The 115,343-nt window shown below is 37.7% G+C and carries 102 protein-coding genes, 2 tRNA genes and 3 pseudogenes (2 of these 107 only partly in view); 53 read left to right on the top strand and 54 right to left on the bottom strand.

Annotated elements, in window-relative coordinates; translation table 11 throughout:
• Positions 1-278 carry the end of an IlvD/Edd family dehydratase gene (locus AB3G38_RS06345; protein ID WP_367867651.1) on the top strand. It extends 1,447 nt beyond the left edge of the window, so the window shows 278 of its 1,725 coding nt (coding positions 1,448-1,725); its start codon lies beyond the left edge, outside the window; it ends in the stop codon at positions 276-278.
• A 195-nt stretch (positions 279-473) separates the two neighbouring features.
• Here AB3G38_RS06345 and AB3G38_RS06340 read toward each other — a convergent pair whose 3' ends face one another.
• From AB3G38_RS06340 to AB3G38_RS06315, 6 genes are all read right to left on the bottom strand, one after another.
• On the bottom strand, positions 474-2,123 hold the full coding sequence (locus tag AB3G38_RS06340; protein WP_367867650.1) for a hypothetical protein: 1,650 nt from the start codon (positions 2,121-2,123) through the stop codon (positions 474-476).
• 2 nt (positions 2,124-2,125) lie between these two features.
• Positions 2,126-2,539 carry a DUF4280 domain-containing protein gene (locus AB3G38_RS06335; protein WP_367867649.1) on the bottom strand — a complete coding sequence of 138 codons (414 nt, stop codon included), beginning with the start codon at positions 2,537-2,539 and terminating at the stop codon, positions 2,126-2,128.
• Complete coding sequence (locus AB3G38_RS06330; protein WP_367867648.1) at positions 2,536-3,387, bottom strand: hypothetical protein; 852 nt, start codon at positions 3,385-3,387, stop codon at positions 2,536-2,538. Before AB3G38_RS06330 ends, AB3G38_RS06335 begins: the two co-directional genes overlap by 4 nt.
• Positions 3,388-3,398: 11 nt before the next feature.
• On the bottom strand, positions 3,399-5,198 hold the full coding sequence (locus AB3G38_RS06325) for a type VI secretion system Vgr family protein (RefSeq protein WP_367867647.1): 1,800 nt from the start codon (positions 5,196-5,198) through the stop codon (positions 3,399-3,401).
• A gap of 127 nt (positions 5,199-5,325) precedes the next feature.
• Positions 5,326-6,447, bottom strand: a complete 1,122-nt coding sequence (locus tag AB3G38_RS06320; RefSeq protein WP_367867646.1) for a hypothetical protein — start codon at positions 6,445-6,447, stop codon at positions 5,326-5,328.
• 907 nt (positions 6,448-7,354) lie between these two features.
• Entirely contained in the window at positions 7,355-8,974 is a 1,620-nt protein-coding gene (locus AB3G38_RS06315; protein WP_367867645.1) for a carboxylesterase/lipase family protein, read from the bottom strand.
• A gap of 634 nt (positions 8,975-9,608) precedes the next feature.
• Between AB3G38_RS06315 and rhuM (AB3G38_RS06310) the strand changes: the two are divergent.
• Both rhuM (AB3G38_RS06310) and rhuM (AB3G38_RS06305) read left to right on the top strand, forming a co-directional pair.
• Positions 9,609-10,298: pseudogene (gene rhuM, locus AB3G38_RS06310) on the top strand (RhuM family protein).
• 14 nt (positions 10,299-10,312) lie between these two features.
• The gene (rhuM, locus tag AB3G38_RS06305) at positions 10,313-10,588 is read left to right on the top strand and encodes a RhuM family protein (protein ID WP_367867644.1); all 276 of its coding nucleotides are present in this window, start codon (positions 10,313-10,315) and stop codon (positions 10,586-10,588) included.
• Between the two features lie 278 nt (positions 10,589-10,866).
• Here rhuM (AB3G38_RS06305) and AB3G38_RS06300 read toward each other — a convergent pair whose 3' ends face one another.
• From AB3G38_RS06300 to AB3G38_RS06255, 10 genes are all read right to left on the bottom strand, one after another.
• On the bottom strand, positions 10,867-11,619 hold the full coding sequence (locus AB3G38_RS06300; protein WP_367867643.1) for a DUF2490 domain-containing protein: 753 nt from the start codon (positions 11,617-11,619) through the stop codon (positions 10,867-10,869).
• Positions 11,620-11,629: 10 nt separating this feature from the next.
• On the bottom strand, positions 11,630-12,130 hold the full coding sequence (locus tag AB3G38_RS06295) for a DUF6691 family protein (RefSeq protein WP_367867642.1): 501 nt from the start codon (positions 12,128-12,130) through the stop codon (positions 11,630-11,632).
• Between the two features lie 12 nt (positions 12,131-12,142).
• Positions 12,143-12,706, bottom strand: a complete 564-nt coding sequence (locus AB3G38_RS06290; RefSeq protein ID WP_367867641.1) for a YeeE/YedE family protein — start codon at positions 12,704-12,706, stop codon at positions 12,143-12,145.
• Between the two features lie 14 nt (positions 12,707-12,720).
• Positions 12,721-14,103, bottom strand: coding sequence for a rhodanese-like domain-containing protein (locus AB3G38_RS06285; protein WP_367867640.1), 1,383 nt, complete (start codon positions 14,101-14,103; stop codon positions 12,721-12,723).
• A gap of 76 nt (positions 14,104-14,179) precedes the next feature.
• Positions 14,180-14,977 carry a sulfite exporter TauE/SafE family protein gene (locus tag AB3G38_RS06280; protein WP_367867639.1) on the bottom strand — a complete coding sequence of 266 codons (798 nt, stop codon included), beginning with the start codon at positions 14,975-14,977 and terminating at the stop codon, positions 14,180-14,182.
• 60 nt (positions 14,978-15,037) lie between these two features.
• Entirely contained in the window at positions 15,038-15,661 is a 624-nt protein-coding gene (locus tag AB3G38_RS06275; protein ID WP_367867638.1) for a Crp/Fnr family transcriptional regulator, read from the bottom strand.
• A gap of 325 nt (positions 15,662-15,986) precedes the next feature.
• A tRNA-Lys gene (locus AB3G38_RS06270) sits at positions 15,987-16,059 on the bottom strand.
• Between the two features lie 198 nt (positions 16,060-16,257).
• The gene (locus AB3G38_RS06265) at positions 16,258-18,648 is read right to left on the bottom strand and encodes an ABC transporter permease (RefSeq protein ID WP_367867637.1); all 2,391 of its coding nucleotides are present in this window, start codon (positions 18,646-18,648) and stop codon (positions 16,258-16,260) included.
• 156 nt (positions 18,649-18,804) lie between these two features.
• Positions 18,805-20,379: a hypothetical protein gene (locus AB3G38_RS06260; protein ID WP_367867636.1), complete on the bottom strand. Its 1,575-nt coding sequence runs from the start codon at positions 20,377-20,379 to the stop codon at positions 18,805-18,807.
• Positions 20,380-20,382: 3 nt separating this feature from the next.
• The gene (locus AB3G38_RS06255; protein WP_367867635.1) at positions 20,383-21,255 is read right to left on the bottom strand and encodes an ABC transporter ATP-binding protein; all 873 of its coding nucleotides are present in this window, start codon (positions 21,253-21,255) and stop codon (positions 20,383-20,385) included.
• A 327-nt stretch (positions 21,256-21,582) separates the two neighbouring features.
• Between AB3G38_RS06255 and AB3G38_RS06250 the strand changes: the two genes are divergently transcribed.
• A complete protein-coding gene (locus tag AB3G38_RS06250; protein ID WP_367867634.1) occupies positions 21,583-22,776 on the top strand; it encodes a glycoside hydrolase family 88 protein in 1,194 nt (397 codons plus the stop codon).
• 55 nt (positions 22,777-22,831) lie between these two features.
• Here AB3G38_RS06250 and AB3G38_RS06245 read toward each other — a convergent pair whose 3' ends face one another.
• Both AB3G38_RS06245 and AB3G38_RS06240 read right to left on the bottom strand, forming a co-directional pair.
• On the bottom strand, positions 22,832-25,207 hold the full coding sequence (locus AB3G38_RS06245; RefSeq protein ID WP_367867633.1) for an outer membrane beta-barrel protein: 2,376 nt from the start codon (positions 25,205-25,207) through the stop codon (positions 22,832-22,834).
• A gap of 152 nt (positions 25,208-25,359) precedes the next feature.
• Entirely contained in the window at positions 25,360-25,962 is a 603-nt protein-coding gene (locus tag AB3G38_RS06240; protein WP_367867632.1) for a tetratricopeptide repeat protein, read from the bottom strand.
• A gap of 232 nt (positions 25,963-26,194) precedes the next feature.
• Between AB3G38_RS06240 and AB3G38_RS06235 the strand changes: the two genes are divergently transcribed.
• Positions 26,195-26,413, top strand: coding sequence for a DUF4287 domain-containing protein (locus AB3G38_RS06235; protein WP_367867631.1), 219 nt, complete (start codon positions 26,195-26,197; stop codon positions 26,411-26,413).
• Positions 26,414-26,962, top strand: coding sequence for a hypothetical protein (locus AB3G38_RS06230; RefSeq protein WP_367867630.1), 549 nt, complete (start codon positions 26,414-26,416; stop codon positions 26,960-26,962).
• Between the two features lie 155 nt (positions 26,963-27,117).
• Here AB3G38_RS06230 and AB3G38_RS06225 read toward each other — a convergent pair whose 3' ends face one another.
• Complete coding sequence (locus AB3G38_RS06225) at positions 27,118-28,611, bottom strand: serine hydrolase (RefSeq protein WP_367867629.1); 1,494 nt, start codon at positions 28,609-28,611, stop codon at positions 27,118-27,120.
• Between the two features lie 451 nt (positions 28,612-29,062).
• Here AB3G38_RS06225 and AB3G38_RS06220 point away from each other — a divergent pair, with 451 nt between their 5' ends.
• Genes AB3G38_RS06220 through AB3G38_RS06210 form a run of 3 tightly spaced genes read left to right on the top strand, consistent with a single transcriptional unit; the run spans position 29,063 to position 34,178 of the window.
• Positions 29,063-30,091, top strand: a complete 1,029-nt coding sequence (locus AB3G38_RS06220) for a hypothetical protein (RefSeq protein ID WP_367867628.1) — start codon at positions 29,063-29,065, stop codon at positions 30,089-30,091.
• A gap of 23 nt (positions 30,092-30,114) precedes the next feature.
• Positions 30,115-32,835, top strand: a complete 2,721-nt coding sequence (locus AB3G38_RS06215; protein WP_367867627.1) for a DUF6493 family protein — start codon at positions 30,115-30,117, stop codon at positions 32,833-32,835.
• The gene (locus tag AB3G38_RS06210) at positions 32,832-34,178 is read left to right on the top strand and encodes an SWIM zinc finger family protein (RefSeq protein WP_367867626.1); all 1,347 of its coding nucleotides are present in this window, start codon (positions 32,832-32,834) and stop codon (positions 34,176-34,178) included. Before AB3G38_RS06215 ends, AB3G38_RS06210 begins: the two co-directional genes overlap by 4 nt.
• Positions 34,179-34,354: 176 nt before the next feature.
• Here AB3G38_RS06210 and AB3G38_RS06205 read toward each other — a convergent pair whose 3' ends face one another.
• Both AB3G38_RS06205 and AB3G38_RS06200 read right to left on the bottom strand, forming a co-directional pair.
• On the bottom strand, positions 34,355-34,906 hold the full coding sequence (locus AB3G38_RS06205) for a hypothetical protein (protein ID WP_367867625.1): 552 nt from the start codon (positions 34,904-34,906) through the stop codon (positions 34,355-34,357).
• 12 nt (positions 34,907-34,918) lie between these two features.
• The gene (locus AB3G38_RS06200; protein WP_367867624.1) at positions 34,919-36,052 is read right to left on the bottom strand and encodes an acyltransferase family protein; all 1,134 of its coding nucleotides are present in this window, start codon (positions 36,050-36,052) and stop codon (positions 34,919-34,921) included.
• Between the two features lie 85 nt (positions 36,053-36,137).
• On the opposite strand from AB3G38_RS06200, the gene AB3G38_RS06195 reads away from it, so the two are divergent.
• Positions 36,138-36,614 carry a response regulator transcription factor gene (locus AB3G38_RS06195; protein ID WP_367867623.1) on the top strand — a complete coding sequence of 159 codons (477 nt, stop codon included), beginning with the start codon at positions 36,138-36,140 and terminating at the stop codon, positions 36,612-36,614.
• Positions 36,615-36,690: 76 nt separating this feature from the next.
• Here the strand turns inward: AB3G38_RS06195 and AB3G38_RS06190 are convergent, their stop codons facing one another.
• Together AB3G38_RS06190 and AB3G38_RS06185 are read right to left on the bottom strand one after the other, a co-directional pair.
• Positions 36,691-37,086, bottom strand: coding sequence for an immunity 22 family protein (locus AB3G38_RS06190; protein WP_367867622.1), 396 nt, complete (start codon positions 37,084-37,086; stop codon positions 36,691-36,693).
• Positions 37,087-37,191: 105 nt separating this feature from the next.
• Positions 37,192-37,956, bottom strand: coding sequence for a response regulator transcription factor (locus tag AB3G38_RS06185; RefSeq protein ID WP_367867621.1), 765 nt, complete (start codon positions 37,954-37,956; stop codon positions 37,192-37,194).
• A 94-nt stretch (positions 37,957-38,050) separates the two neighbouring features.
• Here AB3G38_RS06185 and AB3G38_RS06180 point away from each other — a divergent pair, with 94 nt between their 5' ends.
• Both AB3G38_RS06180 and AB3G38_RS06175 read left to right on the top strand, forming a co-directional pair.
• The gene (locus AB3G38_RS06180; RefSeq protein WP_367867620.1) at positions 38,051-38,701 is read left to right on the top strand and encodes a DUF1349 domain-containing protein; all 651 of its coding nucleotides are present in this window, start codon (positions 38,051-38,053) and stop codon (positions 38,699-38,701) included.
• 159 nt (positions 38,702-38,860) lie between these two features.
• Positions 38,861-39,301 (top strand): SRPBCC domain-containing protein, encoded by a 441-nt coding sequence (locus AB3G38_RS06175; protein ID WP_367867619.1) that lies wholly within the window; start codon positions 38,861-38,863, stop codon positions 39,299-39,301.
• A 170-nt stretch (positions 39,302-39,471) separates the two neighbouring features.
• On the opposite strand, the gene AB3G38_RS06170 is transcribed toward AB3G38_RS06175, so the two are convergent.
• Both AB3G38_RS06170 and AB3G38_RS06165 read right to left on the bottom strand, forming a co-directional pair.
• Positions 39,472-40,536 carry a nucleotidyltransferase domain-containing protein gene (locus AB3G38_RS06170; protein ID WP_367867618.1) on the bottom strand — a complete coding sequence of 355 codons (1,065 nt, stop codon included), beginning with the start codon at positions 40,534-40,536 and terminating at the stop codon, positions 39,472-39,474.
• On the bottom strand, positions 40,533-41,285 hold the full coding sequence (locus AB3G38_RS06165; protein ID WP_367867617.1) for a nucleotidyltransferase domain-containing protein: 753 nt from the start codon (positions 41,283-41,285) through the stop codon (positions 40,533-40,535). Before AB3G38_RS06165 ends, AB3G38_RS06170 begins: the two co-directional genes overlap by 4 nt.
• 240 nt (positions 41,286-41,525) lie before the next feature.
• On the opposite strand from AB3G38_RS06165, the gene AB3G38_RS06160 reads away from it, so the two are divergent.
• Positions 41,526-42,827, top strand: coding sequence for a M20 family metallopeptidase (locus AB3G38_RS06160; RefSeq protein ID WP_367867616.1), 1,302 nt, complete (start codon positions 41,526-41,528; stop codon positions 42,825-42,827).
• A gap of 19 nt (positions 42,828-42,846) precedes the next feature.
• Here the strand turns inward: AB3G38_RS06160 and AB3G38_RS06155 are convergent, their stop codons facing one another.
• Positions 42,847-44,046 carry a winged helix-turn-helix domain-containing protein gene (locus AB3G38_RS06155; RefSeq protein ID WP_367867615.1) on the bottom strand — a complete coding sequence of 400 codons (1,200 nt, stop codon included), beginning with the start codon at positions 44,044-44,046 and terminating at the stop codon, positions 42,847-42,849.
• A 24-nt stretch (positions 44,047-44,070) separates the two neighbouring features.
• Here AB3G38_RS06155 and AB3G38_RS06150 point away from each other — a divergent pair, with 24 nt between their 5' ends.
• Both AB3G38_RS06150 and AB3G38_RS06145 read left to right on the top strand, forming a co-directional pair.
• A complete protein-coding gene (locus tag AB3G38_RS06150) occupies positions 44,071-44,697 on the top strand; it encodes a uracil-DNA glycosylase family protein (RefSeq protein ID WP_367867614.1) in 627 nt (208 codons plus the stop codon).
• Positions 44,698-45,219: 522 nt separating this feature from the next.
• Positions 45,220-45,951, top strand: a complete 732-nt coding sequence (locus AB3G38_RS06145) for a glycosyltransferase family 2 protein (protein ID WP_367867613.1) — start codon at positions 45,220-45,222, stop codon at positions 45,949-45,951.
• A gap of 290 nt (positions 45,952-46,241) precedes the next feature.
• Here the strand turns inward: AB3G38_RS06145 and AB3G38_RS06140 are convergent, their stop codons facing one another.
• Positions 46,242-46,823, bottom strand: coding sequence for an NAD(P)H-dependent oxidoreductase (locus tag AB3G38_RS06140; protein WP_367867612.1), 582 nt, complete (start codon positions 46,821-46,823; stop codon positions 46,242-46,244).
• Complete coding sequence (locus AB3G38_RS06135) at positions 46,820-47,800, bottom strand: alpha/beta hydrolase (RefSeq protein WP_367867611.1); 981 nt, start codon at positions 47,798-47,800, stop codon at positions 46,820-46,822. The genes AB3G38_RS06140 and AB3G38_RS06135 overlap by 4 nt, the downstream gene beginning before the upstream one ends.
• Positions 47,801-47,900: 100 nt before the next feature.
• On the opposite strand from AB3G38_RS06135, the gene AB3G38_RS06130 reads away from it, so the two are divergent.
• Positions 47,901-48,752, top strand: a complete 852-nt coding sequence (locus AB3G38_RS06130) for an AraC family transcriptional regulator (protein ID WP_367867610.1) — start codon at positions 47,901-47,903, stop codon at positions 48,750-48,752.
• Positions 48,753-48,874: 122 nt separating this feature from the next.
• Here AB3G38_RS06130 and AB3G38_RS06125 read toward each other — a convergent pair whose 3' ends face one another.
• Positions 48,875-49,957: an alkene reductase gene (locus AB3G38_RS06125; protein ID WP_367867609.1), complete on the bottom strand. Its 1,083-nt coding sequence runs from the start codon at positions 49,955-49,957 to the stop codon at positions 48,875-48,877.
• A gap of 93 nt (positions 49,958-50,050) precedes the next feature.
• The gene (locus AB3G38_RS06120) at positions 50,051-50,944 is read right to left on the bottom strand and encodes an NAD(P)H-binding protein (protein ID WP_367867608.1); all 894 of its coding nucleotides are present in this window, start codon (positions 50,942-50,944) and stop codon (positions 50,051-50,053) included.
• A 344-nt stretch (positions 50,945-51,288) separates the two neighbouring features.
• On the opposite strand from AB3G38_RS06120, the gene AB3G38_RS06115 reads away from it, so the two are divergent.
• The 7 genes from AB3G38_RS06115 to AB3G38_RS06085 all read left to right on the top strand — a co-directional run bounded on the left by AB3G38_RS06115 (position 51,289) and on the right by AB3G38_RS06085 (position 57,319).
• The gene (locus AB3G38_RS06115; RefSeq protein WP_367867607.1) at positions 51,289-51,858 is read left to right on the top strand and encodes a Crp/Fnr family transcriptional regulator; all 570 of its coding nucleotides are present in this window, start codon (positions 51,289-51,291) and stop codon (positions 51,856-51,858) included.
• Between the two features lie 61 nt (positions 51,859-51,919).
• Positions 51,920-52,312 (top strand): DUF4260 domain-containing protein, encoded by a 393-nt coding sequence (locus tag AB3G38_RS06110; RefSeq protein ID WP_367867606.1) that lies wholly within the window; start codon positions 51,920-51,922, stop codon positions 52,310-52,312.
• A 48-nt stretch (positions 52,313-52,360) separates the two neighbouring features.
• On the top strand, positions 52,361-53,098 hold the full coding sequence (locus tag AB3G38_RS06105) for a helix-turn-helix domain-containing protein (protein ID WP_367867605.1): 738 nt from the start codon (positions 52,361-52,363) through the stop codon (positions 53,096-53,098).
• A gap of 130 nt (positions 53,099-53,228) precedes the next feature.
• Complete coding sequence (locus tag AB3G38_RS06100; RefSeq protein ID WP_367867604.1) at positions 53,229-54,173, top strand: NAD(P)-dependent alcohol dehydrogenase; 945 nt, start codon at positions 53,229-53,231, stop codon at positions 54,171-54,173.
• Positions 54,174-54,203: 30 nt separating this feature from the next.
• The gene (locus tag AB3G38_RS06095) at positions 54,204-54,956 is read left to right on the top strand and encodes a pirin family protein (RefSeq protein WP_367867603.1); all 753 of its coding nucleotides are present in this window, start codon (positions 54,204-54,206) and stop codon (positions 54,954-54,956) included.
• A gap of 237 nt (positions 54,957-55,193) precedes the next feature.
• A complete protein-coding gene (locus AB3G38_RS06090) occupies positions 55,194-55,646 on the top strand; it encodes a protein-disulfide reductase DsbD domain-containing protein (RefSeq protein WP_367867602.1) in 453 nt (150 codons plus the stop codon).
• A gap of 8 nt (positions 55,647-55,654) precedes the next feature.
• The gene (locus AB3G38_RS06085; RefSeq protein ID WP_367868752.1) at positions 55,655-57,319 is read left to right on the top strand and encodes a protein-disulfide reductase DsbD family protein; all 1,665 of its coding nucleotides are present in this window, start codon (positions 55,655-55,657) and stop codon (positions 57,317-57,319) included.
• A gap of 145 nt (positions 57,320-57,464) precedes the next feature.
• On the opposite strand, the gene AB3G38_RS06080 is transcribed toward AB3G38_RS06085, so the two are convergent.
• Positions 57,465-57,929: an Lrp/AsnC family transcriptional regulator gene (locus AB3G38_RS06080; RefSeq protein WP_367867601.1), complete on the bottom strand. Its 465-nt coding sequence runs from the start codon at positions 57,927-57,929 to the stop codon at positions 57,465-57,467.
• Positions 57,930-58,604: 675 nt separating this feature from the next.
• Complete coding sequence (locus AB3G38_RS06075) at positions 58,605-58,964, bottom strand: winged helix-turn-helix transcriptional regulator (protein WP_367867600.1); 360 nt, start codon at positions 58,962-58,964, stop codon at positions 58,605-58,607.
• Between the two features lie 109 nt (positions 58,965-59,073).
• On the opposite strand from AB3G38_RS06075, the pseudogene AB3G38_RS06070 reads away from it, so the two are divergent.
• Positions 59,074-59,936: pseudogene (locus AB3G38_RS06070) on the top strand (SDR family oxidoreductase).
• Between the two features lie 117 nt (positions 59,937-60,053).
• Here the strand turns inward: AB3G38_RS06070 and AB3G38_RS06065 are convergent.
• Positions 60,054-60,974: a helix-turn-helix domain-containing protein gene (locus AB3G38_RS06065; RefSeq protein ID WP_367867599.1), complete on the bottom strand. Its 921-nt coding sequence runs from the start codon at positions 60,972-60,974 to the stop codon at positions 60,054-60,056.
• A gap of 1 nt (position 60,975) precedes the next feature.
• Positions 60,976-61,341, bottom strand: a complete 366-nt coding sequence (locus AB3G38_RS06060; RefSeq protein WP_367867598.1) for a hypothetical protein — start codon at positions 61,339-61,341, stop codon at positions 60,976-60,978.
• Positions 61,342-62,353: 1,012 nt separating this feature from the next.
• Between AB3G38_RS06060 and AB3G38_RS06055 the strand changes: the two genes are divergently transcribed.
• From AB3G38_RS06055 to AB3G38_RS06040, 4 genes are all read left to right on the top strand, one after another.
• Positions 62,354-63,247 carry an AraC family transcriptional regulator gene (locus AB3G38_RS06055; RefSeq protein WP_367867597.1) on the top strand — a complete coding sequence of 298 codons (894 nt, stop codon included), beginning with the start codon at positions 62,354-62,356 and terminating at the stop codon, positions 63,245-63,247.
• A 121-nt stretch (positions 63,248-63,368) separates the two neighbouring features.
• On the top strand, positions 63,369-64,325 hold the full coding sequence (locus AB3G38_RS06050; RefSeq protein ID WP_367867596.1) for an NADP-dependent oxidoreductase: 957 nt from the start codon (positions 63,369-63,371) through the stop codon (positions 64,323-64,325).
• Positions 64,326-64,460: 135 nt separating this feature from the next.
• Positions 64,461-64,919: an ester cyclase gene (locus AB3G38_RS06045; RefSeq protein ID WP_367867595.1), complete on the top strand. Its 459-nt coding sequence runs from the start codon at positions 64,461-64,463 to the stop codon at positions 64,917-64,919.
• Between the two features lie 12 nt (positions 64,920-64,931).
• Positions 64,932-65,279, top strand: coding sequence for an SDR family NAD(P)-dependent oxidoreductase (locus tag AB3G38_RS06040; RefSeq protein WP_367868751.1), 348 nt, complete (start codon positions 64,932-64,934; stop codon positions 65,277-65,279).
• 69 nt (positions 65,280-65,348) lie between these two features.
• On the opposite strand, the gene AB3G38_RS06035 is transcribed toward AB3G38_RS06040, so the two are convergent.
• A complete protein-coding gene (locus tag AB3G38_RS06035) occupies positions 65,349-66,332 on the bottom strand; it encodes an alpha/beta hydrolase family protein (RefSeq protein ID WP_367867594.1) in 984 nt (327 codons plus the stop codon).
• Between the two features lies 1 nt (position 66,333).
• Complete coding sequence (locus tag AB3G38_RS06030) at positions 66,334-66,708, bottom strand: DoxX family protein (protein ID WP_367867593.1); 375 nt, start codon at positions 66,706-66,708, stop codon at positions 66,334-66,336.
• Between the two features lie 165 nt (positions 66,709-66,873).
• On the opposite strand from AB3G38_RS06030, the gene AB3G38_RS06025 reads away from it, so the two are divergent.
• The 7 genes from AB3G38_RS06025 to AB3G38_RS05995 all read left to right on the top strand — a co-directional run bounded on the left by AB3G38_RS06025 (position 66,874) and on the right by AB3G38_RS05995 (position 70,882).
• Complete coding sequence (locus AB3G38_RS06025) at positions 66,874-67,173, top strand: winged helix-turn-helix transcriptional regulator (protein WP_367867592.1); 300 nt, start codon at positions 66,874-66,876, stop codon at positions 67,171-67,173.
• A 489-nt stretch (positions 67,174-67,662) separates the two neighbouring features.
• Positions 67,663-68,142 carry a VOC family protein gene (locus AB3G38_RS06020; protein WP_367867591.1) on the top strand — a complete coding sequence of 160 codons (480 nt, stop codon included), beginning with the start codon at positions 67,663-67,665 and terminating at the stop codon, positions 68,140-68,142.
• A gap of 169 nt (positions 68,143-68,311) precedes the next feature.
• Positions 68,312-68,542 carry a UPF0175 family protein gene (locus tag AB3G38_RS06015; RefSeq protein WP_367867590.1) on the top strand — a complete coding sequence of 77 codons (231 nt, stop codon included), beginning with the start codon at positions 68,312-68,314 and terminating at the stop codon, positions 68,540-68,542.
• Between the two features lie 102 nt (positions 68,543-68,644).
• On the top strand, positions 68,645-68,749 hold the full coding sequence (locus tag AB3G38_RS06010; protein ID WP_367867589.1) for a hypothetical protein: 105 nt from the start codon (positions 68,645-68,647) through the stop codon (positions 68,747-68,749).
• A 264-nt stretch (positions 68,750-69,013) separates the two neighbouring features.
• Positions 69,014-69,376, top strand: a complete 363-nt coding sequence (locus tag AB3G38_RS06005; RefSeq protein ID WP_367867588.1) for a hypothetical protein — start codon at positions 69,014-69,016, stop codon at positions 69,374-69,376.
• A gap of 167 nt (positions 69,377-69,543) precedes the next feature.
• Entirely contained in the window at positions 69,544-70,350 is an 807-nt protein-coding gene (locus tag AB3G38_RS06000) for a hypothetical protein (RefSeq protein ID WP_367867587.1), read from the top strand.
• Between the two features lie 25 nt (positions 70,351-70,375).
• Complete coding sequence (locus AB3G38_RS05995; RefSeq protein ID WP_367867586.1) at positions 70,376-70,882, top strand: hypothetical protein; 507 nt, start codon at positions 70,376-70,378, stop codon at positions 70,880-70,882.
• 169 nt (positions 70,883-71,051) lie between these two features.
• Here the strand turns inward: AB3G38_RS05995 and AB3G38_RS05990 are convergent, their stop codons facing one another.
• Positions 71,052-72,587 (bottom strand): IS1182 family transposase, encoded by a 1,536-nt coding sequence (locus AB3G38_RS05990; protein WP_367864238.1) that lies wholly within the window; start codon positions 72,585-72,587, stop codon positions 71,052-71,054.
• A gap of 877 nt (positions 72,588-73,464) precedes the next feature.
• Between AB3G38_RS05990 and AB3G38_RS05985 the strand changes: the two genes are divergently transcribed.
• From AB3G38_RS05985 to AB3G38_RS05970, 4 genes are all read left to right on the top strand, one after another.
• Complete coding sequence (locus tag AB3G38_RS05985; RefSeq protein WP_367867585.1) at positions 73,465-73,938, top strand: hypothetical protein; 474 nt, start codon at positions 73,465-73,467, stop codon at positions 73,936-73,938.
• 377 nt (positions 73,939-74,315) lie between these two features.
• The gene (tssD, locus tag AB3G38_RS05980) at positions 74,316-74,657 is read left to right on the top strand and encodes a type VI secretion system tube protein TssD (protein WP_367867584.1); all 342 of its coding nucleotides are present in this window, start codon (positions 74,316-74,318) and stop codon (positions 74,655-74,657) included.
• Positions 74,658-74,669: 12 nt separating this feature from the next.
• Positions 74,670-75,539 carry a hypothetical protein gene (locus tag AB3G38_RS05975; RefSeq protein WP_367867583.1) on the top strand — a complete coding sequence of 290 codons (870 nt, stop codon included), beginning with the start codon at positions 74,670-74,672 and terminating at the stop codon, positions 75,537-75,539.
• Complete coding sequence (locus AB3G38_RS05970; RefSeq protein WP_367867582.1) at positions 75,539-75,985, top strand: hypothetical protein; 447 nt, start codon at positions 75,539-75,541, stop codon at positions 75,983-75,985. Before AB3G38_RS05975 ends, AB3G38_RS05970 begins: the two co-directional genes overlap by 1 nt.
• Positions 75,986-76,237: 252 nt before the next feature.
• Here the strand turns inward: AB3G38_RS05970 and AB3G38_RS05965 are convergent, their stop codons facing one another.
• Positions 76,238-76,636: a helix-turn-helix domain-containing protein gene (locus AB3G38_RS05965; RefSeq protein ID WP_367867581.1), complete on the bottom strand. Its 399-nt coding sequence runs from the start codon at positions 76,634-76,636 to the stop codon at positions 76,238-76,240.
• Between the two features lie 180 nt (positions 76,637-76,816).
• On the opposite strand from AB3G38_RS05965, the pseudogene AB3G38_RS05960 reads away from it, so the two are divergent.
• Positions 76,817-77,702 (top strand): annotated as a pseudogene (locus AB3G38_RS05960) (IS3 family transposase); the annotation flags it as partial.
• 166 nt (positions 77,703-77,868) lie between these two features.
• Positions 77,869-78,903: a hypothetical protein gene (locus AB3G38_RS05955; protein WP_367867580.1), complete on the top strand. Its 1,035-nt coding sequence runs from the start codon at positions 77,869-77,871 to the stop codon at positions 78,901-78,903.
• A gap of 596 nt (positions 78,904-79,499) precedes the next feature.
• Here the strand turns inward: AB3G38_RS05955 and AB3G38_RS05950 are convergent.
• The 7 genes from AB3G38_RS05950 to AB3G38_RS05920 form a co-directional block, all read right to left on the bottom strand.
• Positions 79,500-80,414 carry a helix-turn-helix domain-containing protein gene (locus AB3G38_RS05950; RefSeq protein WP_367867579.1) on the bottom strand — a complete coding sequence of 305 codons (915 nt, stop codon included), beginning with the start codon at positions 80,412-80,414 and terminating at the stop codon, positions 79,500-79,502.
• A 78-nt stretch (positions 80,415-80,492) separates the two neighbouring features.
• Positions 80,493-81,308, bottom strand: a complete 816-nt coding sequence (locus AB3G38_RS05945) for an SDR family oxidoreductase (protein ID WP_367867578.1) — start codon at positions 81,306-81,308, stop codon at positions 80,493-80,495.
• A 466-nt stretch (positions 81,309-81,774) separates the two neighbouring features.
• Positions 81,775-82,182 (bottom strand): helix-turn-helix domain-containing protein, encoded by a 408-nt coding sequence (locus AB3G38_RS05940; protein WP_367867577.1) that lies wholly within the window; start codon positions 82,180-82,182, stop codon positions 81,775-81,777.
• Positions 82,183-82,514: 332 nt separating this feature from the next.
• A complete protein-coding gene (locus AB3G38_RS05935) occupies positions 82,515-83,237 on the bottom strand; it encodes a hypothetical protein (RefSeq protein WP_367867576.1) in 723 nt (240 codons plus the stop codon).
• 3 nt (positions 83,238-83,240) lie between these two features.
• Positions 83,241-84,077, bottom strand: coding sequence for a hypothetical protein (locus AB3G38_RS05930; RefSeq protein WP_367867575.1), 837 nt, complete (start codon positions 84,075-84,077; stop codon positions 83,241-83,243).
• Positions 84,078-84,704: 627 nt separating this feature from the next.
• Positions 84,705-86,102: an IS1182 family transposase gene (locus AB3G38_RS05925; protein ID WP_367868750.1), complete on the bottom strand. Its 1,398-nt coding sequence runs from the start codon at positions 86,100-86,102 to the stop codon at positions 84,705-84,707.
• A 764-nt stretch (positions 86,103-86,866) separates the two neighbouring features.
• Positions 86,867-87,055 carry a hypothetical protein gene (locus AB3G38_RS05920; protein ID WP_367867574.1) on the bottom strand — a complete coding sequence of 63 codons (189 nt, stop codon included), beginning with the start codon at positions 87,053-87,055 and terminating at the stop codon, positions 86,867-86,869.
• 103 nt (positions 87,056-87,158) lie between these two features.
• Here AB3G38_RS05920 and AB3G38_RS05915 point away from each other — a divergent pair, with 103 nt between their 5' ends.
• The 5 genes from AB3G38_RS05915 to AB3G38_RS05895 all read left to right on the top strand — a co-directional run bounded on the left by AB3G38_RS05915 (position 87,159) and on the right by AB3G38_RS05895 (position 96,932).
• Entirely contained in the window at positions 87,159-87,395 is a 237-nt protein-coding gene (locus tag AB3G38_RS05915) for a hypothetical protein (protein WP_367867573.1), read from the top strand.
• Positions 87,396-87,463: 68 nt separating this feature from the next.
• On the top strand, positions 87,464-88,120 hold the full coding sequence (locus tag AB3G38_RS05910) for a hypothetical protein (protein WP_367867572.1): 657 nt from the start codon (positions 87,464-87,466) through the stop codon (positions 88,118-88,120).
• Positions 88,121-88,122: 2 nt separating this feature from the next.
• Entirely contained in the window at positions 88,123-89,055 is a 933-nt protein-coding gene (locus AB3G38_RS05905) for an RES domain-containing protein (RefSeq protein WP_367867571.1), read from the top strand.
• Between the two features lie 744 nt (positions 89,056-89,799).
• Positions 89,800-93,609 carry a hypothetical protein gene (locus AB3G38_RS05900; RefSeq protein WP_367867570.1) on the top strand — a complete coding sequence of 1,270 codons (3,810 nt, stop codon included), beginning with the start codon at positions 89,800-89,802 and terminating at the stop codon, positions 93,607-93,609.
• A 977-nt stretch (positions 93,610-94,586) separates the two neighbouring features.
• Positions 94,587-96,932 (top strand): hypothetical protein, encoded by a 2,346-nt coding sequence (locus AB3G38_RS05895; protein ID WP_367867569.1) that lies wholly within the window; start codon positions 94,587-94,589, stop codon positions 96,930-96,932.
• A gap of 159 nt (positions 96,933-97,091) precedes the next feature.
• Here the strand turns inward: AB3G38_RS05895 and AB3G38_RS05890 are convergent, their stop codons facing one another.
• Together AB3G38_RS05890 and AB3G38_RS05885 are read right to left on the bottom strand one after the other, a co-directional pair.
• The gene (locus AB3G38_RS05890) at positions 97,092-97,772 is read right to left on the bottom strand and encodes a hypothetical protein (RefSeq protein ID WP_367867568.1); all 681 of its coding nucleotides are present in this window, start codon (positions 97,770-97,772) and stop codon (positions 97,092-97,094) included.
• Between the two features lie 280 nt (positions 97,773-98,052).
• Complete coding sequence (locus AB3G38_RS05885) at positions 98,053-101,436, bottom strand: ATP-binding protein (protein WP_367867567.1); 3,384 nt, start codon at positions 101,434-101,436, stop codon at positions 98,053-98,055.
• A gap of 782 nt (positions 101,437-102,218) precedes the next feature.
• On the opposite strand from AB3G38_RS05885, the gene AB3G38_RS05880 reads away from it, so the two are divergent.
• Positions 102,219-102,971, top strand: a complete 753-nt coding sequence (locus AB3G38_RS05880; protein ID WP_367867566.1) for a hypothetical protein — start codon at positions 102,219-102,221, stop codon at positions 102,969-102,971.
• A gap of 712 nt (positions 102,972-103,683) precedes the next feature.
• Here the strand turns inward: AB3G38_RS05880 and AB3G38_RS05875 are convergent.
• The 7 genes from AB3G38_RS05875 to AB3G38_RS05845 all read right to left on the bottom strand — a co-directional run bounded on the left by AB3G38_RS05875 (position 103,684) and on the right by AB3G38_RS05845 (position 109,050).
• Entirely contained in the window at positions 103,684-104,619 is a 936-nt protein-coding gene (locus AB3G38_RS05875; RefSeq protein ID WP_367867565.1) for a phage integrase SAM-like domain-containing protein, read from the bottom strand.
• Complete coding sequence (locus tag AB3G38_RS05870; RefSeq protein WP_367868749.1) at positions 104,583-104,969, bottom strand: Arm DNA-binding domain-containing protein; 387 nt, start codon at positions 104,967-104,969, stop codon at positions 104,583-104,585. The genes AB3G38_RS05875 and AB3G38_RS05870 overlap by 37 nt, the downstream gene beginning before the upstream one ends.
• Before the next feature lie 237 nt (positions 104,970-105,206).
• Complete coding sequence (locus AB3G38_RS05865; protein WP_367867564.1) at positions 105,207-105,428, bottom strand: transposase; 222 nt, start codon at positions 105,426-105,428, stop codon at positions 105,207-105,209.
• Entirely contained in the window at positions 105,395-106,189 is a 795-nt protein-coding gene (locus AB3G38_RS05860) for a transposase (protein WP_367867563.1), read from the bottom strand. The genes AB3G38_RS05865 and AB3G38_RS05860 overlap by 34 nt, the downstream gene beginning before the upstream one ends.
• Positions 106,182-106,535 carry a transposase gene (locus AB3G38_RS05855; RefSeq protein ID WP_367867562.1) on the bottom strand — a complete coding sequence of 118 codons (354 nt, stop codon included), beginning with the start codon at positions 106,533-106,535 and terminating at the stop codon, positions 106,182-106,184. The genes AB3G38_RS05860 and AB3G38_RS05855 overlap by 8 nt, the downstream gene beginning before the upstream one ends.
• A 170-nt stretch (positions 106,536-106,705) precedes the next feature.
• A tRNA-Lys gene (locus AB3G38_RS05850) sits at positions 106,706-106,778 on the bottom strand.
• Positions 106,779-106,983: 205 nt separating this feature from the next.
• Entirely contained in the window at positions 106,984-109,050 is a 2,067-nt protein-coding gene (locus AB3G38_RS05845; RefSeq protein WP_367867561.1) for an OPT family oligopeptide transporter, read from the bottom strand.
• Positions 109,051-109,370: 320 nt separating this feature from the next.
• On the opposite strand from AB3G38_RS05845, the gene AB3G38_RS05840 reads away from it, so the two are divergent.
• The 6 genes from AB3G38_RS05840 to AB3G38_RS05815 form a co-directional block, all read left to right on the top strand.
• Positions 109,371-110,234, top strand: coding sequence for a hypothetical protein (locus AB3G38_RS05840; RefSeq protein ID WP_367867560.1), 864 nt, complete (start codon positions 109,371-109,373; stop codon positions 110,232-110,234).
• 38 nt (positions 110,235-110,272) lie between these two features.
• Positions 110,273-111,556: a hypothetical protein gene (locus tag AB3G38_RS05835; protein WP_367867559.1), complete on the top strand. Its 1,284-nt coding sequence runs from the start codon at positions 110,273-110,275 to the stop codon at positions 111,554-111,556.
• 129 nt (positions 111,557-111,685) lie between these two features.
• The gene (locus AB3G38_RS05830; protein WP_367867558.1) at positions 111,686-112,282 is read left to right on the top strand and encodes a TetR/AcrR family transcriptional regulator; all 597 of its coding nucleotides are present in this window, start codon (positions 111,686-111,688) and stop codon (positions 112,280-112,282) included.
• A gap of 7 nt (positions 112,283-112,289) precedes the next feature.
• Positions 112,290-113,444, top strand: a complete 1,155-nt coding sequence (locus AB3G38_RS05825) for an FAD-dependent oxidoreductase (RefSeq protein ID WP_367867557.1) — start codon at positions 112,290-112,292, stop codon at positions 113,442-113,444.
• 95 nt (positions 113,445-113,539) lie between these two features.
• Positions 113,540-114,364 carry a hypothetical protein gene (locus AB3G38_RS05820; protein WP_367867556.1) on the top strand — a complete coding sequence of 275 codons (825 nt, stop codon included), beginning with the start codon at positions 113,540-113,542 and terminating at the stop codon, positions 114,362-114,364.
• Between the two features lie 49 nt (positions 114,365-114,413).
• Positions 114,414-115,343, top strand: partial view of an ABC1 kinase family protein gene (locus AB3G38_RS05815; RefSeq protein WP_367867555.1) — the 5' portion only. Its footprint extends 699 nt past the window's final position; only the first 930 of its 1,629 coding nucleotides appear in the window; the start codon lies at positions 114,414-114,416; its stop codon lies off the right edge, out of view.

The following is a 115,343-nucleotide window of genomic DNA, read 5'->3' as shown; positions in this document are numbered from 1 at the left end:
TACTGCATGTATCGCCAGAGTCTGCTATTGGTGGAAATCTAGCTCTTGTAGAAAACGGAGATATGATTGAGCTGGATGTAGCCAATAAACGTATCCACCTTGAAGTGAGTGATGAAGCATTAGCCCTCAGGCGAAACAATTGGGTACAGCCAGTTCCTGCTGCAACACGTGGCTATGTAAACTTATATATCAAACATGTTCAGCAGGCAGACAAAGGTGCTGATCTGGACTTTTTAGTAGGCGGCTCAGGTTCAACAGTAACCAGAGACTCTCATTAAAGCAGGAACATGGGTGTAAAATTGAGTGGTGTTTTCGTTACACAGCTGAGTTTAGGGCTTAAGGTATGAATATCATTACAACAGAAATGAGAGCATATTTACGAAGAGGGTGCAAATATGCACTTTCTTTACAATAGCACGGGTTTATACTATAAAAACCGTTTTTTTTATTCTAATAATATGATCTCCTTTAGTTTAATGGATTTGTGCAGGGTTAATCAATAGTTTTGCATTCTTATTTGCCTTGCGATAAAAGACACCAGCACCTTTCTCCTTGATCATATCGAAGACACTTTTGCCGGGCGCCCAGTCTAATACCCTGGTATCCAATCCCCATGCTACAGGGCCGGAGTGTGCAGCAAGTTCTGCATCAAATAACTTTGTATATGCAGTGACAACTGCATCTTCATAACGCCGTATTGTATAAACAGTACTCGTTACAGCAATTCCCATGGTACTGCCGGTAGAAGTATAGGTGTAAAAGGCCTTATCACGACCAGCTTCAATATCTGCCTGTTTCGCTTTATAGGCATGGTACACTTTCGAAAAGTCAGCCACAAGATCCGTATAAATAACAGTTTTCTTTTGTTTAACAGCCACATTTACTCCTGTACCTTCATTATCGTACGTCAATATCTTATTTAAGATATGTTTGGAAAAGATCCGGTAAGAAGAGGGGGTAACTTCAAAAGGGGTAAAATGCATATCATCTCCATCACTATTACAGGCATTGGCAATACCGTGAATATCACCCAGACGGCTCACTACGTCTGAACGGTCATTTGAAAAAGTAAATTGTACTCCTCTTGATTTAAGTTTATTCCAGCCAACGATCCTTTCACCCGCATATTCGTCAATACCTTTTGCGATATAAAGCTTATTTCGTTCAAAAAACTCGGCTAATTTTGCTTTCATATGCCTATTGGCAAGCATATCCAGTTTTTTCTTCTTATAGTCGTTGTACTCATCTGTGGTGAAACCCTTATTCTGATGAAGGGCTAAGTAAACCATATTTATCGCAGCTTTATCCCATTTGAGTGTCTGTAAATGCGCTAAGATCCCCTTTGCTACACCAACCCCAAGTGCATTTCCCTGGCTATGCATTACAATCGTAATTGGATTATATTCTGGTGATGCTAAACCAGGCATATAAGGAAGGAAAGTATCATAACTAGGTTTTTCCATATATTTCAGATTCAGTTTTGCCCAGGTGAGACCCTGTTTATAACCATGCTGCATCCGGTGTCCGGGATCTGACTGCAAGCCATGAGACCCGTTAAAATAGTGTATGTTATCTTTGGCGTCAAAATATTCAGCATACTTTGTGGTGAATTGATATTTATTCTCTTTCACATTCCAGTATTTCACATAACGTTGGAATTTAGTAGCATGGAAATACATATATATTGCCCTTGCCGGAAAGAGCCCGTTCTTAATAGATTCCTTAATCCGGGCCTTATGTGGGTTAGCTGTATCTTTTTTATATTCTTCGGGTGTATACCTGTCGTCATCATCCGTAAGATCTTTTTCATTGGTATTTTCAGCACCTCTAAGGCTATAGGAATCACCGCGCTCAGGAACTTTATCCATTAAGCTGTTCCAGGCCACTGCACCGGTGTTTTTTACCGGATCGCCCCAGAAGCCATTTATAAAAATTATATACCCTTTAAATTCCGGATGGCCGCTTTTAAGCTTTAGTTTCATTCCCCCGGTCGCTACCAGACTCCGCTGTGGACGGTATACAAATGTATTGTCAACTACAGCGGCTGGAAATGGTTCTTTTAATTTGGGTTTCACCTTAATTGCCGGCTGCGGTTTCTTTTCTATAGTTTTCTGCTTACCCATAACTAGTTTCCTGATATATTGGTTGATTGATAAGGTACCATTGGCATTGCAGCAGAGAGCTGGCTTATTTTTTCCGGATCAGCACCGCCCGGTGAGGCCCGCTGCAGATCATCATCAATAATGATGAGACCGCCATTACTGCATTTAACAGTAGAGTTATCCATCACGAACTTCTTGCTGCCCATTACCACTTTTTTACTGGTCTGCTGCCACTTTTGTAAAGCCGGAACACATGCGGGCTGGTTCGGGGAACGCTTGCAGGAACCAAAATTAGGTACTAACGTTTTATCTTCATCGGTCACTTTTAACTTCCCCTGTATAAATACTTTATGCTGAGAAGTGACTTTTATTTTGCCCTTAGCGGTTCCCAGCGAACATATTACACAGGCACCATCAATAACATATTTTCTACTCATGGCTGTAACTTTAAGTGATAAACAGTTAGTTTCTTATACCCTGGGCAATAACCGGAAATGGTTAATTCTGCTTTATCTATATGATGTTGTACTCCAAGGCTAAGCTCATACCGTCCCTGGTAATCAAAATAATAATCCATCTCTTCATCAGATTCCTGTCCGGTTACCTCTGCAAGGTAATTGTTCATCCCTTCCATATCAGTGAACGACTCACTGATATGACCTGTCACATCTATCGTTGCTATATTTGAATTTTCATCAATAGCTACCAGCTCTTTATATTCTATCACGGGCAGTCCGGTTGCCCCAAAGTGTTTAAGTATGATCTTTTCAGTTTCAATACTTTCTTCTCCTGTATACGTCTGATATATATTATTAAATAAAAGATTGAGCAGCGGATCATTATGATAAAGTAATTTCATGTTATTCTTCAAAGTATAATCCATACTATCAAACAGTCCGGTTATTTCATCTTTTTCATATACAGCACTGATATCTTCTTTGGCTAATTCCCATGCTGACAAGATCCTTTTTTTATCACCTACACCTGTTATAGACCCGTACTGATCGGTTTTGATGATAAGGTTACTGTTGATAGAAAATAACCTTGCGAATAACCATTCGTGTTTTTCATAATCACCTTCTGCATTTCCATTGATCTTAAGGTTATCTAAAAAAAGAAGATACTGCTGAGGCTCATCATCAGCTTTTATACGACAGGTAAATTCAATTAGCATCTTATCTTCTTTATCGTTAATAATAAGCTGATCTGTGAGCCGTACAGTATAGGTCAGTTCTTTCAAAAGGGGAGTAACCGGCATCGCATATTCCATTCCTTTATAGATCATACGCAGCGCTGTTATTCTCCATAATCTATCCGGTCTTTACTTTGTATGGTGATCTTTCCTGTACCATCAATAAGTATTTTCCCTTCATTTGTATGCATTGTCATTTCTCCTGCAATGTGCTGTGCCTTTTTACCGGTAACCTGATCTGCATTTTCTGCCACTGTGGTTTTCATGTTCTTAACCTGTAAATCAAAGTTTTCAGTGACAAATTCCTTCTTATTCTTTCCAACGGATACGTCCATATTTTCCTGGACATTGATCTTCATGTTTTTCGAGTTGAATGTCATCGTTTCCAGTGCAGAAATAGTGATGTTATTCCCTTGAGTATCAATATGTATCACGTTATTATTCTGATCGGTAATAGTTATTCCCTGAGAACCCTTACTATCATCAAATTCAATCATATGTCCGCTGCGTGTAGACAGGCTTTTGAGATGGTTATTTGCCTGTATTGCACTATCAGTATTCTGACTATGGTAGATGCTTCCCATCACGAAAGGCCGGTTAGGATCATTATATCTAAAGCCGACGATGACCTGATCTCCAATCTCGGGGATGACATAAAACCCCCTGTTATTCCCATTGACCTCGCCACTTCCGGCATCAGGCTGTAAAACCCGGATCCATTCAGTTGTTTCATCTTTTTGCCATAACATCTGAACCTGGATACGGCTTTGACCTTCAGGATCATGATTAGCGGTCACTGTAGCTACCTGAGATTCTGCTACAGGATAAACAACATGATGAACAGGCATTATTTCAGTAGCAGAAGGGATAGCAATAAAGTCATTGATATAGCGATTATTTCCATCTATCTGATGGACTACTTCTGTAATTAAGTAACTTCCGTAGGTTTCTTGAATAAAATCAGACAGCTCTTTTCTGGAGACTTCAATGTTTGCGATACTTCCCAGATTTACACCAGGGTTCCGGCTGTGTCCGGTAATCCTGACCATATCAGCTATTGTACCTTCTTTACGTAATTTAACGATGTTTTCCAGTTCCTTTTGATTTTGAACACGTGTATTTACAGGAGTATCATAGGTTTCAGAAAATAAGCTTTTTGACCTGGATACTGCAAATTCATGCTGCTCATTTAGTCCGCTAACCTCTCCGGTTGCTTCAGAATTATTGAGCTGGTGTAAGGAGGAATTATAACTGTAATGCGAAGTATTCACCGGACAGAGTTTCATTGACCAATTCAGATTATGTAAATCCTGTCCATATATAAGGTTAACTTCTACCTGGCTGTCGGGTTTTCCAAAATGTAAAGTATCCCCTTCATAATAGAACCATTCTCCATATTCTGCCGAAAGACGGTTCATAAAAGTAAACGCACTTTCTTTATACTGTGTAATATAAGGTATAGGCTTCGTATAGTGCGGTTTTACGGAGAAGCTAAGATCATTCCCTGCTACCGAAGAACCCACTTTATTCACGATCTCCTGAAGAGTCATTCCTTTAAAGGACTTGATGTTAGGACCACTATCCAGTAAGATCGTAGGACTAAATCCACTTAGTATAACTTCACCATGAAAACCGTGTCCCTGAGCCAGATCGATCTCAAATATGATACCTGCAAAACGGGTCTCATTCCCGGTTACACTATCAGTTAATACAATTGATATGTCTTTACCGATCAGCTCTCTGCTGCGGTCAGCGCGGTAACTTCCTGAAAGTTCAAAAGTATCGTGGTCAACATGTAATTCAAATTCATGATGCCGGTTAAAATACTGACGGATAATCAGGTTTGAGAAATGTAATACTTCTTTCCCTTCAATGTGGATCTCTGTAATTATTTTCTGTTCCAAGTTGGATAGATTTTAAGTAGGATAAATAAATAAGAAAATATAATACAATGGGAGACGGTGTAAATAACTTTATAACAATCAGTTATAAAAATTGTTTTAATTATGGTTTTATTCCTTGGTTTTAGAGTTAATGAGATTTGTCTGCTACGAAAATAGAAGTCACACGCATTGTTTCTTTACTGAAAATAGAAGGGGCAGTATTCTTCCAGACGATAGTTTGGTAATTAAATGCAGGATCCGCAAGTGTGCAGGTAATATATACATCATGGCCGTTTAACGCCAGAAATGCATTGGTCTTTGCATCAAGAGGTTTTTTGGATAGGGTAGTGGCCTTTCCGTTTTTCCAGTATTTGACGGTATGGAAAAGGGATGCAAGTGTATCCTGGATGCCGGCTACGTGTACATCCTGTCCCGAAACAGCAATGGAAGTCGCTTTTGAACTTTCATTATCGGTACCTGATTGATTAAGACTCTTTTTGGGAGCCAGTAATACTGGTATACCATTTTTCCAATAGGCTGCAAGTCCGCATTCCGTTCCGGCAATATAGACATCGTTCCCTGCAATAAAAATAGAATAGGCCTCTGAATAATTTGCTCCATTTGATAAATTGCTATCAATCTTCAGCACTGTTTGTTTACCGTTTTTCCAATATCTGGCTACAGAGATCTCGTCTTTTTCATAGCCTGCTACATACACATCAGTTCCTTTGACTGCAATAGCTGTGGCACTCGCGTTTGCATGACCATCTGTTAAAACCACAGGAATCCCATTCTTCCAGTATTTAGCTATTGATTTTTGAGAATGAACGGGCTCAGCGTTATTTTTATCGCCATTGTATTCATAACCAGCTACATAGACATCTGTACCTAATACCGCAATAGCAGTAGCGACCGCAGCAGTTCTTCCGTCAGTCAAAAATACTATATTTCCATTTTTACTGTATACCGCACGTGCTATACTGTTGTTAGTTAAACTATCTTTTATAGCGATAAAACCTGCTAAATAGGTGTCTTTACCAGATACCGTTACTGCATTGGCAAACATTCCTTTTTTGTCCAGGCTAATGGCTTTTCCGTTTTTCCAGTAGGTAGTGGAGTCGCCCAGTTCGCCGCCCATATAAATATCGGTTTTGTCAAACCAGTTCAGAGAAGCAATGTTACTGTCTTTATGATCACATGAAATTAATACAGTAATGAGAATAAGAAAAAGCGAAAGAGCCGATTTAATTAATGATTTGGAATTACACATAATGTATACTGTTAATTGATCTGCCCTTAAGCTTTTATAAATATAAATAAAATAATTTACTTGTATGTATAATCTCAAATTGACTGGTTTTGTTTGACGCGCTTAACTTTTAGTGCATTAATGACACTTCATATCATCTAAAGACAATTCTTTGAGCAAATAATGTATGCTAATAAAATCTTTTATCCTTTGTATAGATGCTCATGCAAATATCTCTAAGTATTATTACGGTTCATCAGAAGAAACTAAAGCAGGCTTCCCGGATTTCCATAAATAGTTTCTTTTCCACCAATTTAGACCATTATCGTTAAGGATTATCCTCTTGCGTAGAAAATGTCCGTAATTGTCCGTAGCTGTCTGCAATTGTCCGCAGTTGTCCATAGGTTATTCAAAAGTAAAATCATAAAGTTCATGAATCTTCAACTAGTTACGGTTTGGTTGTGCCTGAGTGGTGGTCGGGATGACACCAGGTTGAGAACAGGCTTTAAGCATAGGTACTCCAAGTCATTTCAACTAGTTGTTTTTACTTGGACTTGCCATGCTCTCACGTTACTTTAGCATTGCTCTTACCCTAACGAATACCCGGACAGTACTCAGGCAGTACCCGGACAATATAGGTTCACCCGGCGCTAATCAAGTCACCTGGGCTTTCAAGTATAGATTATTGATTTGGGACGATCATCAACCGTTAAATGAGCCAACAGTAGATTGATTTTCTGTTTGCCTTTTAAGCTGCTGAAATTTTTACCTTCGCAGCGAAGGTATTGCAGAAAAGCCTGCAGTACAAATCAGTGTTAATACAATTTTAACAGTTTGTTTCATGAATAGCCTTTATAAATAAATCCCATTTCCATCCGCAAGCTTATAATAGAGCGTATCGAAATGAGATTTTTAATGGCTTTTTGTATTACATGCCGCCAGCAGGTTTAACCGAACTTGCAATCTTTAATAATTCTGCATCAGGATGGTTACGCACCTCGCATTGTATATCAAATAGCATCGTAGCGCCGGTTGCGGATGTGTAAACGGGCCATTTTGGTAAGCCAGCAGCATTTGGGTTTCCGGTTTTAGCAAAGTTGATCCAGGCACTGCTCATCTTTCCTGCTAATATAACGGCCTCTTTTCCTCCACCTGTCATTTCCTGGCAACGCGCAATATTATCAAACTGGAAAGCGATGTCCATACAATGCATCGCTTTATATAACCCATCATTTACAGGCGATTGCCAGGTAAACAAATACATATACACCGGTGCAGCACCTGCCAGCCCCGATTTCGTATCGGCCTGCTTGATTGCCATCGGCCTGAAACTAAGATCAATATCTGTGTATCCTGACGGCTTGCTGGTGGAAGGATAAGCAGCTTTTACCGCTGCCATGTAAGCGTCCGTTTTATCTCCGTATCTTTTTTGCAGGCCGGCTTTAAGGTTTTCCATGCTCTGGTTTTCTTGCGATGGAGCAAATACGTTAAATTCATTTTTTGTAGTGCCAACTAATAAAGGGATGTTTTTAGATAACTCCATTGCCGCGGGATCGGTTGGCTGATTAGGGAAAAAGTCTTCGTTTAAGACCGCATTCCATCCTCCGTCACCTGCCTTTCCGGCTTTCCTCATCTCCATTGAGATTTTTCTGAGTGCTTTTTTGCTAGCTTCATTCAAGATATTATAAGGGATTTTTTGCAACGAATCAACCTGGGACGGTTTTAAATGCAATTCCTCCAATAAAGCTGCTGCAACTCTCTGCGAAACTGATTTTTCATTGAATGAAGTGATATAACTACCACTTTCTACTATAGCTTTTTGGAATAAGCCTTTAGCCTTTGGCGTATTCATCATACAGGTAACTTTGCCACCACCACCAGACTGTCCAAAGATTGTAACATTATCAGGGTCGCCGCCAAATTGCGCGATATTTTCTTTTACCCATTGTAAGGCAGCAACAATGTCAGCTAACCCAGCGTTTCCAGAATTTTTATATTTATCGCCATAGGCGGAGAGGTCAAGAAAACCCAGCACATTTAAGCGGTGATTGATGGAAACCAATACTACATCGCCTTTTTTTGCCAGGTTTTCGCCGTCATAAGATGGCAGTTCGATCGATGAGCCGTCTGTAAAACCGCCTCCGTGCAGCCAAACCATCACCGGGCGCTTTTTGCCATCGTTTAATTTTTGCGTCCATACGTTCAGTGTCTGGCAATGCTCGTTGGAGTAGCCCAAATCGTGATGGAAAGCAAATTCAAAGGGATCATTCACTACGGTAGTGGGAGACGTAGGACAAACCGGGCCATAGGTCATAGAGCTGCGCACATCAGACCAGGGTGTTGGCTTTTCAGGTGAGGTAAAACGATCTGATTTAGCGTAAGGTATTCCTTTAAAAGTAAAGATGTTATTATGAATATATCCTTTTACTTTACCGCTTCCGGTTGAAGTTATAGCGATTTCGGATCCCGCTGATATAGGGTCATTTTGGCAAAATGCCCAAAATGGTAAACACAGGATAAACAGCAGGCTAATTGTAGATTTTTTCATAAATTTTATTTAATAGGTTTATATTAAAACCATGGAGTTAAACCCAGTCATTGCAGACAGCGCATTGCGTAAATATAAAGTAACGAGAATTTAATTCTGCAAAATTTCTTAATTATTTAAAAACTGGGGTTATTTGCTTGTAATTTTCGGTTCGGCCTTTGAAAAGCAGTTTATAATAAACTTCCATGCGGGCAACTGGTACCCAGATTTACCAGATACAATTGGGTACCAGATACGGCACCAATCAGATTGATTTTCTTTGCTATGAAATGACTTATTATTTTTCTTAAAACGCCTTTTAAAAAAACATTTTAAACAGAAAAGTCGCAATTTCTTGCGCCTTTCGTTATCCCGCTGGGATTCACACCTAGTGCGAAAATCAGGTTTTAAGTAGTATTTAGGGAGGTTTTGGATTTCGACTCACCGAATCACTCCCCATTATTTTCGATACATTTTAGCTGCAAATGCTATGTAATAAATATAATAAAATATTTTCCCCAAAAGATATAAATATTAAAATATTAACTTGATGAAAACAATTAAGCGTAAATTTGAATGCGCCTTTGAAGCCAAAGCTTATTACGTAATTAATTGCTTCGCTCTCAGTAGCTAAATCATTTATCACAGGAACTTAATGGAAGATTCAAGCATAATTATATATCAAACTGAAGATGGTACTACAAAAATAGAAACCCGTTTAGAGGATGAAAGCGTTTGGCTTACAATTGAGCAGATGGCTGAACTTTTTAGTAAGTCCCGTTCAACAATAAATGAACATATCTTGAATATCTATAAGGAGAATGAACTTATTAAAGACGATTTTAGTAGAAAAATCGGAATTTCCGATTTTTCTACTAAACCCACTAATTACTATAATTTAGATGTAATTATATCTGTGGGTTACCGGGTTAAAAGCCTGCAGGGGACAAAATTCCGTCAATGGGCTACTGCCAGACTCAAAGAATATATTGTGAAAGGATTTACAATGAATGATGAATTATTGAAACAGGCTGGTGGAGGTAACTACTTCGATGAATTGCTAACCCGTATTCGTGACATACGTTCCTCCGAAAAAGTCTTCTGGCGTAAAGTACTGGATGTTTAACAAGTATTGACTATGATCCAAAGACAGAAGTTTCTATATTGTTTTTAGACAGTGCAAAATAAAATGCATTGGGCTGCTCACGGGCATACAGCAGCCGAAATTATCTATCAGCGTATTGATGCCAATAAATCTAATTTAGGTCTGACAAATATTAAGGGAGCCAGACCTATTAAACAAGAAACAGAAACAGCTAAGAACTATTTAGATGAGAATGATTAAATCTACTTAATAGAATGGTGTCTGCTTATTTGGAATTGGCAGAATTACAGGAGCTCAATCGTAAGCCAATGTATATGAATGATTGGATAATGCGTTTAGATGATTTTATTACAATGACAGGTAATGAATTATTGAAAAATGCAGGCATGGTAAGTCATCTGCAAGCCTTAAAAAAAGCAACTGAAGAATATGACAAATTTAAAGAGCAAAACAGAAACCAGATTACTGAGGTAGAGAAACATTTTATTAAGCAAATTGAAGAGGTATCTAAAAATATCCTGAAAAAATAGTGTAGTAGGCATTTTTTGAAATATCATTTAACACAAAAAGCCCCAATTTGCATTGAGGCTTTCGTGATCCCGCTGGGATTTGCATCTAGTGCTAAAATAAGCGTCTAAATAGTATTTGGGGCTGTTTTGTAATTCTACTCATTGAATTACTCACTATTTTTTTAATACGTTTTAACTGCAATTGCTATACTTAAAAATATGTCTTTTTTTGAAAAAGCAAAGCACTTTTTCTAATTATTTATGCTAGAAGGTCACATAAAACGCGGAAACACCAGGCCTCAATCGCCGAAATGCCCATATGTTTTAATAACACTATGCTTTTTTAGCTGATAAGTCAGGTTCAGAAAAATATTGTTTTCGTGCAGTTTGGTTGTACTTGTCAAAGGCAGTCTGGCAATGCGGATATAGCCTATATCAAATTTCAGGTTAGGTAAAACGGGGTATTCAAGGTCAATCCCAATTCTGCTGTGGTCAAAAAAATGTTCGGCTGTTGTGCCTGTTACATTGAATAGCAGTTCATCATAAATACCCAATTTTATTTTTTCTGTAAAGTCGTAGCGAAACCCGAAGCGGTTTCTTAGTCGTGTAATCTCTGTATGATTGCCCTGAAACAAACGGTATTCAACAGCTGTTCTATCCATTACATAGAACTTTTTGAAAAGTTGGTGTTGTAATTCTACGGCTGCCGAAAAACGGATTTCACTATTGGGTTGTGCCGCTTCGTCTGCCTGCTTTTGTATAATTCTATAATTTGAAAAATAAGCGAATGGAGAAAGTGAAAACTTTACATCATCGTTGTACTGATAATGCACCCAATTTCTATAGGCAAACATTAAATTTCTGTTAAACATATTTTCATTTTCAGCTCCATTTTGACGCCTGTGCTGAAACTCGTTATCTATTTTGAATTTCTTACCGACATGAACACTTAAAGTACCACGAAACCAAGCATTGTTATGTTGTTGTGCCAGCAAAGTTTGGGCAATAAAAATCCATATTGCTGTTGCCAGCAATGTTTTTAAGGGTAACATACAATCTTATTTAATGAGGGAGTTTCTCTCTAAAATATCCATAAACCCAAGTGCCTGCAATAGCACTTAGAAGTGTAACACTAATAACAGTTGCACCTGTTCCGATTTGCGCAAACAACGGACCTGGGCAGGCCCCTGTAATTGCCCAACCGAAACCAAAAATTAAACCGCCGTAGATTTGACCTTTATTGAATGTTTTGGGTGCAATGGTAATTGTTTCGCCATAAATAGTTCTGATTTCGAACCTCTTAATCAGCCAGACGGAAACCATACCCACAAGAATGGCACTACCAATAATTCCGTACATATGAAACGACTGTAAGCGAAACATTTCCTGTATACGAAACCAACTGATGACTTCTGATTTTACGAATATGATGCCGAATAATATCCCTATAATCAGGTATTTTAAATTGTTACGCCACTTGTGTTCCAAACTACTCTCGTTTACACACATTGCATCTGACTCACCAAATTTTAAATCCTTTTCTGTATTTGTATCCTGTTGCATTTGTTACGGTGTTTAGAGTGAAAGAATAAGAGGTAAAATGAGATTAGCCATAATGAAACCGCCAACCATAAAACAGGTCGTGGCAATCAATGAAGGCAATTGCAGGCTGGATAGCCCCATAATGGCGTGTCCGCTTGTACAGCCACCTGCATAACGTGTTCCAAAACCAACTAAGAAACCACCAATTATCATTAATATAAATCCTCTCAGCGTAAACAGCGATTGCCAATTCAGAATGTCTTCCGGTACCAGATTATTGTAGTGCGTAATGCCGTAACCTGCAAGTTCTGTAGCTAATTTTGGATTAACTTCAACAGGATTAGGATTGCCCAAAAGGTTAACAGCTATTGCACCTCCCAGGAAAATACCGAATACAAAAAATAAATTCCACAGTTCTTTTTTCCAATCGTATTTGAAAAACGGAATATTGGCAGGTATACACATCGCACAAACGTGTCGCAGCGATGAACTGATGCCGAATGATTTATTGCCAATAATTAGTAATGCAGGAACAGTTAAACCGATTAACGGTCCCGCTACATACCACGCCAAGGGCTGTTTTATAAACTCTATCATTTTTATAATTTTTATTAATTATTCATGGAAGTCAACCATTCTTTCATACCACCCGAAAAATTCCTCACGTTTTTGAAACCATTTTTTGCGAGTAGAGAATAAGCTATTGCCGAGCGGTCGCCTGCCTGACAGTGAATGATTACCTGTTTGTCTTTACTGATTTTATCAAGATGATCAGGAATGGTTCCCACAAAAACATTATCTGCACCCTCTATGTGTCCTGCCTCATATTCGGCTGCTCCACGTACATCTATAATCTGAACATCTTCATTATTGATGTATGTTTTAAACTCGTTGACTGAAATAACATCGGCCGTTTGCAGCTCAACACCCAAATCGTTCAGGTCTGAAATGTAACCGTAAATATTGTCCAGACCGATACGCATTAATTTTCGGGTCAGGTCATCTATTTTGTTATCATCACAAACTAGTATAAACTGTTCCTGATAATTGAGCAGCCAACCCGCCCACGTTGAAAAAGAATTATTCCCTTGAATGTTCAGGCTACCGGGAATAAACCCTTTGGCAAAATCTACCTTATCTCTTGCATCTATGACTTTCAAGCCATTGGCATAAGCATTTAAAAATTGCCCTCCCGATAATTTTTGATGTTTGGGTACTTCTACCAATAGGGGGCGGTTGACCTTATTCAAATGTTTCATCATCGAAAAATATTTAGGCGGTTCCGGCTGGTCTGCTAAAAGGTAGTTGGTAAATTCTTTTTCATCATGATCATGTTGAAAAGCCCAGTTGCGGATTTTTTCATAACCCACGGTTGAACTATGCACTGCTCCCAAAGCCTTTCCACAAGCTGAACCCGCTCCATGTGCCGACCATACCTGAAGGTATTCGGGCAATTCGGCAAACTTTTTCAACGACTGGAACATTTGTCGAGCACCTGCTTCTTTTGTACCGATAAGCCCTGCGGAGTTTTCCAGCAAATCAGGACGACCAATATCGCCTACAAATACAAAATCACCTGTCAATATCATCACAGGTTTTTCCGTCGCTGGATGGTCAGTCAGTAAGAAACTGATGCTTTCCGGTGTATGGCCAGGCGTGTGCATTATCTCTAAAGTCAGATTTCCTACCTTGATAAAATTGCCATCTCTCAGCCCATGATGTGGAAACTGATATTGCCAGTCTTCGCCGCCCTCATCCGAAAGATACATTGTTGCTCCCGTAATGGCATTCAATTCTCTTGAGCCGCAAAGAAAGTCTGCGTGTATGTGGGTTTCGGCAATGTGTGTAATACGGAGATTATTTTGCTTTGCAATTTCCATGTACTCATCAATATCTCTTTTGGCGTCTATTACGATGGCTTCGCCCGTAGCCTGACAACCTATTACATAACTGCCCTGTGCTAAACTTTTATCATATACGTGTTGAAAAAACATAGTACTTATTTTTAATGATTAATTATTTAATTGATTTTTAGATGAATATCAATTTACCTTGACACTTCAAATTATTTTATTTCAATAATGTTTCTTTGATAATAATGTAAATCCCCATTACCAGTACAAACCAACCGAAAGCGGGTTTGAGCTTTTTACCGTCAATTTTTGTAGATAAAAAACTGCCTGTCAGAATACCTACAATGGCAATAAAAGTTATGGTTAACAAGAAATGCCAATGAACAGAAGTATGAGAAAGTGAAAATAGAAAACCTATTAGAGAATTTGTCGAAATGATCAGTAGTGAAGTTCCAACAGCTATTTTCATAGGAAGCTTCAGCAAATTAGCCAATACAGGAATGATCAAAAAGCCACCACCTGCACCAATAAAGCCTGTAATTGTACCTATAAAAATCCCTATTGCAAAAACCAAAGGATAATTGAATGGCTGTTTTTGTGTTGTATCATCACTTGCATGTTCATCTTTTTTAATCATGCTGTATGAAGCAAAAACCATCAGCACGGCAAAAATCAACATCAAAAAAATACTTTTGGTAAGGATGAAATTTCCGGCTCTAAAAATTTCCCCGGGAATGGAAGGCATTATATAGGCTCTTGTGAGAAAAACAGAAATGATTGACGGAATACCAAAAACGACTGCCATTTTGATGTTGACCAATTCCTTTTTGAAATAGGAAAGGGAGCCGACTATGCTTGTTGTACCAACAATAAAAAGGGAATAAGTAGTTGCTAAAACAGCATCAGTGCTGAACAAATAAACTAAAACAGGAACGGTAAGAATACTACCGCCACCACCGATTAGTCCTAAAGAGATACCGATAAAAATTGAAGCTAAATAACCTGCTATGTCCATTGTTTTTAAGATTGATGCAGCAAAGGTGCGCCAACTCAAAAACATTTACAGCTACTTTAGTTACATAAGGAATATTTTATTCCTACCGAGCTGAACAACTCCGTTTTCTTCCAATTGTTTCAATAATCTGGAAACGACTACACGAGCCGTTCCAAGTTCATTAGCTAATTGTTCGTGGGTTATATGAATGGTTTTTGATAGTGTCAACTCAGATTTCTTTTTGAGCAAATTTAATAAACGTTCATCTACTTTTTTAAAGGAAATGGCATTGACAATTTCCAACAGTTCTTCAAAGCGTTTGTGATACAAACGAAAAATATAGTCGAGCCACTGCGGGTATTCTTTGATGAACAGTGAAACTTTGTCAATGGGCAAAAAAAGAATTTCTGCGTCTTCTTCCACTTCCGCCTTTACTTTGCTTGTTTCGTTGTGCAGTCCACCCAAAAACGACATAATGCAGCTTTCGCCTGCTTTGATGTAATACAATAAAATTTCCCTGCCATCTTCTTCTGTCCGCATAACTTTCATGGTTCCTTTGGTAACAATCGGAATGGAACGGATATGAGCATTTTCATTTAAAATAATGCTTCCTGCCTGGTAGGTTTTTAGTATGCTATATTTATATAGTTTTTCAACCAATTCGGGCGAAGACTTAAATTCTGTTATTTGTTGTAGACCGTCCATTTTTCAAAACTACGGTTTTGGTTGGTCGCCTCCGTGTAATATTGTGAATAAATAAGGTTACTTAATATTATCCAAATTCCCCCTAATGCTGTTCGTATTCTTTTAGTAGCTTTTATTGTTATATACAACTCGTAAAAATCTTGCGTTATCTGAATATCAATATTTTAATACGGATTAGGGGAGTTTGGTATTATAAAGAACGACGCACCGAATGACACACATTTTATATGCGATTTCATGCATATTTTGGTAAAACGCGTAAAAGCAAAAACCCCTGCAATCATTTGATTTGCAGGGGTTTAGTTCTCTTTGATATTGTTTCTTGTGATCCCGCTGGGATTCGAACCCAGGACCACTACATTAAAAGTGTAATGCTCTACCAGCTGAGCTACGGAATCATCATTCTTTTCAGAATAATACTGTAAGCGTTTCCGTTTTCAGTGATGCAAAAATATCATTTTAAATTGAATAAATGCGTTTTAAGTGATAATAAAGCAGGATATTTTGATTTTTGCTCCTAAAGTGTTGAATTCTAGTTATAATAATTTTCATCATTTTATATCTCTGATTTATAAAATCAGTTTTAAAAAATAATACTACTCATATTTCAACGCATCAATAGTATTGGCAACAGCTGCTTTATAAGAACGGATGCTAACCGTTATCAAAGTAATCAGCATGGAGATAAAAAAGGCGAAGGCAAAAGGCCACATGCCTAATTCTATCCGGTAAGCAAAGCCCGATAACCATTTTGAAACCAATAAATAAGCCAATGGCCATGCGATAAGATTAGCTACAAAAACCAGCAGTAAAAATGAACCATTGAGCATCTTTACCAATTCGAAAGTTGATGCGCCTAATACCTTTCTGATCGCTACTTCCCTGGTGCGCTGGGTAGCCACAAAAGAAATTAATCCGAATAAACCTATGAAAGATATAAATATAATAACCCCGGCAAAAAACCGGAATAATATCGCCATGATTTTTTCACTTTGATAATAACGGTTTACATCATCATTGACAAACTTGGCGTTATAAATCCCATTAATGAAAGTACTGTTCCATAAAGCTTCAATTTCCTTCATGGCAGGTATCAGCTGAGCCTGATCCATTTTTATTGCAACCATATAGTAAGCTCCCTTTTCCGGATAAATAATAAGTGGAGAAATACTTTGTTGAAGTGACCGGTCATTAAAATCCTTAACCACGCCTACAATAGGCACTTTATGTTCATTCTGATTGATAATTTTACCCAATGCATCTTGCGGATTAATAATACTCATCTTCTTCAGAAAGGTTTCGTTAACAACATAACCATTCACAGTATCACTATTTAAAAATACTCTTCCTGCGATTAGCTTCAGGTCAAATACCTTAAAATAATCAGCATCTGCTGCAGAACGTCTAAGCTCAAAATCATCGTTCTTCTGGCCATTGAAAGAGAAACTCGTTGTGCTCATATCATTGGATAGTGGCGGGCGCTGGCAATAACTAAAGCTCTGGACACCATTTATCTGCAGCGCTCTTTCTTTAAAAGTTTTGTGTTTACTCCGCCCTAAACTATCAGCAGGTACATACATAATCGCAATTGCATCAGTTTTAAATCCTAAAGGCTTTTGATGTACATAATTCATCTGCTCCAGGATAATCAATGTTCCAATGATCAGAATAATGGTAATTGAAAACTGTAACACAACCAGAACTTTACGCAGGTTCATATTTCCAGCATTGATGGTAATTTTATTTTTGATTGCCAAAGCCGGGCTAAAACCTGAGATCACTAATGCCGGATAGAAACCAGCCAGTAAACTTACCGCCATTACCATTGCAATTAAGAAGACGAAAATTACAGGATGTTCAAAAATGCTGAAAGATATGCGGGCTTTGAATAAGTTTTCCAGCTGCGGAAGTGCTAACTCAGTTAAAATACAGGCAAATATTAAGGCGATCAGTGTAATAGTAAAAGTTTCTGTTAAAAACTGAACGATCAATTGTTTACGCTTGCTGCCCAAAACCTTGCGTACACCAACCTCTTTTGAGCGGTTAATAGATTGCGCCGTAGTCAGGTTAATGAAATTTATGCAAGCCGTAACTATTAAAAATAAGCCAATTACACCAAGGCCGTACAGTTGACTTTTAGCGATAGATAAATTTGCAAAATTACCCTGTTTTTCACTAAAATGAATGTCTTTAAGTGCTTGCAGTGCATTGGTTTGATTGCCGTCAATTTTTTTATCCTGATAGTATTTTTTGTTAAAAAGTCTTAAAGGCTCTTTTAAAGTAGTCACAGAAAAACCACTTTTCAACAAAACATAACACTCAGTTTGTGAACCCACCTCATCCCAATTCTTATTATCTTTTTGAGGGAAGTTTTGGTAGCTGATGACTATTTGTAGCGGCAAACTACTATTTTGGGGCATATCTTTAAATACTCCTGTAACTTTCAAGTTCGTTTTATTGCGGAACAGCAGCGTTTTTCCCATTGCGTTTGCAATGCTGCCAAAAAACTTTTTTGCCGTTGCTGCGGATAAGGCTACCGTATTAGGCTCACTGATAACTTTCTCAGGTTTTCCAGCCAGCCAGCCTATCTCAAAAATGTCAAAGAATTCTGGTTCAGTATAATAGACAGATTCTTCTGACTTTATCCTGTCTGCTCCATTTTGATCTTTAACCTGAATAATGCCATTATTGATTGATATGATTGCAGTCTTCTCTATTCCGGCAATATCATTTCTGACTGCGGCAGCTAATGGTACAGGTACACCTTGCGTATCATCCTCAAAACTACTGTATTTCCAGTGTGTCGTAAATCTGAAAATCCTATCCTGATTTTTATAACCCTCATCAAAACTCAATTGATAACGAACAAAAATAAAGATGAGAATGCAGCTTGCCATAGCAATAGAAAGCCCCAGAATATTAATCAAAGTATAACCCCTGTTTTTCCAAAGGTTTCGCCATGCGATCTTTAAATTTAACTTGAACATAATAATGGTGAGTTATATCCTTCGGATAAGCTAACGGTATGCCAACCGTAAATTACTTAATAATCCGCGCTAAATCGCTATTCTGCAAATACAATACGCGTGTACTGTTCATGAACGAACAGTACACGACCGGAAACGAACACTAAAAAACAGATGCTATAAATGCCTTGACTGATAGTTTCTAACTATAAAACTGGTCAGTAAAGCAGTGATATTTAACCCCGCTAATATTAATGTATAACCTATCCTGTGACCATGAGACATGCTACCCAGGTAGTCCATAAACGTCAGCTTATTTACAACCGCGTAGGAAAGCATAAAAAATATAATTTCATACAGCTTTTTACCACCCGTTATAATTCCGCTGCATACAGCTAACGAAATGATCAGTAAAGCTCCATTAATGATATTAACAATTGAATATACATTCCCGGCAACCGCATACCTCAAAATGACAGGTAATGCAAGCAAAACCGCTAACAGCACACCAGAAAGAATTTGTGCCGGCAATATCCTGAACAGAGGCCGGTAAGCTGCAAAAGTAAAATAATGCACCCTGTTTGTTTTTTCTTTAGTCGTCAGATCTGACCAGCGCGTAACCTGTAAAAACCATAAAACAGGTAGTAAGTAAGCATGTGCTATCGCTAAAGGAGCAAAGCACATGCTTATCCATAAACCCATATTAACCAGCCAGAACCATTTGTTCCCTTTTCTGAGGAGCAGCAGCAATTCAGTTCTTACAAAAGGGAAAATACTATAGTCAGTAACCAAAGCAGGCATTAAACTCCTGTTAATCCCTTTAGGTGTCAGGTTTAATCCATCAGTTTCCTTTACCTGAGGTACTGCTTTTTTCTGACTAACCGGTTGCTGGAAATCAAACCGGTGAAAAAAGAAAGAAGAAATATACACAAGCAGTATACTGATTCCTATCCATAACAGCCGGCTAACCAGAAAAGGCAACTGCCAGTGAACACCTTCGTAAATAAAAACTTTAAACGCTTTTTTACCACTGAAGATAAAACCGAAGGAAGGATCCTGCACACGTGTATGAAACCCCGAACTGATTTCCTGGGCAATACTGCTGGTTATAGTTTTTAATCCGAAAGGATCAAGAAGGGTAGCCAGGCTATCTGGCTGCTGTAATTTAATAGCAGCCATTGTCATCCCAAAAAGCATAAAGTAAAGCAGGAATTGCAGTACAGTCTTTTTACCCAGAAACACTTCTGCTAAAACAGCCAGGGCAGACACTAAAAACATGGCTGGAACCGGTAATATCAGGTAAGGTAAAACGAAATTGGCAAGCACAAAAGGATAACCTGAACCACGGATAAAAAACATAATTATGCTAACCGAAAAAGTGCAGCACACAATAGTGAGCAATACCATTAAGTTACTTAACATTTTGTTCAGCAGATAATTAAAGTTTGAAATCGGTGTACAGGCGATAATCAAACCTACTTCAGTATCAATATCTTTCTTAATACCACTATTCACCAAAGCAAAACCATACATAGACAACATAACAGTAGTCATGATGGCCGAAACATACCCAGCCCAGGCTGAATTATAGGCACCTTTGAAACCCGGAACATTTAATGTGGTATAACTTGCGGTATGCAGTGGTACAAACAAATAAGCCATATACACCGTAAAAACCAATGTGATCAAAAAAGAATAACTGCGTGTACGTTGTAAGTAATCGGCTTGCAGGAGATTGTATAAATATTTCACAGGCTAAACGTGGCTTTGAGTTAAAAATAAATAAGCGTCCTCTAAACCAACTTTAACAGGAGTGGAGAAAGGAGCAATCACATTCAGGTCACTAATGTAGCGTACACGTACCTGGTCACTCTGTCTTGCCGTATCAATCACAAGATATTTACTTTTAAATGCAGCAAGCGAAGCCGGTTCAATAAGAACCTCAAAAACCTTGTTTTCTGCATATTTAATAATATCCAGCTGATTACCTTTGGTGATTAACTTTCCACCCTGCATTACAGCTACTTCATCTGCAATAGTTTCAATATCTGAAACAATGTGTGAGGAAAGGATGATGATACAATCATCTGCCAGTTCTGCGATCAGCTGGCGAAACCTTACCCGTTCTTCGGGATCAAGCCCTACCGTCGGCTCATCAAAGATTAAGACCTTAGGGTCGTTCAATAAGGCCTGGGCAATGCCAATACGCTGTTTCATACCACCAGAATAAGTACCGATTGGTCTTTTTGCATCGGCCATCAGGTTTACACCTTCCAATAATAGCTCAATCCGCTGATTTAAACCCCGGCCGCCAACACCCTTCATTGCAGCTATATATTTTAGAAATTCATAAGCATTAAGATTAGGATAAACTCCAAAATCCTGAGGCAGATAACCAAGAATTTTTCTGATATGACCGGGATTATTGACAATATCCACGCCATCTAAAAACAAAGTGCCTTGTGTAGGTTTGCTGATGGTTGAGATAATTTTCATCAACGTAGACTTACCTGCTCCATTTGGCCCCAATAAACCCAGGATTCCATTTTCGAGTGTGATAGAATAGTCTGTAAGCCCTGTTTTATGCTTGTTGTATTGCTTGGTGAGATTTTTAATTTCCAGTATCATGCGTTAATCTATATCCATAAGACAGGAGGGGGCTATCTGAAGTTACATTTTGTGAAAAATAAATGATATCCTGTTTTGAAGCCTCTATAGGAACATTTCAGGCACAGATTAATTTATTCAGCCCGTTAAAATCAAATTATTTCAGTTTACTTCTGATTTAAAGCTGGCTGATCAACATAATTTTAAATTACTGGCTGGTGCTTCGAATACACTATCTTTAACCAAAGGTGGCAGAAATCATCAGGAATCTGCCTGTCCGCCATCTGCTGATCTGGTTATAAACCAGCTTGCATTTAAAACAATAAACAAGTACAAATCAATAAATAGATGAAATTGAAAATAAACTTAACACTGATTACCTTACTGTGTCTCTCTGCCGGAAGCACCGTAAATGCACAAAATGTGAATGTAGCCAAAGCGTTGGTCCCTGCTGAAAAACAAATGAAAATATTGCTTGAAAACTCAGTAAAGGCCATCGCAGCAGAACCAAAATTTATTGCGCCACGTACACTGGAAAATAACCAATTGAAATTAGTAATCGGGAAAGACTGGACAAGTGGTTTCTTTTCAGGAATGCTCTGGTATATGTATGAGCTGACCAAAAATCCTGTATGGCTGGAACCAGCTAAAGAATTTACTCAAAAACTGGCACCGCAACAGTTCAATACCGGAACACATGATTTAGGTTTTATGGTGTATTGCAGTTATGGTAACGGTTATCGTTTAACCGGGGACACAAGTTATAAATCAGTGATTATACAAGCTGCAAAAAGTCTTTCCAAAAGATTTAACCCGGTGGCAGGCGTGATCCGTTCCTGGGATCATAATGCTGATAAATGGCAGTTCCCTGTAATTATCGACAATATGATGAACCTGGAATTACTTTTTGAAGCAACTAAACTGACCGGAGATTCTTCATTTTATAAAATTGCAGTTAGTCATGCAAATACTACACTTAAAAACCATTTCAGAAAAGATTATAGCTCTTACCATGTGGTTGATTACGATCCTGCAACAGGCGCTGTTAAATGGAAAGGAACTGCTCAGGGCTATAGCGATCCGTCTGCATGGGCAAGAGGACAGGCATGGGCATTATATGGCTATACCTTATGTTACCGTGAAACTAAAGATGTCGCTTATTTAAAGCAAGCAGAGGGTATTGCTAAATTTATGCTGAGTAACCCGGCAATGCCTGCCGACAAAGTACCATACTGGGATTATAACGACCCTCAAATTCCAAATTCACCGAAAGACGCATCAGCAGCAGCGATTACTGCTTCAGGTTTATATGAATTGAGTGGCTATAGTAAAGAAGGTAAAAGCTATAGAAAAACGGCAGATCAGATCCTGAACAGCCTGATTAAAAATTACACAAGCAGTGCCGGAACTAATGATGGATTTATTTTAGCACATAGCACTGGTCATAAACCTGCGAAATCTGAAATAGATGTGCCCATTATTTATGCAGATTACTATTATTTAGAGGCTTTGAAAAGAAGTAAAGGAGGGGCTAATCCTTAAATAAAGAGTCTGATCATTTTGAGATGCCCCCGGTTTTATGGGGGCATTTTTTCTTTTAATTTGTTCTTCTTCTTTCATCCTCATTCCCAGTGCTGCGCTGTTTAACACTCACTTTATCATTTCCAAAGCTATAAGTTAAAGAAAATCTGAAAAACCTGCTGCTGTTATTCTGGCCATAAACCTGTTTTATGCCATTCACTACAGAAGTGTAATCCTTCAGATAAGCCGTATTAAACACATCATTCAAAAGCATGGATAACTGAAGCTTGTTTTTAAAGATGCTTTGCTTAATTCCAAGGTTTAATCCGGATAACTGTCCGGTTTCATACAATCCCCTTTTCACAGAAGAACTGTAAAAATAATCTGCCTGTATTTTGGTAGCCGCACTTAATGAAAATGTATTATTCGTGGTAAAATACAACTGTCCGCTATTTTTTGGCGTTGCCCTCACCAGCGCATTAAAAACACTTTTTGAACCCAGCAGATAAGCTGAGTTTTGACTTTGCCACCATGGGATAACATTCACTGTGTAGCTTTCACCAATTCCATAATAGTATTCTTTGAAATAATTTTGTCTGCTGATGATTTGAATATTTGTCACAGGATCTGAATTAAACACCACCCCAAATCCATCAGTTGTGATATTAAAGAATAAGTTTGTTCTCAGGTTTCCTTTATATACATAAGTAAAATCAAAATTATCATTATAAGAAGGTTGTAAAAATGGATTTCCTTCCGAATAACTCTTGCTATTTAAATAGGCACGGAATGGGTTTAAATCTCTGAAGACCGGCCTGTTAACCCTTCGTCCATAATTGAATAAAAAACTATTATTTTCATCTTTTTTATACGAAAGATAAAAGGTTGGAAATAACCTTAAATAGTTATTCACTGTGGTTTGATCTTTGGTACCTGAATACCCCTTAGTCTGGATATTTTCCATTCTTAAACCGATTTGAAAACTGAACTGGCTACCCAGATTTTTAATCCCGTTTACATAGAATGACTGGTTATTTTCCTGGTATTCAAATTCATTGGATTGATTTTTATCTAAAACAGCGTCTCCACTAATCTTATTGTAATAAGAAAGATCGGCCTTGCTAGTGATAAAACTCATTTTAGCACCATAAGACAGGTTTATGAATTTCAGCGGATGTTCCATATCTACTTTTATACTGGTATTATGAATGTTCTGTTCGGAAAGGTTTATGGCAGACTGATTGGTATTCAGAAAATTCATATCCGGCAAATAAGCGCTGGTTACGAAGTTATTGTCGATTTTTGAACTGTAAATGAAGTAATCAAGATCAACTGATAACTTTCTGCCAGCCGTATCCAGTTTCGTAATCACATGCGCATTGTAAGTATGGCCTGAATTGCTCAGCTTATATAATCCATCATTAATTAAAAGAGAATCAATTTGATGGGTCGTATTTCTGATCTTGATAGTGGTCAGGCTTTTTGAATCCGGATTATCCTGATTCCCCATATATTGTATACCCAGGGTAGTGCGATCAGAAATATCATAATCAAATACCATACCGCCAGAAATATTATGCTGTTGCTGCTTTCCCACCCGGCTTAATTCCCAGAGACCATTTGGATAATAAGTGTTTAAGTTTTCTGTTTCTTTCAGATTTCCCAATTTCCCACCAATATTCATAGCTAACCTGATCTTATTTTTGTTGTACAGGAAATTATCGCGTAAAGTGTAAAAACTATAAGTACTTTGGTCGTAAGTTGTACTGGTCGTGTTTTTCCAGGAATTCAGGGCACCCTTCTTTAATATGATATTAATCAGGCCCCCGTTTCCACCAGCTTCATATTTAGCAGGCGGATTAGTGATCACTTCGACACTGGCAATATCAGTCGCAGCTATGGAGTTCAGATAATTGATCAAATCATCCCCGGTTAATTCAATTAATCTGCCATTCACCATCACACGGGCAGCCCCTTTACCCAATATGCTGATAGCATTATTTAAAACCATTACACCGGGAGCTGCCCCAATTGCACTTACTGCATTACCTCCTGAAGCTGAAATACTATTTTCCACATTAAAGACGATCCGGTCTGTTTTATATTCGACCAGTTTTTTCCTGGCTACAATTTTAACTTCCTGGAGATCTTCCTTTGGCTGTAAAATGATGACTCCTAAATCTGTATCTTTTGCTATCTGTATACTTTTCTCCCAGGCTGTAAACTCCAGGTAACTGATCTTTAATTGATAAGACCCATTCTTTAGCTTCAGTTCAAAAGAGCCGTCTTCTTTAGTTAGCGCTCCTGTAATTACTTTACCTGCGGTATCTGTTAAAATCACATTCGCCCATACAATGGGTTCATTATTTCCTTTGACATTCCCTTTGAGCTGTACTTGTGACTGAGCCCATAATGGTAACATTAACAGGGCATATAAGATGATTGTTTTCATAGGTTTCTAATTATGAATACAAATCTGCGTTTGAAAATCCGCATGCCCGACCGACAAAAAAAAGTCGTACTATTTTTCTGAGCAGAAAATAGTACGACTTTTTTTATTGAAGTACGACTTTTTTTAAATGGCTTGTAATGAGTTGTTTTGATCTATTCGTCGTCCAGTAAAGAAACACAATCTTTTCCAAGCAGTGCTTTACGTTCAGCAAAGCTGGCTAAAGAAGTGGTGTCTTTGATACTTTTATAAAGTGAAGTCAGGATACTTAAAGTTCTTTCATCTGTTTCGCATGCCTCTGCTTTTTCAAAATATTGAATAGTTTTCTGTACCTGAATTTTATAGGCTTTAAAAGCAATTTCATTCAGTGCTGCATTTTTAAGCTTTGCGGATTCACTTACCTTACGGCCCAAAGTATCACATTTCTTTAAATTGATAAATCCCAAAGAAGTATAGGTCACATAATAACCCGGAACCAGTTTAGTTACCTTTTCATAAAGAGGCTCTGCTTTTTCTGGTTTGCCCATAGACTCATAGATTCTGGCCAGATGGAAACTAACATTGGCAACTTGTTTGTCATTCAATTCTGACGAACGTTCCAATAATGAATTAGCTTTCTCAACGGTTAATGCATTTTGATCTTCATTCATTCTTGACTGCGTATAATCAAAGTATAATTCTTTGATATCCTGCTTTTGTGCAAATGCAGTGCTGACCCCAAACAGGAGAAGGAGATTAAGTAGTATTGTTTTTTTCATGGGTATAGGTTTTCAAATATTAACATCTTTATCTTCTAATAAAAACGGTCAAATATGCGATTATTTTAATTTATTATCACGTTAATTATTGTTTTAAATTAAAAATAATTTGTTAATATGGTTGATAATTAATTTAAGATAAACTCTTGAAATCTTTTTTTTGCAAGTTCAGAAATCTTATATTGTCGCAACAAACCCATTATTTGCCATTAAAAAATTAACCTTTAAGCTGATGTCATTTCAAGCATATCTCGATACTATCAAAAAGAAAACTGGTAAAGGCCCTGAGGAATTGAAACAACTTGCAGATCAGAAAGGATTTTCTGAAAACGGAAAACTTAAACCAGAGGTTAAAGCCGGGCAGATTGTAAGCTGGTTAAAAGAAGAGTTTGAATTAGGGCACGGGCATTCAATGGCTGTTTATGCATTACTTAAAGGATTAAAAGAGTAAATGAAGCTTCCATATGAAATTAAAAATGCTGATGAGCTCATTGCTTCAGAAATAGCAATCATCATCAAATCCTGGGAGCAGCAGGAGTGGGATAGCTTAACTGTAGAAGAATTTAAAGAAAAATTCTCCCTTTCTGAATTTCATCTTCTGAAAAATGAGGACGGCAATATATGTTGTTTAACCCACCTGAATTTTGATTTTAAAGTAGAGCTCAAGCATGCTGTATATGATATTTGTGAACTGGTGGGTTTGGTGTCTACAGTGAAACGCCAGGGATATGCCAGACAGCTGCTTCAGGAAGTTGTCAGTAATTTGCAAACCCGGAAAATTGAATGTATTGGTTTTTGTGGAAAGGAACTCAGGCCTTTTTATGAAAAATGTAATATATCCATTTTGTATGATCAGGCTGGATATCTTCGGGAAAAGGTTTCCGACGGGCAAATTGATGCGAACCCGGACGACGATATTTTAATCATTTTTTTATCAGATGATAAGTACAGGTTATTAGAAGACCTAAACGATAATTGTATCGGTTACTTATTATTCTAAGATTTTACAACCTTCATATTAATTATTACAGGATATAGTTCAAATTATTACTGGGTATAGCTGAAATTATTACTGGGTATGGCTGAAATTATTACCGGGTATAGCTGATGGTAATTATTTTTACGCTAATAGGGCAGGGATTAACCTGCCCTGGATTATTTAACTGCCTGAATTGCTTGAATACGATTTGAAGCATTGGTGTTTTTAGGATTGAGCACCAATGATTTTTTATAACTTAATACAGCTGCTTTATAATCACCCATGATTTCGAGGATTTCTCCCAGACTATCATGTGCATTTGCACTTTGCGGGTAAAGAACTGAATTTAATTTAAATATCGCTAAAGCCTTAGCCATTTCTTTCTGGCTTAATAACTTATATCCCCATCCATTGAGATCATCTTCGCCCGGAGAAAATCCCGGATCTTTCTTTTTGAGTTCAGCCACTACAGCAACTGATTTATCGAAACCTTTTTTCAGTAATTCAGTCCTTAATTTTTGAATAGCCGGAGATAAACCAAAACCATTGGTTTCATGCATGTCAGGAATATAGTAGGCGCCTATCTCATCAATAAATCTTTCCGGATTAGCACCCATTAAATTAGTCAGGACGACTATAGAAAGATCATCCTTTAAATAGACGAAGAAAGCAGATCTGCCACCACCAACCGGGCCAACCGCAGGGTGATCAGTTCTGGTCACCGTTGGCCATCCAAGTGCATAACCATTGGTCAGCTGGTCAAACCCGCCAATTTTTCCATTATTTAATACTGCCGGTGTCCATAATGCATCTATACTTTTCTTATCTTTTAATAGCTTGCCATCTTGCAGGGCGATAAGCCATTGTGCCATGTCCTTTGAAGTCGATAAGATTCCTGCGGCTGTTCTGAAAAACAGCGGAAACTGTATATAAGCAGTGCCAGGACTTTTACCTCTCACCATCCGGCCGTTCACAAATTTCTTCATCGTATAAGCACCCGCTGAATTTTGAATCACATCATAGGAATCGCCAAATCGCGTCAACTGCATTCCGGCCGCTTTAAACTGTCTTTCTTCTATAAACTTGGTAAAATGTACACCACTCAGTTTCGTGATAATTTTTCCAAGAATAACATAGCCAGTCTGGTTATAACTGAACTTTTCGCCGGCATTAAATTCCAGCGGTAATGTTTTTACTTTTTCCCATGCACGGCTCTCATGTGCATTTTCCAATACCTGTTCATTGGTGTCAAGAATATCTGGTAAGCCGGAGGTATGGGTTAATACCTGCTGTAAAGTTATTTTCTGCCAGGAAGCCGGCAGGCTGTCTATATAAAGCGAAACAGGATCGGTAATTTTTAGTTTTCCTTCTTCGGCCAGTTGCATCACTGCAACTCCTGTAAAGGCTTTGGTAATGGAGTTGATAGAGAAAATGCTTTCATCTGTTGCAGGAATGGAATTTTCCAGATTTGCCGTTCCATAAGTTTTTTGTTTAATCAGTTGTCCATGACGGACTATGGCCAGCTGTAAAGCAGGAATATGCTGTTGCTGCATTTTTTGTTGAACAAATAGATCAATACTATCAGGTTGATCAGTATGTTGTGCCTTAGACAAAGCAGGGATCAGCATTCCGGAAATTAAAAGCGTTACTGTAAGCTGTTTAAAATTCATTTGGTAAGAGAGGTTTAATATTTCGTAAGAGGGGTTTAATTAAGTCCGGTCATATCCGATTTGATGAACAGGGGATATATAGCATAAGATCAGCATTAACGATTTATGTTACATTTCAGAAACAAAAAAATCCCTGCAAACATAAAATCTGCAGGGATAATCAAGTATTGCTATAAGTTTTATAGCCAGTAATGTTATATAACTATGAACAATATAAAACTCCCAAAGTAATAAATACCCATACTCCAATGTAGAAAAAACCTAAAAGGGCTGTTATTGTGTTATCTTTCATATCTTTTGTATTAGACAGCAAACATAAAAAATTTTTATAAATTATTAGTCTAATCCTATGCATTAATGTGTATTTATATGGTTTCTAAGCTATGCGGTAATATATTTATTTGGTTATCTTCCGCAATGTTTGTAACTGATATTTGAAAAATTAACGATAATGAATAAATCCCTGAAAATAAGCCGTAAAGAATATCTATCCGGTCTGGAAGCTAAGGAAACCGATCCGATCAGCAGATTTTTTGAAAGTACAGCAGGAAAATTAATATCTATGCCATTTATTGCCTTAAGTGACCGGCATGAAATTACAATCAATCAATGTGAAGTAAAAGGTACCAGTTTGAAATTGGTGTATACTACGGGGTATTTTGAACTTCAAAATATAGAGTTGTGTCTTTGTTTACCGCAAGAATGGGAATTGAGGCGTTTCGCTTCTTCTCCACTTATAGAAGAAACTTTTATCGTTGACTTGTTAAAAGAACTTACCCTAAAACTTGAGCGTAAAAAGTCGGCCTTTAAGATCATGGAAGGTCTTTATCTGGACAAGAATAAATCGCCATGGAACAAACTTTCATGGGATGAAGAAATTGAAGGTTTAGTGCTGGTAAACTATAATTGGGATGAAAACCACAAGCCCCAAGAAGACTGGAATGATGAAGAGGAAATCATCACAATCTATACTTTAATGCCGGTGTATAAAACTGAAGTTAAAATTAAAGATCAGCTGAATGAAATATTGATAACTAAACAACAATTGAGATGGGAAGACATTGTCTTTCCTTTAAATAAGAATATAGCTCTCCAGAATCTTCTGAATGATGGCGTGACAGCAAACAATTTGGAGAAAATCCAGCAGGCTGTAACATTGGGTGCAAACATTAACAGAGGATACATTGAAGAGCATTGGCAGATTGGTTTTTATACAAATCAAACTATTCTGGCACGTGCTTTCGATACTGAAAATGTGCCATTGATCAAATATCTGGTTGAGCATGGGGCAGAAGTGCCTGTGAATGCGCTGGCTTATCTGGGAGGCTGGGGGAAACGGGATATCTTTGAATACCTGATTGATAAAGGAGCGGATATCAATGCGGAATTTGCAGAGATGTCGGCATTGGCACGTGCAAAATCTTTTAAAAATATAGCAGGATTTAATGACTTAATCGCTTTAGGCGCGGTTAAAGAATAATTCCAATGCTTAAACTATAAAATATGAATGCAATAAAACAGTATATAAAAAATAAGAATTGGCAGGAGATCTTAAATTACAATAAGAATTTAAATGCGCAGGAACGTGTTCAAATGATTACTTATCTGCATACTTTAGATATTAATGCTGATTTAATGGGTGTATCTTCTGATCAGATCAAAGCCGGGATACAACCTGATTTTTATGATAACCGGGTAAAAATAGAAACTACTTTGAACTTTGCATTTGTTACTTGTACAAGGACAATTGAAGAGCTTAAGCTAACAGAAAGCAATAAAAATGGCTGGGTTCAAAATCCATTGTGGCAGTATTTGAATTCAAGTGTTTTTGGCGCTGAACCTTTATTAGAACTTTATCAGCTATTTCCACCAACCTATCTAAATCAAACGATTAAAGAAGCTTCAAAAGCTCGTTTTCAGCATTTCAATTTCACCATATTATGGGATTTATATACACATGGACTCCTTGTTTTTGAAGAAGAGTTTTTTGTCAGGGCATTATTTACAATTCCCATGTTTAAAAGAAATACACAAGAGGATGCTGATTTCTTAGCGCAGAATCCAGAAGTACTGACAAAGGTTTTTCTTCAGTTTTATAAATATGAGGTTCCGGTTTTAGATACTTCTAAATGGGATACGCCCAATGGGCCTGTCTGTAAAAGAGTGACTGAATTCTGGACAGAAGTATTTCAGCTTCTTTTGGAAAGAGGATATGTATTTAACCGGCTGCTCATTCCACAGCTCATCGAGTCACTTTTGAACAATTGGAAAAAACCGCATCTGGATTGGCATATCCGGTTATTAGAACTATTGAAAACCACTACAGAAGAATATTTAACCTGTCAGAATCTCTTATTTTCTATACTCAATACAGGCAGCATAAGTCTGATCAATTTTGCAGTCAAACAAATTCATTTGCTATACAAAGCCGAAAACTTTGATAAAGCTGGATTTATAGCTAATATTCCTGTTATTTTTTCAAAAGAGAAAGGTGAAAAATCGATTTTGATCAGTTTGGAAATATTGGATTATTTATGGTCCAGACCTGATTACAAAGAGGAAGGGATTACAGAACAACTAGCTTTATTATTGATACAGCCTGATATTAAAATCCAGGAAAAAACTGCATTGATGCTGGTGAAATACGCTGATCAAGAACTTTTAAAGGAACTAGTAATGCCTTACCTGGATAATCTGAAAGAGGGACCTAAAACCATTCTTGGCCTGAATAACTTATCATCAGAGATTAATTCAGAAACTGACAATCTTCCATCAGAAACTGACAATCCTGATCCTGAAAAAGAGATATTACTTGTTCCGGTAAATATCCCGTCAACCTGGGAAGAGCTGCTGTTTCAGGTGGGTGCCTGTATCAGAACAAAATCAGCTTTAGACATAGATCTGTTTTTTGAAGGATTAAATCAGTTACAGGATATAATTCCTTCAGATTTCGAAAAACAGCTGAAACCATATAGTAAACAACTTTTTAATAAGTTCTGGGGAAATGAGGTCATGACTTATTTTACTGAATTTATGGATTACTGGATCAATAAGAAGACAATTCCTAACCAGGAAAGTGAAGTTTTACCATTCCTGAAACATAAATGCTTGTGGATGTGTCAGAAACTAGCCTCCAATAATTTAACTTCCGGTCGTTTAGCTTCCAATACTAAATTACCATTGCTGTCTACACCTACACATGCGCCATTTTATATTCATCCGAAAACCCTTGTTGACCGCTTGCTCCAATATGAAGCTCAAAAAGCAGAAGCAGAACCTGAAGATCTGATTGTAGCCTGTAACAGGTTACTTTATTCTTTAACGGACGAAGAAAGTATCAACTTAGCCAAAACATTAAAAGGCAATTATGCGGCTGCAATTCATTATGCACTGGGCATTGCTGACCGGCCTGAACCAACTGAAGACTTACTGCCGCTTTGGACGCAGATTGCAAGGATAAAACATCCGTCGTCCGCTTTTAATGTATTCGCAAGTACCAGTGCTAAAGACTATCCAACAGTTTGCGCACCTTTCCATCTTGATTTTAGTGTTGAGATTGATAAAAATGAATATGCTACCTGGTACCGTTTAGCATTAGCCGATAACTGGAATGGTGCCTGGTTTTATAAAAAGAGAACTATAACCTATCCACCGTTTTTTTATAACCTGGCTCCATTTAAAACAGGTTACAGAGAAGAGATTCCTTACCAGATGAGTTTGACACCCCAATATCCGGAAGCTTTGTTATGCAGGTATATTCCTGATACTTCAAGCGGAAATGAAGTCGCAGAACTGGAAGATTGCTTGTATCCACTCCAATTTTTACTGAATCATCAGTTAAGAATTTATAATAGCGGGTGGCTATATATTGCAGTCTGTTTATTATTTGAGAAGAAGATTTCCAGAGATTTAGCTGTGGAGTACATTCAGTTTTCAATTTTAGACAAAAAGCAGGATTTAACTCTTTTGGCTGGAATAATCGGAAAATTGATTGCATTGAATTTCTCTCCCGTCAACAGGCTGATAGAATACTTTGATAAGCCGGTGGACTCCATCAAAATTAAAGAATTTCAGCTGCTCATCTTAGAAAGCTGTCTTCAGCATTTTGATGCTGATCAGCTACCTGTAAACAGCAAGAAAATAATTGCTTATTATAAAGACTGGTCAAAATCTCTTCATCGGGAAATTGATACTGATACTTTAGCAAAATTGAAAAGCAAATGATCAGGGAATTTGAATATCACTATAAAAGTGCTTCTACCATAACTACTAAAGGAATTGATAAATCTTTTATCTTTTCTCACTGTTCAGAAGTAGAGAAAGATAATCAGGTACCCTGTTTTTTTTATGGAAATATTATCAATTCATTTATTGCCTCGAAATGTTTAAGTACACTGGCAAAAACTGTTCACGCGCATTTTTCAATTACCCCTGATCAGAGGATAAGTCTTAGAGATCCTATTGTTTCTGTAGGGAATGAGCAGTTACATTTTGAAGCATTTTCTTCCTGCAATAGTGTATACGCAAGGATAGATATACTCAAAGAAGGAATAGATGGGGAATTTATTGAATCAGGCTGTACCAATGTAGATTTTAATGATGCAACTATAAGAGCCTTTAATTCAGTTGGGAGAAATGAAAAACTGCTGATTGCCGTAGGATCAGGAGAAATGCAGGTCGTGACTGAACATACGGCAACCACAGAGCAAAAGGTAAGTTTGCCGGATCGGTGGATCAAAGGATTGGGAAATGTGCAGGTTTATTTAGCTCAGATGAGTTTGATTTTTAAACTGAACAGGATCCAGGCGATACAACTGTTCAGAGGTTTACCAAAAACACCAGTTAAAGCAGATTATTTTCTTTTAAAGTCCGGTCATACTTATCAATTTTCTACGTTGCAAAAGCCCGGTAGTGTCAGGATTGGAGGTATACACAGGCTGAATCTGATCGAAAACTTATTGATGTTTGCTGATGACGTTTCTTTTTACCAAAGCCAGGATCAGCAAAGCACCGCAGTTACTTTGGATTTTAAAGATATTCGTATGTTATTCTTATTATCTGATGGTTTGTACAGAGGCTTTTCGGGAGAAGGGAAGAACCTTGAAAATCTGGCCACTGAAGTTTCTGAAGAATTGATCACCCATATCAATCATCAATTCAAAACGAATGAAATTTTTCAGCCCACACTGATTTCTATAACAAATGATCTCCAATTTAAGACGATGGATACTTTACAGGCCTCACTTTCAAGTATTGGCTTATTAGGTTATGATTTATACACCAACTCTTATTTTTATAGAAAATTACCTTTTAAATTATCCCGGCTTAAAAGCCTGAATCCAAGAATGCAAAATGCCCTTAAGCTGATTAATCAGGGGGATGTTGAGATTTTAGTGCAAGATCAGGATACCCTAAAAGCGGAAGTAAAAGGAAGCTCAGGTGTAGTACATACCGTTTTGGGAAAACAGGGTGTTTTTCAATGTACCTGCAATTGGTTTACTGCACATCAAAATGAAAGAGGTTTGTGCAAACACATTCTCGCCTTAAAAATGAAATTAGCCCGGTAACTATCCGGATTTTTTAAGATGGAGGAGAAATCATTCCCCTGATTTTATTAATTTTTTAATGCCGTACCATTATCTTCTCCCACCGGGCAGCAGATCTGATCGCTGTATCAATGTTTCTCCTAAAACAGTTAATTTTAGCTCATTATCTGTGAAATAACTAAGTGTAAAGAACAGAATTATTTGAGCTGTTTTCTGATCTGTTTTACTTTTGCATAAAAACCTGTACTTTCTTTATCAACCAAAAAATCCATGGTCTGAATAAGCTCTTCTTTAATCCAGCTATGCCTGGTATGGAGATTAGCCAAAATATTCAGACTGTGTGATTTGATAGCCACAGGTACTTTCTCGTCAATCAACCAACTGAAAACGGTATTCACCAGAGGTTCGGTATTAGAGTTGGTCAGGATCTCTTTTAAAGCAGCTGATGCATTCTTTTTGGTCATTAAAGCCAGAATTTTACTGTAATGTCTGCGCGCAGAAAGATTGTTCTGCGCAGGAAACCTGACCAGAAAATAGCTCACATGGGGTAAAAACCTTTCCGGGTACGAAGAAAATATATTTTCTAAAACCCAGGCAGCTCTGAAAGCGATTTGTTCCTCCTGATGAAAAGTTAAATCGATGATTTCTTGTACCGAAAAGTTTTGCTCTGCTGCAATCATAGCCAGTTTTTCGACTTTGCTTTTTTGCAGTGTTGTTTTCAACGTATCGAGCAGCGAGTAAGATAACATAAGTTAAAAATACTATATTTTACAGTGATCAGGATGATTCAATATTTTATCTTTTATGCTGAGAAATGGCAGCTCAACGCAGTATCTCAGGATAACAGCACCTGACAAGCTGGTAGCAATACAAAAAATCAGCATCAGATTACTCTCTTTTTGAAGTCCTGCCTGTGCCAGTAAATTTTGAGTCATATAGATCATGATCTTATGAATCAGATAAATGGAATAAGATAACGTTGCCAGGTGAAAAGTAAATTTTGATTTAAAAGTATAAAGTATACATTTTGGGCAGACAGCTGAAGCTACAATAGCACCGAAAGCCAGCGCTATAAGAGGAAAGCCAAAAATAGAACTGTTAAAGCTATGGGGATCAATGCAGAGAAAACAAGCACTCAAGAGCAACAGCACACCGAACAGGAGCAACCAGTTTGCATATTCGTTTATTCTTTGATAAACCAGCGGATAAAAAGTAAATATCGCTGCAATTCCAACCCCTGTTAACAGGCCGTCCAATCGGTTATAAGTTGGATAGTATATATATTTATACCATAAAACCCAAAAATATTCGCTTGTCAAATGCGGTTCAACCAGCTGATCCCAGCTCCATAATCTGAGTGCGAACCCTAAGATAAAGAGTCCTGCAAAAATATATACAGACTTTTTGCCAAGCTTAAAGTAATTGATCAGCAATACGATCAGCGGCAATATTAAATAGAATTGTTCTTCTATACATAACGACCAGGCATGCGTAAAGGTGCCAGTTTTGCTAAGATCAAGATCCAGATTTAAAGTAAAAGTAAGGTATTGCCAGATTGGGGCAAGATGTTCTCTTTCCCGTACAATAGGCATAGCTATATACAGAATCAATACAACCAGGTAAGCCGGGATGATTCTGAAAACCCGTTTGATAAAAAACTCCTTTAAGGAGAAATTTCTTCCTTTACTGATTGCCCTGAAAATTTGCCCGGCAATCAAAAAACCACTGAGCACAAAAAACAAATCGACACCCATCCATCCCAGTCCAATAATCTCTTCCGGCCAATCCGGATGCCCGAAATTCTGATAATGATAAAAGAAAACTAAGGTAATCGCTAATGCCCTGAGATGATCAGGGCCGGAAAGTTGAACAGGGGCAATAGAACTCGTATGCATTAATTGAGAAAGAAGATATAGTGCGTATCAATTTTTTTTAAATTAATCATTTAAAAGCTAAATCGACTATGTTTTTCCAGACCGTTTGCAGATTTTAGAGGAAATAGCACCCGAAGATCACAAAAATCATATATTCTCTTATCAATCTGTAATCAAAAACAGGTACGGTCAATACGAACACTTTTTGCAACGTAACTGTTTTATTTCAGACGAAGAGCGAAATCCTGTTTATAGTATGGGCATCCTGATTAAAATTAACGATTTGGGGGATTATAGTCCTGTTGTGCAAACCGTTGAGCGAGTGGACACAGACAGCGCAAAGGAAAGTAAAGTCATTTGTAAGAAAGTTTACTATTTAAATAAAGAGGACCAGATTTTTTCCAAACGTGAAAAAGAAGTTTTATTGTGGATGGCTGAAGGTTTAAGCAGTAAGATGATTGCGGATAAGTTATTTGTCAGTGAACATACGGTGATTAATCACCGCAGAAGCATGCAGCAAAAAAGCAATATGCCAAATGCGATTGCACTCGTTGGTTTTGCCATTAAAAGTGGGATTATTTAAGCGATGATGAACCAGCTGTGCAGCAGGAAAAGGTAACCGCGGCCATTAAATTTTTCATGCCGCAGCCTGCCTGAACTTAAGAAGGATTGGTAAAACTGCCCAGATAAACCAGGTTATTATAGCTATTCAATGGTTTTTCTATAGTCAGCTGGTCATCTGCGTAACTAATGATCGCATTAACTAATGGAACTCCTTTTTTTATGCCAGCCTGGTAAATTGCAACTTCTAACTGGTCGTCCCAAATTGGCAGTTCTTCAATAGCACTCTGTATGCTGATTCTTTTTCTGCTATGGTAAACGGTAATCCAGTTGTCATCATAAGCCTTTTCCAGGTTCAGGTCTTTACCAAACTGACTGCGCTGATTAAGGTCTGAATTGTCTTTGATGAATTTAGACTGATCAAAATATTTATCAAACTGCTCTTCCGTCTTATCTGTGGTCCCTGCCCATACGTGAATCTTTTGCTGTGCCATCTTTTTTTTATTAGCTCCGGTTTTTAATAGAGCCTTGCAAGGTAAGGGTTTTGAAAGGTAAATGGTAATTTAGCCCTCATAATTAATTTAATGCCTTTTCAACCATCAGATCAGGTTCATTCTTTCTGCAATGCGGCATGCTTCCAGCGAGTTACTTACCCGTAATTTCTCTAATATATTCTGACGATGTCTGTTGACTGTATTCACGCTGATAGATAACAGATCGGCAAGTTCCTTGCTCATCTTACCTTTTCTGATCAGCTTTAATATCTCTCTTTCACGAACGGATAGTATTTTATTATACTCTTTTTGATCAGGTTTAAATGTAACACCAGTAGCAGAATTGAGGATTACACCAGCTGTTGTGCCTGCTGGAACTTCATCGTGAGAAAGATTATAAAGGCAAAGTGCTAACCACAGACTACCATTTGAGGAGCTGCATACATAAAACATCCGATGTTCTATAGTGCTGTAATTCTCCTCTTTGTTGCGCATCCGGATTTTGCTCTTCACTTGGTAATCAGATCTTTCAGCAATAGGCAGGTTTTTTAATAAGTTGAAAAACTGAAGTTCTAAGAGGTGTTTTTCAACAAGATCATCCGGATGAATCTTGTTGAAAATATCTTCTTCCCAGATGGAATTTATTTCTTTAGCATGAGTGTTTTCATTAAAGCCCAGTTCTTTCGCTACCCTTCCATTATAGATATAACTTTTATTAGCCTCCATATCACTTAATACAGCAAGCGAATTTTCTATTTGTGAATACATGAACGCCATATACTGGTATTGAGCAAGATTTGCCGGTTTATTTAGTTCCTCTCCAAAAGGTTGTTTTAATAATTTTTCATTCAGGGTATTGAGAATATTCATTTAAATATGGTTATTAATCAGCATTGGAGAGCCGTTTACTGGATTTTACATTTGCAGGTAAATATAACGTATGGTTATTAACTCAAAACTAGAAATGAAAAAAATTATTTTATGCATCATTACATTCGTAATCGCGCAAACAGGATTTGCTCAGACTTTAGAAAAAATGCAGTGGTTTAATGAACCGCAAAAATGGGAGATCAAAAACAATGCACTGACCATGTTTGTGACCCCTCAAAGTGATTACTGGAGAATTTCACATTATGGCTTCACTGTTGATGATGCTCCCTTTTATTACAGTACCTATGGTGGCGAATTTGAAGTGAAAGTGAAGATCACCGGAAATTATAAAGTGCGTTTCGATCAGATGGGTTTAATGTTACGTACAGATCATGAGAATTATATCAAAGCAGGAATCGAATTTGTAGATGGCAAATACAATCTAAGCACCGTAGTGACACATAAAACAAGCGATTGGAGTGTAACTACATTGGATAAAACACCTGATTTTGTATGGATAAAAGCAGTAAGAAGATTGGATGCAGTTGAAATATTTTATTCTTATGATGATAAAACTTACGTGATGTTACGCAATGCTTATTTGCAGGATAATAAACCTGTAATGGTTGGATTTATGGCAGCCAGTCCTGATGGAAATGGTTTCAATGCTAAATTTGAAGGTTTTTCGGTTAAACAATTGGCTGATCAGCGAAGATTGGAATGGCTGAAGAAAAACGCAAATTAAGATAGACTTTTTACTGCGTACGGGAAAATCAAAATGAACCCCTGTTAATATGATGTTAGCAGGGGTTTTTGCATTTGTCGCAAATTGCTCCTGATAATGGCGTTATTGCCCCTTATAACTATTAAACTGACGTGCTAACTTTAGGAAAAGAAAAAAGTTATGGAAAAGATGGAATTTAGTATTACGATTAATGCCCTGCCTGAGAAAGTTTGGGAGGTGATTATTGGAAAAGATACGTATAACTTATGGACTGCTCCTTTTGCTGCTGGTTCAACGGTAAAAACGGATTGGAAAAAGGGGAGTAAGGCACTTTTTCTGGATGGTAAAGGTAATGGTATGGTTTCAGAGATCGTGGAAAGCATTCCCGGTAAGTTTTTATCCATTCATCACCTTGGAGAAGTAAAAGATGGCGTGGAAGACCCAACCACTTACCAGGGCGGAGAGTGGGGAGATGCTTTAGAGAATTATACGCTGGAATTAGTGAATGATCACCAGACTTTATGGCGCGTAAATATGGACATGATTAGTGAATATGTCGATTATATGAATAAAACCTGGCCTTTGGCGTTACAAAAAGTGAAGGAACTTGCCGAAGAGTAGGTTTTAATTTTGAAACATCATCGCTCATGACATCTTTAAAGACTATAAATACCTCATAAATCCTGCCCTTGGTCTTGACGGGGCTGGAGTCCAGACATAAAGTATATTTTTTACTCTTCCATGGATAAATTACAATATTTCCGAGATCAGTGGCAGGATCTGATTGAAATTTAATAATATGCTTCTCTTATCTGTAGCAAAATTGACTCTGCCTTTTTAATGTCCGGTCTTTCTGGTAAGGAAGACTTTTCGTACAATTCTTTGATCAATTCCATTTTTTCATCAATCATCGACATTAGTGTATCGAATTGAAATTCACCATTGCGGATGCTCAGCAGAAAATTGCGATCCTCACGCCTGACAATTATTCGTCCATATAATGCAATCTCTTCAGCCATATTTAATAAACGAAAAGTATGCATCATATTTTTGGAGTCGTAGTTTTTGCCGTGCGTCAAAGTTTCCTGATACCGCAGATCATTTCTATTATTTTCCCATTCTCTGTATTCTTTATACTCACGGCAATAAATTGAATAATTATCTTTATTGAAATGAATTACTGCGATGTTTGTTATTGATTTTGGTACGGAACTTAATAGCACTTCATTGGCATCGGGACTGGAAATTATACCATTTAGTTTTCCTGTTTCCAGTTGATTCTGGTGATATAATAAATAGACATTCTTAAAATGATTCAGGTTGACAAGGCCGCATTGTTGTTGTGAAAAGTTATTAATCTGTAACCATTCCTTGAGTGGTATGGTTCCATTACTTTGCATGACGAAACAAAAATCCAGTACCGTTTTTCTTTTAGCATCCAATGGTCTGTTGATCTTTTTATTCAGGCCGCGTGCTTTCTTGATTTGTGTCTGCGCATACCCTGCAAAGGTGTCCATACAAAGCTTCGAAAGAAAATCTTCTGGCTTGATTAAGTCCATTAATGGGTGACGGTATAATATAGATTCTTTAGGCGTACTTAATAATTCAAGCAGACCAGGATTATTCTTGACGATGAGCTCCAGAAAACGACCGATCTCATAGTATACCTCATCATTGGTACTATTTGAAATCTGCTGTTGCTGTTCAAAACCATATAGCTGATTTCTGGGCATAATAAATATTCCCTTTTTATCAATATCTGAACCTGCAATGTTAAGATTATAAGCGATACTGCCACTTATACAATCAAGCAGGATTAATTCATTTTGCTTTTTTAATTGCTCAAAAGTTATCATTTTGCATATTTTCTGAAAAGGTTATCCAACTCATCAGGCTTTTGAAATAACGATGGTAACAGCGGTACCTGCTCTTTACAATATTCAAGCAGAACTGTCAGCCAGTCATTAAGCAAATGCACAGGTGCAATCATTTTTTTTTCATCAGCTTTCAATTTTATATCCATCAATTCATCAATGCTTTTTTGAATAGCATTGTCTGTGATCAATACCCGGAGTTTTTCAAATTCCATTGGTGGCAGTGTTTGTTTTTCTATAATCCACAAACAAGCCAGCGCAGGGCGCAATGCATAGAAATAGCGTTTTAATTTTACTTGTTCTTGCTGCAGATCATCTCTAAGGGTATTATATGCCATCGATAGGTAATGATTACCACCAGCACGTAATGAAAAATATTGAGGCATCAATTGCTGGAACTCATTTAAAAATGTTTCGCTTTGGTAATATACGATAGGGGATTGCAGCCACTCATATAAAGGGGCGTTTGATTTTAAGAACAGTTTTAAAGATTTTTTCAGATCCCATCCACCAATATCCAGGATCTCATTAACCGGAAGGCCAACAGTATCCGGCAATTCTATAATACTTAGATATTGTTTAAGTGGCCTTGTATAAATAAAACGAACATCGAAATCACTATCTGGTGAAGGAAATCCCCAGGCTCTGCTACCTGATTCACAGGCATAACATATTTTTATATTTTCTGATTGCTCTATTTCAAGCAATTTTTGTCTGATCGTATCCGTCATTAAAATCGTCGTCCAGGTTGTTTTTATTAGCGAATCGGTGTAAACATAAGCATTCGGAATCAAACTGATTCAATTTATAAACGTAAAAATAATTATCCTGATCAATGCATTTATATGAACTGATCAAAACATAGTATTTCTTAAATTAAAATTCCGGATCACTCAAACTTTAATAAAATTGTAACAATTAATCTGGTTGATATTCTAATAACTGCTGATTTAAAATCAATTAGCTTTTTTATGAAACAACTTATATTAGTCCTGATCTGCTTCATTTTTTCAATTTCTTTTTTATCAGCGCAACAGGAGAGGCCATTAAAGGATGCAAAAGAAACCTTAATTCATGGAGCTGTTAAACTGGAAACTGATAAGATTTTTAATAGATTGGTTGAAATCAGGAGAAATTTTCATCAAGATCCAGAGCTGGCAGGTCATGAAGTAAACACCCGAAAAGTTATCAAACAATATCTGCTTAATTTAGGACTTGAAGTTGATACGAATACTTATGGTTACGGTATCGTTGGGATTTTAAAAGGAGGAAAAGGTGGAAAGAAAATAGCGTGGCGGTCTGAGATGGATGCTCTGGCTTCTGATTATCCTGACAAGGTGGCTTTCAAGTCCAGAAAAGAAGGTATTGGACATGGTTGCGGTCACGATATACATCTGGCAATTGCATTAGGTATAGCTGAAGTCCTGGTGAAAAATAAGGAAGCTTTGAATGGAACAGTATATTTTATTTTTCAACCTGAGGAAGAAACGTTTGCCGGTGCAAAAGGTATGATTGACAAAGGGTTACTTGCTAAAATAAGCCCTGATGAAATTTATGGATTGCATGTGTCTGCATTTCCGGCCGGACAAATAATAGTTAAGCCGAATGAAATGTTTGCCTATCAGAAAAGAGTCAGGATCAAACTGAAAAATGAGTTGCCAGCCGTTGAAGCAAAGGAATTGACTAAAAAAATCTATAACTTTTTATCCCGTGCAAGTAGCGGAAGTAAGCCCTGGGAAATACAATCTGCCATTGACCCGAAACTCGGATTGATGAATCCTAATACAATTTTTAAGGATTACCTGGTCATGGACCGGAATTTTACCACCTATTCTAAAAATGATCAATTTTTTATGGAAGCCTATTTATATGAGACAAATCCAGCTAAACTGAATACTATTATTCCTGGGATTAAGCAGGTAATTGAAGATAGCCATTATAAAAATCAGTTGGTTTCTGTTTCATTTATACAAGAAAATCCAACTGTTATCAATGCGGAGAGATTAACGAACAAGGCCATAAAAACCATTAGAAATATTTATGGAGAAGAGGCAGTTTCTACTGATTATGGTCAAATGCCATTTTTTAACGATGATTTTGCCTATTTCCAGCAAAAAGTACCTGGTGTTTATTTTTTTCTTGGAGGTTCCAATTTTGAAAAAGGAATGATTGCAATGAATCATGCACCGGGTTTTGAAGTAGATGAAGAATGTATAAGAGTAGGGGTCAGGAGTTTTTCATCTTTACTATTGGAAAGGTTGAATAGAGAATAAAAATCACCGGAAAAATCGCTTAATAAAGTGAAAAACCTTTATTTATAGCTTCCAGGTAAGTTTCATTATTGGATTTCCTGAATATAATATTCCTGCATTGGTTGAATAACACGAAGGCTTTTAATGCCCCGATAAATTTTTTAATAGTGTTTTGATCGAGATCAATTGGTTCAAAATGCAGATTATGAATGATCAGTGTTTTTTGTTTGCGGTCGGCTTTTGCATCCATCCGTGCAATAAAAATATCACCAGCAAGTACTGGCAATGAGAAATAACCATATTTGCGTTTAGCGGCGGGTACAAAACATTCAATCTGATAATCGAAATCAAAGAAGTCCTTTAAGCGGTGACGAAAGACGTTAAGGATATCAAAAGGGGATAGGATGAATACATCTCCAGCTAGTTCAATATTCAGATGCTGATCTGATAGCATATACAGCGGCGCGCTTTTTAGTCCGTTAACGCTGACTATTTGTACCTCACCGTCTGCAACCATTTGCTCCAGTTCAGTTTTTACCCTATTTCCTTTCACCCGCCTTGCCCGCCATGTTAACTCTTTAACATAGGCTATACCCAGTGCGCCAAGTGTACGACGGATAATGTACCTGGCAAATTCTTTTTCTGCTGGCATAGTCAGGTCTGTTTCCGGAGATACCAGGTTGAGTGGCAGATTGTATACTTTCTGGAAGGTTTTGGTGCGGCTGATCATGAGCTGCCCCTCCAGATACAGGCGTTCGAGTGCTACTTTAGCTGGTCGCCAGTCCCACCAGCCGGTACTTGCCTCTAGTCTGTCATCATCGAAATCGCTCACCATCAGAGGCCCTTCACGTTCCACCCGGTCCATTGCTGCTTTCATTATCCGGGTTTCTGCCGGGGTTAGAGGTTTCCCATGAGTTGCAAATGCTTCTTTAACGGGCAATGAATATCTAAAGTCGCGATCAGGGAGAAAACCTGCATCCGAAGTGAAGTACTCAAATATGCGCCCATCTTCGCAAAGTTCAGCCAGCCATTCTGTTTGATAGTCTGGTATACGTGCGGCCATGACGTGGTGATGCGCACGTTCTACAACGTAATTTGTATCCAGTTGTACAAAACCCAAATGGTCAATTACCCGGTAAACGGCCTCTATTCCTTCTCCAAATTGTGCTTTTCTGGCAAGGCCGGCAGCGTTAAGGATAATTTTACGGGCTTGTGATCTGGTCAGGGAAATGGGTTCCATTACGCTAAAATAATATAAAGATTGATGTCATCAAACCTTGGTATATTCTTATTATTTTTGTTCTTTAATCTTAAACCATTGGAAGAACTTTTAAAAGAGATCCGATCCTGTATTATCTGTAAGGGGCAATTACCTAATTTTCCAAGGCCTGTTGTGCAGGCTGGTGCTGAATCCAAAATCCTTATCATCGGGCAGGCCCCTGGACAAAAAGTTCAGCATAGTGGTATTCCGTGGGATGATCAGAGTGGAAATGAATTAAGAAGATGGTTAGGGGTGAGTAAGGAGCAGTTTTACGATGATAAAATGTTTGCTTTAGTTCCAATGGGCTTTTGTTATCCTGGTAAAGGTAATTCTGGTGATCTTCCTCCTCGTCCTGAATGTGCACCCAGATGGCATCAGCCATTACTTGCTGAGATGAAAGCTATCAGATTGATCATACTTATCGGCCAGTATGCCCAAAACTATTATTTGAAAGATATTAAGCATACTACGCTTACAGAAAGAGTAAGAAATTTTAGAAATTACCTGCCTTTATTTTTACCAATTGTACACCCGTCACCAAGAAATAAAATCTGGCAAAAGAAAAATCCGTGGTTTGAATATGAGGTAGTACCATTTTTGAGGGAGGTAACAGCTGATATTTTGAACTGAATACTGATTAAGATAATGTATTATATCAATTTAAATGTCATTTTATCAAAAAAAAGTTCTTTTCAATGTCTATCGTGAAATATTGAGAGTCATTTTTATAACTTATTTTTACTAAATTAATGCTGCACTGCATCCAGATAATTGATACATTAACTTTGTAAGTTAGTTTAAAATATTGGATTGAAAATTGTCTTTTTGCCTTTATAATTCAATTATGATTATGAAAAGACAATGACCAGCCTGAAATTTCAAATTCTAGAATTTCGAATTAAAAACATAATTTCATCATTGTTTGATATTTGGGATTGTTTTTTCTGGAATGTACGTTATTGGTTAGACTAAAAAATATTGATGATTAGATATAAATCTAATTTTTCTTACGCTGTATTTTTTAAAATAAATCGATAGAGTTTATTGGGACAAATTACCCAAAAGATCTATTCTCATTTTTATTCTTTATATTATTTCTACCTTGTAGAAAAGTACCTGTGAAGTGTATTTAATTTGCCTAAACAAAACTTAATGGATAATCATATGAATACTTTTGTAGAAGTAGATATCTTAATTCTGAGCTATGCTCAAACAGAAGAATTAAAGAATATGACAATAAATGCCGTTCAATCTCTTATTGATTCTGAGGATACTGACAAAATTAGATTTAATATAATCATAATTGAATCACAAAAAGATATAGCACCATTCCAATATGAACACACAACTACAATATATCCTGAAGAGGAATTTAATTTTCATAGATATTTGAATATCGGAATCAACCTTACTTCTTCCTCATACATTTGTCTATGTAATAATGACTTGTTGTTTCAAAAAGAATGGGCTTCTGAAATTCTTAGGGCATTTGCACAGTTTCCTGAAGTGTATAGTGCCTCACCAATGTGTCCACGTTATCCTGAGGAAAAAGATATCCTGCCTGTAAAAGAAGCATGGCTTGGGTATCGTGTGGCGATTGAAGTGCAGGGAGCATGTTTATTTTTTAAACGCGATGTACTGAAGTTTATAGGCCAGCTTGATCCTAATTTTAAGTTTTATGCTGCTGACTTGGATTATGCAGACACTTTAAGAGTATTAAATTTAAAACATTTGTTGGTTAGATCTGCTATAGTTTTCCATTTGGTTAGTAAAACTCTGATTGGGCAAAATGCTGAACTAAAGTATCATCTAACACATGAACAGGATTTATTTTATAGAAAGAAGTGGTTTCATAGAATAGGTCGGAATTGGAAAGAGATATGATTTTATATTTCACTGGATTTATCGTAAGATCACAATACAGTACATGCTGATATGATTTAGATGCATTGGATACTTACATGTTTTTTAACGCAAAAACCTAAATTTGTATTGAGGTTTTCGTGATCTAGCTGTGATTGAAACTTGGTTCGAAAATCAAAATAGTGTTAAAAATTCTAGAGATTAATTACTTTTCAATCCGCATCATCTGCATTAGAAAGAAGCAAAAGAAAGGTCGGCTGGTTATTTTTCAATTATACACTTTTCGGCAATCGAAAACATAATAAGTTTCTCTATACAGAGTCAGCTATGGCAAATTTTTCTATCTGGACTATCCATTTTCTTCTATCATGCTCATTTAATTCGTAAAGAGGCCCGATAAAACTATCCTGAATAGAAGATATGCCGCAGTATTCCAGGATTCCTCTTTTTAGTTGGACAAGTCCGCTTGACGCATAAATGTCCTCATAAATATCAAGGGATAAATCTCCTGCTGTTGTAATAATTCTTCCTGTCCTGCCCTGCAACAATCCCTCCGTAGCCCCTTCTTTATTACTTTTAAAAGTGATGCCTGGAAGAAACGCCCTGTCGAAAAATCCTTTCATAATTGCTGGCATACCAAGCCACCATAAAGGATGTATCCATACCTGGTGTTCGCTCCATTGGATATCTGCCAATGCTTTTACCAAATCCGGTTCCAGCTCCATTCTTTGATGATAACCAAACTGCAGATTGGGATTGAAATCCAGCGCTCCAATTTCAATATACCGCACTTCTGAACCGGCTTCTAATGCAGATTTTATATAGGACTGTGCAATGACAGCGTTAAAACTTTCTTTATTCGGATGTCCATTGATCACTAATATTTTTTTCATTCCTGTTGATTTAAAATTTGTTTGAATAATTCAATTTGTTGTGCATAAAAATTATCGGATAAGGAACAGGAAAAAAAATCGAAAGCATGTACAGCTCCTTTTATTTCCAGCAGGTCAACCGAAACATCTGCTTGCTGTAAGTGCTGCGCATATATTTTTCCTTCATCTTTTAGCGGATCTAGCTCACAAACAATGATGGTTGCGTTGGGGAGGTCACTGAAATCCTCTGCTAATAACGGAACTGCATATTTTGGCGGCTGGGTTATTTGATGTTGTAAATAATGTTTCCACATCCACTCTGCAGCCTTTTTGGTTTGCATTGGGGCATTTGCCAGATTATTCATAGATGCTGTTTGCAAAAGCTGGCTCATTGGAGGGTATAGCAAGTACTGGTGCCGGATTTTCACTTCCTTCCGGTCTCTTGCCAGCTGTGTAATAGATGCTGCAATTGTTGCCCCGGCACTGCTTCCGCCAATCAGGATATGAGCTTTGTTTCCACCTATTTGATCTGCATAGGCAGACAACCATAGCAATGCAGCATAACCGTCTTCCATGCCTGCTGGAAATGGATGTTCCGGAGCTAATCGGTAATCTACCGAAATAATTATCAAATCAACAGCTAATGCTAACCGAAAGCACATCAAATCATATTGTTCGGGAGTACCGTATATAAATGCACCACCATGAAAATATAACAATACAGATAAATGTTGTTTTCCTTTTGGTCTGTATATTCTCAGCCGGATCGTTCTGGATTTATCAGAAGACGGAATGAATATATTCTCCACATCCAATTGTTCCGGAATAGCAAGAGGCTCTTCTTTTATTGATAAATTCATTTCCTCTTTCCTGATTTCAGCAGGGCTGTCCGATAACAGGTTTTCGTAATCTATTTGATGATAGGGGCTTTTAGAAATAGCTTTCCAAAGCGCCGGATCTATATTTTTAAGGGTATTTTCCATAGCTAAATTGTCCATACGATTGCTTTCATCTATTTAAATATTTATTTAGCAAAAGTAGACTGAAATACAAACAGAATACAGGTACATTTCAAGTGTATTTGGGTATCTTTGCGTTATGGCAAGAGAGAATATCCATAATTCATTAGAGGTATATTACGAAAAGATAGACTGCTGTCCTTTACGGGACCAGCAATTCAATTTTTTTGAATTTGTTTACGTATTATCTGGAAAAGGAATGCATGGAATCAATGGCAATCTGCTTCCTTTTAAAACCGGAGATCTTTTTTTAATTACGCCTAATGATTACCACTCATTTGATCTGCATCAGGTATGTGAGTTTATGGTCGTGCGCTTTGCGCCATCTTATGTAAAAAGTTATAGCTGGCAAAGTATTGACCATATTGAATGTCTGTTGTATTATGCCTCTCATTTTTCGGGTTCTATTTTAGGTAATGAGGCGGATAAACTCATTGTTAGTAATTTGATGCAGAATTTACGGCACACAGTGGAACAGAAATCTGTATATGGCGAAGATTTAATGCGTCATTTAGTCAATGCGATCATTGTGATTGCTGCCCGAAACATTTCGGTTATCAAACCTGAGTCTATCTCACCAAATACAGATACCCGGATACTACAAATAATCGATTACATTCAGGAAAATATACGTCAGCCTGAACTGCTTAAAATAACTGTAATTGCTCAGAAATTCGGATTATCTGACACCTATCTGGGGAGTTATTATCGAAAGCAATGCAATGAATCCATACAACAGTATATCTCTTCCTACCGGATCCGGCTGATGGAACATCGATTACGTTTCAGCGATAAAAGAGTTCATGAAATAGCCGATGAATTTGGATTTGCCGACGAAAGCCATATCAATAAGTTTTTCAAAAGACATAAAGGGGTAAGTTTACGTGGTTACAGGGATAGCTGTAAAAGAGAAAATATTCAGGCTTCCTGATTTTTAACTTATCATAAACCAGGTTGGGACTATGCAGAAAAAACTGTGTTAATTTCACTAAAAGGCAGAAAACCAGCTTTTAGTGAAATTTGCACAGTTCTTCCACTCTTAAATCATTACAATTAATCATTTAAGAGTGGATAGTCAATATAACCTTGCGCTTCGCCTCCAAACATGGTTGCCCTGTCGGGTTCGTTAAGTGCTGCATCCTGTTCAAATCGTTTTGGCAGATCCGGATTTGCTAAAAACAGCGTACCAAATGAGATTATCTTTGCTATGCCTTTTTGAAGTTCTGCTTCGGCAGAAGCTTTGTCATAGCCTGAGTTTGCGATCACTGTTTGTTTTATCATCTTTCCGAACAATTCGATTTCATCATCTTCTGGATAATGCGAAGGTGAAGGGAAGTATGGGTTGCGCTTCATCAGTTCTACATAGGCAAAATCTAATTTGTTCAGCTCTTGAATCAAGTAGGTGTAGGTGCCGGCAGGATCATCCAGTATCATATTGCCATACGGATGGAAAGGTGAAATTTTAATCCCTACTTTATTGCCTCCAACTGCAGTGATTAATTCCTGCATTACTTCCAGCACAAAACGGGCCTTGTTGGGAATATTGCCCCCATATCCATCTGTCCGCTGATTAGAGCTCTCGGCCAGAAACTGGCTTGGCAAATAGCCATTCGCGGCATGAAGTTCTATGCCGTCAAAACCTGCTTCGATTGCATTTTTGGCAGCCAGCCCATAATCCTTAATGGTTTGGCCGATTTCGGCAACAGTGATTTCCTGGGGTGTTTCGTAATCTTTCAATCCCTGTGAAGTGAAATGCTGCATTCCCTGAACAGGCAATGGAGAGGGGGCAAGCGGTAATTTACCGTTCCTGTCAATTGAGTGCCCTGCACGGCCTGTATGCCAGAGCTGTGCGATAATAACACCTCCATGGTCGTGCACAGATTTGGTGACTTTTTTCCAGGCTTCGATCTGCTCATTGGTGTAAATGCCGGGAGTAAGCGGGCTGCCTGTTGCCTCTTCACTTATCCGGATGGCTTCGGTAAATATCAGCCCCGCACTAGCTCTTTGCGTATAATATTGAACGGTCATATCGCCCACTACGCCGTTGAGGTCTGCACGGCTTCTGGTCATGGCAGACATGGCCATTTTATTCTTTAAGGTTAGCTTTCCAAGCTGTGTTTTTTCTAATAATTTCATGATACTTATAGTTTAATTGTTACGTTAGCTGTGATACAAATATGTGGAGATCCAGCAGGATAAACTTGTACCAGATCGCTGTTTTTCGTTTGATTAATTATTGTAAAGTGGCAGATAAACCTCGTTTACAAAATCTTCTGCTGTTGTTGGTGTGGTAGTCGAATCATCCCTTTTTTGATAATTCATAAATCCGGTTTGAATTGCTGTCCCCATTTCAACCAGGTTGTCTACGAAATCGGCTGAAAAACCGTTGCTTAAGAACGTCTGCTTCACCTGCGCTGCCGGGATCTGTACATAGGCCAGTTCAGGATTTCCAATAGCTTTACCGATAATGCTGGTGAGCTCTCTGTAGGTATAGTTTTTAGGTCCCATCACGGCATGGACACTTTTTCCGGTAAAGTCAAGTTTTGCTAAATGCCCGGCCGCAATTTTTGCAACATCTTTTGTCGCAACCATCGGTATGGGATGGTCGCCATCTGCAGCAGTACCATTGAAGCCCATTTTCTTAACCAGGCCGATTGTTCTCAGAAAGTTTTCCATAAAATAAGCCGAACGGATATGCAGTACATTAACCTCATTCAGCTGGTTTAACCTGACTTCCTGTTCACCTGTACCACCCATGATCCCATTACCTTCGTGCATATGAGAGCCAAGACTGCTCATGTTCACAATGTACCTGATACCCGAGTTTTCGATGGCTTCAATCAGTTTGCCTGTAACCTGTCTCTGGTAAGCCCTTGTATTTTCCGCCATTACATTGTCGGGCAACAGGATGAAAGCACTATCTGCATTTTTGAAGGCACTGGTGAGTGTTTCTACATCGGTAATGGTCCCGGTGATCAGTTTTGCCCCCAGACTACGATATTTTTCTAATTTGCCAGTGTGTCTTGCGACTAATGTGACCTCATGTCCTTCGTTTAAAAGGATTTCTGAAATTTTGCTGCCCACTGTTCCGGTTGCTCCAAGGATTACTATTTTCTTTTTCATTTTTAGTATTTTTAAATTGTTTGATGATTAACTATGCAAATATGCCGCGATTAAAAAATGGAAACTTGTATCAGATCACTGTTTTGGCATATAGCTATTCTTATAAGTTATCATAGTTACCCTGTTTTAAAAAAGATCACGCAAAAAGCTATCGCAGAAAAGCGCAGCCGGGCAAACAAAATTTAAAAATGCTACATTTACCTATTCACTTCTTACTTATCCGGAATATATACAGGTATTGACAGACTGTACTTATATAATATTATTGAGAGCGAGGCCATGAAAGATCTATCGATGACCATCACAGGCCGGGCCGATATGGTGAGCTTAAAAAGTCAATATGCATGAACGAACTTGAAAGTTATATCCACCATCATTTCGGTATTAGTCCGGATGACTGCCAGAAAGTGAGTACATTATTTAAACCCGAAGTAATTGAAAAGGGGAGCTACTTTTTACGAACCGGTAAGTTCTGTAATAAACTTAGTTTTATAGAAAGCGGTATTTTAAGGGTTTTTGTAAATCTGCAGGAAAGGGAAGTTACCCAATGGATAGGCACTGCCGGTTATTTTATGACGGATCTGCAGGGGTTTATGTTCCGGGAAACGTCCCGCTTTCACATCCAGGCACTGACGGAAACGCGTTTATTTACGATCGATTATGAAGCGTATCTGATGATGGGGAAACTAGTACCCAAATGGCATGAATTTGAAAAACTGTTCATGGGTAAATGTTTCGTGATGATGGAAAACCGTATCCTCGACTTAATCTCCCTGACCGCCGAAGACCGTTACCAAAAACTCTTCAATCAAAATCCTGAGCTTTTTAATCAGGTACCGCTTCAGTACCTGGCCTCTATGCTCGGCATGACACCTGAAACTTTTAGCCGGATACGAAGGAAAATGGTTTCTTGATTTTTGTCAAGAGCATATCTGCTGTTCCACCTCTACATTTGAGGTAACAAAAAATCGTGTTATGAATCAGGAAAAAGCGATGGCTTTCACCATCAGAATTGAAGAGGCAGCCATAACTGCAGTTGCTATTTATTTCTTAACGAAATATAATCCAGGATTGCCCGTTTGGATGTGGGTATTGCTTTTTTTTAGTCCTGATCTATCTATGATAGGTTACCTGGTGAATTCTCGTACAGGCGCATTAACTTATAACTTGTTTCATCACCGTGCGGTAGCCATAGCCCTGCTGGCGACCGGCTTTTTGATGCATATGGATATACTTATTACCGGCGGCTTACTGCTGGCCGCGCATTCATCGTTTGACCGTATGCTGGGTTACGGTCTGAAATTTACAGATGATTTTAAGCATACCAGTTCAGGCTGGATCGGAAAAAATCCGGAACCAGCATCCTGATGTCATATTAATTTGTAAATTTCCGGTATCCCATAAACATCAGGTTATATGATCAAACAGAATAATAACCCCTTCATTCTTGCGCTTAAAGCCCGAAATCTCACGGTAGAAATCCATCACCATTCTGCCTATCAGCTCGTTTTATCGAACGATACACCATTTAACTCAACAATCAGTGGAATACTTCATGAGCGTATTCATGGTTTTCTGATCAAACCCCATGTTACCCATTTTTGCGTTGCTGAAACAGGAACATTGAACGTCTTAAATATTGAACCCTATTCAAATATTGGTCTGGAACTGGCGGGCAGGTTTAAAGCAAATCAGGATCATGTTGTTTTTGACTCGCCGTCTGAAACGAATTCTTTCTTTCAGACCCCAAAGGACAGTTTGGATATCAACCTGGTAATCGATGCCTTACTCTCTAAATTACCTTCGGTCAATTACGATGAAAGGGTTACAAAAATAGTCGAATACATCAAGACCAACTATTTTGAGCAGAACATCACGCCAAAAACATTTGCAGATCTTGTTTTTCTTTCGCCATCCCGTTTAGCATCCATCTTTAAAGAACAGACCGGTAGCAGCTTATCCAAATATTTGTTATGGACAAGATTGCGGCAGGCTATCTACCTCGCACTTTCTGATAAAGAAAGAAGCCTTACCGATATTGCTTACGATACCGGTTTTTACGATCTCCCGCAATTCAATAAGTACATGTATGAAATGTTCGGGATGCCACCCAAGGCCTTAAAGTACAATAGTGATCTTATTGAAATTTATTAGCCGGGACGAGCATTCTTGTTATTGCACAACCAGGTGAATTGCTTTATGCAGAACAGTGATCTGATACAAGTTTGATGCTGTAGCTATTGACAACTTTGTGATATTAATTTAAACAATTAAAAAAAATATCATGAAAGCAATAGTATATCAAAAATTCGGAACCACAGAAGTTTTGCAAGTTGTACAACAACCAACACCTGTCATCAAAGCAGATCAGGTACTGGTCAAAGTAAAAGCATTTTCTATTAATCCAATGGATTGGAAAATCCGGAAAGGCGAAATGACATTGATGTCTGGTTCAAAATTTCCAAAGCATACAGGTACCGATTTCTCAGGTATCGTAGAAGAAATTGGAAGTGCTGTCATTGGTCTTAAAAAAGGCGATGAAGTTTTTGGTGTGGTGAAAAACATGATGAAAGAGGGAGTATCAGCAGAATATGTAGCGATCACCTCTTCACTGGTCTGGAAAAAGCCTGCTGACATCAGTTTTGCCCAGGCTGCCTCTATTCCCGTAGTGGGTACTGCAGCAGTTACTGCATTGGAAAAAATGGGAAATATCAATTCCCGGACAAATATCCTGATCAATGGTGCTACAGGAGGTTTCGGCATGTTTTTACTTCAGTTATTGAAACAAAGCGGGGCAAAGGTAACAGCAGTTACGGGTAGCAGAGGAATAGAAGCTGCAAAAAAATGGGGAGCAGATTCCGTGATAGACTACACCAAAGAAAATGTGCTTTCCCAAAAAGCCACCTACGATATTGTTATTGATTTGTCCGGTAAAATGGGTTATAAAACTGCCAGACAGCTCATGAAATCTAAAGCCCTGTATCTTAACCCTACACCGAAGCCAATTGAGATCCCCGTATCACTTTTCAAAAACTTATTCAGGTCCAAAAAGCACATTGTAATACTTTCCAGTCCATCCACTAAATACACTGATGTTTTGCTGGATGGCCTAAAGAAAGGGGTAGAGATTGAAGTGAATAAAGTATTCCCATTTTCCCAGTACAAAGAAGCGTATCAATACGCTGAGCAGGGCGGATACACCGGAAAAATTGTAGTTGAACTAAACTAATCATTTACATCACGATTAATATTCAGCATAATGATCACAAAAATAGATAATGCCATAAAATATGGTAGACAGCATGGTGGCTTTGGAATACAAATTTTATATCCGGGGCTTATCCGTCCTGAATTAAACGACAGTGGTTTTGCTACGATTGGACGGATTGACCATGCGCGGATAACACCGGGAACCCTGATCCCAATGCATCCACATCAGGACGATGAGATCCTCACCTATTTAAGAAGTGGCAAAGTGAAGCATCTTGACTCTGAGGGTTATACCGATGTGATCTCCAATCAGAAACTGATGCTGATGAACGCGGGAGCAAGATATGCACATGAGGAGCGGGTGCTGGAGGATGGTGGTGTTTTAGAAGGCCTGCAGATTTTTATCAGACCAGAAACAGCGGGTCTGCCTCCTCAGGTTCAATTCCATCAATTACCTGAAATCTACAGTAAAAATCATTGGCGAAAGATAGCGGGCAAAGCTGCTGATTATCCGCTCCAGGTAAGAAGCAATACCTGGCTGATGGATTTGAGATTGGAAGCAGGTGAAGCAATTCTTCTGCCCGAAGCGCCAGCTGAAAATTGCACCTTCCTGTTTTATGTATTTGACGGCAAAATAAAAATCAATGAAAATATAGGTCTTGATGCTGGCGAAAGTGCATTGGTTGAAATGGAAAGTCCAACATTCCGGGCTAATCAAACAAGTGACATTCTACTTTTCATCACGCAGACAACCGGGGATCATTTCGACGATGGAATGTATAGTGGCAATCTGCATTCGTAATCCAGCAATACGGTTATTCCCGGCCTATGATCTTAAGACGGTGGTTTCCCATTTGATAATGCATATAGATGAAAAATAATTTGTTTTTTTTCAGGTTAACCCGCCCGAATACCAGAGAAAGCAGAAATTTTCTGGTATTAACGCTTATTTCAGTAAGTTTTATGGAATTTAATGGGTTCCATTGTTCTCAGGCAGTCTGTTTACCACCTTTGGGATATCAATCACCCATAAACTAAAATGAAAAAGAACCTATTTATTTTGCTTGTCTTTATGGCACTGGCAGGCTTCAGTGCACATGCTCAAATACTCGAACCAGTGAAATGGAGTTATGCTGCAAAAAAATTAAACGCTAAAGAGGCTATCGTCTATCTGAAAGCAACGATCCAGCCCGGATGGCACCTTTATTCGCAATATGTTAAAGATGGCGGGCCGGTTGCCACCAAATTTACTTTTTCTTCTTCCAAAACTTATAGCCTGGCAGGCAAAACCGTTGAGCCTAAGCCAATCACTAAAAATGAGCCGGTTTTCTCTATGGATGTCAGTTTCTTTGAACGCTCAGCAATTTTTCAGCAAAAGGTAAAACTGGTTGGCAAATCAGTAGTGGTCAAAGGAAAAGTGGAGTTCATGGTTTGTGATGATAAGCAATGCCTTCCGCCTAGTGAGGTTGAGTTTAGTATAGCTGTGAAGTAAATTATATGATGAATTTTATCAAACAATTTTCTTTACTGGTCCTTTTTATAGTTGCATTTTCGGCCAGCGGATTTTCACAGGAAACTACCAAGCCTGATGAGCTGGAGTTCACTGAGATTACTACGCCTGTTGATTCTGTTTCAAAAAAAGTGGATAGTGTTTCTTCCAGGGTATCCAAACCTGTTTCAATTGAGGTCAAAGCACCGAAGGTAGACAAAGTTGAAAAGACCACATTTTGGGGGATTTTTATTTCAGGCTTTATAGGTGGGCTCGCTGCATTGCTGATGCCCTGCATTTTTCCGATGCTGCCCTTAACGGTGAGCTTTTTTACCAAGGGTGCCGACAAAGGAAAGGCCTTTTCCAAAGCGGCCTTATATGGATTTTTTATCATCCTGATTTATGTGATACTGGGTTTGCTCGTTACTGTGATTTTCGGTGCAGATGCGCTGAACAGCCTTTCGACCAATGGTGTCTTTAATTTTTTCTTCTTTTTACTGCTGGTCACTTTTGCGGCATCTTTTTTCGGAGCCTTCGAGCTTACCCTTCCATCTAAATGGGTGAATAAGATGGACGCAAATTCTGACAAAGGCGGTGTTGCCGGTCTGTTTTTTATGGCCGGAACCCTGGCGTTGGTTTCTTTTTCTTGCACAGGTCCAATTATTGGAACGTTACTGGTTCAGGCAGCAACAACAGGAGCACTGCTCGGACCTGCAATTGGCATGTTTGGGTTTTCCCTGGCACTGGCAATTCCGTTCGCCTTGTTTGCACTCTTTCCTTCTGCCATGAGTGCGCTGCCAAAATCTGGTGGATGGCTGAATAGTGTGAAGGTAGTTTTAGGATTTCTGGAACTTGCCTTTGCCCTTAAGTTCTTGAGTAATGTAGATCTGGCTTATCATTGGGAATGGTTTGACCGGGAGATCTTTCTGGTGCTTTGGATTGTGATCTTTGCGATGATGGGGTTCTATTTGCTGGGCAAGCTGAAGTTTTCACATGATAGTTCGCTTTCATACATCAGTGTGCCAAGGTTATTGATGTCGATTGTCATTCTCTCTTTTACCGTGTATCTGGTGCCAGGATTATGGGGAGCGCCGCTGAAATCAGTTTCTGCGTTTCTGCCACCAATGGAAACACAGGATTTTGATCTTTATACTCCTTCGCTGATCGGTGGTTCGCATAGCGCAGATCCGCGTACATTGGATGAGAAACCGCATAAATATTCAGATATCTTTCACTCACCGCTGAAGTTAAATGCCTTTTTTGATTACCAGGAAGGTATTGAATATGCGAAAAAGATGAATAAACCGGTATTGATTGACTTCACGGGGCATGCCTGTGTAAACTGCCGGAAAATGGAAGCCAATGTATGGCCTGACCGCAATGTGTATAAGATGATCAGCCAGGATTATGTGCTGATCCAGCTTTATGTGGATGACAAGACCGATGTGATGCCTGAAGACGTAGTGATAAGCTCGAAAGGCAGGAAACTGAATACCATTGGTAAAAAATGGAGTGACCTTCAGGCCTCGAAATTCAATTCCAATTCACAGCCATTTTATGTGCTTTTAGACCCAAGAAATGAACAACTTATGGTCACTCCGCAAGGTGCTGATTATGATGTTGAAAATTATAAAAAATTCCTGGAAGCCGGATTGGCGGCTTACCAGAAACGTTAAACTGGCTTTTTGTAGAAGTGCCAGAGGTTAATTAGTTAATGAGGAATAAGGGGGGAAAGCTGGATGGCTTCCCCTTATTAGTATAAAGTGCTGTTAAACTGAACAATGTTGATGATATGAATTGTTAAGGGTCAACTCTGGTAATTTATGAGATAGGATAGGCGGTATCAGTTTTCGCTTCAGAGAGTACGAAAAAACTTTGGACAGTGGTAATATTAGGAAGTGTTGTAAGTTTTCGACGATAGAAGTCATGATAGGTGTCCATATCACGGGTAGCAATTTTTAAAACAAAATCGAAACTTCCGGTCATTTGAAGGCACTCCATCACTTCAGGAAATTTTACGACTTCATCTTCAAAGCCTTTAAGCGTTTCCGCAGCATGGTCATTTAGCAATACCTGACTGTATGCAATCAGGTTCATTTCTATCTTTCGTCTATCCAGAATAACGACGGTGCGCATAATATAGCCCAAATTCTTCAGTCTTCTGATCCTTTCATGAATAGTTGCGACTGATTTGTAAAGCTGTTCTGAAAGCTGTTTGTGGGTGATGCTCGCATTTATTTGAAGAATCCTGAGAATCTCTTTATCTGTTACATCTAGCTCTGTCATATCATTATTTAATTTATCTGTTTACAAGAATAAAAGCCGGATTATTTTTGCGACGATCGAATGGCACTGAATCTCCCTGGTACATTTATGTAGGTGTTATATCCGCCCGGCTTCATCATTGAAATGAAAATCACAGACCGATATTCACCAGTGCAATATACCAAATAGTCTTTGGATGAATTAATCATCCGTAAGTTTTCCATGATTATTCTGGAAATTTAGGCTAATTTAACCCTTATGCTGGAATATTCTTAGGTTTACCAGGCCGGAAGCATAAATTTTTCAGAATTATCCTGATCCCCGTATCGATGCCATATTTGATATTCCGAAATATTTAGTTATCATTGGCTTCGGATATTGTTTCCATCTGCGGTAACAGTATCTATGAAACGGCATTCCTGCGTTGCCTTGTTTGCGTTTTGAAAGCCAAACCGGAAAACCAATGCCTATTTCTTATCCTGAAAACCCTGTATCTATAGGTGATCATATAAAAAAGAAAAGAATGGAACTAAACTTACGTCAAATAGACGTAGCAGGGATTTGTAGAGTTAGTGAAGATTGTATTAGAAATTGGAAAAAAACAGGAATATTCCTCAAATTCAATTTTTTCCTCGCATTATAAATTTTTTGGCTTACATTCCGTTTGAGGTTAATTTGACTACTCTTTCAGGGAAACTAAAAGCACTTAGGCACATTAATGGGCTTAGCCAAAAGATTCTTAATTCCCCAGTCGGCTATTTCATTAAATACAGCTTCAAGACTTCTACCTTTTTCTGTCAACGAATACTCGACTCGTGGTTGAATTTCTTTGAATTCCCTTCGGATTACCAATCCGTCCTTTTCCAATTCTTTTAATTGTTGAGTTAATACTTTTCTAGAAATACTTGGAATGCGAGCGGAAATTTCACCAAACCGCCGGGTATCAAAAGTAAGATTGTACAAGATAACAGGCTTCCATTTTCCACCAATAAGTTCCATTGTAGCAGTGATCGGACATCCCTTAGCCTCATTACAATTACTTTTCTTAGTTACCATGTAGTTACTACTTTTTTTAAGTTACCTAAGGTAACACGTTACTTTAGGTAACAAAAATAGTTTATTTGCAGAACATTTAATATAATTCACACATTTAATATTTAAATAGATGATTCTAGTAACAGGAGCAACTGGCCATTTCGGTAACTTAACGATCAATTTTCTGCTAAAAGCAGGCATTCCAGCAAATCAAATTTCAGCACTTGTACGCGATACCGACAAGGCTCAAGATTTGAAAAAAAAAGCATCAACCTTGTATTAGGTGATTATAATGATTACCCGTCACTGGTTAAAGCGTTTAGTGGGGTAAAAAAGCTATTGTTCGTTTCGGGCAACGATATTCCAAATCGTTCATCTCAGCACGAGCACGTAGTAAAAGCCGCAAAGGAAGCAAGAGTGGGACATGTCATTTACACGAGCGGAGAGCGGAAAGACGAAACCCCGAATTCACCACTTTGGATGTTCGCTAAAGCACATTTTGAAACAGAAAAATTGTTAAGAGAAAGCGGATTAACATACACTATCTTGAAGACCAGCTTATATATGGATTTTATCCCATTCTTCATCGGCGATGTGTTGAAAACTGAAATAATCTATTTGCCCGCAGGCAAGGGAAAAATGAGTTTCGCGTTGCGTTCAGAAATGGCTGAAGCGGCGGCTGATGTTCTTTTTTCAGTGGGACATGAGAATAAAGTGTACGACTTTGTAAATACCGAGGCATACAGCTACGATAATGTAGCGATGTGTATCTCCGAAATTACAGGCAAAAAAATAAGATATATTTCACCTACACCTGAAGAGTTTACAGAAGCTTTGTCAAAGTCCGATGGATCTATTCCCGAAGAATTTGTGGGCATTGTTTTGGCGCAGGCACAGGGTGATGGGGATATCACAAGTCACGATTTAGAAAATCTTATAGGGAGAAAATTAACATCGGTGCAATCATTCTTGCAGGAAGTATACGGTAAGTAAATTGAGATTTTATCATTCCAAAAGGTTGGCATCTGCCTATCTTTTGGAATTTATGATGAATTTACTGAAGCGAGGTCAATACCTCTTCACCTTAAATAAGCGATGTTGATATTTCACTTAATTAAATGAGTTTCGGAACTGCAAAGGGGAAAGATTGGTTTTTGCCTTGAATAATTTGGTAAAGGATTGGGGATGCCCGAAGCCAAGGTCATAAGCAATTTCGCTTATTGATAGATCGGTACCTGATAATTTTTCTTTTGCTTTTTCTACCAGTTTACCGTGGATGTGTTGTTGTGTACTTTGGCCGGTCAATACTTTTAATACATCACTTAAATAATTGGGTGAGATATTTAACGCATCCGCAATGAATTGAACAGTCGGCAATCCCTTCGCAATCAGATCATTGTTATTGAAATATTTTATGAGCGTGTCTTCTAAGCGATTAAGGATTTGATGATTTGTTTTTTTGCGGGTGATAAACTGGCGATGATAAAACCTTTCTGAAAAATTGAGCATTGTTTCAATTTGTGAAATGATAATTTGTTGGCTGAACCTATCAATATCAGACTGATATTCCTGCCGGATGCTCTTGATTATATTTACAATTTTTTTCTCTTCCTTAACAGAAAGATGCAGGGCTTCGTTTACTGAATAATTAAAGAATTCATATTGCTTTATGATTTTATTTAAGGTTGTATTCCATATGAAATCAGGATGAATTAGTACAATCCAGCCGGAAGGTTTAAGTGATTCACCTTTTTCGACCTCAATACTGAAAACCTGACCAGGTGCCATAAAAAACAATACGCCTTCATCAAAATCACCCCTCTGCTGGCCATATTTGAACTTTGCATTGGAGATTCGCTTGAGATAGATGGAATAGAAATCGAATATAAAACTTACCGGTTCATTAAAAGGCCTTTGTATAAAAGAATCAAAATTTGTTACACTTAATAATGGATGTTCAGGTGTTGGCAGGCCCGTCAAGCGATGAAATTCAGATATACTTTTAACTTTATGGGGTTTTAAATTGTTCATGCTATCGTTTTATAAAAAATGTTGAAAGAAGAACCAAACATAAAAATAGTTCTGCCACAATTGAACGGATAACACCCGTATTAACCCGTCCAGCCCATACATCTAAAATACCAGAAATGGCCAGGAATCCTGAGATCGCAGAAACTCCAATTACAATGGTCTGTTCCTTTGACATATTTGTCAATGATAAAAATAATAAAACTGAAAGTCCAAGGTAAATAGCGCCAAGTCGTCTTCCCAGAACCCCTGTTGAATCTATTGATTCCAGGCCCCATTCCTTGAGTATGGAGTCATTTGCAAATATAAAACGGCATCCCAGACCGATGATGGCTAAAGCGATAACAATTACAACATATTTATAATACATAAGATGTTTTGTAGAAGGGTTAAGGTGTTCTTTTTAATTTTTAAAATCTAAATAAAGCTGCTATTAAAGATAGCGCAAATACAATTACTAAAAGAGGTAATATCCCGTACTCCTTCTTTTTAAGATGAATCATAAACGCGACAAGCATGATCAACGCAAAACCAACTGCCGCTATTGGGGGTAAGAACGGGTAGGATACCGGTAAGCTGGGGTATAATAATACCAAATACACCCAGCAGTTCTAACAAACCAATTCCCCTGACGGGTAAGTGAGACGCGGAAGGTTCCAACATTTTTTTTCTCAATTAATTTTTCCTGTGAAGATGTTAATTTTGTAAAAGCTGGCATCGCATTCCACCATATTATAATTACAAATATGGATGACAGTAAACCGGATTTATTAGCCGATTCACTGAATGACTTAGCCAAAAAGAGGAATAATGTAAAAAGCTTTAATTATCCCTCTTATTTTAGTAAGACCGTGACTTTTAAGAAGGCTTTGTATTCTACAGAAGTAGGAACGGTATGATAAGCTCCTTACTCAAGGACATTTAAGCTACTCGCAGGTGCCTCACTTAAAGGTGTGTTGTTTGATTGTCACCTTAGAGTGTTTGATTTGAACCATTTATACAATAGGATATTTTTTAATTTTGGGTGTAAAATTATAAGGATATGCATAAATTAAATGGAAAAGTTGCGCTGGTTACGGGTGCTTCAAAAGGTATAGGTGCTGTTACTTGCTTTAGAGCTAGCGAAAAACGGTGCCGCTGTTATCGTTAACTATAATGGCAGTTACGAATCTGCACAGCTGGTAGTTGCAGCAAGACATTTACCGTCTGACCAACAGCAATGCTTTTGGTCGCATAGGCCAGCCAGAAGATATTGCCCGGGTTATTGTTACTTTAGCCTGCGATGATTCAAAGTGGATATCCTGGCAGATCATTGGCGCCAACGGTGCTATGGCATAATTTTGGTATTTATCTTTTACAGCTATAATGATAATCAGGAAAGAATGGAATCACTGGAAGTGTTTTATCGGGAAAAAATGGGCATTCTCCCGAGCGATATTTTTCGTAGAACGGGACATTTCAATGTATTTACAATGGAAGATTATACCGGCCCTAAACCTGCATATCCTATGCCCTACAGTCGTAAGGATTACTACAAAATTGCGCTGATTAAAGGAGCGCATTTGGTAGAATATGCTGATCAGACCTATAACGTGCGGCACAATATGCTCATGTTTGCCAATCCCCAAATACCCTATAACTGGACTCCATCGAATGAGCAGCCGGTTGGAGCCTTTTGCGTATTTACTGAAGATTACATGAAGGGATTCGGAAGTATTACAGACTATCCGCTTTACCAACCTGGTGGAACGCCCATATTAGATCTCAATGATGAAGAGGCTGCAAAAGTGATGGAATTATTTGAACGAATGTTCATTGAAATTTCTTCAGATTACCTCTATAAATATGATGTGTTGCGAAACCAGGTGTTCGAACTTATTCATATGGCCCTCAAATTAAGGCCGGCATTAACAATTAAAAAAGAAGTTGATTCTAATGCAAGTAAACGCATTGATTCTTTATTTCATGAGCTTTTGGAAAGACAGTTTCCTATCGAATCTACTGTACAACAAATTAGGCTGAAGACCGCTGCTGAATTTGCAGATCGGCTCAATGTTCATATTAATCACCTGAATAGGGTATTAAAGAGTACATCAGGTAAGACAACTACGCAATTGATTTCAGTGCGGATAGCATCGGAAGCCAGGGCCTTATTGAAACATACCAACTGGAATATCGGGGAAATTGCCTGGTGTTTAGGGTTTGATGATACTTCTAATTTTATTAAATTCTTCAAAAAACAAAATCTGACCACGCCTCATCAATTTCGATCTTAAGTGACAAGGGGGGGTAAAATTGTTTGTTTTGCACCATTTTTAGTTTGAATCAGGCTTTTTCAGGCTTTCTCTGACCACTAACTTTGCTTCCATATTATTATTAATAAATTAAATATTAAAAATGGAAGCTTATATTTTAGAAAAAAACGGAGGGTTGGAAAACTTAAAATTAATCACTTTAACTACCCCCACAGTTAAAGCTGGTGAAGTGCTTATTCAGACTAAGTCGATTGGTATCAATCCGATAGATATCCAGGTCCGTAGTTCAAAAGATATTCTAGGTATGATCACTGGAGGAATATTTCCTGAGCATATAATCCTGGGATGGGACGTAGCGGGTATTGTTGAACAAGTCGGAGAAGGGGTAGTGGCCTTTAAACCGGGAGATGAGGTATATGGTTTAGTAAATATGCCAGGACTGGGCAGTACCTATGCTACCCAGGTAGTAGCGCAGGCTGACCAGTTAACATTTAAGCCAGAAAATTTGTCCTTCACCTCTGCAGGAGCCACCCCTATGTCCGCTATGACAGCTTACCAGGCTGTAGTTACGCTGGCAGATATCCAAAAAGGAGAAAAAGTTCTTATCCATGCAGCCTCTGGCGGCGTAGGCCACTTCGCTGTACAATTTGCCAAAGACCGTGGTGCTTATGTTATCGGCACAGCTTCAGGTAAAAATGAAGAATTCGTACGCAGTTTAGGTGTAGATGAATTTTTGGATTATACAGAAAGTCCCTTTGAAACCAAAGTAAGTGATGTAGATGTAGTAATTGATACCATCAACTCTGTCGAACATGTTTTGCGCTCGATTTCAGTAATTAAAAAAGGAGGACGTTTGGTCTACCTGCAGCCGCATTTTGCAGAGGCACTTTCGGCAAAATTGGAAGAAAGCGCTGTAAATGGCCTGGGTGTATTCGTGAATTCTTCAGGCAAAGTACTTACCGAAATCAGTAACCTTATCAAAGCAGGCAAAGTTACGCCCAAAATTACGCTGGTATTTGAATTTGATCAACTGCCCGACGCGCAAGCCGCAGTGGAATCCGGAAGAGCAACAGGCAAGATAGCGGTTGTTGCAAAATAACCAAAATTCTATTTGTGTCCGGAAGCAATATGAAAATTATCTGCTTGGCCGCTCTACCGGTACTTACTTGCACTTAAAAATAAACCTGTGCAAAGCCTGAATAATCTTATAATAATCAATACTTTATAAAAATCAATGACTACAGATCAAACAGCAGAAGGCTTAGTGAAAGCTTTAACCCAACAGGAAATCGATACCTTAAAAACATTTTATGGTTTATTCAGTAAACGTGATTATAGTGTGATCGAACAAATTTTAGCCCCGGATTGGCAGGATATTCCACTAGGCCCAGGCCAGCAGGACGGTCCTGAAGGATATAGAAGTTTAGTACAGGGATTTACCGAGGCATTTCCTGATGTGATCGTTAACGTACATGAAATTTTTGGCACTCATCAACGGGCCGGCGTACGGGCAGAAATGGTATTTACTCATGGCAACGAGTTTATGGGTATACCGGCGACCAATCAGAAACTCACTATTGCTATCCATGAATTCCATCACCTGAAAAATGGGAGGCTGGAAAAAACCTGGCACCTGGAAGACTGGTTAACTATGCTGCTGCAAACCGGTGCATGGCCCGTTAAATCACATTAACTATCAAAAAGAATTATATTATATGTATCGGAACTAAAAGGAAAGGTCGCATTAATCACCGGTGCATCCAAAGGCATCGGAAGAGGCATAGCTGAAAAATTAGCTTCTGAAGGCTTAAAGCTCATACTTAATTACAGTTCAGATGAGAGGGCCGCTAGTGAAACGGCAAAGCTTATGGACCGCTATGGAATCAATTACCAATTGATCAAGGCGGATGTATCAAGCCCGACAGCGATTGAAGGATTGTATCAGCAGGCATTAACTAAATTTGGCCATATCGATATTGTGATCGCAAATGCGGGTGTAGAGATGGTAGATAAACCATTTATTGACTATTCAGAAAAAGATCCCCACTCATAACGATAAACGGATGGGGTCAAATTATTAGGTTGTCGTGATAAACAAAGTAGATTCCATGATTGACATTGTTTATTTAGTTATAATGCTGCCTATCGTGTTAGGGCTATTCAGCATAGCCTTAGCATTGGTCCAGGATTTATCATCAGGTAAAAGAGCCGACCGAAGGTAGGCCCAGGTAACCTGTGCAACTGCTGCAACCCTTTCCTGGTTTTCATCTGTAGTTTCTTTAGCCAAATGACCGGTAATGCCACCGAGCATATGTTCACCGCCAAATAGAGTGAATAGCGCATTTGCTCCTGGGCTTAAGGCGTAAATATCCGTAAACCATTCAGGACCTATTACGGTTAATGGTGATATGTCATTATCGCCAGCCACCAGCAAGGCCGGTGTATTCAATTGCCCGAAGGCTTGGTTTAGGTAGCTGAAGTGCGTTTTGGCAAAGTCACTCAGCGCATCCCCACCACGGCCCCCAGCGCTTAAAAGAACTGCTGCGTTTATTCGCTTATCCGACATGTCATCTTCTAAATTTCCGTCCGGTTTGATCACTCTGGCACCCAATAACAGGCCGACAGTATGTGCTCCGAAGGAATGACCAACTGCGGCAATACGGCTTGAGTCGAGTCGCCCGGAAAGTCCAGGAGTATAACTTTCAATGTAATGCAGTTGATCGAGGGTCGCTTTCATATCAGTTACCCGCTGGCGCCAAATATGCTTTGCCCCGGGATTATTCAAATAAGCATTGATGGCATCCTGATGAGTGGCTTCAGGAATATTCAACAGTATTTTTGAGTCCAGAAAAGTTGGTTGAATGACCACAAATCCATTTGCACTCCAAAATTCAACAAGTGGATCGTAGCCCAGCATGGATGAACCGAATCCATGTGCAAATAAAATGACCGGCAGGTTGCCACCCGCTACTGGGGCAGACACTCGAACCTGAAGTGCATGTTGACGTCCAGGAGATTTAAGTTCAATAATGGTTGCTGTGGTAGCAGTTGTTGGAGTACTTAAAAAAGTCTGTGTACTTTCGGGGTTTATTTTATTCCGTTCCATATTATTTCAATGTTTTAACAATTGCTTTATGATAAGAGATGTAGGAAATGATCAGCAGTATAAGTACAGCCAGCGGTGCAATCATGTTGACCACAGGATCATTTACAGCATAATGGGCGATGATAGCCGAGAAAAAGTTGACGAAAAAACCGAAATATGCCCATTCTTTTAGCGGACGCGGGATCTTCGGAACGATAAGTGCAATGGCGCCAAGCAACTTAGCGATACCTAACTCCACACGAAACCAGTCGGGAAATCCAATATGGGCATAGCCTGCTTTCATAGCCGGGTTGAACATGTAATTGAAGAAGGAGACAAGCATGCCGAAAGCCACAAGGCCTGTCGTGACCCAATAGATAATTTTTAATATTTTCATTTGATAACAGATATGATTATGCAAAATTATGCAACTGACAGTTTACATTTGTAATGGGTTTACTCATGGAAACCAGTTACCTCAAGGAAACTACTTATGAAAGCAATATCTGAAAATTATGATCACGACGCTTGCGCAGCACATCACCGGGCTATTCGCGATACGATGGACATGCTCAACGGCAAATGGAAAATCCGCATCATTGGTGTGCTCAGCTTTGGTGCAAGACGGTTTATGGAATTGAAAGGAACAATAGATGGTATTGCCGCTAAGATGTTATCCAAAGAGTTGCAGGATCTGGAGTTAAACGGACTGGTGAGTCGCAAGGTATTGAACACCAAGCCTATTACCGTTGAATATGATCTCACCGAATATGGCCATTCGCTTAAACCTATCATTGAAGTTATTGCTGCCTGGGGTATGCAGCATAGAGACAAAGTGATCAAAGGAATGAGATCTCAATAGCATTTTATTTCAATTAGTCAGGGGATCCGGAAAACGCATCTATTACCGTTAATTCATTAGGAGTTGGAAGATAGGCTACTGTTTACCTTGATTTTTGCAGTTCTGATTATCAACCGTGGCATCAAAATATATCCTATGTTGATGCCACAGTAAGAAGGTTAACTAAATCCAAGATTGTTTTATTAGATCAGTGGCATTTACCGGGCTTTTTAGTTTGTCCGCTTTACGGAAGGAATTTAAATAGGTAGTCCGTCAAAAGGGAAACCAAAATTTTATTAAGTAAATTGAAGAGGTATCTAAAAATATCATGAAAAAAATTGTGTATTAAGGATTGCATGAAAATTAGTACATTAAGCGGTAGGTTTGAAAGGATGCAGAATTTACGTGGGGGCTTTAAGATAGGGTATACCCTCATGTTAACCAACCTGGACAATCTTGCTGACAACATTAACGTAGAAATAACAAATTTAACCACTTCAAATAAAAACCATGAGAGCAATCAATCCCTGGATTAACTTCAATGGCAATGCTGAAGAAGCATTCACCTTTTACAAATCAGTTTTTGGCGGAGAGTTCACAAAGATCGTTCGTTTCAAAGATCTGGCAACTTCCGAATTTCCGGTAGCAGATAATGACGCAGATAAACTCATGCACATTGCTTTGCCTATTGGCCCAAATAACGTGTTAATAGCCAATGATGTCCCTGAATTTATGGGACGTGTTAGCGAAAACGAAAACCGGTCAAAAATAGCAGTGTGTGCAGAAAGTAGGGAAGAGGCCGACAAGATATTTAACAGGTTATCAGCAGGTGGTGATATTGAAGGGCCGATTGGCGACAGTCCCTGGGGCACATATGCTGGAATGTTCAGAGACAAATACGGCATTGAATGGATTGTGGAATTTGACCCAAATTACAATGGGGAAAATTATAATGAGAAAAAGAGCCACTTTAGCCTTACAAACAGCTAGCTATTTTGAATCTCACTCACGAACCTATGTAGATAAGGTTGAGATTCAGTAAAGTATTTTTTATTAAAAAGCTCCAATCTTATAAGCCTCATTTACGAGTTTTTTTCTTGTTAGTTTTAAATTTCGTATATTTAGGTAATATTGATTTGAATCTAAATCTTATAAAAATATGACGACAATGACACTTCAGGTGCCTGATTTTCTGGAAAAAGACCATGAGAATACCGTTCGTTTTTTTGCTGCGAAATTATATGAGTCCGGTAAATTATCGCTGGGACAAGCTAGTCAGGTAGCAAATATGGGTAAATGGGAGTTTGCCGAAATTCTGATTGATTACGACGTTAACTATATACAATATACTGCAAAGGATGTAATTGATGATGCAAATAAAATTCTCTGAACGCGTCACGGTAATTCTGTAAGGGACAAAAAACTTGCTGCGAAATTAGGTCTTACTATTATTGGTACATTAGGTATCTTATTACGAGCAAAACAAAAATCATTGATTGTTTCACTTGCTCCATATTTAGAAAAAATCTCTAAAACCAACTTTAGAATATCTGCTGAACTAATTGATCGTGTGCTTAGAGAAGCAGGTGAAAAATAAAAGAGCCGTTAAAATTCAGTTTTAATGGCTCTTCTTAATAAGATTTTAACTATTTGCTGTTTTTCAATATCTCTACTTTTTCTTGTTCGCTTTTTAGCAAGCGCTCTAATAGTGCAATTTTTTCATCGTAGAGTTCAACAATCTTTTCAATCGTATTAAAAGTCGGCTGATTTTTATCAAGGAAAATGGAAACTTCATAATAGAAAATTAAAGACAAAGTTAGACAACTGTGGTGAGTGGATAGAGTTTGAATCTACACAAGAAATGTATGTTGTATTAAAAGGAATTGGCAATATTGACAACTATCTTGCAACTTTTGACGGAGAACCTTTTGAAGGAATGTCTGTTCGGCTTTTTAATCCTAAAACAAAATTATGGAGTATTTATTGGGTCGATTCAAACGAGGGAGTTTTGCAACCACCTGTTGTTGGCTCATTTGAAAAAGATATTGCCCATTTTTTTACAAAGGACAACTTTAACGGTAAAGATATTTTAGTTGTATTTCGTTGGGATATCAGGGACAAACAAAACCCAGTCTGGAGCCAGGCATTTTCATCGAACAAGGGTGAAACTTGGGAATGGAATTGGTATATGTATTTTAGGGTAGTTATTATGTTGTTTCTATAGTCGATCTTTATACTTAAATTAAAAAATATATTCCCTATTTTTATTAATAAACAACTATTTTAATTATTTCCTTTTTTATGAAAATAAAAATTTACTTACTGTTAACGTGTCTCTTGCTCTGCCTTGGATGCCATTCACAAAATAGGATTTCTTTAAATTCGACTCCATTGAAAATTAAAAAAGCAGCAAGCTATGCGACCTTACAGCCCTATTATCAAGTAGATTTTAGCGCAGCATTTTGCCTGTTTGAAATCAGGGTTAATGATGTGCTTGTGTTTACACTTAATTTGGAAGGCCAGACTTCTACAAGTATTCCAATCAATTCAGGTATTTTGCAGAGTGGAAAACAGCAGATCACGATCAAAGTTCTGCCCATTGCTGGTCAGAAGGTTTTACACCCGAATGCACAGTTTAGCTATAATATCAAAATTTTTGATGCCGCTAATAATCTTAATTTCAAAGAACAACTTCCCGGAGAGTATGCTGTAGAGAAAGTTGATCCTGCAAAGAAAAAGAGCTTCCTAACACATACGGCTACTTTTAATGCAGAGGTTCCATACACAGTAATGGCTTACCAGACCGCTACGGATCTTGGATCAGTTGGAGGACTAAAGGATAAACTACTGGGGGCTTATCAGCAACTTGCAGATTTGATTGTAAAAGGTGATTCTGAGCAAATCAAAAAATTGATAGCCAATAGGGAAAGTCTTGCTGCTGTTACCATGTACTTGAGCAAAGAAGAATCGGACGATAGGCTTACACGTATGCTTAGCAACTTAAAATCTGGTTATAAATTGGAACCTATACCTGTAAATGCCATCTTGAAGATCTCCGGTAATGGAAAACTTGCAACCCTGGTCAGGCCTGATGGTCAGCCTGCTTTAATATTTAAAAATGAGAAAGATAACGAAGAATTAGCATTAGAATTTACATTCTATATTCCAGCGGGCAAAACAGATCTTGAAATTATCTGAATACTTGCTCATGTGAACTAAATCTATGGAAATAAGTAAGTATAGTAAATCCCGAAAAATAATTCTCATCGCGGGGATTGTTATTTGTTTAGTTAATCTGTTTGTTATTTATCCGCTGGAGCGTTCAAGATCTTCTACTATAATGGAATTCACTTTCTCCTATATAGGGATTGCATTGTCTATCGTATCAATCCTATATGGGCTCACAGGAGGGCATTTTATAAAATACTTAGCATTCATATTATTAAGTGCTATTGTAAGTGCAACTTGCTGGTATATTTACGGCGCCGGGGGATGGTTGCAGAAATTTATAGCATTTTGGGCCGGCATACCTTGTGGAGTAATTACAGCATTAATATTTTTTATTTTAAGATATTATATATTCTTTCGCAATAGAAAATATCCTGTAGACAGGCAAACAAATCTCTTATTGTTTCTCAAGCAATTGGTACTATACTTTGTTGTGCTTTTGATCATAGCTATAGTGTTTGAAAATGGAGGAGATTGGTATTACGATATTTTCGAAAAGTAAAATAACTCGCTAAAAAACAATGAGTTTTTGTAAATAAAAAAGAGGCTGTATCATTGATAAAAAAAATGATCAGCCTTTTTTATGTGTTTAGTATTTTATAACTACTCCATTTTGGAGTTTTGGGATTTGTACTGGTTATTTCGACTAATAACAGCAAAAAGTGCCTTTCTTAGGCTGCTTTTTTCCTTAAGTTCTGTGCGATAGCTAATAAACCCCATTCTATCTCCACTTTCTCTTTGCCCCGGAGCATGAAGCGGCGGAATCCGTGATTCTGTTTAATATTTGCAAAGACCGGTTCAACATCGAAGCATCGCTTTTTTCGATGTCTTATTCCTTCTTCAGTATTTAACAGTTCATGAGCCTTTTGTTTTAACCTTTTCAGGTTAACATTTATCTCCATGATGCGGTTGGTTTTTGATTTATGGCAAATGCCGTTTAAAGGACATTTACTGCAGTTTTTAGCCTGGTAGTTTCTGTAGATCTGCTTGAATCCGGTAGTTGTTTTTTTAGTGGTGTCACCGATGTAATGCATCTGCTGTCCCATCGGGCAGATATAAACGTCCAGCTGATTATTGTAAAACAACTTATCTGCGGCAAAAGGGTATTTTTTGTTATAGGTATCATTTTGGCCCTTGTCAAACAGATTGTATTTCACATAAGCTTCCATTTGCTTTCCTTCAAGCAGCGTATAGTTCTCTTCTGAGCCGTATCCTGCATCTGCAGTAAGGGTTTTGGGTACTTTGCCAAAGCTACTTTCATGCTGCTCCAGATGAGTTTTTAAAGTGGTGGTATCCGTTGGATTTGGGTGGATGGTGTAATTTACAATGAACTGGTTAGAAGTCGATATCTGAATATTATATGCCGGTTTGAGCTGACCATTTAACATGTGATCCTCCTTCATTCTCATAAATGTAGCATCAGTATCGGTTTTGCTATAGCTGTTTCTTTCTCCAAGAATAACCTCCTGCTGCTCATATTTATCAATATTTACAGGAAAGTTCTGGTTAATGTACCTGAGCTTTGCTTTTACCTTTTTATCAACCTGATCATTGTCTGCCAGAACTTTATTGAGCTTTTCAACAGTAGCCTTAACACTTTCCTTATTGATCGTGGTCGCAGTGGGTGGCTCAGGCATCATATCCTCATCGGCTGCAACACTTTGTGCGTAATTCCAGATCTCGTCCAATTGCTTTTTCATCTTTTCCTTGTTGGTCTGGATTGATTTCTTCCAGACAAAAGTGTACTTATTGGCATTAGCTTCAATCTTGGTCCCATCGGTATAAACCTGGTCAATACTCAGCAGCTCTTCTTTGGCCAGCAGCTTAACAACTTCTTCAAAAACACTGCGAAGTGCATGTTTAAGGCGTACCCCACGAAAACGGTTGATCGTATTGTGGTCAGGCTTATTCATCGCGCTCAGCCACATAAAAGGAACTCTTTCCCTGCAGGCTTCAGCTAACTTACGACTGGAATAAATATTGGTGAGATATCCATAAACCAATACTTTTAAAAGCATAAGCGGGTGATAATTAGAGCCACCACGTACGTGATAGGCTTTTAGAAGTGGTTCAACATTGATTGCATTGATCACATCATTGACGATTCTTACGGTATGGTCTGTAGGGATTAGATCATCAAGATTAGGCGGGAGCGCCATGAGCTGATCCTGGTGGTAGGGTCTGAAAATAGGTTTTCTTACTGACATATTCTACTAATGTTTGCAGCTTAAATATATGAAAATCAAGTTGTTAAATCAAATATCAGCAGAAATATTTTGCCCTAAATTACTTAAGATCAGGAAGAAAGAAGTCCTTTAAAACGAAGAAGAGCCTGAATCATGATTTATGATACAGGCTCTTTTTTGATCCCGCTGGGAATTGCACCTAGTTCAAAATTCAACTTTCTGCCAAATTGGAGAGTGCAAAAGAAAATTTTGAATGAATTACCTGTATAGTTATTACAAAATTTTAGATTGGAAATGCAAAAAATAAGTTGTACTTGAGTTGATAGTAATATAGTGTTAAATTATAATTTTGTCTTTAAAATATTGAATCTGCTCGGGATTTGTTGGTTCTAGCGCACCTTCATAAAGATATCTAAAAGTATTACTCATCTAGTCGCTCATTTTAGATGAGAATCGACGTAAGTTCTACCGTACTTGAAAAACAAAGTTAATTTTATAAGCGGCGTATTATAAATAGTCGTGTCAAAATATTTCTTTTACTCGCTTTACGGAAAACCGTGAAAAGGATGATTTATATGCTGTTATATTCGTAATTCTAAAACTTCAAATCAATTTAATTAAAAAAAATAATTATGGGAGAGATTAAACCTAGTCCAAAACCAAAAAAAGATAATGGTAAAGATGATAAAAGAAAAGGGGGTACACCTGCAAATAAACCTAAACATCCTGATTTAAAAACCCAATATACATAAGCCCAAAGATTAATTATCGAAATGGGTTTAATTGCTATTCGAGAAGTAACTAGCCACACAGATTTAAGCTACTTAACAAATCGATCCTCTACTATTATCCGTCTTGCAGCAAATGTAAGCTACATTTTGAACTTAAATTTATAATTATGAAGAGAAGCATGAAAAAAGAAATTCTTGTTATAAGTATTATGCTTTTAGCGACGGTTTCACAACTTTATTCACAAATTGAAACACCAATACATCTTAGAGATCTAAAACAATTATCAGAGAACATTGATAAGAAAGATATAAACGAAAAGAAAATACTATCAATGGGTTATCACAAGAGATCAAACGGGGTATACATATCAAATGTAATGCTTACTACAAAAGCACCTAAACATTGGATTACAACATTTGCGTACCTTTCATATCAAACAGCTAATAGGCCAAGCTTCGATAGAATAGTAAGGGAGCTTAAAAAAGAAGGTAGATCAAAAAAATTTGATACAGGTACTAGTCAGATGGGCTATAAATATCGCATCCCTAAATATGAAGTAGAAGTTTATATGCCATTGAATGGAGTGGATTTAGATCTGAATGACTTGTATGAAATAATATTAATGCCTAAAAAGAATTGAGCATATGCAATAAGTATTTCGTTATTTCTTTTTTTTGACCAAAAAAATGAATGTAAAATAGTTGTTTTGTTAGTTTTAATTCTAAATCTGGTGATACCGCTGAGATCACACCAAATTCAAAAATCAAAGTTAAATAGTATGTGGATGGTTTTGAAATTTTACTCTACGAATAACGAACCTTTTGCTAAAAACAAAGTCAATTGTCTAACAAAAAAAACTTGTTAATTATTTGGGTTACTTAAATTTGAAATTGACAAATTAGATAAATAAATTAATTATATTCACTTATCTATTAAGAAAAACATAAATAAATCTATATGTCTTCATTTAACACCCATCTAAGTTTTAAAGATAACCCTGTGTCTAAATACAGTGTTATGCAATGCAATTACTCTTTTCATCAGTTGCTGGATGATAAAAGTAGGCCATCTACGCCTGCTAGAGGTGGTAATATCATGGTACAGATCAGTACCCCGCCTGATAATTTTTTATTAAAGTGGATGGTGGATAGTTATAAAGTTCGCTCTGGTATGATCACCTTTTACAAAATAGATGAAGAGACTGCATTTCAAAGAGTTGCTTTTATTGATGCTTACTGTGTTGAATATCATACTCATTTTAGTGCCTTAGGTTCTTCAAGTATGATTACAACCATAATTATAGCATCAAAAAGTCTATCTATCAATGGTACTGATCACAACAATGATTGGCCAGCGTAAACAATCTTTGATATGATAAACAAGGGAAAAATCATCTTTGTAAATGGCTATTGGGCTAGTGGCCTTGTTGGCAGTCTGATGGGTTCATCTGTGCCGGGTAAAAAATATTGGGGTAGTAAAGAAGGTGCTTTTGAAAAAGCCGCTGAGCATTTTTTAGGAATTCATGAAGAATCAGGTACTCACAAATATCTTGACGCTTCATCATTTATGGGTGTGGATAGTACTGGTGCTAATAGGTTTAATAAGGGAATGGGAGACTTCCGGGTTTTTGATGGGACTTATTTTAAACGTTATATTGATAATGCCAACAAGCAAGGTATATACGCCGGGTCTAATATTAGAGCTATAGAAAAACTGAATAAAGCCCATCAATCAGATTATGATGCTTTAACTTCTGGAATGAATAAAAATCGACATTCATTTTACATCATCACACATAGTGAAGGTGGTGGATATGGTGCGGGATTAGCTAAATTTTTAATCAAAGAAGGCTGGAAAGTTGATACAGTGATACATCTATCTACAGATGAAGCAGACGATTTTGATACGCCACCAGAACCAATGACTTATCAATTAGGATTGCAATATCAGGGTTCATACTATAAAAAAGAATCTGATTGGGTTACTGAGAATTATCAAATTAGAAGTGGAGTTGATAGATGGGGGATTGTATTTGATCCTAAAAAATTAGAGTGGGGTAATGTACACGGATTTAGTAAAAATGAGCTTGTTTTTGAGTATTTAGAAGATTTAAGAGTCTTAACAATCGGCCATTATACGGAAAATGGCAGGATCTATTGGAAACAGATTGGTAGAACCCCATATCAAAGCCGTTTCTCCTTATTTAATGGGATTAAACTATATTTTAAAATACCAATATAATGAAACAAAAACTATTAGTTTTATTAGGAGTTACTGGATTTATTTCATTTTTTTCTAGTTGTGAAGAACTTTTACAAAGAAAATGTTCAATCTGCCCAACTAGTCAGGAAATTGAAATAAGAAATAATATAGCTAATGAATATAATTGTAATGTCAGTGTTGGACATGATGAAGGAGCTGTTTATGATAATAGAATTGACGGTAGTTTTGGTATAAGTTTAGATTTCACCGCCATCAAATCCACAGAAAAAAATCTTTGTGAAAAAGATAGTCTTTACTTAGACTCCCTATCCAGGATTATAGCTAAAAAGATTATCCCTATACTGAGTCATAAAAAAAATTACAATCGGGTTAGTGTCAGTTATTCGACGGAAAAAAATTTTAATGAAAAGATGTCCAGTACTGACTGCTCAAAAGAATTTGAAATACCAATAAAGGATTTATAACGATAAGGTTTGAGTACGCTGTTCTTAATATACTTTTGCCTTAAAATCCAAATTTGCCAATTCTTGGTCATTAATTTCCTTAGATGTCTCCCAGCCTTTAGTAAGTTTGCGTAACGGTTATGAAATAATAAATAAGCTAATGATGACAGACAAAACAGCTGTTGTTTTTAAAAAAAAATATTGTTTATTCTTTTGAATATTGAAATCTCATTTGAATTATACATTTGTTTTGGTGTACTTTAAGATTTGAACTTATTTGTTTTTAATGAGCTCAATTTTTTCACGTTCACTTTGCAGCAATCGTTCATATAATGCTTTATTTTCCTCAACTACTTCCATTAATTTATCAAGTGGGTTGAAAGTACAATGATTATTAACATTGAATGTACTATTGTCATAAGAAGTGTTAATGTTATTGATCAAAGACTCTTCATTGAAATTTTTAATTCCTTCTGATGATACTCCTAAGACCTTGGCGATTTTTTCCAATGTTGCATCTTCTACTTCTTCGCTTTGCTCAACTTTAGAAATCGTCTGTTGGCTTACACCAAGTTCTGTAGCAAGGTAGTCCTGTTTTATACCTCTGATTTCACGAATACGACTAATCTTTCTTCCAATGTGCATTTTGCTAGATTTTGTAGATGTTTCCATAGAGACAAATATAATTAATTTCCAGATGGTAAGTAACAATTAAATATAGGTAAAGTATAATTTGAATTGGTAGGTTGTGGTATTTAATAATCCGAGATTTGGTAAAACGGATCTTGTCCAAGCTCAGTTGGAAATTGAAGAACTGACCTCCCCTCGAAAAACCAGACTGCTGAAAAGTCGAAAAAATTTGATGGTTTAGGAGTTACTGAACTGAGGCGTCTGAGGCAGCTTGAGGATGAAAATGCCAAACTGAAACAACTGGTAGCAGATTTAATCCTGGACAAACATATGCTACAGGATGTACTTAAAAAAAAGCTTTAAGGCCAGCCCAATTGAAGGGGTTGGCCGAAGCTTTAGTGGTCAGCTACAAAGTTTCTGTGCACAGGGCTTGTGAGGTCACTAAGTTTTGCCGCTCGATGTGGTATTATAAAAAGATCGGACGTGATGATCAGGTAATCAGAATGCGTATGAAGGAAATTGCATAAACTCGGGTTAGATATGGCAGTGAAAAAATCTTTACATTGAGAGTTTACATGCTATATAAGCTGGAGGGATTGAACCTGCGTAGTAAAGGCCAAGAAGAAATCGAGCTGGCGCACATCGTTTAGAACGGGTGCCACCCTCGCATTTACATGAATGCTTGAGCATGGATTTCGTGTCCGATCAGCTCTTTGACGGGTGGAAATTTAGATCCTTAACTATAGTTGATAATTATACAAGATTTTGCCTTGATATTTACCCAGAGGAAGGCATCAAAGGCGAGCAGGTAGTGAAAGTGCCGGAGAGATTAAAGCAGGAATTCAAGGCTGTTCCAGAAAAAATTAGAGTTTATAATGGAAGTGAATTCATTTCTAAGGCACTGGATAAATGGGCATATGATAATCAGGTCATCCTGGATTTTTCCCGTTCCGGAAAATCCGCTGATAATGCATATATTGAATCTTTTAATGGAAGCTTCCGAGATGAGTGCCTTAATACCCACTGGTTCTTATCAATAGAAGATGCCATAGCAAAAATTGAAGCATGGAGAACCAAATATAATACCTTTAGACCACATAGTTCCCTGGGAGGTTTAACGCCTCAGTAGATGTGGGAAAAAAGCCAACTAAAGCCTTGACTTTCGAGTTTAGCGTGTCTGAAAATTTGGGAGGTCAATAAAATGTAAAGAAAATAATGATGAATATAGTTTTATCAATAGATTAATAAAATAACTGATTAATAAGCTATGGGGCATGATATTTAAAAATTCAAAGTATAATTGTTTTACAGAAAAAGGGCAGAGCGATTTACCGGATAATGAATTTATTAAGGATTGTTTCCAGAAAGGAATAGAACCCGTTATTTATTTAGATAGTTGTGTGTGTTTACATATTATCAGGGTTATAGATCATCGCAGATCCGCTGAAAATGTTGATTTTTCAAAAATTATTGCTTTGAAGGAGTATATAGATAAGCATCCTGATATAAAAATAAGTCCATTTTTTGCATTTTTGGAACTTTGTACCAAAAATGGGGCTATTGATAAAGAAAAGTTTCAGGATTTTAAGTTGCGTATAGATTTTTTTGAACAAATTCCGCTAAAAGTTTTCAGAAAATTTAAATATGATTTTCATCGAGATATTTTTGTGTTTCGCAATATAGCTGATATCTTGGGAAATCCGTTAGAAGTCGTTGATCAAGTAGTGAATAATAGTTATTGTACGCTATTGAAAGTTAGAAGTCTTGCGCTTAATGGACTTACAAAAAACATGGCGGAAGACAATTTAAGTCTATTGACAGATTGGATGATAAATAGTTTAAATATTTTTCGTGGTTCGGAATACAAATTGGCAATGCACATATTTGGCGGTAATACTGAGTTTAGAAAAATGATAGGTATGGATAGTAAAGGGGCGAATGTTAAAAAGAAGCTTATCGGTACTGCATGGGACATGTTTCATACTAAGTTTACCGCTAATAGTTTCCGTTTATCAGAAATTTTGCAACGAAATATTTATTCGTTTTTTTTGACAAGTGATAATAATCTTTTTAAAATATTTGAAAACTTGAGTCTGGAAGTTATAAAGGACGGTGGGGATGATTTTGTATCGTCTTTCATTATGACATCGGATTTTTCATACCCACACCTCGATGAATCCTTTATAGATAGAAATAATGAAAAACTGTTTGAGATTTTTCTTGATAGGCGTAATCAGCAATACATTTATGATAAGGTAAAAGTTGACAAAATGATTGCTGAGCTTGAATTTGAAAACGGAATAAATTAAAGTTTCTATAAAGTATAATGTATTTCATATTGTTAATTTAAACGAAGCAACTGAAAGTTTTTACAACCTTAAAAGACATGGTTGTTTATATGTGAATCGACAAATTATTCCTTATAAGGATATAAGCGTCTAGCTAAACAACTCCCGCTAAGTACTTTAAAATCTCAGAATATTATATTAGTTCCGATTACGAAAGCCTACAATTTTTTAATAAAACGCGGTTCTGGATGCCGCCAAAAGGATACCAACAAAATATTGTTGTAGGAATAGTGCTGGGCATTTTTTTGTATGCTTTCCCGAAATGTCCTATCAAAACTTTTTAATGAGCGTAGGCGTAGAAAGAAGGTAATTAAAGTTTTTTGAGGACTCAGGTATGAATCTCTAATCACCGTAATTTAAATTATATTAACTTCTTCTGGAAGAGTTCTAATTAAAGACATTTTGATAATTATTATTGATTTCTGATAATATGAATCTAACCTACCACCAAAAGTGGGGAAGAACCAGCATCGTCCAGAATATCCATAATAAGTTTGAAGATATCTTAATCTGCAAAAAGTTCTCTTGATTTTTATTATTTTTTTTCATTGCTAGCATCAATTCATATTCCTGAATTCGATGGGAGTTTTCCCTGTTTTTTGCTTGAATAGTTTATTAAAGTATTGAGGATAATCAAAGCCTAATTCATATGCGATCTCACTAACAGATTTATTTGTACTTATCAGCTTGCTTTTAGCTTCCTCAATTAAATAAAAATGAATATGGTCCTGAGTATTTTTACCGGTTTCTTTTTTGAGTAAATCGCTTAAATATCCAGGTGATAAATGCACCTTTTCGGATAGGTATTTTACAGTAGGCAAGCTCTTTTCTTGTTTATTGTCCAGGTTGTAATACTCGGTGAGAATTTTCTCAAACTGAACGAGAACTGAATTATTGGAACTCTTCCTTGTTATAAATTGCCGTCCGTAAAAACGGCTGCAATAATTGAGCAGCAATTCAATCGTGGAAACGATAATGTTTTGGCTATGTACGTCTATATTTTCTTCAAGTTCAGTGTTAATTTTGGATATGCAGTCATATAACACATGCTTTTCCTTTTCGGACAAATGAAGTGCTTCGGAAGTTTCATAAGAAAAAAAGCTGTAGTCCTTCATTTTGTCATTTAAGGAAGTTGCCCGAATTAGATCAGGATGAAAGAATAATCCCCAACCCATTATGTTTTTTGACGCTTGCTCATCATTGTCAATTTCGATGACCTGATTGGGTGCCATGCAGATTAAACTACCATCCTGAAAATCAATGATCTTGCGACCATACTTGATTTTATTATCAGGGTAGTTTTTAAACATGATTGAATAGTAATCTGCGGACATTTTTATTTTACAGTCTATTTGCTGATCCACTTTGCTAAAGTCTACCACGCCAACTAGAGGATGGTGGATATCGCTACCAAGTCCGAATAGTAAAAATATCTCCGAGATCGTTTGTAAATGAATAATTTTACTCATCATATCATAGGGATTTTCGTAAATATGATGATTATTGAAGCCATTACCAATGCAATGGTTCCAATAATCAGGTTAATGGAACTAAATTCCGAATTGGGCTTTTATTCCTGCCTCAAAAGATTCATCATCATTCTGCTTGTGATTTGCGATCATAAATTCCGCATCTTCGCCTGCTATGTATCTCAATTGCGTAGTATCATCTGTAGCTGCTTGGTAAATGACATTAGCAATAACACTTGCCGGTGAAGCATTTTGAAATAAGGACTGCATAGCTGACATGATTTTTCCAATAAAGGGTTGGTATTCTGTGTAAGTCTCATTGTTACTAAAATCAAGAGAACGGCCCGTAAAGTCAGTAGTGATAGCACCTGGCTCAATAATCTTTACTTTACCTCCAAATTCTGAGACTTCGTATTTCAAGGATTCAGAAATGCCTTCCACAGCAAATTTAGTTCCGTGGTATAGCGCTCCTAACGGAAACGCCATTTTGCCTCCAATAGAAGAAATGTTAATGATTGTTCCGCTGCTATTTCCACGAAAATGTGGTAGCAATGCTTTGGTAACATCTAAAAGGCCAATCACGTTTGTATTAAACTGACGGATGATTTGCTCTCTTGAAAAAGATTCTAAAGGACCGTAGGCACCATAACCCGCATTATTAAGTAGGACATCAATCCTTCCAAATGTTTCAATCCCCTTATTTACCGCGGTTTCAATAGAATCTAAATCCAAAACGTCCAGTCTGGTTACCAGAACATTTTCTAAGAGATTTAATTCAGTTTCACTTTCAGGTTTACGCATGGTGGCAATAACGTACCAACCTTCTCTCTGAAATAGTTTTGCTGTTTCTTTTCCTAACCCACTGCTTGCTCCTGTTATTAAAATTGTCTTCCTCATTTTTTTAATTTTAAATTATGGTATAAAGGTCGAATTAACGAATTGATGGCAGGTAAGACGAATTCAGGAAATTTGTATGGTTTTTACTGAACTTTGTGCCAAAAAGGGGGGGACAGACAGCCGTAAAACAGCTATATATGGCGCATGAACTTTAGGAGTTGATACTCTTGGTTCGCAGCATGATTAAAATACGTAACAGTCGACGCCAAATTGATTTTATTAAAATTCCCTCAATATATGATAATAAGGAACGCTTGAAAACATTAAGGTCAAATCCGTTATATGGCTTCTTAGAATTTATTTTTTAATTAATGATTATCATAAACTCATTTCACTAATCACATCAATTTTAGGTTTTTTGATGATGAGTTTCTGATAGTTTAAAGGATTAAAAACAGCTGGCTAAAAGGTAGCGAACAAAATTAGTTACAATATATGTTATAAACGACAAAGCGTAATAGTTGAATTACTTATTTTTTAAAAGCTCATTTTTTTCACGCTCGCTAGCAAGCAGGCGCTCATACAGCTCTTTGTTTGCGTCTAGGGCTTCCATTAATTTTTCAATAGGATTAAAATTACAATTGAATGCATTGTAAGCTCCATTATTGAAACTATTATCGTTAAAAGTGTTAAAGTAATTAATCACTGCATCGTCCGAAAACTGATATATTGCTTCCTTAGTAACGCCTAAAACCTTTGCAATTTTTTCCAACATTGCATCTTCAACTTCCTGACTTTGCTCTATCTTAGAAATGGTCTGCTGGCTTACGCCAAGTTCAATAGCAAGAAAATCTTGTTTTATACCACGTATTTCCCTGATACGGCTGATCTTTCTGCCGATGTGAACTTTGTTAGATTTTGTAGGCGTTTCCATAAAGCAAATATAATAAATTCCTAAGATAGTAATGAACCAATGTATTGTAGTAAGATACCAGCTTTATTGGTAGGTTATGGAATTGCCGTACCGCATTTTTGATCTGAGAAATCAAAAATGTCACGATTATGGAAACACAATTCTCGCAATCTGGTCAGTTCCAGAAAGAAAATTTTTCGGCCTTTATCAAAGTTACATACCAAAGACAAGCACTTTAAGGAAATAGACAACCTCAATTTAAAGAGCTGGAAATCATCTGCATATATCTGCTTATTGATCAGCTGTAATAGTTTAAATCAGGCTGGATGAATAGCGTATTACACATGACCTCTTTACTCCAGAAAATAGCTCAAAATCTTATATTTTCCGTTTATTCTGCCAAAGTCAAAGTGGACATGATTGTATTTAGTTTTTTGAACAGGTATTTCGATACTAACAGAATAGATACTGCTTCCTTTATCAGTATAAGCTTGTAATTGAGCTTCATAATCATTATCAGGCTTTACATCACCAGGGAGCCTTCCGATGATATCTTTTTGCCTGGTTTCAGGGATGTTTTCTAATATCTCATCTGTGAAAATTTTACTATACTGCTCATCGAATTGTTTTTCGTTCATCATTCTACCTTTCCAATTTTCTGAGCCTACCACCTCGTATTCATTGTTTTTCTGATTGTATTTCAATTTTTCTCTGGTGGTTTGGAATGGAAAATGGATCATCGCTGAGATTTTTGCTTTATCTTTAGTTTTAGCAGCAGCCATGAACTTTAAATAAAATAATGCGTAATGATAACCATCGCCAGCTGTGGTGTCATATATGTAATTTTCTACTGGAAACATACCTTTTTCAAGTTTAAGATCATCGACAGTTTTATAGAACGATTTTACGTTCATGTTAATCTTATTTGTTACTCTTTTTACTTCCTGAAGACTATCCTGAACATGTGTTTGGGGTGTATTCGTCGTGCCATTTTCAATGGGTACAGTTTGTTTAGGATGATCATTGCATGCTATAATGAACAGAGGCAATATAAAAAATAGGGGTTGGTATTTCATAATTTAACTCTTTATTACAGTCACTTTACGCAGTTGCTCCATTCGTTTAAGTATCACAGCTGTACCTACTTGATCGGATATTTTATCACCATACCACTTAGTCTTATAATTATTTTCTTTCAATTCTAAATATGCGCCTTTGCTGTAAAAATCTGATCCACCCCAAAGGTATGGAGAATTTACTCCGTGGTACATCTCATAACCAAAACCATTATATTTCTCTAATCGTATTAGCACGTTTTTAAGATCCCAATGATCGTTCCAACCGTCTTTTTTTCCCTGGAATATAAGCGCATCAACAGCACTTTCTTCAAAACTAAACGGTGGAGCGTGTAGAACATAAGGTCTATGCGCTGGTACTTTTCTGGTAAAATTCTTTAAACTATCACCATTATGCAAATGCCTTGAGAAGTCATTTCCAGATTCTCTATAATGTACAAGTGCTATAAAATACCATGGAATTATAGCACCGAGTGTATCAAAGCTCATCATCGGTTTGCCGTTAATTCGTCTTTTTAGTTCAAGGCTTAGAGGGTTAGATTTTCCGTCTTTACTATCCGGCGGGGTTTCTGGTAGTCCATGCGACGTCCTATTTATTTTAATTCTTTCCTCCACAGGTATACTGGGTTTCGCGGACGGGAATAATGGCCATCTGTACATGCTTGGGCGGTTTAACTCTTCTCTTACAAGTAAAGCAATCTCTTGGTATCTACGTTGATTTGGTAGTATCGAGTTCTGAATAATGTTGTCAGCCTGCCCCTGAGTAGTAAGTTTAATCTTTAATTGATTGTACACATCTAAGAAATGTATCGAGTTGATACTAAATTGTGTCTTTGACATGCTAGGAAGATTAGGTATCTGTAATTTAGACATAACTTACTATAAAGCAAAGACTTATTTTATCTTAATTATCGCTTTTCCCATTAAGATTACAGTACAAAGGACTTCCAGAGCAGGAAAAAATATAAAAATCTCATTACAGGTCAGTATAATGGGATTCTCTTTGTATCTAAGGTTCTTATTTTTTCTTTAGTTCTGAACGTATGTTTTTAACAAAGTCAAGAGAAACCTCTGCAATTTTGGTGATCTGTTCATCAGCTAGGCCAAGCTCCAATATCAGGTTTTCTACAATTGTATGTTTCGTCTTTTCTTCGCCTCTGCGGTACAGGAAGTCTTTTCTTCACTGAAAAATTTACTTATTGTTTCCATAGCTTTTTCAAATTCTTGTTAAACGCTACTGCGCAACTGTACAAATCTTGCAGTCTAATCGTATCAAGTCGTTCAATGATTTGACTTATTGTAAATCAATAACTTGCGTTGTTTTTAGTGAGTATGCCACTCTGTAAAACTACTCACCGAATCACTTACTTTTTTTATTTATGGATCAAGTGGCTGTTGCACAACATTGTCTTAAGGAGTGGCTATTTTATATTGGAAGGATAGATTTCGGTTAGTTCGTTTCCAGTTTCAGTGATGGATTTTATATGAGCCCGATATACTGGGATATACAGTTTTAATGAGTGGTAATAATGTTCTCCAACCCTTTTGCAGGTTCTTTTCAAGCACTTGTACTTGACTTAAGATCTTGCGAGAGCGATATTTTAACATTTTTTTGAGGTTATAGGCTGCTGCAGCCAGAGCCAGGCACTTATTTACTCCGGCCAACCCTTTGCATCCTACTTTTTTCATCCCCAGGTAGGTCACTAAAGTTCCGATCACTGGTTCAACCGTACTTTGGCGCTTTTTCATCAGTATCTTTACCTTTCGCGTCTGCATCCGCTCATGCATGCGATCATAGTAATGTTTACCCACAACCTCATTAATAACCCCTCCATTGACCGTCATGACTGGACATTCGTTCTGCATACTGCATTCCCTGCACACCAGTTTGCTTAGTTTGTATACCTGTTTATATCCTGTCACGGTGAGATAGGTATCCCTATAGGTTAATGATCCACCCCTGGGGCAAACATACAGGTTTTCACTGGCCTGGTAGGTAAAGCCCTCTCGTTGATAGATGAAATTATGGTTATTGGGGATATAGCCCGTCAACCCCTGGTCTTCGATCGCCTTTAATGCCGGTAGGCTACTATAGCCTGCATCGGCTACAAGCTCCTGCACCTGTAATCCGTTCTCCTTCAGGGTTTCAACCAGTTTGGGGAGCAGCTCTGGCGAGCACTGTTGGTCCCGTTTGTCTGCCCTGAAGGCTTCCAAATGGGTGATCACATGACTTTCCATATCTACGCCAACCTGCCCCAGGTAATTCATCGCAGCTGCCTTACCAGGCTTGACGGACATCCGTGCATCAGGATCAGAGGTGCTATAATGTGTTTTATTACCAGGATTCTTTTTGGGCTTCAACTCATCATAGTCTCTTGGCCGTTCCAGTTTGACTTCAAAACAGGAATCATCTTCTTGTTGAGACAGCTCTGCACTGAAAACCTCGGCATCTGATAGGATTTCCCGCTCCACCATACTATCCAGTGAGGCGTTGGCCTTGATGTAAACGCTGTCAACAGCCTGGCGCCGTCCACTGACCATACCTTTATCAATACATTGCTTAAGTACCCGTTTGAACAGTTCCATAAAGACCTCTTGTCCATACAATTGCCGGGTTCTACTCAGGGTACTATGCCAGGGGAGCTGCTCTCCAAGGTCATAGCCAATAAAATAAAGGATATCCATTCGCATTGCCGCCATATTGATAATCCGATGGTCACTGTTGAGGTTTTCCAGATAGCCAGCGAGCATGAGCTTCATGAATACTATAGGATCGATGCTCTTTTGCCCTTCTCGGCCATAATACTTCTGAGTGAGACTGTAAAGGAAACTAAAATCGATCTGCTCTTTGAGATGGCGGTAGATGTTATCGGCAGGAACCTGATCGGATAACTGGAAATTGATAAATAATTTCTCTTGATATATCTTTTACCTTGCATAATTCAATATAATGATAATCAGATATATAAACGATATTTTGTTGTAATATTTAGTTGTGCAACAGCCACTCAAATCATAAACTTGTGGAGCAGGCTCTTTTTAAGCATAAATTTTGACAAGCTAAACAGAAAATCTTTGCTATCACGGATACTCTTATGCCTCTGGAAGTTGCGCTGAAAGCTTTCAATTTGCCTGGGAATGACTCAGGGGAAACAAGGCCGGGCTGTTAGTAAATAAATTCAAAATAGCTAAATAATAAAGCTATATCGTCCGGGTACTGCCTGAGTACTGCCTGAGTACTCGTTAGGGTAAGAGCAGTGCTAAAGTAAAGCGAGAGCATGGCAAGTCTAAGTCAAAACAACTAGTTGAAATGACTTAGACTTGCCATAGTTACAGCCCGTTTACAACCTGGTGTCATCCCGACCACCACTCAGGCACAACTCAATTATAACCGGATGAAGATTAATGAAATTATAATTTTCCCTTTGACTAACCCATGGACAACTGCGGACAATTGCAGACAGCTGCGGACAATTACGGCCATTTTTACGCATCAGGATAATCTTTAACGCGAATAGCTTACATTGTGGAAAGGTATTTATTTATTATGGGAAGTTTAACGGGTAAATTTTCAAAGGGAATCCAGGACGATTTCATTTTTAAAGCAGCAGTTTGGAGTACAGGTTGTTTCAAAAGTTCTGTACTGGGCACAATGAAACAATCATGGAAACCGAAAAAGGCATCAGAGAACTTTCGTAAATCAATTTCCTGAAAGTATTTTGAATTTCAGGATCAGCTACCATTTCAATGAAAGCAGATTCGTCTTCTAAAGAAAAATGCGCTAGTTTGAGTTCAGAGAGTTTTTCTATTTTTTCCATATAATTATAAATTTCGTAAGTTTAGGCTTTAAACACGAAGGGCTTGGGTCCTAAAAATCAGAACAATTTAATTTAACATTTAATAGTTTCTATGTAGTTTGAGATGCAAGACAATTCGCAGAATACATTAAAATGGAATAGCACTTTTACCTACCTCAGAAAAGATCTTTTGGATAAATATCTGATCGCTAATGGACTGACGATGTTCCAGATTTTTTTGAGAGAAAGGGACTATTATCCGATAGATGGCAACGGGGAAACTGACCGAAAGCGTACGAGGCAACGTAGGTGGGCTTCTTTTTACCATTCGATCGAATATCAAACCCCAAAGACTTCCTAAGTATGCAGTATTTAAACGTTCAGAATTTCAGTTACCTATGCCAAGGGATTACGTTAGATAAAAAAGATATGGAAGTAATCGATCATGTTTTGATCGCATTGAACACAAAGGTAGGGCTGCTAGACCGATTGGTTGACCATAATAAAATCAAGGGGCCGAATTCTACTTTTGAAACAAATGGCCCTCAAATTATTGTTGTCTGCGATAAGTATCTAGCTTCCGGAAATTTTTTGACAACTGCTTCGGTCATTTTAGATAATGGTAGTTCTGGACTACCCCCAGCACTTCATATTAACTTGCAGTCTCCTTCATTAGATATCCCTCAGCGGATTGAAATACCATTGCGTTATGTGATTGAAGGAATGATACCTTTGGAGGGTACACACATAGTTTACCTACATGCACTTCAAATCAATGAAAGTGAGATATTTGTGTATTACGGAATTACCAAAAGAGGTTGGATGAAGCGATTTAAGGAGCATGTGCGTTTAGCACTTAAAGGCAAGTCTGAAAGAAAATTCCCTAAATTGTTGCGAGAGGCTATAGTCGAACGAATGAATATGTTGTTGAAAAAGACTGAATCAAAACCTGCGAAAAACATATTGACCGGATCTTACCATGTGGTATGTGCTGCTGGACGTTCCAAACAAGATGCGGTCGATATCGAGAAATATCTAATCAAAAAACGTAGTATCTCCCAAGAGGAGGGACTGAATATGATCTGATTATGATGCCAGAAATTAACTTGACTGAATTGAGAAATATACTGAAAGGACTTTCAGAACTGGATTTGAATGCCGTATCCTATGATGAGGTAATGAAGATCATTAATTCTGAGATTGTTTTACCAGTTTTAGTTACTGAAATCCACAAAGGACACTACATCGAGCGGATAAGGATCAATAAACCAGATCAAATATTTACTTCAAAAAATGAACTGTCCTACAGGACTGATCTTGAAAATATCAAAACATTTGGACGAGCTAACTCTCCAGGGAAATCGATGTTTTACGGATCGGTAATTAGTAGTCCTATCCCGCTTCCAAGAATTGTTGCACTGGCAGAAACCGATGAGCTTTTACGAAGTCGGGAAAAGGGAACTGTTGACAAAGATATCGTTATGACAGTAAGCAAATGGAGGATCAACGAAAATATAAGGATTGCAGAAATGGTATTCAAAAAGGACAGAATCCCTACAACGCCGGAAATTGAGAAAGCCTATAATTTTCACCTCGCACTCTTTCGAGAAAGCATGCCAGAAGAAGAGGTACAGAAACTTATTTCAATTTTGGAATTTTACTCCGAGGAGTTTGCTAAGCCAGAAATCGCTACGGATTGCGACTATAAAATTAGTGCTGCCTACGCTGAGAGTGCTTTTAACAATGGCAGTGTTCAGGGAATCATCTATCCAAGTGTGAGGACAGATTACGAGGGTAGCAATGTCGCTTTGTTACCGAAAGCCGTAGATGAATGTCTGCAGTTCGAAGAGGCCATTATCACACTCGTTCAGATTAGGGGCAAGAAAGTATTTTTGGATAACCCTTATCGGACAGGGTTGGTTGATGTTGATCAATTGAAGTGGTATGAGATGGAACAGGCCTCTCAAAAAGTTAAAGACGATTTTTTTAACGGTAATTCTTGGCAAAATATTAAGGAATGATTTATGAAATAATCCGGAATTATCTAAATTTCCATTACGAATGAAGAAAAAAATGAAGGATTACAATAGATTTGTTTTTTGCAAAATTCTTCGTAGATGACCAATGCTTTTACATTTTGCAGGACTTTTTATTATTTAAATTAGCTAACGAACTTACATGCACATAATATATCCTACAAAAAAATCCAAAGATGATCTAGAAGGTCTTATTAATTAAGCTTCTGATTATTCGCACATAATTAGCTCAATTAAGAATTCAAAGAGCATAGAACATCCAACAGATTGGTTAAGAAAGAATATGTTAACTTACAATTCTTGGCGGTTTCTAAAGTTATTAAATAACGTACCTTTTCGTGCGAAAAACTAAATCAGGAAATCCAGACCATAATGATCCTGCATGTTTCATATTAGCAAAGGTATTGTGATCTTGTAAATAATTGATTAATTTAGTTGAATTAATCTCTCTATGAATAAAAATCTAAAATATCTGGTCATCGGGTTGAATGTAACAATGCTTGCAATCGGATGTTACTGGTTGTATGGAAAGCCTGAGCCTGAGCCATTGATTGTAGTCTGTGGACAGATTTCGGTATTAGTATGTCTCATTTTTGAAAAAACCATATCTAAGATACTTACCAAAAGTGTATCCGAATCCGATGTGAAGATCAGATCCAAGCAAGGTGATGAAATACATACTGAAAGGATAACCAAAGGATCGAATGTGGATATAGATACTCGCGGTTGATGTTTGGTCTGGATAGATTTTTCTTTGGTGAAAAGCCAAAAAATTCGGTGTACGTTACCGACATCCACGATTCTACTGTTAAGGTTCAGGTAACAAATATCATCAATACGATTTTTAGAAGATGGTTTCGCATTTCTGATAAATGGCTTGAGAAATTGTCTAAACGTTTTTACGACGAGGAGATACAGAGTAAGTATGTGCCTGAATTACATCTTTCTAGCCAATTTGAGCTCAGAAATTTCGTCGATGTTCTTTCTTTTGAGCACTTTATAGAAATGTTCCAGAACCAGGTACGTGTCTGTCTTGAATACCTTTCCAAGTTCGAGGGCAATCTAGGCGAGTTCGACCAGGCTTTGGCGAAATATTCTATAACAGTGATCAATCCCAAAAACCAATATATCAAAGGAATCTCACAGCTAAAGACAGGTATTCCAAGCTATCGTCAATTGTTAGAAAGACTTCAAAATCAGCTCGGACAACCAGGCTTTGGAATTTTATCACAAAAAAACCTTAATAATGGCCTAGGCAAAGATTTTATTTCGCTTAGCTATCGGGTGGAGAGTTGGAAGGAATTTCTGAGCAAGGATTTTATCGATAGCCATCTGCTGCGGTATCTGATCAACAATTATAATCTTTTTTATAGAAATATCGGCGAACTGAATGCCATGCTCATCAGTATGATGACTTCCTCCAATCACAAGATTATTTCTGGAAATGCTGGAATGGGAAAGACTCATCTATCTGCGCACCTATACAACGGCCTGAAAAGAAAGGGCGATTATGCTCTTTTTTTTAAGGCCAGTGTCTTCAATGGCGATGATGTGGACCTTGAGCACCGACTACTAAGACTTTTAGAAGTGCCACAGGGGTATGGGTTTGAGGAAGTCCTTAGGAAATTGGATGGCTTCGCACGCAGCAGAGGCCGCAGGATGTTTTTTATTTTCGACGCGCTCAACGAGACTACAAAATCTACGATCGGGTTCAGCGATATTTGGAAGCAGCATTTGCCAAGGTTGCTTACGATGCTGGAGGATTATCCCAATTTGTACGTGATCTGTACACTGCGAACATCCTACATCGATCAGATTTGGAAACCCGTACCAAGGCAAATACTTGAACTCAGTGGCTTTGTTGATCAGGAAGATGTGTATGATGCCTGCAAACGTTATTTTAGATATTATAAGATCGAAGTATTAAACATAGATACGGCAGATTTAAGTTATTTCAGCGTACCACTGCTGCTTGATCTTTTCTGTAAAATGATCAATGAAAAGAGATTGAAAGTGGTACAGGTAACTTTGGATATCAAATCCTATCTGGAAATCTTTGAGCGGTACATTGCTTCGCTCACCTTCGAAGTAAAAGAAAAGATGAAATTAGCTATGGCAACTGCCATTACAGATGGTTTTTCAGCATCGTCAAAGCTCTTTATGGATAAGACTGAAGCGGTTGTTCCGGTAGACGATTTTGCAGCTGCATTTGACAAAAGTTCAATTATTAAGAGGGATGAATCCATAGCAATTGCTGTACTTGAAGGCTATCTGGTTTATATAAAGGATATTGGCGCACGGCGGGCGGAAGTTGTAAGGCACACCCAACAAGAGGTGGGTGGATATCTTATCGCCAAGGAACTGATCTCACAGACTGGTTCTTTGGCTGATCTTATTGCATCGGATTTTTTCCTGCGGCGCATAATCGGAAGTAACACGGCAGATCACCATCAGCTTCGTTTGGACATCCTGAAGTTTCTGATTGCCATGCAGCCCGAGGTAATAACTGCACTTGAATCCGAAGATGCAATCACACTGGCTTGGTGGTACCTTTATAATGGATACGATACCTCTACTAATCCGCAGGTTGCTGAATATCTTGTTAAGAAAGCCAGAGAGATAGATACCAACGCGATGTTCGAAACGACTTATCGGAAATGGCAGTCATCTTATACCTCGCTTGATTTTTCGTTCGTTCGCAAAGCGCTGTCCGATATGGACCAATGGACCTTAGATATCACCTGGGGACGATTCCTATTTCAGCATGCGGGTTATTTTCAACGACTTGTCGATGATAATATCGGGGATTTGAGAGAGGATAAATTTATAGATCAAATCAGGCATCACAATATGGCCACCGTAATAGCTTTTATTCTTTCCACAACAGTTACGGATTTGAGGGATATAGCTAGCGTATATTTGATCGAGTATGGTAAACGCTTTCCATTGGAGTTGTTACAGCTTACCCAAGATTGTTCCAAGGTTAGTGACAGCTATATTTATCAAAGGTTGGTTTGTTGTTGCTATGGCGTTGCGCTGATCAACCAGCATGACAAAGTTTATGTTAGTGAGTATCTACCTATTATAGCGAAGACCTTTTATCAATTACAATTTGCTCCAGAGCCGGCTTCACCTCGATATAATTATATCGTCATCGATTCGGTCAAGCACCTTCTGGATCTAGCCTCATTGAAAAAAGCCTTTGAAGTTCCGGATTCTGAAAAAAAGCGTATTTCGCTCTACCAATTCAGCACATTCTCAAGTTGGCTGGAACCATCAGATGCTCAAAGACAAAGTGTAGACCGAAGCAGAGAAACAGATTGGCCGGCTCCGATCGGCATGGACTTTGGTATTTATACCATTCCAAGGCTGATTGACCGGGAAACAATCTCGCAGCGCGAGGCGATTGCAAACGTGCTAAAAAGGGTTTATGAACTTGGCTACCAAGAAATACAAGAATTCCGTGGTGAGAACTTTAACGATTTTTATTGGGGCAACTTAAGTTTTAATTCAATGAAGGCTGAAAGGCTGGGCAAGAAATATTCTTGGATTGCATTTTTTGACTATGCTGGGTATCTACTATTAAACCAAAAGATAAGGAGGCCGCAATACGATGGCGATAATGACCATATCTATGATAGACTTTCAGATGTTAATATTGATCCGAGCATGCCCTCGAAGAAATATAAGGAAGCCATCCGATTGTATGACGGGGACTTGATGGGAGATCGGGCTAGTTCCGAAAAATGGAGCGAAAATGAAAAAATGGATGTCATGCCTCCGCTTTTCCAGCAAATTTTCTCATCGCAGCCTCACACGATGCTCTATGGAAAAGTAGAAGGAAGGATCAATGAAGAATATAAAGTGCGCTCGTTTCTCTTAACGGAAAGCTTTTTTGTGAAAAGAACCCCTGAGCTTGATCTGGTAAAAGCAAATCATCACAATTTTAGGGAATGGAAAAATGATATCCATGTACATCGTGACTACCTCAGGCACGTTTATTTTGGTGAACTATTCTGGGCCGATAATATTCCAGAAACCGAGATGGAGACAATCTCCATACCGACCGGTAAAACCATTACGCGCAAGTTTAAATTTGAACCGGGCGATATGTTACGCGAATTTGGAAGCCGATATCATCAGATTGGTGAAGAATTTGAACAGACAGGTCAGGAGACGATTGCCTTCCAGTCTGAGACAACCCAATCGGAATATCTGTGGGAGACCGATAGCGAATACTTCCATGGATTCAGTGAGTATTTTCCCTCGATCAAAATGGCAAAAAGGTTCAATCTGAAGTCTGTTCCGCAAACGGGACAAATCGTAGACGAAGATCTAAAGGAATGTTATAAATGCATAGATTTCAAAGACCTTCTTTATTCCAACCAATTCAATTATATCAGAAACGACCTGCTAAAAACCTACATGAAAGAAAATGATCTTTCGATGGTATACCAGGTAAAGCAACACTCCTATGATGAGTCCAGTGGCGCTCGTCACATGAAGTTTTATGTATTGAACATTGAGGATATCAACTAGACCGAAATTTTGGGATCTAAAATTATTCTTTTAGATCAATTGCACTAAAATACCATTTCGCCTGTGATTGCATTTGTCTATCCAAGGGTTGATCATCCCTTGGATAGACAAATGCAATATACAACTGATTGGATAAGTTATTCTGTCTCTTCGTAGAATTACTTGTAGTTTTTAATGCAGCAAAAGCTTAGCTTATTCATCAGACTTAAATCTAAATCTGCGATTTTGCGTACATCTGCAAGGAAATGGTTCGAGAATGTGCGCTCCGCACCAGGCTAGCGCACATGTAATTGAGGATTGGTTAAAACCATCGCATTTAATCGGTTTTTAACCATTCTGAAACTGATTTGCATAAAGGGAGGGGGAAACAGTTGTGTTCTTCGTTTATGATAATGATGGGTGAGGAATTTCTGATTGGCAAGACAATACTACCGGACTATACTTTACCTTCCTTTGAGTCGCCTATAAAGGTCCTGCTTACGTGCATCGCTTTAAAACGTCTTTCAATTTTTATCACACCAAACACCATGATGCGCTATTGAAAAAAAATATCCTTAGGTACTACCCATTAAGTACCCAATCCCTCTAATATTTCCTTCACAATTTTGCCATATCATTTAATAGGTAAATTATGGCATTAATTGAATTTATAACCAAAGAAGATCTTGATCAATTCAAACAAGAACTTTTTTTTGAACTAAGGCGACCCGGGCAAAGACTGCATAAAATAAGCGAATAGACACCATTTCATGTGTTTTACCTCCGGCTGGTTTAGCGATATGTATTTGGAACCATCCTTTCGCGTCCGATATTTGTAGCCAGGCATGCCAATAAATTTTAGAATTAGTTAATCAATGGGGTGAGGATGGATATTTGCCCCCTTCATTTTATACCGGAATTTGCTATTTTGTTTTTGGGCTGTGGAAAGTGCTGGGTTTCTAGAATGTTTTTAACTGATCTTTAATTAAACATTTTGTATGTTAGGACAAACTTCAGTTATGCCAGTCAGCAAAAAACGCAAAAAGCCTGTAAATAAAAAACCTAAGAACAAAAAGTTCAAACCATATGAGGCTGTTAAACAGCAAATGCGGGAAATGGCTCATGTTTTTCCTTTAGAAATGACATTTGCTGAACGTCACAAGATCATCGTCGATGCAGGTGAGAATGCAGCTGTAAAGTTTGAGGAAAATTATAAAAAACTTCAGGAATTTTTTGGTCGATATGATCCGCTCTATCTCTGCTCATTTTCAATTCTCTATTTCCTTGGGCATAAGGAAGGAATAGACAAGGAAGCTATTGATGGCGAGATGGAATTTCATTCCTTCTTTGTGGAGACAATGCAGGCACTGATGCTTTTTGACAAACGCACCCAATTTACTATTCCACTTGGTGCCATGGCCGGAGAACTTCATGATCTATTGCGCGATATGAACCGTAATCAGTCGATGAGGTATTCGACTATGGGGAAAAATGTTAAGGATGCTAACGAGCTTGATCCTCTGCTTTTGAGAATTGAGATGATGGGAGATACGCTTGCGGTAAGAAACTGGGCCTATGAACCGCAGATGAAAGTGATCACGTTCGAACTTGTCGAGCTCACAAGGGATAAATTCACCGCTGTTTTTGATTATGATCCGGTTGCGCTGTTTGAGGTTATCCTTGGCCTTGTTGAACACACCAATGAAAAGTTAAATGGCTTCCTGCAGAAGTTGCGCCTTGTCCTGTTGGAAAAAAACTACAGGGTCATGTTCGAAAAATATAGTAAAACGTTTAATGTTCCCATTGGTAGTGAAGAAGAGCAGTTGGACATTTGGGAAAAATCGGGACGAAACATGAAAAAGTTCAAAGGTTACCTTATTGCACACTCAGACTTCTTTCTTACTGAGCTAAATACATTTGGGATAGATGAGATGCTGACGCTGACGTCGTATAATTTTGAGGCTGAGAAATTGAGGGAAATCATGGATAGCCTTTCTTACCATTTCGGCGACTTGTCAGACTGGGACAAGGACCATGTCTTTTTGAACAATCCGGTACATCAAAGACCATTTATCAAGTTGGATAATGGTAGGTATTACAGCGGAGTTTCCTATCTTTTTTATCACCTTGGTATTGACCTTTGGGAAAATCTGTTACGGACGAATGCGAAGCTGTTCAACCAATACCTACTGGAAAAGGGAAAATACCTTGAGGGCAAGCTTGCCGCCCTTTTCCGAAAAGAATTCCCTAATGGAAAGGTGCTCCTAGGTAGTCAGTGGAGATGCCCCGATACTGGCAAGACTTTTGAAAACGATCTTATACTTTTGATCGAGGAGTTTGCTGTTATCGTTGAGGCGAAATCGGGTATGGTAACTTCACCTGCAAGGCGTGGGGCACCTGATCGGCTTTTCCAAACGCTTAAGGAGCTGATGGTTGAGCCGTCTGAACAGGCCATGAGATTTGTAGAATATCTCAAGAAAAATCCGGTAATACATCAGTTCAAAACGAAGTCTAGGGAAATCAATGAGATTGATGCATCCAAGATCAAATATTTTATCCCTCTTGGGGTAACGCTATCGAGCCTTGGTGCAATTGGTTCCAATATAAAAAAATTGGTCGATGCCAAAATTACCGACAAGAAGCTGGAGGAGCTCGCTCCATCTATCAGCTTTTGCGACTTGGAGATTATTTTCGATATTCTTGAACTTCAGGCAGAAAAACTACATTATCTGGCCAGACGGAGAGAATTCGATGCCCATGCAAATTTCCAGGGTGATGAACTCGACCTTTTCGGCTTTTACCTTGATAATGGTTTTAACATCGGTGAAACGGAATTTGACGAGAATTTCTATCTGCAGCTTACCTTGAAATCCAAAGAATTGGATCCTTACGTACTTGGGACGGCAAAGAGCATAAAGGTAAAAAAGCCAAGGTTGGCAAAAACCAAATTCTGGGAAGATATTCTGAAAAAGCTTGATGGGAAGGGAACCAATTGGTTACAGTCATCCTATATCCTGCTACACGCACCTTTTCAGGACCAGATCGAGTTTGAGAAAAAATTTAATCTTTTAAAAGACCTGATAAGAAAGGGAAAAATGAAAAATGACCATAACTGGGCGTCATTTTTAAGTGGCCCAGAGCGCAGGCGTTATAAGATCATAGGTTATCCCTATGAAAATATTTCTAGGGACGATAGGCTCGAAATGCTAAACGAAATCATCCACAGAGAACTTGAAGAGGACATCCGTGGGATTATGATTATTGGTGCCGACCTTAAAATGCCCATCTATCCATACAACGTTATTGCTGGCGCAGATAAGACCAATTTTTTTGATGAGCTATGATGAAAACAAATTCAATATTACTACGGATTAATAATAAATTGGATAAAAAGTAGTGCCCTTTTTAATAATTTTAAAATTAAAATTTATTTGGTGTCTATTAATAGCATAGAGGGTTCCATATGTTGAACTTAGTTTAAGTGTTGAAAAGTAATTGAAAAGTTAAATAGTGAGTGAAATTACCCTTCTTTTGGTAAATGAATTATTGGTCATTCGGCCATCACTATCTCTAATTTGTGCATTATTGGCCAATAAACTTATATCATTGTAGCCTTTGAAATGTTGCACATCAAAACCCTCTGGCAGGAATTTAAAATCAAATTCTTTAATTTTCAATTCTGGATTAACTGCGGTTATAAACCCCATAAAGAATTTCATTGGGTTTACTTGCCAAATTGCTCTCGGTATTAAGACGATCCCATCAATATCGGATGGATTTGTATTGCCTATATCTGTAAAACTACCTCCAATAAGAATGTTGATAGGATTTTGGGTCGGGATATACATTTTAAAATCAGAAATCCATTTAGTCAATGCATTGAATAGTTCCTGCCTTCTTAAACAGTATAAGAATTCAGTCCTGAAGCTCGTTTCGTTGTATTGTTCCAAAGTAACTAAGTCAGGAATGAAAGGCACATTAAGGCTTGTTTTGGGAAGAATACCTTTTGAGAAAAGCCAACAAAGAAATCGAAATTCTTCACCAGCGTAGTCAGTATTTTTTAAGATTAAATTTCCCATCTCGCTAAGAACGTTTTGAGAGTAATCCTCATCGTAACCAACCCAAATATTTTTTAACAGATTTTTAAATTTACTACCATCAATTTCTGTTTCAAGATAATCCATATATGATGCAATATTTATATTAAAGAGGTAATCTCTCAATCACCCCCTTCAATTAACGCTCTCATCTCAAAGGTAGAAACTTCTGACATATTCCGTGGATTTCAGTTTAAAATTAAACAAATTCTGGAATGCTATGGAGGTCGTAGCGGTATTCACTTCCTTTGGAAACATTGTATTTGTTGGATAAGGATACTTTGTTTCTTTCCCGTAAAGAGGTTTGATCCTATTGTTCATGGTTTATTATTTGTATTCCGATGCGTATGACTTTTTTCTAATCGACTTATGGTAAAATGTCGGGATAGAATTCATTTAAGGACATTATTTTCGTTGGTGCATTATTGTAAAACGTGTAGGTCTGACCGTCTTCCGATTCATAGATTGAGTCCTCAACAAAATCTTCAAAAAGAATGACTGGCAGAGGCTGATATGCGGTTATCAAGTTATTTAAACTGATCATTTCGTTAATTTCTGATATCACTAGATTAATTTCCTCAATAGATATAGAAGAATATTTGTATCCATTTGGATCGAAAAATGGCAACTCTCTCATTTTGTCTACTAAAGTCGCCCAAGCAACTGAATTCGTAGGTGTTTCGATACGCATATTGATACAGCAGAGTATGCGAACGAATATTTTGGTGAAAGGATGCAAGAAATTCATCCAGCTTATACCGTAGGCCAGGCTTTCTTCAAAAGGTGTGTCGAAAGTTCCGATAGCGGGGAACAAATCAAATTCTTCGTCCAGTCCATCAAATAAACTGACAAGGAAAACCTCTAAATCTTTAAGATCAATTTTGAAGTATGGATTTACAGAAAGTTCGACCAAATCGGATCCATCAGAAATATCCTCATCGGAAGTTGGTCTCCAAACCTGCTGGATCAGGGGAGCCCCATCCTCCCAGGGTGAACTTATAAATCTGAAATGCTCAAAGCGATGGGTATAGGGTAATAGTGAAATGCCAAATGTACAGACGATGTTTGCCTGAACAGACAGATACCTATGGGTTGATTCCTCATCACCAATAGCATTTTGGTCAATTAACAGTTCATCACCCTTCCATTCTGTTAAAGTGTTTTCAATTTTTTGATCTTGTTCACCGAAGGCGAAGCGAATGTTCGGCGAGAACCAGACCGACATCAGTGGTTGCAAATACACGTTGGAATCTGAATATTGGCCCCATGTTTTAAACTCAATTTCCCCCCCCTGGCTTATCCATGCAACTGGAAATTCATCAATTCCTATTTTTTCAATCAATAATTCTAAAGGAATACGATATATGAAGATAAGTTGCGCGATATGTAGAGCTCTTTCTTTAAGGTTTTCCGCTTTTATTTTTTGATAATTGCTTTTGAGAATGAACTCAAAAAGTACCGGACTGATGTATGTATCCCAGGTTTGATCATTTTTAATGTTCGTTCTTGAAATGCTTATGTTTTTAAGTAATTTCTTTGTAAAATTGGCGGATAAAAAGCATACTGCAAAATACTCATTGTTAAAATAGTTGATCAGGTAGGGGCTACCGTGCTGAAGAACCGAAAATTCTTCTAGCGACTTCGGAGCATTTACTTTTGGCACCAGGATACCGTCAAGATAACACTGGAAGGTAGACATACAATTTGAACTTTCAGCTAATCCGGCATTTTTCGCTTGCATAAAATGTTCTTTATATCTAGCCCATTCCATGTAAAACTTTAGATGGCGTTGGTGTAAACGTTTGGCATCGGACACGATCGTGTAATCGGCAGACGGCCAGGATGTGCCCCCGTGTCTTAGCTTAAGGAATGGATCTTTTGGGATCAGATAACTAACCTCGCCGGTAATTCCAGGAAGGTTTAAATCGTTTTCCAGAGAATAGGTCTTAATCTCAAAAGTATCTTTCGCAAGTTTCAAACTTTGTGGAAAAAACACATTTTCGATATCCAGTTTGAAGCCGGATTCTAGAACTGCGAAATCCCCGGTCTCAGTAAGCATTGCACCTTTTTGGACAATCACAGTTTTGATACCAAACTCATCGATAAAGATTGGGATATCAATGTATCCGGCAATTCGCTTTAAATATTCTGTAACCTTAAGTAGTCGGTTTGAAGCTGATGAATTGTTAAAGTGAATGGAAGCTATATTCACTGTTACACTGGTTCCAGGCTGATAATTAGCCTCGCTAGTTGCCCTGATCCGGAATTGCTGATCAACTGAGGGTATATCTACAGTGATTCTCTTACTATCAGGAGATATGGTTCTGTCACGGATAGTTTCAATACTCACGCTCTCCGCAACCATAAATGCGCTCAATATCCCAACGCCGAACCTAGAAATGGGATCGATATTAAGCCCAAGTTTTTTGAACTCTTTACTGGTGTAATAGCTCCGGCCTGCAACGCTCAGGTAATTTTCAATAATGTAAAGATCCATACCGATACCGTTATCTGAAATTTTTACGGTTATATTTCCATCCGAAGAAGCAGATACATCAATGTTAATTTTACCGAAATTGTTTAGTTTGTAACCAGCCTGTTTTTCTACGAGTTCCTTTCTTAGTCTGATCGCATCTATACTATTTTGCAAAAGCTCCCGGAGGAAAACATATTTATCACCCTGATAAATCTCATCACTCAGTACTTCAAACATCCGTGTTCTGTCGAATTCAAATTTGATAGAGATCGGATCAAAATTAACTGGTATGATGTTCCATTTCAAGTCAAATATGTTCAGATGAAAGCGCCCATCCATTTCCGCAAACAACTCATTTGCGAGTCGAAGTTGCTCCTGACAGTATAATTTCAAGTCGGTCAACGCTGCGTAGACTTGATAATCATTAGTTTGTCCATCTACCTGGATGATTCTGCTGCTTTGATAGTTTAAGGTTGTTAAAGAATTGACTGCTTTATGTTTAGCCCATTCCATTTGAGATCGAAGGGATTTGGGAGCTGTGTATTTGTAAATAACAAACGGTGTTCTCTCGTTAGATAGGTCAAAGAGATCAACTAATCTAAGGTACAATGATAAGGCTCTCAGGTTGATACTTTCTCCTTTCACTATGTAGTGAGTTGGATATATTTCCGAATCGCGCAAATTCCTGTAGTCTAACCAATGGCCAATGCAAACTCTCGCGGTAGCCTGCCCAATTCCATTGTCAATGTTATTAAAGTATTTGTTTACCCTGACTGCGCTACGCATAGCGTGGGTCATCCGCACATACTCCTGCCAATTTTGGTCATCTGAGGTGCCCATGTTTTCGTGGGCATCAAGTTGATATAATTTGTACTTTTCCAATTCATTTTCAAGGTATAAATCCTTGTCACCTTCATTCAGTTCTTCGGTACCAGTGATAACTGATTTTTCCGCAATTGAAACAGCCATACCCCAGTCATGTCCGTAAACTGCTAAACTTAATATGAGCAGCTCGGTGGCATTAAGTGTTGAAATGATGTTCTCTCCTAAAATTTTATCTGCTAATCCAAAAAGTCTCTTTAGATGAAACTCCTCGTCATGGGGTGTATATTCGGGAAAGGTTTGAACAATGAAACGCGTTTCCATTGCAACTATAGTCCGAAATGTGTTGAAAAGCTCTATATAGCCCGCGAAATCGGATTTTATCGCTGATTTTCTTTGCAGCTCCGATAATATTATTGATTCAGAAATAAACAGTTCAAAATTTTTGTTCATGTAATTAATGCATGTCTCCCCTAATTTATTCAAGTTGGAGGCAAGCTTATAAAGATAAAAAAATCAAGCTCTTCACGAGAATTTGCTAACCAAAAAATGAATTTGTGATGGGGTTCAGGAAATTAGGGCGTTAAAGTTTGTAGAGCTTCCGTTTTTCTGAACCTAGACTGGATAGTTTTTGAACGTTTCACACCGAGTTTGTTAACGTCTTCGCTCCAAGGTAATGATCGTCCAATTCTATGCGGTCAATCATCGGATTTGTAGATCAGCCAGTAGTTTTACCGTAATTGGATCTGAAATCATATCGATTATGTTTTATAATGCCATATTAAATCAAATTTGGACACTCAAACGGCCGAAATGGTTATTGGGAAAGATTAGCCAAACTTAGTTTTTCAACAAGCTATATGACGAATGTAGTTACCACTTCTTGTATGAAATTGAGATTTAAGTAGCTAGACCCATTTTTGTATAGTAAACAATGTTTTATTTTGGTAACAAATAAGTACAGTGAGAGGTACGCCCAATCATTATAATCACCGTTATACTTTTATGATTGAATCAACAATTCATTGTATTTATGCATATTGGAATAAATTGGGTCTTGTTTTGAATACTTATCTTAAAAAGCCAATAGATGTTAACCAGAATTATTTTTTGAGCGTTGTGAAACCGTTTTCAGTTGATTATCAAGATTAAAGGATAATGGACTCTTCCAATGGCCTTTTAAATTCTTGGGGATTCTGATATGATTGACTATCTTAAATGCCATTAGTTAAAAAATGCAGGAAAAATCTAATCGTCAAAGAGACAAACAGCAAACTGGTAATTGCTATTTATGTGGAAAGTTAGCGATTTTATCTTTTGAGCATATTCCACCTCAATGTGCTTTCAATAATAAACCTATACTTGTTCAAGGACACGAACAGTTAATTGAAAAGAACAGCTATCTGTACGGCAAAAAGAAAAGAAGCCAAAGAGGCTTCGGAAAGCAGTCTTTATGTGTTACTTGTAATAATAATTCAGGCAATTGGTATGCAAAGGATTTTTGCAAATTCGCAGAACAAGGCTGGAAAATCTTAAAGGCAAACAAAGTTCCTGAATATGTACTTGGAAGTTATGAGATTAAGCCTTTAAATGTATTAAAGCAGATATTAATGATGTTCGTTGCAACAGATTCAACAGGCGTGATTGGCAATATCTCAGGTGTTAAGGACTATCTATTAAATAAAGAGAGTACTAGGTTTCCAGATAAAATAAATATTCATATTTATTCAAATGCTTCGCCTACAAAAAGGATGATCGGCTATTGTGTTGTCGGTGACATGGGAACAAACGAAATTTATAAATGGGCTGAGATCAACTATCACCCATTCGGATATTTTTTCACTTATGATAGCCCTCCACCAAATGAATTTATGGTTGATATTACCGATTTCACTAAAGTCCCGTTTGATAAGGAGTATAAGGTTGAATTGACAACTGCATACCTTAAAGTTGAAAATGTAATAATCGGTAATTATGGTAATATATAGTTCAAAATCCGTAATAATTATATGCACATCTCAATCATATTGATCCCATTCTTATCAAAACTTGGTCAAAATGGTTTGACCTTAGTACGGCTGGGGGCATAATTATCTTTCTTTACAAATTAACTTAAGCCATTAAGTAATACTATGAATTTAGATATTCCAAGTATTCGTTAAAACTTAAAACATAACAGCCAGAATTGTTTGCAACCGCTGTTTTTATAATCGCTTTATCGGAAGTTACGAAATAGAGTTTACAGTTGTCAATTTTATTTTTTCCCGCACTAAACATTAATGCAATATCCCAAATAAAATTTGCTCTACTTTTTTCGCTAATATTAAATTCACTATTTACTGGATATTCAAGTACACTTTTAAATAAAGAGATAGGTTCAGGAAATACCTCCAATGCTTTACGTGCAATATTTAATAGTTCCTCTTCACTTATTAATACCTGATGTCCACTATTTTTAAGCTCAAGAAGATTTATTCACATACTCGGAAGACGATCCCGAAATGAAAGGCACTCTTTTTGATCTGTTATCAGGTATTATTGAAAGAGAGGTTACTATTATTTCAATATTAAATACATTATTGATTTAGATCTAATTTTCCATTAATTTAAAGCAAAATCACATAAAAATGCTTATTACTCTAAATAGTTTAAGGAGATAATCACTTTAAGTTATTCCCTCCTTAAATTCATAAATTTGGTTTATATGAATGGTGGAAGCTCAGTCTTTTTGAGTTGTCCGTCTGCATCAAATAACAAGTGCTTGGAGAGGTTCATTTTTTTACTAATTCTTTTCTTTTTGATCCTAGCATATCTTTGTGTTGTCCTGATGTTCTTATGTCCGGGCATTTTACTTACATCTTCTAGGGGGAAATCCAAAGTGTTGAGCATCAAATCGGCAAAGGTATGTCTGGCTAAATGGCTATTAAGAGGCCGACCAATTCCACATAAGTCAGAAAGCTCCTTTAAATAGTAATTATACCTGAAATTGCTGTTTACGGGAATTAATTTTTTATGAAATATGCAATAAGGATCGTCCTTATATTTCGCAATAATTTCAGTGATTATTGGGAGGATTGGAACCATTTCGGTAACTTTTGTTTTACCTCTTTCCTTGATTAACCACTTTTCATTTTCTGCTCCGACTTTTACAATGTTTTGGGGTGATAGATTGTATATATCTTGGTAAGCGAAGCCAGTGAAACACTGAAATATAAATGCGTCTCTTACTTTTATAAGCCTATCAATGCTAAGATTCTTGCGCCAGATACTTTCGACCTCAAACAATTCTAAAGGTAGAATTTCAGGTTCTTCGGAACCGCATCTAAATTTCTCTATCGGATTACTAATAATCCATTTATTAGTTTCAGCTATGTTGAGCAATTGTTTAGTGTTTTTAATCTGCTTCATAGCTGCCGACTGCTGAATAGATGGTTTTCTTTTAACAATTAAGAAGGTATGAAATTTATGAGCAAAGGACTGATCTATTTCTGAAAGTTCAGGATCCTTTGATTTAAAAGTGTGTGTAATAAATTCAGCTATCTTTTTCTTCGTCGATCTCCACTGCTTTAAAGTTTCCTTTGATCTCTGGTTTTTTTTCACTAGTAAAGTGAAGCCCTCAATATGAATAGAGGCCAATTCCAGCAGGGTTGGAATCTTGTTTTCTGTTTGTTCCTTTTTTTACTATTATCTATTGAAAGGTTTCTATAACTTTTCCTGAGCATTGCAGGGCTTACTAACTCATGCAATGATTGTAGTATAGTACAATGCCTTTCAAGCTCACATTGTATCCTGTTTAATGCTGAATTGATGCTTTTTGCTTCTGGACAAGGCAAGATCCTTTTCTTTTCCACATCCCACCTATGACTAGGAATTTTTTTGGCGGTAGAAAACTCTATCTGTTTTCCATCAATGGAAATTCTACAGATAATAGGGGCATAGCCGTTGTTATCGGCTTTTGATTTACGGTGCCAAAAAAGAATGGACATGTTTTGGTTACTTTTCATTTTCAATCTGTTAAAGTTAAAAACTTGTTTATGGCCGGATTACCCGGTAACAGCTTGCTCTTTAATAATTTGGAGTCAAATGAATCTTTTTTACTGGTGCCCAAACTTACCAATTAGAATCGGGCACCAGTTAGGTCACCATTCAGATTGATTTCAGTTGGTATGAAATGACTTATTATTTTTTGAAAAACGGGATCAAGCGGGATTCTTGGGGGGAAGTTAAGCATAGATTTTAGAAAGTCTGAACAGAAAGAATTTGACATCTCTTACGCCCCTGGAAGTTGCCCTGAAAGCCTTCACTTTAGCATTGAATGACTCAGCGGACGCGTTGGTTGATCTGTTAGTAAAGAAATTCAGGATAGATAAATAATGTGCCTGTATGGATCTGGATACTGTTCTGAATGCTTCTATTGCAGCATCTTCCACATCATTATACCACAATGCCAGTCTTTTAACGCCTGCTCCTTGCTTTTACATACCTTGAATATTTCACCTAATCTAAGAGATAGTTTATAAGCCTTTTTTAACTCGGGATAGCGCTCAAAAAGTAGTTCTGCCCGATTCTGCTGAACCTGGGTCCATTTGCTGTGGTGTTTAAACAACAAATATCTGCTTCTGGCCAGTAGTTGCTTTAGCGTATCTCCATTGGAAAGCACCTCCCCATGGAATATGGTTTTGTTCTTTTTTGCTTGTTTGATAGCTTCGTTTTCTGCATCCAAAGCTTCCCAACGATATTTGATCCTGCATTCCTGTACAGCATCATAAGCGAGTTTTTGAACATGAAAACGATCAATAACCCTATGTGCATTGGTAAAACATCTCCTGATTGCCAACTGCATGTTTGCAGCCATATCCATGGTGACTTCCTGTACCTTTTTGCGAAGCCTTTCCGGAATTTTCTTCAGTACATTTATGATATCTTCGGCTACTGTCCCTTTGATCATCGCTACAATCGCACCTTTACGCCCTTTTGCTCCTTTATTAGTGACGATGGTATAGAGCTCGCCGTTGGATAAAGCTGTTTCGTCGATACTCAAATATGGACTGACATTCTTTACGAACAACATCCACTGATCTGCATGATCTTTCTGCTCCCAGCCATTATAATCACTGATATGCTCTTTGTATTGTTCTTGCAGCTGTTTGCCGTCTATCTGAAAGTAATGACCTGGATGATAGCAGCTGATTGGGTGATTATCCAAATATTCCTTTTAAAAAAAGACCGAATTCTGTTGTCATTCGTGCCCCCTTTCTTACTAAATCCCAATCCCTGCTAATGATTTCGCTTGTGTTTTTAACCGTCCAGCGACGCCGTTTAATACATAAAGCCACTTTCTGGCCACGAATTGGGAAATCTTGAATACTGACCTCTGGAAAGAATCCTTTGGACTCAAGGTCTTTACTTAGGTAGCCATCAGGCGCTATATTTTTTTCTTCGAGGTAGATATTCAACATCTTACCTTCTTTTTCTACTTGCGTTAATTCAAAATAATCCAGAATACCTTCCGGTAATAATAAACTGATCAGGGCTTGCTCGGCTTGACTCAAAATGAAAATTTTCGTTTGGTTTAAGAATGCAAAAGAAAGAATTTATTTCCTTCCCCCCAAGAATTCCGCTTGATCCGAAATTACTTGAATTTATACATAGTACCTTGATCCGAAAAACGCCTTTTAAAAAACATTTTAAACAGAAAAGGCGCAATCTCTTGCGCCTTTCGTGATCCCGCTGGGATTCGAACCCAGGACCACTACATTAAAAGTGTAATGCTCTACCAGCTGAGCTACGGAATCATCATTCTTTTCAGAACAATACTCTAAGCGTTTCCGTTTAAAGTGATGCAAATATAGGAGTAGGATACATATAGTGCAAATAAATATTGTTCTTATCTTATAGTAGCCTGATCCTAAGCCTGATTAATTGCATTTAACGTTAAAAAACTGTTAAATTAACCTGATAAAGGAGGTTTTGAGAGCCATAAACCTCCTTTATGAATAGCTATTTTATAATATCTTCAGCCTCATTTTTCTTTTTTGAGATATTATACAATACAAATCCCATGAAAAGGAAGATCAATACACCCAGTAATTCATAGCCACCAGCACCGAACCAGCGGGTAAATAACGGCTGAACATCTACTTTACTCAGGTTACTTCGTACAGAAGGGATAACCATCAGAATTGCGACGACAACTCCTGCCAGTGCGCCACCAGCAACAAGCCCCGTTGCAAAAAGATTTCCTGGGCCTAATTCTTCTTCTTCCGGAGTTTTTACTTTTTTGCGTTCTTTCCAGTCAACAGCTCCTTTGATTGCACCACCTACAAAAATTGGAAGGGTAGTAGATAAAGGTAAATAAGCGCCTACAGCAAATGATAAGGAATTGATACCACATAATTCGATAGTAATCGCGATAAACACACCAACCAGCACATATTGCCAATCCAGGTTAAAAGAAAGCATACCTTTAATCAGCGTTGCCATCAAGGTAGCCTGTGGAGCAGAATATAGTTCAGTACCAATGGCATGTTTAATACCTTGTGCAAGCATTTCTGGAGTAGGGGTGTCGAGAATACGAACAGTCAGTCCAATTACAATAGAAGATACGATTACACCTATAAATAAGGCGATCTGCTGATATCTTGGTGTTGCACCTATGATGTAACCCGTTTTAAGATCCTGAGAGGTTGCACCCGCGTTAGCTGCTGCAATACAAATCATACCACCTACAACTAATGCCATTGGCTCATAAATCTTACCAGTCCATCCAACTGCGATGAAAACAAGACAGGTTCCCATGATAGTTGCGATAGTCATACCCGAAATAGGGTTGTTACTTGACCCGATTAAACCAACAATACGGCTGGATACGGTCACGAAGAATGCACCAAACATGACGACCAGTACACCAATTAATAAATTGCTTAAAATCCCGTTACTTGGGATTTGTGGTAATACAGCAACAAGAATAATCAATGCTAAACTTCCTACACCAACAACTTTCAGAGAAAGGTCACGATCTGTTCTTTTAGTTTCTGCTACTGTTTTTCCTTCTTTAATAGAACCCAGACTGTCTTTGAAGGAAGATATAATGGTAGGGATTGTTTTTAATAAAGTAATAAATCCGCCGGCAGCTACAGCGCCAGCACCGATTTGTTTCACATAAGCCTGATAAATTGCTAATGGATAATCTGAAAACGTTTGTGTGGCAGGATTCCAGCCTACAGAACCACCTGCTTTAGTAATATCAGCAAGTAAGCCAAGCTTTACCAATTGATGTGCTGCTAATGCAGGATCAATTAATGTAGCTAGTAAAGGAATAAGTCCAAGCCATGCCAGCACACCACCAGCTACCAGTACTCCGGCAATTTTTGGCCCGATAATATAACCAACACCCATATACTCTGGTGTGATCTCTCCGCTAACCTGTGCGGAAGGGAGAAATTTGTTAGCTTGTGTAGTTACCCAGGTCGGCGCTTCAGAAATCACATGGAAAACTTTTTGCAGCATGGCATAAATCATGGCAAAACCTAAGCCCCAAAAAGCTGTACGTGCGAATGTTCCGCCTCTTTCTCCGGCTTTCAATACTGATGCACAAGCAGTTCCTTCAGGATAAGGAAGTGTGTCGTGTTCTTTAACGATTAATGATCTTCTTAATGGAATCATCATCATCGTTCCTAAAACTCCCCCGAGGATGGCGAGAATCAGAATCGTCATATAATTGAAAAACGCTTCTCCTGAACTTTGTCCGCCAATATCTGTACTTAGGAACAGGAATCCAGGAAGGGTAAATACAACACCAGCGGCTATAGATTCACCAGCTGACCCGGTAGTCTGAATAATGTTATTTTCCAGTATCGTTGTTTTAAAAAACTTCTTGCCCAGTGTGATAGCCAGTACGGCTATAGGGATTGAAGCTGAGACGGTTAATCCTGCTTTTAAAGCGAGATAAACGGTGGCGGCACCAAATATGATCCCGGCAATACATCCGAGTAAAATGGACTTAATTGTAAATTCTGCTACATTACTTTCTGCAGGTATGAAAGGTTTAAATTCTTCTTTATTCATTATAAAAAAATATGGTTTAAAGATATCTTTTTTTGACCACCTAACAAGCCTAAATAGGAATAAACCATGTATTTTAGTGTTTTAATGAGTGTATTTAGAACACAATGATTACTGTACAACGGTTCAGATAACCCGTAAAATACTATAGACCGATTGTAAAAAGTTTAAAATAATTAACCAGTAGTTCAATGGAAAGTGATAAGTTGCGGGGCCTGAAAAGCTTTAGTATTTTAGATATCAACAATGAATTATCAGGAGAAATTTCCTTTTCACTTCGAATAATTTAATAATATAGTTCAGTAATTATGTGCGTTTTGAAAATGTCTTTATTTCTTGTCCTTCTTTTCTGCGGTTTTAATGCTGATTCTCAGGTTAAATCAGTATACAATTGGAAAGGGAGTGTACTTCCTTTATATGAAAAACCGGATGCTGGTAGTCGTGTATTGTTAAAAATCCCTGAGGGAGCAAGGTTGCAGCAAAATACCAGTCAGGTAAAATTGCCGGCTTTTAATATTGTATTAAGCTACTATGGTAGTACGGGATTACCGGGAAAAGAAGACCTGAACAGAAGTGGTGGGACATGGTATAACCTGACCGGAAACTGGACTAAAGTACAATATCAGGATAAAACCGGATATGTTCCGGCTTTGTTCCTGTCGCGTTTACCTGATCTGGCGGTAATGAAAAACAGTAAAAATGATTTTGAAGAACTGGTCGCTGGTTATCTGAAGGGATTCTTTGGTGTTCCGGTTTCAAAAAATAAAAAGGAGTTACCGAAAGAAAGTAAAGAAGAGATCAATTATCAAAAGACTTACCGTTTTAAGAATGGTAATTACCAGGTTTCCACCTATCAGTATTTTGAAAAAGATGGGCCGGGAGGTGAAACACATACGCTCTTTTTAAAAGGCTTAAAAAAGCACGAAGCTATATTGCTGATGTTAAAGCTGACTTCAGCTGATAACTCTATGATTCCTGATCTTCATACGATTAAGAAAAGAGTCATTACAAATAGTTTGTATGATAAATTTTGCTGGTGGTATAATAAAGAGCTGGATCAGGGTACGATGACAGAGCGGAACATTGATCTGGAATTCTTTTATTACCAGGAAGGTGGTTCAGCAGGCATAACTTTGAAAGAAACAAAGGAGGGTGTTATTATAACGTATAGTTTCGGCGGCTGTTAAGCATTAAAACAATGAATTAAAATTATAATTTTACCCTGATGAATAGATATTTAGCGTTCTCAATTATTGCAATTATGATGACAGGATGTTCTGGTGAGCAAACTGATAAATTACTATTGGAGAAAGATCGTCTTGGATTAGTAAAGGGGCTGACATCGGATAAAATCATATTCTGGAAATTCGCCAAGCTTGGTGTGCGTGCATCGGCTGTAAAGGACACGATGATGCCTGAATATCGCGACCATGCCAATGAATTACGGGCAGTATCGGGTATTATTGATAAAATGGGTACTGGGAAAAATAATATTTCCCTGGTAGATGCTGCGCTTTTGTATCGTGATTACAGCAAAATTAAGAGTTTTGTGATCAAAACAGATGAAGACATTTTTCCTCCTTTGCTGGATGGTATACAACCGGAAATGATACCCCCTCATCGTTCCGAAGCTGACAAAGTTGTATTACAAAACGGGGAACATGCTATTTTGAGTATGCTGGCATTGGCAGCGAAAGATCTGGGTATGGAAATCTCTCTTTACGAATGCAGTAAAACACAGCCGGATAAATTGCCGGATAGTGAAATCAAGACATTGCTTCAGTTTGTGCGGGGCTTACTCTTTTTTACCAACAAATTTTATTATTTATCAGAAGATGAAATTGGTAACAATATCAAATGGCTTGACAAACAGCAAAAAGTTGATCTGCCTTATACGCGTGCATTTTTCAAATGGGGAAGATTTAATAACGATCAGACCCACGTTGCTTTTCATGGTTTAAACCATGTTTTCAGAGGACTGGATCGTTTAATGATGAAACGTGAGATTGATGAAGAAAGGGCGTTGGACGACTTTGAAGTTTTTCTGGCTGATGCACATCAGCTAGGGATACAAAATGAGACGGTATGGAGCATAGAGAGTTTCGTATATATCAAAAGAGGCAAAAATGATCAGGCTATAGCTTCGCTGAATAAATTAAAGACCAGCCCTTTACTTAGTAACAGTGAGCGTGCATCTATAGAAGAATCCATAGCCTATCTGAATAAAAGAGATCCTGATACGAACCTTAACGGCGTTTATGATAAGTTCTTTATTGGCAAAATTGTGACCAGGCAAATGCTGGTGGTTTTGGCTAAAATTGACTGGAGAAAATTCCTGAAAGAACATAATATCAAGCAAGCAGATAAAATGTTTGATACGATAGATCGGTTTGAAGTAGTTAATGCTGAACTGCAAAAGATGAGTGACCCCAAAGCCATTATCCAAAAAGGCAATGAGCTGAAAGATAAAAGCAAGAAATTGCTGAATAATATTCCGAACTTATTTTAATAAATCGTTGTTTTTGAGCTTTAATTGGCATCATAGGCGGTGTTTTGCATTATATTTGTAAGTAAACAAACGTTTACTTACTTTTGTCTTATGATTTATTCTTTACTATAGTAAAGGAAATCTTTGACCATGAGACCAAAAAATTTAGAAAAAGAGGAAGCGATCCGTACCATAGCATTGCAGATGATTGCAGAGGAGGGATTGGAAAATTTAAGTATGCAAAAGCTGGCGAAAGCAGCTAATGTTTCTCCGCGTACCATTTATATCAAATACGAGAATAAGGAAGACCTTTTGATTACGCTTTTTATTGAAGATGTTTTAGGAGCTTATGAAAAAGCTGTACTGGCGGATTTTAATCCGGAGGCGGATTTTGCACAAGGGGTTAAAAAGATCTGGCTGAACACCTTTAACTATCTGAAAGAAAATAGAAATTCCTTCATACTGCTTCAGTATGGAAAATCATCGCCTCTGCTTAATAAAGCCTTTCAAAAACAAAATATTGAACAGGGGCATTTCTTTGCACCTATACTCCATTTTTTGCAATTCAATGTCTCTAAGGATATTATCAGGGATTTTCCGCATGATATACATCGGGCAATGTTGTTTTCTCCGCTCTTGGAGCTGGTTAATGAATATTTTGACTATCAGCAGAGGCCGGAACAAATTATTACAGAAAAGATAATTGTAGAATGCTGCGAGGCGGTAATCAAAGGGATGCTCAAATAAACAAACTATGAATACGATTGAAAACAAAAAAATTGCAATAGTAGGAGGAGGTCCGGGCGGGTTAACTTTAGCCAGGATCTTACAAAACAGAGGTGCAGCAGTAAAAGTATATGAAAGAGATGCAGATAGTGAGGTAAGGCCTAAAGGAGCAACGCTGGATCTGCATTATGAATCTGGTTTAAAGGCTATTAATGAGGCTGGATTGATGGATGAGTTTAAGGCTAATTATCGTCCGGGTGCGGATAAACTGCGGATAACAGATCATCATGGCAATATTGTTTTTGATGATCAGGAAAATAGAGAAGAGAGCGAAACAAAGGAAGCATTTCGTCCTGAAATTGATCGTGGGCCTTTACAACAAATTTTACTAAACTCTCTGCTTCCGGATACAGTAGAATGGGGTAGCCATTTTGTTTCACTTTCCCCGCAAAATGAAGGTTGGAAACTGGAATTTCAAAATGGTAATTATGCTTATGCTGATCTGGTGATTGCAGCGGATGGCGCAAACTCGAAGATCCGTCCTTACATCACACCTGTTAAAGCGGTATATTCCGGAGTTACGATAATTGAGGGAGCAGTGTATAATAGCGAAGCAGCATGTCCTGAAATGCATCAATTATTAAATGGCGGAAAGATATTTGCCATGGGAAATGAAAGGTCTCTGATTGTAAGTTCTAAAGGAGATGGGAGCCTGGTGTTTTATACGGGATTTAATACACGAGAGCTATGGAGCCGTGAATGTGGTATTGATTTTTCGGATAAATCTCAGGTAATTGATTGGTTTAAAAAGGAATATGAAGGATGGGATAAAGTATGGCTTGAATTGTTTGAAAATGCAAGTTCAGGCTTCGTACCCCGCCCGCAGTACTATATGCCGCTGGATCAAAACTGGGAAGCTTTACCCAATTTAACTATGCTGGGAGACGCAGCGCATTTGATGCCTCCTTATGCGGGTGAAGGGGTAAATATGGCTATGCTTGATGCTTTGGAATTAAGCGATTGTCTGACCAATAGTAATGCTGCTGATATGAGATCTGCGATTGCTGTTTATGAGGAAAACATGCGTTTGCGGGCTGCAGAGGTTACTGAAATTACATTGGTATCGACTGCTGCCTTACATGCTCAAGATGCTGTTTCTTATATGATTAATGTAATTAGTTAAGGTAAAATTGATTTTAATTGCTAAGAAAATTTGCTATATTAGAAATCTCTAAAATAGGGAGTCAATAGTTGTAATTTTCAAATAAGTTTGATAGCATGAATAAGTTTCCAGGACTAGGTATACTGAAAAGTAAACATAGCCCTCCAAAGGTTTTTGTATATTTTGCTATTGGTATCTTTCTTTTTCTGTCCTGTGTTGCATTGTTCATCTATGTGGAAGATATAGTTCCGGCTGAGGCGAAGCATAGTTTCAGCTTTTATAGGGTAGCAAATCAAATGAATTTTTCCGGAGAACTTGATCAGCTTTACTGGGTGATTATTTTAATCATGGCGCTTGCGATAGCTATATTATTAATCACTATAAATTTTAGTTTTGGAAAAACTTATTACCTGTATGAAAAGGGTATCGTAACGGAGAATAGCGGCCAGCTTAAAACCATACTTTTTGAGGATATAGATGATTTATGGCTATTTAGTTCAGGAAATAGTTTTAATCCCAATAATATTGCTTTTCGCAGCAGAAAGGATGGTCACTGGGAAATTATGACTGCCAGAAACAGGCATGTATTTAAGGCGATAGATTTGATTACAAGTCATCATCAGGCACAATATACTGCTAAAGTATTAAAAGATATAAAAATTGGTAATGGCATTGTTTTCAATTATATAAGTGATGCTATTCAGGACAAATCCTTTTTAAATTTACCTTCAAAAGAAATTACTGTCTATCAGCATCATGTGGTTATTGATGAGGTGCAATTGCGCATCGAAGATATCAGCCATTTTTCAACGGACAACAACTGGATCAGTTTGTACAACAGGGAAAATGATATTGCTTTTACTACCTCTTTAGTGGGTTTTTTTAGCAGTAAGAGTTTTATTGCCGTGCTGAACAGACTAATCAGAATGTCAAATAAGTAGTCTTTATTCTGGCGTTAAAATTGAGTAAGAAGGCAGGGAGCACAAACCTATGATGGAAAACCAGAAGAGAAAACTCAAAAGAACGGCCTCACTCGTTAAAATATTGGCGAAGTACGGATTTGAGGAGTTATTGAATAATACAGGCAGTGAAACCAGTCTGAATGATTCATCGCTGACTATTTATGAACGTATCAGAATGGCTTTGGAAGAGTTGGGGCCAACTTATGTCAAATTCGGACAGGCATTTAGTAGCAGAGAGGATTTGCTGCCTGAAGAAATGATTGTGGAGTTACAGAAGTTACAGGATAAAGTGGAGTCCAGGCCAATGGATGTGAGAGGTTTGCTCAAAACAGATCTGGGCATTGATCCTGAAGAGTACTTTACGCATATTGCTGAAGAACCTTTTGCTTCTGCTTCTATATCACAGGTTTATAAAGCGGAATTGAAAAATGGTCAGCCGGTAATTCTGAAAATTAAACGTCCGGGGATACGGGAAGTAGTCGCTTCAGATATGCTGATCATGAAAGATATTGCCGGATTCTTAGTAAGTTATAGTGAGGTATTTCGTAAGATTAACCTGGTAGAGGTGTTGGAGGCATTTGAGAAGTCTATTTTTCAGGAGCTTTCCTTTCTGAATGAACTGGCAAATATTGAACGCTTTTCCAGAAATTTTAAAGGAAATGAAGCCATTTACCTGGCAGGTGCTTATCCTGAATTATCTAATGATAATATCTTGTGCATGGAATTTATAGCAGGGGTTAAAATAACGGATAAAGAGGCGATTATGTCAATGGGTTTGAGTCCGGAAAAAATTACCCATAGTGGTCTGGACCTTTATTTGACACAGGTATTGGAGCATGGGTTTTTTCATGCAGATCCGCATCCCGGAAATTTACTGGTATTGCAAAGTGGTCAGATTGCTTTTATAGATTTTGGTTCTATGGGCAGTATGATGCCTGGAGAGAAAGTCATGCTGGAA

Origin of the sequence: Pedobacter sp. WC2423, from assembly GCF_040822065.1 — a bacterium.
GTDB lineage: Bacteria > Bacteroidota > Bacteroidia > Sphingobacteriales > Sphingobacteriaceae > Pedobacter.
Note: the sequence above shows the minus strand (reverse complement) of the source record. Positions and strands in the feature narration are given on the sequence as shown.

What these genes read in the sequence shown, in the direction of transcription:
- AB3G38_RS06275 (WP_367867638.1), bottom strand. Translation starts at nt 15,661, where the DNA reads ATGGACGGTCTACAACAAATAACAGAATTTAAGTCTTCGCCCGAATTG.
- AB3G38_RS06005 (WP_367867588.1), top strand. Translation starts at nt 69,014, where the DNA reads ATGTATGTTGTATTAAAAGGAATTGGCAATATTGACAACTATCTTGCA.
- AB3G38_RS06230 (WP_367867630.1), top strand. Translation starts at nt 26,414, where the DNA reads ATGAAGCTTCCATATGAAATTAAAAATGCTGATGAGCTCATTGCTTCA.
- AB3G38_RS06150 (WP_367867614.1), top strand. Translation starts at nt 44,071, where the DNA reads ATGTCATCAAACCTTGGTATATTCTTATTATTTTTGTTCTTTAATCTT.
- AB3G38_RS06205 (WP_367867625.1), bottom strand. Translation starts at nt 34,906, where the DNA reads ATGTTATCTTACTCGCTGCTCGATACGTTGAAAACAACACTGCAAAAA.
- AB3G38_RS06020 (WP_367867591.1), top strand. Translation starts at nt 67,663, where the DNA reads ATGAGAGCAATCAATCCCTGGATTAACTTCAATGGCAATGCTGAAGAA.
- AB3G38_RS06295 (WP_367867642.1), bottom strand. Translation starts at nt 12,130, where the DNA reads ATGCAACAGGATACAAATACAGAAAAGGATTTAAAATTTGGTGAGTCA.
- AB3G38_RS06240 (WP_367867632.1), bottom strand. Translation starts at nt 25,962, where the DNA reads ATGAAAAAAACAATACTACTTAATCTCCTTCTCCTGTTTGGGGTCAGC.
- AB3G38_RS06110 (WP_367867606.1), top strand. Translation starts at nt 51,920, where the DNA reads ATGAATCAGGAAAAAGCGATGGCTTTCACCATCAGAATTGAAGAGGCA.
- AB3G38_RS06025 (WP_367867592.1), top strand. Translation starts at nt 66,874, where the DNA reads ATGGACATGCTCAACGGCAAATGGAAAATCCGCATCATTGGTGTGCTC.
- AB3G38_RS05995 (WP_367867586.1), top strand. Translation starts at nt 70,376, where the DNA reads ATGGAAATAAGTAAGTATAGTAAATCCCGAAAAATAATTCTCATCGCG.
- AB3G38_RS05895 (WP_367867569.1), top strand. Translation starts at nt 94,587, where the DNA reads ATGTTAGGACAAACTTCAGTTATGCCAGTCAGCAAAAAACGCAAAAAG.
- AB3G38_RS06115 (WP_367867607.1), top strand. Translation starts at nt 51,289, where the DNA reads ATGAACGAACTTGAAAGTTATATCCACCATCATTTCGGTATTAGTCCG.
- AB3G38_RS06340 (WP_367867650.1), bottom strand. Translation starts at nt 2,123, where the DNA reads ATGGGTAAGCAGAAAACTATAGAAAAGAAACCGCAGCCGGCAATTAAG.
- AB3G38_RS06300 (WP_367867643.1), bottom strand. Translation starts at nt 11,619, where the DNA reads ATGTTACCCTTAAAAACATTGCTGGCAACAGCAATATGGATTTTTATT.
- AB3G38_RS05950 (WP_367867579.1), bottom strand. Translation starts at nt 80,414, where the DNA reads ATGATGAGTAAAATTATTCATTTACAAACGATCTCGGAGATATTTTTA.
- AB3G38_RS05820 (WP_367867556.1), top strand. Translation starts at nt 113,540, where the DNA reads ATGAATAAGTTTCCAGGACTAGGTATACTGAAAAGTAAACATAGCCCT.
- AB3G38_RS05985 (WP_367867585.1), top strand. Translation starts at nt 73,465, where the DNA reads ATGAAGAGAAGCATGAAAAAAGAAATTCTTGTTATAAGTATTATGCTT.
- AB3G38_RS05900 (WP_367867570.1), top strand. Translation starts at nt 89,800, where the DNA reads ATGTTTGGTCTGGATAGATTTTTCTTTGGTGAAAAGCCAAAAAATTCG.
- AB3G38_RS06215 (WP_367867627.1), top strand. Translation starts at nt 30,115, where the DNA reads ATGAATGCAATAAAACAGTATATAAAAAATAAGAATTGGCAGGAGATC.
- AB3G38_RS05940 (WP_367867577.1), bottom strand. Translation starts at nt 82,182, where the DNA reads ATGGAAACGCCTACAAAATCTAACAAAGTTCACATCGGCAGAAAGATC.
- AB3G38_RS05840 (WP_367867560.1), top strand. Translation starts at nt 109,371, where the DNA reads ATGTCTTTATTTCTTGTCCTTCTTTTCTGCGGTTTTAATGCTGATTCT.
- AB3G38_RS05965 (WP_367867581.1), bottom strand. Translation starts at nt 76,636, where the DNA reads ATGGAAACATCTACAAAATCTAGCAAAATGCACATTGGAAGAAAGATT.
- AB3G38_RS06245 (WP_367867633.1), bottom strand. Translation starts at nt 25,207, where the DNA reads ATGAAAACAATCATCTTATATGCCCTGTTAATGTTACCATTATGGGCT.
- AB3G38_RS06165 (WP_367867617.1), bottom strand. Translation starts at nt 41,285, where the DNA reads ATGACGGATACGATCAGACAAAAATTGCTTGAAATAGAGCAATCAGAA.
- AB3G38_RS06160 (WP_367867616.1), top strand. Translation starts at nt 41,526, where the DNA reads ATGAAACAACTTATATTAGTCCTGATCTGCTTCATTTTTTCAATTTCT.
- AB3G38_RS06090 (WP_367867602.1), top strand. Translation starts at nt 55,194, where the DNA reads ATGAAAAAGAACCTATTTATTTTGCTTGTCTTTATGGCACTGGCAGGC.
- AB3G38_RS06080 (WP_367867601.1), bottom strand. Translation starts at nt 57,929, where the DNA reads ATGACAGAGCTAGATGTAACAGATAAAGAGATTCTCAGGATTCTTCAA.
- AB3G38_RS05905 (WP_367867571.1), top strand. Translation starts at nt 88,123, where the DNA reads ATGATGCCAGAAATTAACTTGACTGAATTGAGAAATATACTGAAAGGA.
- AB3G38_RS05970 (WP_367867582.1), top strand. Translation starts at nt 75,539, where the DNA reads ATGAAACAAAAACTATTAGTTTTATTAGGAGTTACTGGATTTATTTCA.
- AB3G38_RS06315 (WP_367867645.1), bottom strand. Translation starts at nt 8,974, where the DNA reads ATGAAAAAATCTACAATTAGCCTGCTGTTTATCCTGTGTTTACCATTT.
- AB3G38_RS06330 (WP_367867648.1), bottom strand. Translation starts at nt 3,387, where the DNA reads ATGATCTATAAAGGAATGGAATATGCGATGCCGGTTACTCCCCTTTTG.
- AB3G38_RS06125 (WP_367867609.1), bottom strand. Translation starts at nt 49,957, where the DNA reads ATGAAATTATTAGAAAAAACACAGCTTGGAAAGCTAACCTTAAAGAAT.
- AB3G38_RS06100 (WP_367867604.1), top strand. Translation starts at nt 53,229, where the DNA reads ATGAAAGCAATAGTATATCAAAAATTCGGAACCACAGAAGTTTTGCAA.
- AB3G38_RS06180 (WP_367867620.1), top strand. Translation starts at nt 38,051, where the DNA reads ATGAAAAAAATTATTTTATGCATCATTACATTCGTAATCGCGCAAACA.
- AB3G38_RS06075 (WP_367867600.1), bottom strand. Translation starts at nt 58,964, where the DNA reads ATGGTAACTAAGAAAAGTAATTGTAATGAGGCTAAGGGATGTCCGATC.
- AB3G38_RS06105 (WP_367867605.1), top strand. Translation starts at nt 52,361, where the DNA reads ATGATCAAACAGAATAATAACCCCTTCATTCTTGCGCTTAAAGCCCGA.
- AB3G38_RS06235 (WP_367867631.1), top strand. Translation starts at nt 26,195, where the DNA reads ATGTCATTTCAAGCATATCTCGATACTATCAAAAAGAAAACTGGTAAA.
- rhuM (WP_367867644.1), top strand. Translation starts at nt 10,313, where the DNA reads ATGGTGTCTGCTTATTTGGAATTGGCAGAATTACAGGAGCTCAATCGT.
- AB3G38_RS06200 (WP_367867624.1), bottom strand. Translation starts at nt 36,052, where the DNA reads ATGCATACGAGTTCTATTGCCCCTGTTCAACTTTCCGGCCCTGATCAT.
- AB3G38_RS06130 (WP_367867610.1), top strand. Translation starts at nt 47,901, where the DNA reads ATGGCAAGAGAGAATATCCATAATTCATTAGAGGTATATTACGAAAAG.
- AB3G38_RS05825 (WP_367867557.1), top strand. Translation starts at nt 112,290, where the DNA reads ATGAATACGATTGAAAACAAAAAAATTGCAATAGTAGGAGGAGGTCCG.
- AB3G38_RS06145 (WP_367867613.1), top strand. Translation starts at nt 45,220, where the DNA reads ATGGATAATCATATGAATACTTTTGTAGAAGTAGATATCTTAATTCTG.
- AB3G38_RS06055 (WP_367867597.1), top strand. Translation starts at nt 62,354, where the DNA reads ATGGAATCACTGGAAGTGTTTTATCGGGAAAAAATGGGCATTCTCCCG.
- AB3G38_RS05915 (WP_367867573.1), top strand. Translation starts at nt 87,159, where the DNA reads ATGCAAGACAATTCGCAGAATACATTAAAATGGAATAGCACTTTTACC.
- AB3G38_RS06065 (WP_367867599.1), bottom strand. Translation starts at nt 60,974, where the DNA reads ATGAACAATTTAAAACCCCATAAAGTTAAAAGTATATCTGAATTTCAT.
- AB3G38_RS05835 (WP_367867559.1), top strand. Translation starts at nt 110,273, where the DNA reads ATGAATAGATATTTAGCGTTCTCAATTATTGCAATTATGATGACAGGA.
- AB3G38_RS05945 (WP_367867578.1), bottom strand. Translation starts at nt 81,308, where the DNA reads ATGAGGAAGACAATTTTAATAACAGGAGCAAGCAGTGGGTTAGGAAAA.
- AB3G38_RS06155 (WP_367867615.1), bottom strand. Translation starts at nt 44,046, where the DNA reads ATGGAACCCATTTCCCTGACCAGATCACAAGCCCGTAAAATTATCCTT.
- AB3G38_RS05920 (WP_367867574.1), bottom strand. Translation starts at nt 87,055, where the DNA reads ATGGAAAAAATAGAAAAACTCTCTGAACTCAAACTAGCGCATTTTTCT.
- AB3G38_RS06135 (WP_367867611.1), bottom strand. Translation starts at nt 47,800, where the DNA reads ATGGACAATTTAGCTATGGAAAATACCCTTAAAAATATAGATCCGGCG.
- AB3G38_RS06035 (WP_367867594.1), bottom strand. Translation starts at nt 66,332, where the DNA reads ATGGAACGGAATAAAATAAACCCCGAAAGTACACAGACTTTTTTAAGT.
- AB3G38_RS05870 (WP_367868749.1), bottom strand. Translation starts at nt 104,969, where the DNA reads ATGTCCATTCTTTTTTGGCACCGTAAATCAAAAGCCGATAACAACGGC.
- AB3G38_RS06225 (WP_367867629.1), bottom strand. Translation starts at nt 28,611, where the DNA reads ATGAATTTTAAACAGCTTACAGTAACGCTTTTAATTTCCGGAATGCTG.
- AB3G38_RS06095 (WP_367867603.1), top strand. Translation starts at nt 54,204, where the DNA reads ATGATCACAAAAATAGATAATGCCATAAAATATGGTAGACAGCATGGT.
- AB3G38_RS05890 (WP_367867568.1), bottom strand. Translation starts at nt 97,772, where the DNA reads ATGGATTATCTTGAAACAGAAATTGATGGTAGTAAATTTAAAAATCTG.
- AB3G38_RS05830 (WP_367867558.1), top strand. Translation starts at nt 111,686, where the DNA reads ATGAGACCAAAAAATTTAGAAAAAGAGGAAGCGATCCGTACCATAGCA.
- AB3G38_RS05910 (WP_367867572.1), top strand. Translation starts at nt 87,464, where the DNA reads ATGGAAGTAATCGATCATGTTTTGATCGCATTGAACACAAAGGTAGGG.
- AB3G38_RS05885 (WP_367867567.1), bottom strand. Translation starts at nt 101,436, where the DNA reads ATGAACAAAAATTTTGAACTGTTTATTTCTGAATCAATAATATTATCG.
- AB3G38_RS06210 (WP_367867626.1), top strand. Translation starts at nt 32,832, where the DNA reads ATGATCAGGGAATTTGAATATCACTATAAAAGTGCTTCTACCATAACT.
- AB3G38_RS06085 (WP_367868752.1), top strand. Translation starts at nt 55,655, where the DNA reads ATGAATTTTATCAAACAATTTTCTTTACTGGTCCTTTTTATAGTTGCA.
- AB3G38_RS06190 (WP_367867622.1), bottom strand. Translation starts at nt 37,086, where the DNA reads ATGGCACAGCAAAAGATTCACGTATGGGCAGGGACCACAGATAAGACG.
- AB3G38_RS06280 (WP_367867639.1), bottom strand. Translation starts at nt 14,977, where the DNA reads ATGGACATAGCAGGTTATTTAGCTTCAATTTTTATCGGTATCTCTTTA.
- AB3G38_RS05880 (WP_367867566.1), top strand. Translation starts at nt 102,219, where the DNA reads ATGCAGGAAAAATCTAATCGTCAAAGAGACAAACAGCAAACTGGTAAT.
- AB3G38_RS06175 (WP_367867619.1), top strand. Translation starts at nt 38,861, where the DNA reads ATGGAAAAGATGGAATTTAGTATTACGATTAATGCCCTGCCTGAGAAA.
- AB3G38_RS06255 (WP_367867635.1), bottom strand. Translation starts at nt 21,255, where the DNA reads ATGATACTGGAAATTAAAAATCTCACCAAGCAATACAACAAGCATAAA.
- AB3G38_RS05975 (WP_367867583.1), top strand. Translation starts at nt 74,670, where the DNA reads ATGATAAACAAGGGAAAAATCATCTTTGTAAATGGCTATTGGGCTAGT.
- AB3G38_RS06050 (WP_367867596.1), top strand. Translation starts at nt 63,369, where the DNA reads ATGGAAGCTTATATTTTAGAAAAAAACGGAGGGTTGGAAAACTTAAAA.
- tssD (WP_367867584.1), top strand. Translation starts at nt 74,316, where the DNA reads ATGCAATGCAATTACTCTTTTCATCAGTTGCTGGATGATAAAAGTAGG.
- AB3G38_RS05935 (WP_367867576.1), bottom strand. Translation starts at nt 83,237, where the DNA reads ATGAAATACCAACCCCTATTTTTTATATTGCCTCTGTTCATTATAGCA.
- AB3G38_RS06120 (WP_367867608.1), bottom strand. Translation starts at nt 50,944, where the DNA reads ATGAAAAAGAAAATAGTAATCCTTGGAGCAACCGGAACAGTGGGCAGC.
- AB3G38_RS06250 (WP_367867634.1), top strand. Translation starts at nt 21,583, where the DNA reads ATGAAATTGAAAATAAACTTAACACTGATTACCTTACTGTGTCTCTCT.
- AB3G38_RS05955 (WP_367867580.1), top strand. Translation starts at nt 77,869, where the DNA reads ATGATATTTAAAAATTCAAAGTATAATTGTTTTACAGAAAAAGGGCAG.
- AB3G38_RS06320 (WP_367867646.1), bottom strand. Translation starts at nt 6,447, where the DNA reads ATGTGTAATTCCAAATCATTAATTAAATCGGCTCTTTCGCTTTTTCTT.
- AB3G38_RS05990 (WP_367864238.1), bottom strand. Translation starts at nt 72,587, where the DNA reads ATGTCAGTAAGAAAACCTATTTTCAGACCCTACCACCAGGATCAGCTC.
- AB3G38_RS06060 (WP_367867598.1), bottom strand. Translation starts at nt 61,341, where the DNA reads ATGTATTATAAATATGTTGTAATTGTTATCGCTTTAGCCATCATCGGT.
- AB3G38_RS05845 (WP_367867561.1), bottom strand. Translation starts at nt 109,050, where the DNA reads ATGAATAAAGAAGAATTTAAACCTTTCATACCTGCAGAAAGTAATGTA.
- AB3G38_RS06335 (WP_367867649.1), bottom strand. Translation starts at nt 2,539, where the DNA reads ATGAGTAGAAAATATGTTATTGATGGTGCCTGTGTAATATGTTCGCTG.
- AB3G38_RS06265 (WP_367867637.1), bottom strand. Translation starts at nt 18,648, where the DNA reads ATGTTCAAGTTAAATTTAAAGATCGCATGGCGAAACCTTTGGAAAAAC.
- AB3G38_RS06170 (WP_367867618.1), bottom strand. Translation starts at nt 40,536, where the DNA reads ATGATAACTTTTGAGCAATTAAAAAAGCAAAATGAATTAATCCTGCTT.
- AB3G38_RS05930 (WP_367867575.1), bottom strand. Translation starts at nt 84,077, where the DNA reads ATGTCAAAGACACAATTTAGTATCAACTCGATACATTTCTTAGATGTG.
- AB3G38_RS06015 (WP_367867590.1), top strand. Translation starts at nt 68,312, where the DNA reads ATGACGACAATGACACTTCAGGTGCCTGATTTTCTGGAAAAAGACCAT.
- AB3G38_RS06290 (WP_367867641.1), bottom strand. Translation starts at nt 12,706, where the DNA reads ATGATAGAGTTTATAAAACAGCCCTTGGCGTGGTATGTAGCGGGACCG.
- AB3G38_RS06045 (WP_367867595.1), top strand. Translation starts at nt 64,461, where the DNA reads ATGACTACAGATCAAACAGCAGAAGGCTTAGTGAAAGCTTTAACCCAA.
- AB3G38_RS06030 (WP_367867593.1), bottom strand. Translation starts at nt 66,708, where the DNA reads ATGAAAATATTAAAAATTATCTATTGGGTCACGACAGGCCTTGTGGCT.
- AB3G38_RS06285 (WP_367867640.1), bottom strand. Translation starts at nt 14,103, where the DNA reads ATGTTTTTTCAACACGTATATGATAAAAGTTTAGCACAGGGCAGTTAT.
- AB3G38_RS06220 (WP_367867628.1), top strand. Translation starts at nt 29,063, where the DNA reads ATGAATAAATCCCTGAAAATAAGCCGTAAAGAATATCTATCCGGTCTG.
- AB3G38_RS06140 (WP_367867612.1), bottom strand. Translation starts at nt 46,823, where the DNA reads ATGAAAAAAATATTAGTGATCAATGGACATCCGAATAAAGAAAGTTTT.
- AB3G38_RS06185 (WP_367867621.1), bottom strand. Translation starts at nt 37,956, where the DNA reads ATGAATATTCTCAATACCCTGAATGAAAAATTATTAAAACAACCTTTT.